The organism is Steroidobacter agaridevorans, assembly GCF_009932555.1.
In the GTDB taxonomy this organism is placed as follows: Bacteria; Pseudomonadota; Gammaproteobacteria; order Steroidobacterales; family Steroidobacteraceae; genus Steroidobacter; species Steroidobacter agaridevorans.
In genome coordinates this window covers 195,627-310,969 of record NZ_BLJO01000007.1, presented here as the reverse complement: position 1 = coordinate 310,969, position 115,343 = coordinate 195,627, and the positions used below count along the sequence as shown (strand labels likewise).

The window sequence follows — 115,343 nt, the reverse complement described above, 5'->3', positions numbered from 1 at the left end:
TCAACCTAGCGCCGCACTTCACAACGAGATCGATTCCAGCGCATGGCCACCCTCATCGGCGGCATTGGTGTTTCGCATACCCCGACCATCGGTTTCGCACGCGACCGGGGATTACGGGAAGAGGCCGCCTGGCGGCCCATCTTTCAGGACTTCGACGTGGTGCGGGACTGGCTGGCCGCGGCCCGGCCGGACGCCATGGTGGTGATCTACAACGATCACGTCACCTCATTCTTCTTCGATCATTACTCGGCGTTCACGCTCGGCGTCGGCGATCGCTATGAAGTCGCAGACGAAGGAGCGGGACCGCGTTCGTTGCCGGCCGTGCCGGGGGATGCGCGGCTAGCTCGTCACATCGCAAGGTCGTTGACCAGCCAGGAGTTCGACCTGGCGATGTTCCAGCACAAGGCGCTCGACCACGGCTGCTTTTCGCCGCTGTCGATGCTGACGCTGGATAAAGGCAAGTGGTCGACGCCCATCGTGCCGCTGCAAGTCGGCGTCCTGCAGTTTCCGCTGCCGTCGGCCGCGCGCTGTTTCAAGCTCGGCCGCGCGCTGCGCACGGCCATCGAGAGCTATCCCGAAAATCTCAGAGTGGCGATCGCTGCGACCGGCGGCTTGTCGCATCAGATCCATGGCGAGCGTACGGGTTTCAACAATACGCAATGGGACAACGAGTTTCTCGATCAGCTGGAGCAGTGTCCCGAAGCATTGACCAAACTGACTCACGCCGAGTTCGCACGCCGCGGCGGATTGGAAAGTGTCGAAGTCATCATGTGGCTGATCATGCGAGGCGCGCTCACGCGAGAAGTAAAGCGCGTCCATCGCGGCTATTACCTGCCGTCGATGACTGCCATCGCCACATTGATCCTGGAGGACGTTCAGCCGGGATTGAGCGAGGCGGAAGTGTCGGCGGCCCGCGCGGCCGCGGTTAAAGAAACAGACGGGCTGGATGCAATCGAGGGGACTTATCCGTTCACGCTCGAGTCCAGCGCCCGCGCCTATCGCTTGAACCAGTTTCTGCACGGCCTGGTGGCTCCCGAAGCGCGCCAGGCATTCGTCGCAGATCCAGAGGCGGCATTTCAAAGCGCGCGGCTGTCCGAGCAGGAACGAGATCTCGTGCGCCGGCGCGGCTGGCTCGAAATGATTCGTTATGGCGTGACGTTCTTCGTGTTGGAGAAGCTGGGCGCGGTCCTCGGCATTTCCAATCCCGAGATCTACGCCGCGATGCGCGGCATGACACTCGAGGAGTTCCTGCGCACCCGGCGCACCAACATTGTTTATTCGGTCGCGCCCACGAGCGAGGGCAGCTGACCGCTGGCAATTCGATTCATACTAAAGTCGATGGGGGGAATGTATGAAAGGTTCGTTTCATGCGAGCGCGGCCGCGCTCGTCGCGGTTTCAACGTTTGCGACCGGAGCTGCGGCACAAGAAACACCGGCGGCCGAATCGCAAGTGCTCGCCGAAATTCTGGTCACCGCGAGCAAGCGCGAGGAAAAGCTGCAAAGCGTTCCGGCCAGCATCGTGGCGGTGACCGCCGACACCATGGCGAAGCAGCAGATCCTGCAGATCAAGGATTTCGAGCAGTTCGCGCCGTCGTTGAACTTCCAGTCGGGCGACGAGGCCCGACTGTTCAACTTTTCCATTCGTGGCGTGGGCTCCGAGTCCTTCTCGGTGGGCGTCGAGCCCAGCGTCTCGACCATCGTCGATGGCGTGGTCTACACGCGCCCCGGCGCGGCGTTCGACGGTCTCGGCGATCTCGAACGCGTCGAAGTGCTGAACGGTCCGCAGGGCACGTTGCAAGGGAAGAATGCGTCCGCCGGTGCGGTCGTCATCATCACCAAGCGGCCGAACCGGGATGAGTTCGAGGCGAAGGTCGATTACACCATCGCCGAGGACAACGATCACAACGCGAGCCTGATGTTGACCGGGCCGGTGAGCGACACGCTCGCGTATCGCATGTACAGCTACTACAAGCGCGCGGACGGCCAGGTCATCAACGTGTCGAATGGCGACACCGTCAACGATGTCGAAGGCTATGGCGCACGCGGCAAGCTCGAGTTCGAGCCCAAAGAGGGCGTCAACCTGCTGCTGTCGGCCGACTACACCTATCGTAAGTCGGGCTGCTGCGGCGAGCCGATTCGCGTGCCCGCGGCGTCGGGCAATGTCACCGCGGGATTCACCGGAGCCGCCATCGGTCCGGACAGCAACGAAGTCAATTTCAACACCTTGCAGGAAGGCCACCAGGAGAACAGCGGTGTGAGTCTCGAAGGCAACTTCGAAGTCGGCGAGCTCACGCTCACCTCGCTCACGGCCTATCGCAGCTACGAGGACTATGCGATCCGCGATCGTGACGGCACCAATGCGCCGTTCACGGGCGTGACCGCTCAGCAATTGTTCGAGGCGACGCATCCCGGCATCGGCCAGGCGGATGCAACCGTGCTGCTCGATGACCTGCTGGTCAATTCGCTGAGCTTCGCCTGCCGCGACGGCGTGTGCGGCGAAAGTAACAACCTGGAGATGAACGACACCTTCAGTCAGGAGTTCCGCCTGACATCGCCGGGCGGCGGCTTCTTCGATTATTTGCTTGGCCTGTATTACTACGACTCTGCGGTGGAGCGCGATGTGACGATCGCGGGCGTGCGCTCGAATATTGCGGGCAACGTGAGCTTCCCGACGCCCACCTCGGTCGTCGTCAATCGCGCGACGGCTTATGTGCTCGCGGACATGCTCACCAAAGTCGATACCGTCAACAAAGCCGTGTTCGGCAATTTCAACATCCGCCCGGCCGATAGGCTGACCTTGACCGCGGGCTTCCGTTATCTGCGCGACGAGCTGAAGTGGAATCACAAGAAGGTGACGGGACCGAACGGCGATCACATCGGCGGCGGCGTCGGCGCCAATCCGGCCGGGCAGGCCATGGCGGGCGCGAATCTCGGCACGCCGCAGTTCAATGCGATCCGGGAATTCAGCGATGACGCGCTGATCGGCAAGCTGTCGGCGAAGTACGAGTTCACGCCGGACTTGCTGGTGTACGGCTCGTGGGCGCGAGGTTACAAAGGGCAGGCGGTCGATGCGGACATCTTCCTGTCGCAGGACGGCTTCAACGCAAGCCCGGTCGCGCCGGAAGAGTCGCGTGCGTGGGAAGGCGGCTTCAGAAGCAGCTTCCTGGAGCGTCGCGTGCAGTTCAATGTGACCTACTACGACACCGTTTTCAGCGGCTATCAAACGGCGTCGACCGGCGTCGACGGCTCCGGTTCGCCGGTGTTGCGCTCGGCGGGCAAGTTGTTCACGAAGGGCGTGGAGACCGATGTGAGCGTGCGGCCGCTGGAGGGACTGACGCTGACGGCGCACGCGGAGTTCAGCGATGCGGAGTTCGGCGATCTGTTCGTCACGGCGACTCAGAATCTGAAGGGCGGTGTGCCGCTCAACGCGCCGGAGACGAAATATGGCTTCACGGGCGCTTATGACTTCGGCGTCGGTGCTTGGGAGGCGACGTTCGCCGCGAACTACAGCCACACGTCGGAAACGCTGTTCACCAACCTGGCCGATGCGACCAATCCGAACTCGCCATGGCTTCGGCCAGCCTATGACATTGCTAACGCGAGCATCAGCCTCACCTCACCGAGCGAGAAATACCGGGCCGTGCTGTTCGTCAAAAATCTGTTCGACGAGCACTACGTGTCCAGCTTGCGACGTATCTCCGGCTCGGTGGGCGGCGGCGGGGCAGTGGCCCAGTCGATTCCGCGGGACTTCGATCGCTACTTCGGCATGACGCTGTCGGTGGGCTTTTGATGGAGCAAAGCAAACGTGAGCTCGCGACGCGGGCCGGCGTGATCGCCGGCCTGGTCGGCGGCATCGTCATCTGGATCTATGAAGCGGCGGTCTGGGTTGGCGCGCAGAACCTGATGCCACTGGCCGGAATTCCACGTAACGCCACCGGCCTGGTGTTCGGCAAGCAGCTACAGGAATCGCTCGGTTGGATCGCCTACCTGGTCGGCACCGGGATCCATTTCCTGTTTTCGATCGCCTGGGGCGTGTTGTTCGCCTGGATCTGGCCGTATTTCCGCGAGCGCGGTTACGAGGCAACATTTCTTGGATTGATCTATGCCGTAATAGCATGGATCGTGATGCACGCCGCGATCATGGTGGCTTCCGACAATCACCCCGACTATTTCGATCCGGTGGTGATCATCGGCGGCTTCATGTCGCACTTCTTTTTCACGATTCCCCTGGCGCTGATCGTGAAGCGTCGCCTGGGCTGAGACGCTTGCGCTCGCGGTACTTGCTGGGCGACTCGTTGCAGATGCGGGTGAAAAAGCGCGTGAAATAGGCCGGATCCTGAAAGCCCAGCCAATAAGCGGCCTGCGCGACGGTCATGTCCGAATACACCAGGATGCGCTGGGCCTCGACCCGGAGCCGATCATGCAACAGATTGCTGGGCGGCTGACCTTCCACCTGCAGGCAGGCGCTGCGCAGCTGCGCCACCGGGACTTTCAGCTCGGCGGCGAACTGCGCGACGGTCCAGCCTTCGCGATAGCGCCGCTCCAGTAATTCCCGGAATTCCCGCACCAGCGCGGCGTTTCCACTGCTGTTCTGGCGGAGCGCGGTGGCGGTTTCGCCGCGACGAAGGATTGCGACCAGGACAGTGAGCAGGCAGGCTTCGGCCGCGATCACGTTGCCGGCCGCTTGTCCGTCGAGCTCGCGGTCCAGCCGCAGCAGGGCGCTGCGAATATCGGATGTTTCTTCGTCGTCGACGGCCAGCGACAGGATGCGAGGCTCGCTCCATACGGCGCGCAGCTCGGGCATGCGGTCGAGCAGGTTGCGCAGGTAAGGTTCGGCGACGGTGAGTACCCAGCCGTCCGAATCCATGCCATAGTCGAACCCGTGCACCGTGTTGACCGGCACGATGAGCACGCTGGGGCTCGCAAACGGCCGGCGATCGGTTTCGACTGTCATGAGTCCAGCGCCGCCCCGCACGAATACGATCTGACCGAAATGCGGATGGCTGTGCGGCTCGATGCGCCAGCCGTTGGCGCGGCAGCGGTCGGCCAGCGGCTCCACGTTGACGAACCAGTCGCCGACGCCGCTCGCCGCTTCTCCGTACAGGTGATAACGGGGAACCGTGGCGCCTTCGGTCCGCCCGACGAATCGAACTCTGGACATGGCAATTCCGGAACGAGTTGGGCAGCATGGTATAGCTTGCATGGTGCAAGAGGAACTTGCAGCGCCGGGGGGCGCGCTTCAGGGTTTGTTCACTGAAGACAATCAGGGGTTTGCATGTCTGAAAGACAATCGGCGTTCGGGCCGGGTCGATATCGTTGGGTAGTCGTCGCGCTGCTGTTCGTGGCCATGATCATCAACTACATCGATCGTCAGATGATCGGTGTGTTGAAGCCCGGCTATCTGCAACCGGAATTCGGCTGGAGCGAGCGCGACTACGCGAACATCGTCACCTGGTTCCAGGCGGCGTATGCGTTGTCGTATCTGTTCTTCGGCAGATTCGTCGATCGCATCGGCGCCAAATGGGGCATGGGAATCGCGTTCACGGTCTGGACCATCGCGCACATTTCACATGCGGCGGCTCGCAACATCACGCACTTCATCATGGTACGTGTGCTGCTCGGCGTGGGTGAGGGCGGCGGCTTCCCGTCCAGCATCAAGGCCGTCACCGAGTGGTTTCCCAAGAAGGAACGTGCGCTCGCGACCGGCATTTTCAACGCCGGCACCAACATCGGCGCGATCCTGACGCCGCTGCTCGTGCCCTTCATCGTCGTCGACCTGGCGATGGGCTGGCGCGCGAGCTTCGTCATCGTCGGTGTAGCAACGCTGCTGTGGCTGCCCGCATGGTGGATGCTGTACACGGCGCCGCGCGAAAACAAACATGTCACGCCGGGCGAGTTGGCGCTGATCGAGAGCGATCCGCCCGACGTGGGCCCGAAGATGCCGTGGACGCAGGTCGTGCGCATGCGCCAGACCTGGGCCTACGCGCTCGGCAAATTCCTGATCGATCCGGTGTGGTGGATGTTTCTGTTCTGGCTGCCGGACTTCCTGTCGCGCACGCGCGGCCTCGATCTGAAGTCGTTCGGCATCCCCATCGTGGCGATCTATCTCGCCTCCGACGTGGGCTCGGTCGCCGGCGGTTGGTTGTCATCGCGTATGCTGGCGCGTGGCAGCACTCTGGCCAGCGCACGCAAGACCGCAATGTTGGTGTGCGCGCTTTGCGCCTTGCCGATTGTCTTCGCTACCAAGGTCGAGAGCTTGTGGGCGGCCGTTGCGCTCATCGGCCTGGCGACCGCTGCACACCAGGGCTTCTCAGCGAACCTTTACACCCTGCCCGGTGACGTCTTCCCGCGCTCTGCAGTGGGCACGGTGATCGGCATCGGCGGCATGCTGGGCGGCGTCGGCGGAATGTTCTTTGCTCAGTTCGTCGGCGAAGTGTTGCAGACCGTCGGTGACTACACGCCGATCTTCATGGTCTGCGGCTCGGTGTACCTGCTCGCGCTGCTGGTCGTGCATTTCCTTGCCCCGGGCTACCGGCCGGTCGAGCAGACGGGCGGGCCGGATTACAAACCGGCCGAACAAGCGCAGTAGCGAGAGGATCAAGTTGTCGCTGCGATCACGCTCGACGGGCAGCGTCGATCGCAGCGGCAAGTTGCCACATGCTGGCCCGAATCGCCGCGGGCTTGCAGGCGCCGAATCCCAAGAGCAATCCGTTCTGACTCGAGCCGCTCCCATAGCGATATGCAGAGAGCGGCACGACCTCGACTTTGCGCGCAGCGGCTTGAGTGCAGACGAGCTCGGCATCCACTCCCTCGAGATCCGCAACGGCGTGCAACCCGGAGTGAACGGGCCGAAGGCGCAGGGCGGCGCCGGTGCGGTCGATGGACGTGCGCAGTGCGTGCAGTCGCTCCGCATACTCCTGCTGCATGCGACGGACATGTCGCTGATAGTGGCCGCGGGTGATGAACTCCGAGAGGATGAGTTGTTCCAGCAGCGGCGGATGAACATCGCTCGCCACTCGCGCCGTTACGAAACCATCCACTACGTCGCTCGGCACGATCAGGAAGCCCAGTCGCAGCGCTGGAAACAAAGTCTTGCTGAACGAGCCGGCGTAGATGACGCGGCCGTCGGGATCGAGCGCGTGCAAGCAGGGCAGAGGGCGAGTGTCGTAATGGAAGATGCAGTCGTAGTCGTCTTCCAGGATCCACGCCAGCGATTCGCTGGCCCACGCCAGGAGCATGTGCCGTCGCGCCAGGCTCATGGGCATGCCGAGCGGAAATTGATGTGAAGGGGTCACATACGCGAGGCGGACGCGGCTGCTGTCAGGCGTCGAGCGATCGATGATCATGCCTTCTGGATCCACCGGCACGCACACGGCTTGGGCGCCGGCCGAGAGCAGGGCGCTATGTGCGCCCGGGTAGCCCGGATCCTCGATCCAGACGGCATCGCCGGCATCGAGCAGCAAATGAAACACGAGGTCGATGCCGCGTTGAGCGCCGGCGACGACCAGCACCTGGTCCGGATCGCAACTGGTCCCTCGCGAGCGCATCTGTTCGGCGATCGCTTCACGCAACCGACGCAGCCCGGCCAGACGCGAATAATCCAAGCGCGCGGGCGACAACGAGCGGACGCACTGGCGTGCGATCTGCGACCAGAGTCGGACTGGAAACAAATCGACTGCGGGTGTGCCGACTCGAAACGGGCGGGGCGGCAAGGGCGAGCGTCGATCGACGGGGCGTGTGCGTGCCAGAGACCGGCCGCGCGCTGACAGCAATGGATGTTTCATTGTCGACGCCGACGCTACGACACGCAGAGCAGGTCGCCGGTCCGGCAGCTCCTTTGCGATATAAATGCCGGAGCCCGGCCTCGGCACCAGGTAGCCTTCGGCCTTGAGTTGCTCGAACGCCAGCAGCACGGTGGTGCGCGAGACACCCAGATCGGCCGCCAGAGTCCGTGTCGAAGGCAAGCGGCTATCGGTCGGCAGCAGTCCTTCCACGATCGAGCGGCGAATACAGAAATAGATCTGTTCCTGCAGCGTCTGGCCGATCGAGGGCTCGATGCGCAGAGGCAGTGTGACCGTCTTGACCATGACGCGCTTCCTTGCGTTCGCTCACACAGAAGCACCGACTCCGTCGCTGCAGCCGGTGCGTATCTCCTATGGGTCCTATGGGTCCATCTTGAGATCAGCGCAAGGAAAGCGCAATCGCGCGGGCCATGGCTTCGTGGCCGGCGTCGTTCGGGTGAATGCCGTCGCCCGAGTCATACGCAGGCAGGAGTTGCAGCGGATTGCCCGGGTCGCGCAGCGTCACGTCGAACTCGACGACGGCGTCGAACTGCCGGCTGGTGCGGATCCACTGATTCACGGTCTGGCGCTTGGCTTCGTTCTCTGGTGTGTGGACGTTGGGGAATGGCGTGCTGGCGTTCGGTGGGATCGTCGCGCCGTAGACACGCAGCCCGCCGAGTCGTGCGCGACGGACCAATTGTTTCAAGCCAGCGATGATCTGCTCCGCGCTGACGATCTCTTCGGGCACGCCGAAGGCAGTCGGGAAGATGATGTCGCCGTAGCCCAGCTCGATCAGCACTTGATCGACGCCGGTGGCATTCAGGACTTCACGATCGAAGCGCGACAACCCTTTCGGGCCACAGGTGTCGAACAGCAATCGCCCGCAGCCGCTCGATTGATTCAGCACTGCCAATCGCCCAGGGCCGATCGGCGGATTGAACCAGCGTGACAACACGTCGCTGACCCGGCGATTTGCATTCAGCGTCGTGGTCGAGCCTTCGCTGATGGAATCGCCGAACAGCGCGAGCCCATCGACACTTCTCGGCGAAAGCACTTCGACGAACGTCAGGACATAGCGCGACACCGACGTGTCGTCCTGAACGGGCAAGTCGACCGCAGCGCTGAAGTTGCCCGGCGCGGAGGTGTACGCAGTTTGATTGGCATTCTCGTGATAGGTCACGAAGCCGGTGTTCTGCGGGAAATACAAGCTGATCGCGAGGCGTGTGTTCGACGGCACAGCGAAGTTGACGGGATCGCTCAATGCCGTCGCGCCTTCCGGAATGACAACTGAGGCCTGTCCACGGAATGTCAGCGCGCGATCCGTGCCCGGCGCGATCGAAGCACCCGCAGATTGAACTGCAACGTGCGCGGCGCCAACGATCAAAGCGCCGACGCCATATTCGTTCGACAGCTTTATCCGAACGCGACTGCCGCCGACGGTGATAGGAATGATCTGCCGCACCGTCTGGTTATCGAACGATCTCGATCCTGCACCAAGCGCCGAGCCATGCGCCATCGGCGGCACGCTCCACGTCGCCACCCACCGCGGCCCGCCGAGATCGGCCGACGCCGGTTCCGTCGTCTGCGCGCTGACTGAAGCGACGCTGGCGATGCCGATGAGCATGCCGGCCGCCGCTCGCATCGCCTGGCGACGCGACCACTCTGCTAATTTCTTCATGAGCAACCTCCTGTTTATCCATTCCCTTCGCCGCGCAAAGTCTGCATACGCACGCCGCTGGCGTGGTAGCTCCACTTCGATGCAGTTGGATAAAGCCAGTTAGGCGCGCTCTGCTCGCGCGCTCGCGATCATTCTTCTTCGTCGCCCGGATAAGTCAGCTTGCCTTTCACGACGCGAGCCGGCGGCGTATGTGTATGCGGTGTGGAGTGTGTGGCGTCGAGAATGTGGATGACCTCGATTCCCCGCAGGATCAGCACGTCGGCAATCAAGCGGCGGTGACAGCGCCACCACACGGCTTCGGCGCACATCAGGGTGGTGCGTTCTTGCCTGGCGAGATCGATCAGCTCCGCCAGTCCCTCCGCGAACTCCTCGGATGAGAGGTGATCGGCGTAGCCTCGGAAAGAAGCATTGCGCCAGCCGGTGTTGGGAGAGTCTTTATGAGTGCGCCGTCGACCGCCGAGTTTCGGAAACCATCGATAGGCGATGCCCAGCCGCTCCAGATCTTGCGCCATGGTGTCCTGATCGAACTGCGGCAGTCGTCGCGAGCCGGGCAGGCGGCGCACGTCCGCGACCGCCTGCAGCTCATAGGCTTGCAGCAGGCTGACGAACTCGTCCCATGAATGGGTGGAATGGCCGAGGGTCCAGACGGTGGTCTTCACTTCTTGTGCCCTACCTCCGGATTCCAAACGGTGCAGAGCCGCTGCAGTTCCAAGCGTCGGCCTTGCGTCGATCCCGGCCGGTAGCGGTATCATCGCTGCCAAAACCAGGAGGGGGCGATCCGATGATGCGTCGTATGTTGCTTGCGTTACCCTTGGCGCTCGGTCTGTCGGTCGTGGCGGGAGAGGCGGTGATGGCGAAAGAGGTTCCGGTGCTCGGCAAGATCGAGCGCCTCGATCCGGTGTTCGACAAGCTGGTGGAGCCGGGCGCGGGCATCGAGCTGCTGGCCGAGAAGAAGTTCGAATGGTCGGAAGGCCCGCTCTGGGATGCTGCCAAGCGCCGCGTGCTGTTCTCCGATATTCCCCGGAACATGATCTGGGAATGGTCCGAGTCCGGCGGCCTGAAAAAATTCCTGCAGCCCTCGGGCTACACCGGCGCCGAGCCGTTCACCGGCCGCGAGCCCGGCTCGAATGGATTGACGTTCGACAAGGCCGGCGAGCTGGTGATGTGCCAGCACGGCGATCGGCGGATTGCCAAGCTGAGCGGCGGCAAGTTCGTCACGCTGGCGGACAAGTACCAGGGCAAGCGCCTCAACAGCCCCAACGATCTGGTGTTCAAGTCGAACGGCGATCTGTATTTCACCGATCCGCCGTATGGCTTGCCGAAACAGGTGGACGATCCAGGCAAGGAGCTGGATTTCCAGGGCGTGTATCGATTGAACGCGCGCGGCGAGCTCACCTTGCTGACTCGCGAGCTGAGCCGGCCCAACGGTCTCGCATTCTCACCGGACGAGCAGACGCTCTACGTCGCCAACTCCGATCCGAACAAGGCGATCGTGATGGCTTATCCGGTCAAGAGCGACGGCACGCTCGGCGTGGGCAAGGTCTTCTTCGACGCGACCAAGGCCGCGCAGGAAAAGAAACCAGGGCTGCCCGACGGCATGAAGGTCAGCCGCGATGGCACGCTGTGGGCCACCGGCCCGGGCGGCGTGCTGGTTTATTCGCCAGCCGGCAAGCACCTGGGTACGCTCGCGACCGGCGTGCCGACGGCCAACCTGGCCTTCGGCGACGACGGCAGCACGCTGTACATCACAGCCGATAAGAACCTGGTTCGCCTGCGGACGAAAGTGAAGGGCTGGTGACGGCGGTCGCCGCGCGCTCGATCACTTTCGCGACCGCCTTTGGATTCGAAGTCATGACTACGTGCGAGCCGCCGTGGACCACTTCCGTATATCTGGATCTGGCGCGTTCAGCCATGAATTGCAGGACTTGCGGGGGAATGTTCTTGTCCCCATCGCCATAAATGAACCATGAAGGAGTCGTTTTCCAGGCAGCGGCGCCGCTCGCTTCATTGAGCGCCGCTTCTGTAATGGGACGCTGGCCCGCCGCCATCGACGCGGCCTGCGCTGGCGATACGTCCGCGGCGAACTGTTCGTGAAAGCGACTTTGTTGAATGTAGAGATCCTTGCCGCCATCGGCGAGCGTGACCGGCGGCGCCAGCGCCGCGCCGAGCGTGCTGCCCGGGAACTTGCCTGACAGCGTGGACGCCGATTCGCCAACGTCGGGCGCGAAGGCGGCGACATAGACCAATGCCTTCACGTTAGACGCCTGGGCTTCGGTGATGACCGAGCCACCATACGAGTGGCCGACCAGCACGATGGGTCGTTTGATGCCGTTGGCGATGTCATCGACGTACTTCGCATCGTTCTTGACTCCGCGCAACGGGTTCGCGACGGCAACGACGTCATAGCCATCCTTTTTCAGAATCGAGATGACGCCGTTCCAGCTCGAGGCGTCCGCGAACGCGCCATGTACCAGAAGGATCGTCGGCTTGGCGGGCTGCGACGCGGCGGTTGAGCCCGTCAGCACGGCGGCGGTGGCGGCGATGGCCGTCAGGATCTTCATGGGAATGTTCCTCGCGGTGTGGGTTATTTCAATCCAGCCTTGTCCAGGCCGTAGAGCGCATCCGCGGAGCCGGGGACGCTTTTGAAGGCGACGCTCAGGCGGTTCCAGCCATTGATCGCCACGATGGCGAAAGTCAGATCGGAGATTTCCTTTTCCGACAGCTGGCCGCGCACGCGCTCGTAGATGTCATCCGGTACGCCTTGCTCCGGCAGCTTGGTGACAATCTCGGTCCACGCCAGGGCGGCACGCTCGCGGGGCGCAAACAAAGTGGATTCCCGCCAGACTGCGACGTGATGCAGGCGCAGTTCCCGCTCGCCGTGAATCTTGGCCTCCTTGACGTGCATGTCCACGCAGAAGCCGCAGCCATTGAGTTGCGAAGCGCGCAGCGTGACCAGATCGCGAATCGATTCCTCGATCGTGCTTTCCTTGAGAGCGAGATTGAACGCGGCGAATTTTTTCAGCAGCTCGGGGGACTGCTGGGCGTAGTTGATACGTTGCATCGTCGATGACTCCGGGGATGGTTGCTTGCGCGACAACCATCCTCGGAGAATCGAGGCGCCGGTTCTTGGAGAAGAGCGGGGCGGTTTGCACGCGCTACGCGCGTGCCCCTTGTACTAAGGCTGGCCGACCACGACTTCGCTGATCTGCACGATCGGCTGCAGGTCTGTGTAGTTGGGAATGTCCGCCATGATTTCCTTGGCATGCGGACCGAAGCCGGCCTGGAACGCTTCGACCGAATCGCAGTAGATGTGACACATGCCTACGTAGGTTGCAGGTTCGCCGGGACTGCCGCCGCCCAGGCCTTTGTCGACGGTATAAAACCGGCATGCGGCGCCCATGCGCGCCTGCACCAGGGGCATGTGCTTGTCCTTGTAATAGGCATGGTCGAAGCGAGCGCCTGGCTGGTTCGGGTACATCACGCTTACTTTGATCATCGTTGTCTCCCGTCACTGCGCTGTGGATGAGCCTATCCTGCGCTCAATCGCATGCCGGATACAGCGGAATCTTAACGGCACGCTCACACCGCGCTGTCTAGCCTTGGAGCCTCGGTGTTCGCCGCTCGAACACCCCGGAGATTCCCATGGACAGAGCCATCGTGCTTTGCGTGTTGTTGCTGGTCGGCCTGACCTGGCTGCTCTACAAGCTGACGATCCTGCTCGAGCCCCGCGCCGAGCCGCCGCCGGCCTCCCAAAACATTCACGGCAACAGCAGCCAGAAACTCATTCATCAGAGGTTGCGCAAGTGAGCGTCATGAACTGGATCGGGCTGATCCTGGCCCTCGGGCTGGGCGTGTATCTGGTCGTGGCGTTGTTGTTTCCGGAGAGATTCGAATGAATATGCTGGGTGTCATGCAGATCGCGCTGTTCGCGATCGTGCTCACGGCGCTGGTCAAACCGCTCGGCGGTTTCATGGCCAAGGTTTTTCAGGGCGAGCGCACCTGGCTGTCGCCCGTGTTCGGTCCGGTCGAGCGCGGCATCTATCGTTTGTGCGGCATCGATGCCAGCTCGGAAACGTCCTGGAAGCGCTACGCCATCGCGGTGCTGCTGTTCAATCTGATCGGATTTCTGGCGGTGTATTCGATCCAGCTGGCGCAGGGTGTGCTACCGCTGAATCCGCAAGCTTTCGCGGGTGTGGAAGCCAAGTCCGCCTTCAACACCGCCGTCAGCTTTGCCAGCAACACCAACTGGCAGGGCTACGGCGGCGAATCGACGATGAGCTATTTCACGCAGATGCTGGCGTTGAACGTGCAGAACTTCCTGTCTGCCGCGTCCGGCATGGCTGTGCTGGTGGCGTTGATTCGTGGCTTCTCACGTCGTCAGGCGAGTCAGATCGGCAACTTCTACGTCGATATGACTCGCGGCACGCTGTACGTGCTGGTCCCGCTAGCTCTCGTGTTGGCGCTGGCGCTCGTGTCGCAAGGCGTCGTGCAGAACTTCTCCGAGTACAAGACGGTGGAGTTGGTCGAGCCGGTCGTCATGCAACCGGAGCAGGTGACGCAGCAAACGATTCCGCTCGGCCCGGCCGCGAGCCAGGTCGCGATCAAACAACTGGGCACCAACGGCGGCGGCTTCTTCAATGTGAACTCCGCGCATCCGTTGGAGAATCCGACGCCGCTATCGAATTTTCTCGAGGTGCTCGCGATCCTGTTGATTCCGGCCGCGCTCTGCTACACGTTCGGTCGCATGGTGAATGACACACGCCAGGGCTGGGCGGTGTACGCGGCGATGATGATCATCTTCCTCCCGCTGACGTTCGGCGTGTTCGGCGCCGAGCAGGCCGGCAACCCGCGCTTCGATACATTGGGCGTGGACCAAGCGAGCTCGGCGACGCACTCCGGCGGCAACATGGAGGGCAAGGAAGTGCGCTTCGGCATCGCGAACTCCGCGTTGTGGGCGGCGGTGACCACGGCAGCATCCAACGGGTCGGTGAACTCGATGCATGACTCGTACACGCCGCTGGGCGGTCTGGTGCCGATGTGGCTCATGCAATTGGGCGAGGTCGTGTTTGGCGGCGCCGGCAGCGGTCTGTACGGCATGTTGATGTTTGCCATCGTCGCCGTGTTCATCGCCGGCTTGATGGTGGGCCGTACGCCGGAGTATTTGGGAAAGAAGATCGAAGCGTACGAAGTGAAGATGGCGTCGCTCGTGCTGTTGCTGCCGTGTGTGGTAGTGCTGATCGGCACCGCGATTGCCAGCGCGATTCCTGCCGGCACCAGCAGCGTTGCAAATCCGGGCGCGCATGGCTTCTCGGAAATTCTGTATGCGTTCTCCTCGGCCGGTAATAACAACGGCAGCGCGTTCGGCGGCCTGTCCGCGAACACGCCGTTCTACAACATCGCGCTCGGCGTGGCGATGTGGATCTCGCGCTTCTGGCTGATGATCCCGGTGCTCGCGATCGCCGGCAGTCTGGCGGCCAAACGAAACGTGGCGATTACTGCCGGCACGTTGCCGACACATACCCCGCTGTTCATCGCGATGCTCATTGGCGTCGTCCTGATGGTCGGCGCCCTGACATTCCTGCCGTCGCTGGCGCTCGGCCCCGTCGTCGAGCACTTGCAGATGATTGGCAAAGGTTGATTCTCATGGTTACCCAAGCAAACGTTGTTGAGAAAAAATCCGATCAGGGCCCCGCTGCGGCCTCGGGCGTCAGCGGCGGCGTGTTGCGGCCGGCGGCCAAGTACGTCAATGGTGCGATCCTGCGTTCGGCCGTCGTCGATTCGTTCCGCAAGCTCGATCCACGGGTGCAGGTGCGAAATCCGGTGATGTTCGTGGTGTTCATCGGCAGCGTGTTCACGACCGTCATTGGCGTGGGTGCGGTCGCGGGCTTGATCGAAGGCGCCGGTCGGCCGGGCTTCATCCTGGCGATCGCGGCCTGGTTGTGGTTGACCGTGGTGTTTGCCAACTTTGCCGAGGCGCTGGCCGAGGGGCGTGGCAAAGCTCAGGCTGCGACCTTGCGTTCGATGCGCAAGAACACCTACGCCAAGAAAATCGCGGCCAGTAATCGCGCCGATTACAAGTCCGTCGAGGCAAGCACGCTGCGTCGTGGCGACCTGGTGCTGGTGGAGGTTGGCGACACCATTCCCGCCGATGGCGAGATCGTCGAAGGTGTCGCCTCCGTGAACGAGAGTGCGGTGACGGGCGAATCCGCGCCGGTGCTGCGTGAAGCGGGCGGCGACTTCTCGTCCGTGACCGGCGGTACACGCGTGCTGTCCGACTGGATCGTCGTGCGCGTCACAGCGAGAGAAGGCGAAGGCTTCCTCGATCGAATGATCGCGATGGTCGAAGGTGCGAAACGCGGCAAGACGCCGAACGAAATCGCGTTGTCGATCCTGCTCGCGATGCTCACGCTGGTATTCCTGCTTGCCACCGGCACGCTCGCGCCGTTTTCGCAGTTCGCGGTGAATGCGGCAGGCCAGGGCTCCGCCGTCACACTCACTGTGCTGGTCGCGTTGCTGGTGTGTCTGATCCCGACGACCATCGGTGCGCTGCTGTCCGCGATTGGCATCGCCGGCATGGATCGCATGGTGCGGGCGAATGTGATTGCCACGTCGGGCCGCGCCGTTGAAGCGGCGGGTGACGTTGACGTGCTGCTGCTGGACAAGACCGGCACGATCACCTTGGGCGATCGTCAGGCCTCGGCCTTCGTGCCGGCGCCGGGTGTCACGGAACAAGAGCTCGCCGATGTTGCGCAGCTGGCTTCGCTTGCGGATGAGACGCCCGAGGGCCGTTCGATCGTGGTGCTGGCCAAGCAGAAGTTTCAGTTGCGTGCGCGCGATCTCGCGACCGTGCCGCACACATTTCACAAGTTCTCTGCCCAATCTCGTATGAGTGGCGTGGATCTGGACGGGCGCAGTCTGCGAAAAGGCGCAGCTGACGCGATTCGCAAGTTCGTCGAAGAGCAGGGTGGCCTGTGGCCTGCTAAGTTGAGCGAGTCGGTGGACACAATCGCACGTCGCGGCGCCACTCCAATTGTTGTCGCCGATGGTCGGCGTGTGCTGGGCGTCATCGAGTTGCGCGACGTGGTGAAGGGCGGCATTCGCGAACGCTTTGCCGAGCTTCGCCAGATGGGCATCAAGACCATCATGGTGACCGGCGACAATCGGCTCACAGCCGCTGCGATCGCGGCGGAAGCGGGCGTCGACGATTTCCTTGCGGAGGCGACGCCGGAGAAAAAGCTCGCGCTGATTCGTAGCAATCAGAGCGAAGGCCGGCTCGTCGCGATGTGCGGCGACGGCACCAACGATGCTCCCGCGCTGGCGCAGGCCGACGTGGCCGTGGCGATGAACACGGGCACGCAGGCGGCAAAAGAGGCGGGCAACATGGTCGACCTCGACTCGAATCCGACCAAGCTCATCGAGATCGTCGATGTCGGCAAGCAAATGCTGGTGACGCGCGGTGCGTTGACGACGTTCTCCATCGCCAATGACGTCGCCAAGTACTTCGCGATCATTCCAGCGGCGTTCGCGGCGACCTATCCGGCGTTGAATGCGCTCAACGTCATGGGCTTGGAGAGTCCGGAAAGCGCGATTCTGTCCGCGGTGATTTTCAACGCCATCGTCATCGTCTTTCTCGTGCCGTTGGCGCTGCGTGGCGTGAAGACTCGGGCAACATCCGCGGCGCTGTTGCTGCGGCGGAATCTGCTGATCTACGGCGTCGGGGGGCTGGTCGTGCCGTTCATCGGCATCAAGATCATCGACCTGTTACTCGTGGCCTTCGGGTTGGTTTGAGGCGTACATCCATGAGCGAACTTCGTCCCGCATTGATTTCGTTTCTGTTGCTGACCGTCATTACCGGCGTGGTGTATCCACTGGCGGTAACCGGCCTGGGCCAGGCCCTGTTCTCCGATAAAGCCAACGGCAGCTTGATTCGCGACGGCGATCGGTTGATCGGGTCGCAACTCATCGGTCAGCCCTTTTTGGATCCAAGATATTTCTTTGGCCGTCCGTCCGCCACCGCGCCGCAGCCGTACAACGGCGCGGCATCCAGCGGCTCCAATCAAGGCCCGACCAATCCGGCGTTGGCGACGGCGATCTCCGCTCGAGTCGCGGCGCTGCGTGCCTTCGATCCGGAAAATAAAACCTCCGTGCCAATCGACCTGGTCACCGCGTCGGGCAGTGGTCTCGATCCGCACATCTCTCCAGCAGCCGCGGAGTACCAAGTGCCGCGCGTGGCTCGGATGCGCAACCGGCCGGAGAGCGAGATACGTACGTTGGTGAAGGAGATGACGGAAGGACGTACGTTCGGAATTCTCGGCGAGCCGCGTGTGAATGTGTTGCTGCTGAATCTCGCGCTCGATGGTAAGCAAGCGGGTTGAATAACAAAAAACACTTGTTGCGACTTGCGCCCGTCTTGGATGGGAGGTGCGACGCTTGGCGCAAGTTCCCCACGCATTGCTGAATCCGAAGCAACACGCTGTGCAGCGTCGAGCCGTTTATCGCGCCGGCTTGCGGGCGCACTCTTGGTCCACGTCGCAGCGATGCGATGGTGAATAAAAGTTTAGGAGATGATGATGTTGACCAAGAAGAGTCTGCTTGGCTTAGCAACCGTGGGTTCACTTGCCTTTGCCGCCGTGCCGGCGATGGCGCAGGTGACTGCGGGCAGCCAGGAAGTTCATGCGTATGTCGGTGAGACGTTCGGCGACGATTTGAGCGATCGGCGCATCAATGGGCGCACGCCCGAGCTCGATGACGATGTGACCTATGGCTTGCGCTATGGCTACAACTTCACCGATGCCTGGGGCCTTGAATTGTCGCTCGGCCAGACCAATAGCTCGGTGACCGGTCTGCCCGGCCGCGATACCGATCTCGATCTGACCACGTTCGATGTCGATGCGGTCTATCACTTCAACCCGGGCAGCCGCTTCGTGCCGTATGTGCTCGCGGGCATCGGCTACGCCAGCGCGGATCTGGACCGACCTCTGATCGGAACGGTCAGCGGTGTCGGCCCGGTGCGCGTCGACGACGACAACGGCTTCACACTGAACGCCGGTGTCGGAGCGAAATATTTCATCACCGACAATGTCTCGCTGCGGCTGGATGCGCGCTATCGCTATCTCGACAAGGTCATCGATCGCTTCGACGATTCGTTGAACACATTCGAGACCACGTTTGGCGTCGGCTTCCACTTCTGAGACTGAGCGGTGTCTGGTGGGACGCGCACGACGACTTTGCCTCGAGCGTGCCATCCCGCCAGATACTCGATCGCCGCCGGCACTTCGCCGAGCGTAAAGTTCCGGTCGATCACTGCTGTCATTTTTCCCTCGCCAGCGAGTCTGGCGAGGAAAGTGAGGTCGTCCTGAGTCAGGCGCGCGACGAAGAACACGAATTTCTCCGGCACGAACCATGACAATACGGTTCCCTTGATGATTCCCATGAACGTGCCGATCCACGGGCCGTCCTTGGGGGCGCCGACAATGACGACGGCGCCATTCGGCGTGAGGGCCTGACGCAGCTTCAGCGGCGAGTGATTGCCGACGTTGTCGATGATGACGTCGTAGCGCTGGTTCGCCGTCGTGAAACCCTCCTTCTTATAGTCGATGACATGGTCCGCGCCGAGTGTGCGCACGAGCTCGACGTTGCGCGTGCTGCAAACACCGGTGACTTCTGCGCCGAACGATTTCGCGATTTGCACCGCGAATGTGCCGACGCCGCCCGAGGCGCCGTTGATCAGGACTCTTTGGCCGGCTTGAACGTGTGCTTGATCGCGCAGTGCCTGCAGAGCGGTGACAGCGGCGATGGGAATTGCGGCGGCCTGCTCGAATGTGACATTGGACGGCTTGGCGGCAATGGCGCGGTCTTCGGGAACGACGACGTACTCGGCGAAAGCGCCGCCGCGTCCACCAAAAACTTCGTCGCCCGGTTTGAACCGCGTCACCTGCTTGCCTACCGATTCGACGGTACCCGCGAAGTCGACGCCGGTGCGCGGGTCTTTGGGCGTTCCCAAGCCGCTGCCGAGACGCATGACGTACGGCACCCCCGCGGCGCCATGCCAGTCGAGCGGGTTCACCGCGGCTGCTTGCACACGAACGAGCACTTCATTATCGGCCGGCGTCGGTTTGGGAATTTCCTCGAGCGTCAGCATTTCGGGCGAGCCATAGCAACGCTGCATGACCGCCTTCATCAGGGGTTGCGGGCCTTGGGTCGAGCTTGCGGGTGTCGGGCACTCGGCGTTGTAGCTCAGCATGATTGCGAGCGACGTGATGGCCAGTGCGAGCACGCCGGCCAGGCTGATGAAGATCCGCTTTTTCATAGTCATGGGGTGTTCTCCCTGTCGGTTTCGGCCCGACTATGAAAGCGCGCTGCCGATAAAACGAGCGCCATGCGACGGGTGACGGCCGGGCGCAGGCGAGTGACGATCGGCAAGGACGAATGGCGGCGGGAGGGGCGCTCCGACAGGGAAAATTGCGGGCGAGCGCATCGGGCAGGATTTATAGTTGCCCCATGTCTTCCGCGTTGGGCCACCCACAAGTCATGCACGATCGGCCGCGAGGCGTGGCGCTCGCGTTCGGCTGGCGGCGGCTGTCGCTGGCGCTGGGCGTGTCGATTCTGTTTGGCGCGGCGAACAGCCTGGCGTCCTCGGCGCCGCCGGTTCAAGTCACGATTGCCCATGCGGTGGCCGTTGGGTTGGCCACCATGCTTGCTTTCGGGCTCTTCGAACAGTGGCCGGCAAAGCCGCGGCTGCCTCGTTGGGTGCTTCAAGTCGTGGGGGTCATGATCGCGGTACCCATCGGCGCGTTGCTGGCGCACTCGGTCTCGATGGCAATCGATATTCATTCGGCGCACGCAGATCCCCAAATGAGGGGGCTCATGGTGCTGATGGTGGAAGGCCTGCTGATAGCGCCGTGGGTCGCGGTCGCGGCCATGCTTCAACAGCGCGACATCTTTGCTCGCGATCAGGCGCTCGCGTTCGAGCTGGAGCGCAGCGAGTTCGAGCGCAAGGCGCTCGACACACGCATGCGCCTGTTGCAGGCACAAGTAAAACCTCACTTTCTGTTCAACACGCTGGCCAATGTGCAGGCGTTGGTAGATGCGGGTTCGCCTCAGGCATCGCAGGTCCTGGCGAATCTCATTACTTACCTTCGCGCCGCTGTGCCGCGTATGCATGCGGCAATGACGATGCTGGCAGAGGAGTTGGAACTGGTGCGCGCGTATCTGGAACTCATGCAGATGCGCATGCCGGATCGACTGCAATTTTCTTTGCGCATCGAACCGGCCGCATCGAAGCTGCAGTGTCCGCCGATGACGCTGCTCACGCTCGTCGAGAATGCCGTACAGCATGGCATCGATCCGAGCGAGGAGGGCGGGCGCATCGACGTCGACGTGTGGCTGCGTGACGATCGCTGCCTTGTGCGGGTCATCGACACGGGGGTAGGGCTGAAAACGCCGGGCACCGGACTCGGCACAGGACTCTCCACGTTGCGTGAACGAATGCAGCTTGCGTTCGGCGGCGATGCGCAATTGAATCTCACGGAGATCCAGCCGCGTGGCGTCAGTGCCGAATTGAACTTTCCGGCCCGACCTGCATGAGCCCTCAACATCCGACCGCACTCATCGCCGATGACGAGCCGCTGCTGCGGGAAGCGCTCGAGCGCATGCTTCTGCAGCTCTGGCCTGAACTGAAGATCGTGGCTCAGGCGCGCAACGGTCGCGAGGCGATCGATCAATTCGAAGCGCATCGACCGGATATTTGTTTCCTGGACGTGCAGATGCCCGGCAAGACCGGTGTGGAAGCGGCACAGCACATTGGCCGGCGCGCGCACCTGGTGTTTGTCACAGCGTTCGATCAATACGCAGTGCAGGCGTTTGCACAAGGCGTGCTCGATTACCTGGTCAAGCCCGTTGAGCCAGCGCGTCTGTCCGGAACCGTCGCGCGCTTGAAGGAGCGGTTGCAGGCCGCGCAACCTGCAATGAACACCGAAGCGTTGCTACAACAGCTCGCCGCCAGCCTCGATCGAACCAAACAACCGGCGACGCTGCGCTGGGTGCGGGCGTCCGTAGGTCAGACCGTTCGATTGATCGCGGTGGACGATATCGACTATCTGCGTTCGGAAGAGAAGTACACGCAAGTCGCGTGGCGCGACGATGCGGGTCAGCCGCGCGAAGCGGTGATCCGCATGCCGCTCAAGGAGCTGATCCCTCAGCTCGATTCAGCACAGTTCGCGCAGGTGCATCGCTCTGTCGTCGTCAACCTGCGCGCCATCAGTCATGTCACCCGCGGTCCGAACGAGACCGCGGATATTCATTTGAAGGGGCGGGATGAGGTGCTGCCCGTCAGCCGCAGCTACCTGCACCTGTTTCGTCAGATGTGATCAGCGCGATCCCGAGGGCACTGGCAGTGCGACTCCAGTAGCCACCGGCTCGCCAAACTGCGGCCAGCCGTCCTTGCTCCAATCGAAGCGCTGGATGCGGGGCGCGCGCTTCGGCGTGCATTTCATGTCCGGGCCCGGATTGGCGTGATAGATGATCCAGTTCTCTTTGCCGTCGGGCGAGACGAAGAAGCCGTTGTGTCCGGTCGCATAGACGCCGTTGGCGGCCTTGAGCGCGGGCTGAGGAGATTTCTTCCACACCGACGCGTCCAGAGGATTGGAGCCCGGCGCCGCGTGCAGCAGGCCGAGCGAATAACCGTCCGACCAGCAGGCGCTCGCCGAATAGGTCAGGAACAAATCGCCTTTGGGGCCGGGCAGAAACTCCGGACCTTCCACGATCTTGCGGCCGCCCTGTTGTTCCCAGGGTTGATCGGGGCGCGCGATGATGGTCTCGCTGCCTGCCAGCGTCCACGGATTTTTCATCTCCGCGATCGCGAGCGACGTATCCGTTTCGGTGTACGGCGAATAGACGAAATAACGCTTGCCGCCGTGACTGAAAACGGTGCCGTCGATTCCGGGACGAGCCGTGTTGATGCGGCCACGATCCGTCCACTCGGTGTTCATCGGATCGGCGCTGTCGTTCTCCAACACGAACACGCCGCGATGGGAGTCATCGGTAAACCCGCTTGCGGTCGCGGAGTAGTAGAGGAACCATTTGCCGTCGATGCGATGAAGCTCCGGCGCCCAGATGGAATGCGCATTCGGGCCCGTCTTCGGCGCGGTCCACACGACGACCTGCTTCGCCTCAGCCAGTCGGGCGATATTGTCCGTGCGCCACAGAGCGATGCGATTGCCCAGCGTGTGCGTGTAGTAGTAGACCCCGTCGACCTGCGTGATCCAGGGATCGGGGCCGGACTGCAACAGCGGATTCGTGTAGGTGGCGGCGCTCGACGGGGCCGCAATAGCGGGAGTTGCGCAACCCGCCAGCACCGCTAACGCGACGACGCCCGCTGCTTTGTACCAACCCAACTCTGGCATCGCCGACCCCTATCGTTGATTAAGACGTATTTATCTTATAATTACGGCCGGAATGTGCAAGGATTGGATTTCCGAAGTTTCGACCGGGGGACGAGATGATGGGACGGAATGCGTCGATTCGCACGCTGCTGGCGTGCTGCTGCCTGGTGCTCGCGAGTTGCGCCGCGCCCCCGGAGCGGCAGGCCGAAGTGAAGCGGCCCAAGAACATCCTGTTCATCCTGGTCGACGACCTGGGCTATGCGGATTTTTCCGTCACCGGCAACCGCAAGGTACAGACCCCGAACATCGACAGCCTCGCGCAGCAAGGGTTGCTCATGAAGCAGTTCACGGTCGCGTCGCCCATCTGTTCGGCGTCGCGCGCCGGCCTGATGACCGGCAGGTTCTCCGCCGAGACGCGCATCGTCAGCTTCATCAGCAACCGCAAGCACAACGAGCAAATGGGGCAGGCGAACTGGCTCGATCCGACGCTGCCCACACTGCCTCGCGCGCTCCACGATGCGGGTTATGCGACAGCCCACATCGGCAAGTGGCATCTGGGCGGCGGACGCGACATCGGCGAAGCGCCGCCGATCACCGAGTACGGCTTCGATGAAAGCTACACTCAGTTCGAGGGCCTCGGCCCGCGCGTGTTGATGAAAGAAGATACCGCCAAGCTCGCGTCGCAGAGCGCCGCGCTCGGACACGGCCCCATCGAATGGGCGCCGAAGTCCACGCTGACCGAGCGCTATGTCTCCAAGACGCTCGATTTCATCGAGCGCAGCGCCGATCGTCCCTGGTTCGTGCAGCTCTGGCTCGATGACGTGCACGACCCGTGGCATCCCGACGACGCGCAGTTGCAATCGGTGCCGGGCAAGGGCGACGACGCGGACGAGGAACGTTTCTTCGCGGTGCTCGTAGCGATGGATGCGCAGATCGGTCGGCTCATCGACAAGCTGCGTGCGAGCGGCAAGCTGGATGACACCCTCATCGTGCTGACGGGCGACAACGGTCCGAGCGGGGCCGGGCAGTACTACAAGAACGGCGCAACGCCGCCGGGCGATGCGATCCATTTCCGCGGCCGCAAAGGCAGTCTGTACGAAGGCGGCGTGCGGGAGCCGTTGATCGTTCATTGGCCGAAGGGCATCGCCCCCGGCAAGCAGGATTCGACGACCATCGCCAACGGCGTCGATCTGTTCCCGACGCTCGCGCAACTCGGCGGCGCGAAACTGCCTGCTGGGCTCGATGGCGCCAGTCTCGTTGCTTCGTGGACCGGCTCGTCGATCGAGTCGCGACCGGATATCTACTACGCCTATGGCGGCTTCGGCGTCCCTGGCAAGTCGCCGCGCCCGCATCTGGATCGCGACGTGAGTCCGCCGTTTGCGATTCGTTCGGGTGACTGGAAGTTGCTGGCGCGCGGCGATGGAACGGATGCCGAGCTGTACAACCTCGCGACCGATCCGTCGGAGTCGAGCAACGTCGCGAAGGATAATCCAGAGATCGCCAAGTCGCTGACCGAGAAGGTCGTGCGCTGGCGCAAGACGTTGCCGCAATGAACGAGCGGCGCGGAGTGGAATTCCACTCCGCGCCGACTTTGATCTATTCCCGATACTTCAACTCACCGTGCCGCGCGTCTTCCGGCATCGGTGCGAAATCCAGACGTTCTCCCTGCTGTACGCGCCACGTATCGAGCTTGCCCCGCAGCTCCATCAACGTCCGGGCATAGTTTGCATCCTGGGCAAGATTGGTGAGTTCGAACGGATCGTGATCGAGGTCGTATAACTCTTCGGGCGGATGCTGGCTGAAGCGCTGAACCATGCGTGCGGCCGCCGGATCGGTCTTCGCGAGCTCGACCCAGCTGTCCCAATACTCACGGCCGTCTCTGCCGTTCGCATTGCTGATGTGACTGGTATAGGGGATATCCGGACGCAGGTTGACGATGTACTTGTAACGATCGGTGCGGATCGCCCGCATCGGCGCACGATTCATCTTGCCATCGCCCGTGTGAGCCGCGAATGCCGCGTCGAGATGACGTGTGGCGCGGCCTTGGAGCACATCCACGAAGCTGCGGCCATCGATGTTGTTCGGCGCTGAGCCGCCGGCCACTTCGATCACCGTTGGCAGCACGTCGACGAGCGACACGATGGCGTCGTTCGTCGCGTTCCGCGCCGTCTTGCCGGGCCACACAGCGATCAGCGGCACGCGCATGCCGGCTTCATACAGCGACCACTTGCCGAACGGGAACTGCGGACCCTGGTCGGAAGTGAACATGAACAGCGTGTCCTTCGCATATCCATAGCGCTCGAGCGCGGCGCGTACCTGACCGACTTCTTTGTCGGCTTGCGAGACATCGGTGTAATAGCGAGCCATCGCCTCACGCGTCTTTGGCGTGTCGACGAGATACGGCGGCAGCGTGAAGCTCGCAGGGTCGTAGCCCTGGTTTTCGAGCCAATACACGTGCGGCGAGTGGGCCGCGACGATCAGCGCGAGTGGCTTCTTCTTATCGTGCGTCTTCAGCAGGTTTTCGATCGCCGGCACGCCGAGATCGGTGTACAGCACTTCCGGCTTGCCCGGCGGGCTGACGTTGGAGTTCGCTAGATACTCGAACGGGTACTGCTCGCGCGGTCCGATGTGAGTTTTGCCGGCGATCACCGTCCGGTAGCCAAGCTCGGACAGATACTGCGGCCAGGTGCGGACGTTCGGCTCGATGATGCTGTGATTGGCATGTGCGCCGTTGCGCATCGGATACAGGCCAGTGAATAGCGCCGAGCGCGAGGGCGCGCAGGTTGGCGACGCTGCGAATGCCCGATTGAACCTGGTGCCCTCGGTGGCGAGCTTGTCGATGTTGGGCGTGCGAACGTCGCGGTTCCCGTACGTGCCCATATCGCTCCAGCCGAGATCGTCCGCGATGAACAGCACCACGTTCGGGCGCTCCGCAGCTCCGGCGAAGCTGCAGACAAAGAGCGCGGCGATGGCGAATGCCCGCCGCGCGAGCGAAGAAACATTTTTAGTCATGGATGTTGTCTCGCGCTTCTGCGTCAGAAGCGCACCCTCATGCCGAGCGTGTAGATCGAATCGTCATAGCGGTAGTCGCGGTTGAAGAACGACTCGCCCATGTAGCTGCGATACTTCGAGCCCAGGATGTTGGTGCCGCCCAGATCGACCCGGACACTCTCGCTGATGTCGTAGCCGATGCTCATATCGAGACGGCCCGCAGCGCGGACATAGCCGAGCCATATCGGGTTATACGAGGGATCGTTGACGCGATCCGCGTCGATGGGACGAAGCCCATTGCCGCCCGTGATGTCCTCGTCGTAGTACTTCGAGCGGTACGTGTACACCATGCGCGCCGACAATCCGGAACGCTCGTACAACAGGCCCGCGTTGAAGTTGTGTTCCGAGACCCCCTGCAGCGGGAAACCCTTGAGCGGATCGTCGCCGGTCACTTCCGTGTCGGCCCACGTGTAATTGCCGAACACGCCGAAGCCAGCCCAGGCGCCCGGCAGGAAGTCGAAGAACATCTGGCCGCTGAGCTCGACACCCTGCAGTTCCGCCGCCGACACGTTGCGCGGGCGGGAGATGTTGTAGGTGATGCCGTCGATCTCTTCCGCAGTTACGGCGTTGATGACGCGGTCCTTGATATCGCGGTAGTACACGCCGCCCGCCACGAAGCCCGACTTGAAGTAGTACTCGAGCGTGGCGTCGAAGCTGTCGGAGATCTGCGGCTTCAGCTCCGGATTGCCCGCGTTGCCCGAATTGATGACGTTCGGGTTGGTCGCGACGATGTAGTCGATGCCGGGATTGAGACTATCGAAGTTCGGACGCCGCATGGTCTTCGCATAGTTGAAGCGGGCCTGCCAGTCCTCGCTGATCACCCAGCGGGCGTTGAAGTTCGGCAACACTTCCGTATCGGTGGTGTCCGCCGACAGCGGCGTTACCCCGGTCGTCGAGGGGCGAGCACCGGCGATCGTGCGTTCGGTGCGCGTCGGACGCACGCCGAACACGCCGTCGATGATCGAGTCGCCGACGTTGAACTCATAGCTCGCCTGCAGATACGCCGCGGAGGTTTTCTCGGTCGCCTCGAAGTGACGCTCGGGCTGGTAGGCCGGGTCGCCAGGGCCGAAGCCGAAGATCTGCCGGAGCCGGTCGCGTCCCGCGTCGCTGCGCAGATAGTCCGGATTCGGCAGCAACATCGATTGGCCGCCGTTGATGCGGGGAATGCCGGGCATGGAGGCATAGAACTCCTCGCCCAGTCCGGTCGAGCTGACCAGCGTGCCCAGATCGCCGCCGGGAGCGCCACGGTTGACCCGAGCTTGATCGTACTCGGCGCCGCGATCCGCGTAGCGCACGCCGGCTTGCAGCTTGGTGATGAAAGAATCGAGACGATAGCCGCCGTCGAGCTGGATCGCGAGCAGGTCGCCGTTGGACTTGTTGAAGTTCTGGTTCAGGCCATTGCGGAAGTACATGCCGTCAGCCGAGCCCAGTGGGTTGCCGGGCGCCTCGTACAGGCCGCCTTCGTTGAAGCTGGAATTCACGTTGGTCACGGGAATTCGTTTGCCGATGTCGACGATGAAGACTTCTTCCTCGAACGTCGCATCCTGGAACGACACCTCGCCTTTCAGGTCGAGGCGGTCGCCTTCCCAACGAGTGCCGAATGCGCCGAGATAGTTGTTGGTCTCCTGATCGCGCGACTGCGCGCTGGAGAACGCGGTGGCGTTGGTGAACGTCGCGTTGTTGACGTTGCACAGGGTCTGCACGGTGAAGTTGCCGGCCCGCAGCTGGACCGCATTGGGGTTGAGGCCGTCCGGCCCGACGCGCGCGAGGAAGCAGTCGCCACTCGGATCGCCCAGGTCCTGCAGGCCCGTCGCGGGGCTGTTGAAGAACTGCGTTTCCACGAAAGCCGACTGATTCTCCGAGCGGTAGCCGGTGAAGACCGCGTCCGCGTAGAACTGCAGCTCATCGGTTGCTTGCAGCTGGAATGCGGCGTTGGCCTGCGGACGCTCGTAGGTGCCGTAATGGTTCACGCCGCCGGCGACGTTCTGAACCATGAAGCCCGGCTGGTTGAAGCGGAAGCCGGTGGAACGGCGAATCGGCGCGTAGGTGACCGGGCGGCTGTAGTCGGTTTCGCTCCACGACACGTTGAGCAACGCGCCGAGCTCGCCGATGCCCGTGTTCCAGCGATCCGTCAGCAGCACGCTGAGCTGCGGATTCACTTCTTCCACGTTGGTCGAGTAGTTCGCGCGGGCGCCGATCACGGCAGTCGGCTCATCGAAATTGAACGGCTTGTGCAGGCGCAGATCGGTGACGCCGGCGATGCCGCCCTCGATCAGGTCCGCCGTGGTGGACTTGATCACGTCGACCCGCGCGAGCGCGTCTGCGGGCAGATCCTGGAACTGGAAGTTGCGGCTGTTCGCCGAGAACAGCTCGCGCCCGTCGAGCGTCGTCTGAATGTCGCTCAGGCCGCGAATCAGCACGCCCACGATTTCGTTGTTGTTGCCGATCGACACTTGTACGCCGGGCACGCGCTGAAGCGCGGCGGCGGTGGTCGGATCGGGAAATTTACCGATGTCCTCGGCCACGATCGAATCGACCACCTGCACGGATTCGCGCTTGATTTCGGCGGCGGCTTCGAGACTGCCGCGGATGCCGGTCACGACGACTTCTTCCAGTTCGCCGCTTTGCGCGGGCTGAGTCGACTGCGCCTGCGCAAAGTGCGCTCCCAGCAAGCCGACGGCCGAAGCCGTGTAAAAAACGATATGCCGCTTCATCGTAACCCCCTGAGATCGGTCTGTTGCAGCGTCGAGGCCGCTGGCTCGAATATACTTATTAGTATGATAAAAGAGAATGCTTTGAGACGATTTATCATATCAATGGCACGCCAAGCAGCGTCGTCGTGCATCGCGTTGATTTTGCTTGGGATTTGCCTGTCCACCCAGGCGCTGGCAGACCGCAATCCGGTGCTGCGCCGGAACTTCCCAGATCCGTTTCTGCTGGAAAGCGGCAGTCGTACCTATGCGTACGCCACGAACTCCGACGGGGTTCGTGTACAGATTTCCTCATCCGACGATCTCGAGCACTGGTCCGTGCCGACAGAAGGGCTCGCGCGCCTGCCTGCGTGGGTGAATGAGAACAAGCCCGACGTGTGGGCGCCCGAAGTCTTGCGCGTGGACTCGCATTACGTTCTGTATTTCAGCGCACGTTCCAAATCGGTCACACGGCCCGACGGGATCGGGCGTCTGTGCATCGGCACAGCTGTCAGCACGCATCCCGATCGGGATTTCGTTCCGCACGATACGCCGTTGATCTGCGATGAATTCGCCGAAGGCGTGATCGATGTGAGTCCGTTTCGCGACGGCGACCGTCTTTATCTCTATTACAAAAACGACGGCAACTGCTGCAAGCGGCCGACCTGGATCTTCGCGCGCGAGCTCGACTCGACGGGCCTCGCCACTGTCGGAACAGCGAAACAACTCGGCGTGAGCAACGATCAGCCTTGGGAAGGCCACGTGATCGAGGCGCCGACCATGTTCAAGCGAGAGGGCGCGTATTACTTGTTTTATTCCGCCAATGCCTACGACAAGCCAGGCTATGCGGTCGGCTACGCACGGTGCGACGGGCCGCTAGGTCCCTGCAAGGATGCAAGCACGCAACCTTTGCTGAAGACACCTGCGCAGCCCGTCGGCTGGTTTGGTCCCGGTCATCAATCGATCCTGCAGATCGACGGGCGCACGGTCATCGCGTATCACGCATGGAACGTGTTGCCGGACGGAAAGCGAGATCGCTGCCGGGCCATGCATATCAGTGAACTTGAGTGGACTGCGGCGGGTGAGCCATTCATCAAGCTGGATAGCGAGCGCGCTGAGGAGTGGCGCTGTCCTACGCGCCGGCCGTAGACACGGAACTTGCCGTGAAGCACGCAGTTGAATACGCATTCAACCGGGAGCAACTGCATGCGTAAGTTCCTTTGCATTTCCGCCGCGTTGCTCGCCCTCGCGGCATGCAGCAAGGGCGGACACCCGGCCGGTGATGATCCGACGAGAAACAACGAACCTCCCGGCGAGGGTCGCCCCATGGACTCGAATCCCTCGGCGCGAGACGCACTGCCTGAAACGACGCCGGATAAGGAACGTCCGTATGCAACGGACAGCGCGACGGAGCAGACGACGACAGCGCCTCCCGATCCCGATCCTAAGTGAGGTTTGCCGAGGCTTAGAAATCGGTCGATCGGCTGACCTGTTCCCAGGTCGCCGCGACGTCCGATCGAATCGCTTCGGCCTGCGCTACGCGCGCTAGTGCATCGCTGCCTAGAATCAGATGTTCCGGGATGTCATCGCGCTGGGTAAGGTCGAAAATGACCCCGGCGACTTTGTCTGGATCGCCGGGCTCGTTGCCCGACAATCCCTCGGTCCGCTGCATGATGGCGCCGACGGTCGCTTCATATTCGGGCAGCAGTTTGGGCATCGCGCTTCTCCCGGTCCGCCGAAGCGGGCAGAGCTCGATGAAATATTGATGATGTATCCCGAGCGCTGCCGACGCATGATCGGCAAGGCGGCGCGCACCAGATTCACGACACCAAAGAAATTTGTTTCGACCTCGGCGCGGAATGCCGCTGGCGATTTTTGCTCGAACGGTCCCAGGTGAGAATAGCCGGCGCTGTTCACCAGCACGTCCAGCCTGCCGAATTTTTCGACCGCAACCTCCACGGCCGCTCGCGCCGCGTGCTCGTTGATCACGTCGAGATCGACCAGAACTATCCGGCCTTCGTAATGTTTCTTCAGGCTGAGGAGGCGTTCCGCGCTCCGTGCAGTGGCAACTACGTTCGCGCCGCGCTCGAGAGCTAGCAGAGCCGTGCTTCGGCCGATGCCGCTGGCACATCCGGTGATTAGCCATGTCGTCGTCATCTGGCTATTTGATGACGGCTTCACCGCGGTTGATTGGAGTATCGGTGCGTGAGTTGTCGCGTTATGGCAAGGCCACGCCGGAGATCCTGCGGCAGTATTCGATCAGCCGATCCTGCAGTGACGGATCCTTCGTCACGGGATTCAAGCGCCCCGGTTGCTTGTGATAGAAGAAGCCGCCGCTGACCCGCGCCTCCTTGTCATCACTGACGGCGAGCCAGGCCTGAGTCAGGTGTGCTTGATCGAGATCGTCGTTGGCGCCGGGCCCGCCCATGCGCGTCTTCACCCATCCTGGCGACACCGCGTTCGCAAGAACATCCGGCCAGTGCCGCGCCACTGCGAAGGCGAGCAGTACATCGTGAAGCTTGGTGTCTGAGTAGGCTTGACTGCCATCCCAGCGACGCTTCGACCACTGTATGTCATCGAGGCTCGCGTTGGAGCCGAGGTGCATGCCGGAGCTGAGATACACGAGGCGCTGCGGCTTCGGCATGAGGGCCGTGAGCACATAAGGGGCAAGCACGTTCACAGCCCATAGCTGTGACAGTCCGTCTGCGGTCTCGACACGGCGTGGTTCGCGATAGCCGATGCCGACGTTGTGTATCGCTGCATCGAACGGCCCGAACTCATTCGCCTGATCGGCAACGTCGCGCATCGCCTGCAGAGTTGAAACATCGCCAAGCACAACGCCGGTTGCGCGAGGCACTTTGGCCTTCAATTCTTTCGCGCGGCTTTGATCGCGAGCGTGCAGTACAACCGAGTGTCCTTGCTCGGCCAGCAGCTGGCCGGTCATCAGGCCGAGGCCTTGAGACGAGCCGGTGATGAACACTTGAGCCATGGGCGACATCGTAGCCGCTGTGCCCCCTCAGCACACCACCAATGAGAAAGAGCGGGGCGATCGGGCAGCGAACGGCTGCGCGTCGGTTCAAAGATACTCACACACGAGTGAGTGAGTATTGACGACAGCCGCGGCCGGGTAGCATGATCCCGGCCACGCGCTGGCACCAAGACCGGCGTTTCTTTGCAGGGGGAACTATGGCGTCTGGTCTGCTGGCGTCCGCCTCGGCGGTCGCGTTGATTGCGATACCGGCACTGGCTGCGGCACAGGCTTCGGGGGAGGGAGCGGCTCAGCTCGAAGAAATCATCGTCACGGCCACACGCCGCAGCGAACGATTGCAGGATGTGCCGCTCAGCATCACTGCATTCTCACAAGACGATCTGACCACCAAAGGCATCGTCGGTTACGAAGGCCTGGCCCGTGAAACGCCGGGCGTCGTGCTCAACAAGCCCACTGCCAATTTCAACAATTTCACGGCGCGCGGCATCGCCACCAACGGCTACGGCGCGAACCTGCAGAACACGGTGGCCATCTATATCGATGAGCTGCCGATCTCGACGATCGGCAACACCACGGTGCTCGACCCGAATCTTTTCGATGTGGAGCGCATCGAGTTCCTGCGCGGCCCGCAGGGCACGTTGTTCGGATCGGGCTCCTTGTCCGGCGCGCTGCGCATTCTCAACAAGAGTCCGGATCTGAACTCGTTCGACGCCGCCGCCATGGTCGATACCGGTGTGACCGACGGCGACTCGCTGCGGCAACGTTACAACGGCATGCTCAACGCGCCGCTGGTCGAGGACAAGCTGGCGCTGCGCGTCGTCGGGTTCTATCGTGACGAAGAGGGTTATCTCGACAACATCGGCACCGGGATCAAGAACTCGAACACGCTGGTCGATTGGGGCGGTCGCGCCATCCTGTTGTGGAAGCCGACGGAGGCACTGTCGGTGCGCCTGCTCGCTTCGTACGAAGACAGCAATCCGAAGGATTCGTCGCTCACCAATCCGGCGCTCGGCGACCGCAAGCGCAACTCGGATCGTCCGGACCTGTTCGTCGGCGAGCTCACCACGTTCAACGCCACGGTCGAATACCAGTTCGATGGCGCGCTGCTGACCAGCTCGTCCACCTACTCGACGTTCGATCAGAAGTTCTGGGTCGATCTGGCCGGCACCTTCAATGGCGCGATTGCATTCGGTCTGGATGCCAATGGCTATCAGGACACCTTCGTCGAAGAGCTGCGGCTCGCCTCCGATCCGGGCGGCAAGTTCGATTGGGTGATCGGCGGCTTCTTCCTCGACCGGCGTCACGACGTCGATTATTTCTACCGCTCGTCGCCCGAGTTCCTGGCGGCGCGGGGCATCACCGGGCTGCCGGATGAGTACTACCAGCGGCAATACAACCATGCGCTTTCGCATGAGATCGCCGGCTTCGGCGAGCTGACTTATCACATCAGCGACCGGGTCTGGCTGACCGGCGGCTTGCGCTACGGTGGCCTGGATTCTCAGGTCTACGTCGAAGGCGGCTACAACAGCAACTATCTCGGCGCCGCGCTGACGCCCGGCTTCTCCGGACCGCTGACAGTCGTGCCCATCGCGGCGACGACGGGCGTGAAGGCGAAGGAACGTCGGCCCTCGTACAAAGTGAGTGCATCGTTCCAACCGGTGCCGGAAGTGACGACCTACGCAACGGTTTCGACCGGCTTTCGCGCGCCCGTCGTCAATGGCTTTGCCGGCCGGCGCAGTGTGGTCGATCCCAATGACCTGGTCATTCCCAATGGCGCTGAGACAGACAAGATTCAGAATTATGAAATCGGCGCGAAGAGCACGTGGTTCAACGGTCGCCTGACTTCCAACCTCGCCGCTTATCTGATCGATTGGAGCGACATCCAGGTACAGGCGAACCGCGTTTCTGACTCGGTACAGTTCGCCACCAATATTGGTGAAGCGCGCAGCAAGGGCTTTGAATTCGAGATCGCCGCGCTGCCGCTGCAAGGTCTGCAACTTGGCTTGAGCGGCTCTTTCAACCAAGCGCACGTGACGAAGCTGACTCCGGAAGAAGCTGCCATCTCCGGCGCGGTGCCCGACGCCAGATTGGCGGCGCCTAAATTCCAGGGCGCGGCGTATCTGAACTACGGCTTCGATGTCACACCCAGCGCGCGTGGCTTCTTCGGGGCGGCCTTCCAGCATGTCGACTCGTTCCCGAGCTCGTTCCCGCGCGTTCCTGGCGCACCGAATCGAGTGCTACCGACCTATGGATACACGGATAGTTACAACAACGTGAACCTCACACTCGGTGCAATCCTGGGGCAACTGACGTTGACGACCTACGTCGAGAATCTATTCAACGACGACTCGGTCACCTACATCCATCCCGAAGCGTTCCTGGCAAGTCGTTTCGGCACCATGCGGCCGCGGACGATCGGCCTGCGCATCAACTACGATCTGTAGGAGATAAGCGTTGTCGACCGCCGCAGCCGCGCGGCCCGACGCACGAGCCTGGTTCGTGCTCGGCATGCTGTGCTTCGTCTATGTCCTGAACTTCCTGGATCGGCAGTTGCTGTCGATCCTGGCCAAGCCGATCCAGGATGATTTGCAGGTGACCGATGGCCAGCTGGGGCGCATCAGCGGGCTGTACTTCGCGCTGTTCTATTGCCTGATCTCGATCCCGGTCGGGTGGCTGGCGGATCGGACCAATCGCGTTCGGGTGCTGTCGTTCGCGTGCGCGCTATGGAGTGCGGCGACCGTTGCTTGCGGATTCTCTTCGACGTATCCGCAGCTCGTCGCCGCTCGCATGGCGGTGGGCGTGGGCGAGGCGGGCGGCGTGCCGCCGTCGTACGCAATCATTTCGGACTACTTCGCTCCGGGCACTCGCGGCACCGCGCTGGGCCTGTTCAATCTCGGCCCGCCGTTGGGACAAGCGCTGGGAGTGGCCTTCGGCGCATCGATCGCTGCCGCCTATAGCTGGCGAAGTGCGTTTGTGGTGCTCGGCGCGGTCGGTGTCGTCACGGCGCTCGCGGTCTATTTGTTTGTTCGAGAGCCGGAACGTGGGCGTCTGGACTTCAAGCCATCCGCCGTGCAATCGCCGCTGGCGATGGAGAAGGCAGGGTTCTACGAGACGGTCGCAATGTTCTTCTCGCGACCGGTGTTGGTGTTCGTGTCGCTTGCTTGTGGCGCCACGCAGTTTGTCACCTATGCCTCGCTGAACTTCACAACGTTGTTCCTGATGCGCGAGAAGGGCATGACGCTCAACGAGGTCGCGGTCTACTACGCACTGCTCATCGGTATCGGCATCAGCGCGGGCATGTATGCGTCCGGCCGTCTCATCGATAAGTTCGCTCCACGCGGCAAGCACGCTTATGCAATGGTGCCGGCGGTGGGGCTGGCGCTCGCGATTCCGTTCTTCATCGGTTTTGTATGGGCGCCGACGTGGCCGCTCGCGCTGCTGTTTCTCGTCGGGCCGACCTTCTTCAACTACTTCTATCTCTCGCCAGCGGTCGCACTGGTGCAGGAGGAAGTGCGGCCGCAGGAACGTGTGCTCGCCGGCGCGCTGCTGTTGCTCGTCATGAATCTCATCGGGCTCGGGCTGGGCCCGACGTATCTCGGAGCCGTCAGCGATCTGCTCCGCGACACTCACCCGAACAACTCGCTGCAGATCGCCTTCTACACGCTCGTGCCTTTCTACGTGCTTGCCGTCGTGATGTTCCTCAGCCTGGCTCGGAAACTGAGGCGCGAAGCGGTCTCGACTGGAGACAACCTTTGATGTCATTTCGTTTGCGTGTCATCGCGTTGAGTGCTGCGGTCTGCTTTGCTTTGCCTGCGGCTGCCGACCAGGATCCCGTCGTCCGTGCGCCGGCCGGTACGATGAGGGGTGTGTCCGAGGGCGCAGTAAATGTGTTCAAGGGACTGCCATACGCGCAGCCGCCTGTTGACGTCGCACGTTGGAAGCCGCCGGTTGAGATGCCGACGTGGAATGGTGTGCGCGACGCGACGAAGTTCGGAGCGGCGTGCATCCAACCCAAGGCGCGCTCCGGGAGCATCTACGCCTGGGATCTGGGCGAGGTCAGTGAAGACTGCCTGTTCCTCAATGTTTGGGCGAAGCAGGGTGTCAGCAACGCGCCAGTGATGGTCTGGATTCACGGTGGTGCGCTGACGACCGGTTCGGGCAGCGAGCCGATGTACGACGGCACGAAGCTCGCGGAGCGCGGCGTCGTGGTTGTATCGATCAACTATCGGCTGGGTGTCTTGGGCTATCTCGCGCATCCTCTGCTGAGCGCCGAGTCGAACGGCAACATTTCGGGCAACTACGGTCTGCTCGATCAGATCGAAGCGCTGCGCTGGGTGAAGCGCAATATCGCCGCGTTCGGTGGCGATCCGTCGAACGTGACGATTGCGGGTGAATCGGCGGGCGGCCTGAGCGTGATGTATTTGATGGCCTCGCCGCCGGCGCGAGGGCTATTTCACAAGGCAATCGCGCAGAGCGCCTACATGATTTCCACGCCCGAGCTGAAGCAATCGCGCTTTGGCGAACAAGCGGCTGAGGCGATCGGCGCACGGGTCGTAACGGCGCTGGGTGCGAAAGACCTGCCGTCGCTGCGATCGATAGAACCGCAAAAGTTGATGGAGGTTGCCGCACGTGTGGGCTACTTCCCGCTCGGGACGATCGATGGCCGCGTATTGCCGCGCCAACTGGTCGACGTATTCGATCGTGGCGAGCAGGCGTCCGTGCCCATTATCGCGGGCTTCAACAGCGGTGAGATCCGCTCGCTGCGTTTCCTTGCGCCACCGGTGCCGAGAAACGGCAAGGCGTATCAATTGCAGATCCGCGATCGATATGCCGATCTCGCCGATGACTTCCTGCGCCTCTATCCGAGCGCCAAACTCGAGGAAAGTATTCTCGCAACGACGCGCGACGCCTTGTATGGGTGGACGGCCGAGCGGCTGGTGAGAAAACAAACGGCGCTGGGGCAGCCCGCATTCCTGTACCTGTTCGATCATGGCTATCCGGCCGCGCAGAAGGCCGGCCTGCATGCATTCCACGCCGCCGAGCTTCCCTATGTGTTTGGTACAGCGGCACGAACACCGCCGCTGTGGCCGAAAGTGCCGTCTACGCCGGTCGAGACAAAACTATCCGACGCGATGCTCGATTACTGGGCCAGCTTCATCCGCACCACGGAGCCGAGGGCCGAAGGTCACACACCCTGGCCGGCTTACGGCTCGACCCGTGCCTACATGACCTTTGGCGGCGAGCCAAAAGCGGCGACGCATCTCATGCCGGGCATGTATGAATTGAACGAACAGGTGGTGTGCCGGCGACGAGCGAGCGGTGCGCAGGCATGGAATTGGAACGTTGGCGTTCTGTCGCCGACATTGCCGCCGGCCGCGGAGTCGTGTCGATGATCGAAGGGTCCATGCAAGAGTTCCCGCTGACTCTGGATAAGTTTCTCGATCACGCGGCGAAGTGGCATCCGCGCGCGCAGGTGGTGACGGGACGCGACGGTGGCGGAGCCGACCGGGTGAGCTACGCAGACTTGCGTTCACGCAGCGTGCGTGTTTCCGCGCTGCTCAGAGATTTCGGCATCGGTTTCGGCGATCGCGTGGCCACGCTCGCCTGGAATACACAGGCGCATGTCGAGGCTTGGTACGCGATCATGGGCATGGGCGCGGTCTGTCACACGCTCAACCCTCGACTCACCGCTGCGCAGCTCGCGTCGATGTTGGCGCAGTCCGCTTGTCGGGTGATGTTCGTGAGCGCGGATCTCGCGCCGCTCGCCCAGCAAATCATCGAGCGTACGTCGACAGTTACAAACATCGTCGTGATCGACGGACCACTGGATGCGTGGCGCGGCGAGCGTTATGGGCCGGCGGCAATCGCACTGGAAGAGGCGATAGCGACGGCTCGCGATCCGATCGCGTGGGGCGGCTTCGACGAACGGGCTGCGTCCGGCCTGTGCTTCACCTCGGGCACGACAGGTGCGCCGAAGGGCGTTACATACACGCATCGCTCCAGCTTCCTGCATACGTTGCGTCTGCTTCAGGCGGATGTGCTGGGCATTACCTCCGCCGACAGCGTGCTCACCGTCGTGCCAATGTTTCATGCCAGTGCCTGGGGATTGCCGTTTGCCGTTCCGGCCGCAGGGGCGAAACTGGTTTTGCCGGGGCGCCATGCGGACGGTGCGAGCCTGGCGCGTTTGATTGCGGCCGAGGGTGTAACGATTGCCGTCGGCGTGCCGACAGTCTGGCTGGGGCTGGTCGAACATCTCGAAGCGACCGGCGGAGAGTTGCCGACGCTGAAGCGCATCCTGGTGGGCGGCGCGCCTTTGCCGCCAGCCTTGATGGAGCGTATCGAGCGACGTCTCGGCGTTTCGCTCCAAACCAGCTGGGGCATGACCGAGCTGTCGCCCTCGGGCACGATGTCGGCGCCGAATGATCCGAAGCGCGCGGCGGCTGTTTCGGGGCGTCCCGCGGTGGGGGTGGATCTGCTGCTGACCGACGCCGATGGGCGAGCGCTGCCGGAGCAACGAGGTGTGGAAGGGCACCTGCGAGTGCGCGGCGCCAGTGTGATCGAGCGCTATTTCGGCGATGAGCGGGCCGCGACCGATGCCGATGGCTGGTTCAACACCGGCGATCTGGCCCGTATCGACGGCGACGGTCAATTGATCATCACCGGTCGGGCCAAGGACCTGATCAAGTCGGGCGGCGAGTGGATCAATCCGGCCGAGATCGAGGCCATTATCGGCCGCCTGCCCGAAGTTGCGCTGGCCGCGGTGATCGGCCGCACCGACCCGAAGTGGGGCGAACGCCCCGTCCTGCTGGTGGAGCTGCGCGACCATCGGGCCATCACCGATGAGGCGCTGCTCACGACGCTGCGGGGGCAGGTGGCGCCCTGGTGGATTCCCGATGCCGTGCTGCGCCTGGCCCGCATGCCGCTGGCCTCGACCGGAAAGATCGACAAGATGCGCCTCAGATTAGAATACGGCGGTGGTTGAGGCGGAGCGTCGAACCGGAGTGCCTTCGGATCGTCCGCGCCTCGAGTGCCGCGAGACGATGGAGGCTTGGAACAGTGGCTGTAGATGTGGCTCCGAAGAAAGTGAAGGCCCGGCGCAAGGCGTCGGGCAAGGCGAAACCGTCCGGCGCGAAGTCCGCCAAGGCGCGCGGCAAGCGCCCGACCAAGGCCGAACAGCGCGCCGAGATGACCGAGCAGATTCTGGACGTGGCCGAGGATCTGTTCTCCAAACATGGCTTGTATGGCGTCACGTTGAAGGACGTGGCCAAGCAGATCGGCGTGCATCACACGCTCATGAACTATTACTTCCGGGACAAGAAGAAGTTGTTCGATGCGGTGTTCGGCCGCCGCGCCGTAGTGACGAGCACGCGGCGAATGGACGCGCTCGACGCCTACGACGCGTCGACCAACGGCAAGCCGACGGTGGAAGGTGCGCTGCACGCGTTCCTCGACACCGACCTGGATCTTTATATCCAGGGCGGCAAGCGCTGGAAGAACTACGGCCGGCTGGGCGCGCAGGTCGCGAACACGCCGGAGTGGGGCGCCGAGCTGATGGACAAGCACTTCGATCCGGTGGTGCTGAAGCTCATCGGTCTGCTGAAGCGGGCGCTGCCGGAGTGTCGCGACGAAGATATCTTTTGGGGATATCACTTCGTGACTGGCGCGTTGTTGCTGACGCTGGCGCGCACCGGGCGTATCGACAAGTTGTCCGGCGGGGTCTGCCAGTCGGAAGATTTCGAGGCCGTGAAGAAACGCATGGCCAGATTCATGGCCGGCGGTTTCCTGGCCGTCTGCGGTAGTCAATGAAGGGGAATGCAATGAGATTGGAGTCGCGCGTCGCAATCGTTACGGGAGCGGGCGGTGGACTGGGCCGGGCGCATGCGCTGCTGTTGGCGCGGTATGGCGCCAAGGTCGTCGTGAACGACATGGATCAGGCGGCCGCAGCTCGTGTCGCTGGCGAAATCGTCGCTGCGGGCGGCGAAGCGATTCCCGTAGCCGCATCGGTTACCGACGAGGCGGCGGTGGCGACCATGATCGGCGGCGTGATGTCGAACTGGGGGCGGGTCGACATTCTCATCAACAACGCCGGCATCCTGCGCGACAAGACCTTCGCCAAGATGAGCCTCGCAGACTTCCGCCTGGTGCTCGATGTTCATTTGATGGGCGCGGTGATTTGCACCAAGGCCGTCTGGGAAATCATGCGCCAGCAGCAGTACGGGCGCGTGGTGATGACCACGTCGTCGTCGGGCCTGTATGGAAATTTCGGCCAGTCCAATTACGGGGCGGCGAAGCTGGCACTGGTGGGGCTGATGCAAACGCTGGGACTGGAAGGCGAGAAGCACAACATCCGCGTCAATTGCCTGGCGCCGACGGCCGCGACGCAGATGACTCACGGTGTGCTGGCAGAGGAAGCCTTGCAGTGTCTCGATCCAAAGCTGGTCAGCCCCGGCCTGCTCGCGCTGGTCGCAGAGCAGGCGCCGAATCGCGCAATCCTATGTGCCGGCGCGGGTCACTTCGCACGCGCGAATATCACGCTTACTAAAGGCGTGCAGGTCGGCGGAGATGCCGATGCGGGCGAGCAGGTGATCGCGCAGTGGGAACAGATCGGCGATCGCACCGACGAGCTCGTCCCGGCTTACGGTTTCAAGCAGGCCGAACGCGAATTGGCCGCCGCCGGCTATGTGGCGCCGACCATGGCCGAGCGTTAATCAGCGTCGAGCACAGTCATGAATATCTCGAAGACATTGCCGCTCGGATCTTTCGAGATGCCGGTCGCGTAATCATCTTTCGTGACATCGATGTCGCGCGTGCGAAACGTCACCAGCGGGAACTGGCTCTTGGGCAAGGGCGCTTCATCTTTCGGCTGAAACAGCGCCAGCATGCCGTCGTTGAACCCGAGCAGCACTTCATCGTAGGTCGGCGTGTTGAAATACTGCAGCGGCTTGGCGTGGAGCAGCGACGTATAGAATTCTTCCGCGTCCTTGCGATCCGCAACGATGAGCTTGGCGGCGCCGATGGCTGGGGGTTGCTGGCGTGCCAGGATCTCGACGGCGTTGCCGCTCGGGTCGCGAGCGATCGCGATGTTATATGGACCTGACTGTGACTTGGGCAGCCGCCGCACCGGCTGCTTCGTGTCTTCGAGTCGTTTCACGATGGTCTCGAAGTCCGGTGTGTAGATGAGCACGACCGGATAGCGGCTCTTTTGCAGCAACTGTTCCTTTGGCGAGGACACCAGCGTCAGACGCACTCCGGAGCCGAAGCCGAGGATGACCTGGTCGTATTGGCCCTCGACGTTCTCGCGAGCCACTTCCTTCAGGCCGAAGTTCTGCTGGTAGAAATCCAGAGCCTGCTTCAAGTCGGCGACGATCACTTTCGCGGCGACGAGAGAGTGGGTCGGCGAACCGGCGGGTTCCGCAGCGTGAACCAGCGGCGCCAGCAGCAGCGAGAAACAAACGATCAGAGAGCGGGCGTTCATGTCGCGTCGGTTCCTTCAAAGCAAAGACCCCGCACGAGCTTAACCCGTGCGGGGCCTCTGTCGATCGAAGCATCGCGATCAAAACGTTTCTTTGCTCAGTCCCACCAGTTCCAGCCCCTGCGATCCCAGGACCAGTTGTGAGGCTTGTGGCCGCGCCGGGCCGGCCGGACTTCGACCTCCATGACGGCGCCGTCCCTGCTCACGTCCTTCACCTGAATCAGAGTTTCGGTGTTGGGATTCTTCACGCCCGCTGCCGGAGTCGCCGCGCGCCAGTGCTGAACGCGATCGTCGAACACCGATACGGCACGCTGCGACGGATACACGTAATCCACGCCCAGACGGCGCAGCTTCAAGGTGTCGGTTCTTTCGAGCCCGAACGTCGAGTCGAAGCTTTGATAACGCGAGCTCCAGGCAGCGCCGTCTTCGCGAGTGAGCGGCGTCGGATGCGCATCGATGGGCAGGATCAAACCGAGGCCCGGATGGGCGCTGGTGTTGTTGTCGCCGAGGCGCGTGTCCCAATAGGAAATGAGCAGGCCGTCCTGATACGGGAAGTGCGTCACCCAGTCCTGCAGTGTGGGCGAATTCAGATCGCCGAAAACATACGGACCGGTGCGCAGACTCTTATCGTAGCCACGGTACTGACGGAACTCGGCCACATAGGCATTGAAGAAGCTGCCCAGGTCGCCCTGCACGGCGCGGAAGCCGCCGGTCGGCGGGTTGTACACCCAAGGGACCGTGACTTCGGCGCCATCGGCCTGCTGCCCGGTGATCTGAATATCGTCGATCATCAGGCCCAGGCCATTGGTGAAGGGATCGGTCCAGTAGCGGAAGCCGACCTGCACCGTCTTACCCGCGAAGTCCGAAAGGTTCGCGGTCAGCGCCACCCATTCGAAACCGGTGCTGCCGGTGATGCCATTGCCTTCGTTCTGGTCGTTGGGATTGGTCGTCGTGGACAGATTGGTGGGCACGAGATGAGTCGTGCCGCCATCGACGACGACCACATAGGCGTAGTCCCAGTCGGCTTCGATGTCGTACTGAACCTGTGCGCTCAGCGAGGCGGCGCCGTCCGGCAAGGTCACGGTGCGTAACATCGTGGTGTCGAGCAAGGCGCCGCTGCCGCTGTAATAAAACGCGTCGCCCGCATAAGGTCCGATGACGTTATCCGGCAGCACCGTGATCAGCGCTTGAGCGTTTCTGGTGTTGTAAGTCGACGGGCCGAGCTTGTGGTGCGACTTCTTGCCGGCGTGCGCCACTTCGTACTTCAGCCAGCCGAGCTGCAGTTTTTCCCAAGCGCCCATGTGCACGGGCTTGGTGCCGATGTCGACCTTGCCGTCGCTGCCATAGGAGCCCGACGCCATCAGCGACCAGAAGCCGGTCGAGTTGTCGCCGCCGTTGGTGTCGTACAGATCGGGCAAGTCGAGGTCGTGCCCGAACTCGTGCGCGAACACGCCGACGCCGCCGTTCTCGGGTTCGACCGTGTAATCGCCGACCCAGTAATTGCTGTTGCCGATGCGGACGCCGCCGGCCTTGTTGTTGTCCGGGCCGAGCAGGCCGGCCATGTTGTAATAAGCGAACCAGCGATGGCTCCAGATCGCCGCGCCGCCTTGCACGCCGCCGCCGACTTCTTCACCCATGCCGGCATGCACCGACTGGAAATGATCGATGTAGCCGTCCGGCTCGTCGAAGTTGCCGTCGCCGTCGTAGTCGTTGCGATCCCAGACGTCGAACTTCGCCAGCTCGGCGTTGATCTGGTCGGCCGTTTTGCCCGCCGCCAGCTGCGCGTTGTACCAGCCGTTCAGCGAGTCACGCAGGAACAGCCACACGCCGGCGCAGGGATACGCTCCTGGCAAGCCGGGGAACGAGCAGTTGTAAGTGACATCGTCGTCGTACCGGTTGGCGTTGTAAGGGACGCCGATCCAGTCGGTGACCTCGCCGTCGACGGTGTATCGGTTCGAGGAAAGCTCGATGTAGAAATTGCGCATCGAGGTCGCGCCCGGCTGTTCCGAAAACAACAGGGCTTCGTAATGGGTGCGCGAGAAATCCGGCGTCCAGATGGTGCTGTTATCCACGGTGCGATCGGGCTGCGGAATCTGGTTGTGCAACGGGCCGGGCAGGCCGCCGAGCGCCGGATGGATCTGCGTGCCGAACTCGCCCAGCACGGTGAAGATCAGGTCCTCGCTCTCGCGCTCCAGCTCGATATACTTTCCTTGGTATTTTCCGCGGCCGATCCGATGCACCCGGCGCGAGCTCTGGCCGAACGTCTGGCCCGAGAGCTGGCTCGAGGATTGAGCTTCGGCCCGAACCTTTTCTTCCAGGCCCAGCTTGCGCATCTCGCGACGTTTTTCGCCGGCCGGATGCGGCACGTCGTCGCTGTTGGCCCGGCCCTTGACCGTAAAGCCGGCCAGCGCCGGCTCGCCGGGCGCGACCAGGACGGACTCCTGCGCCAGTGCCGCCGTCGAGGTGAGACCGAAACAAAGTGAATAGAAAGGGATCAGCCAGCGACGACGCTGGCGCGACGCTTTACACATAGTTTCCCTGCCTCTCTTGTTGTTTGGGCGCTCAGGCCCGTGCGATGCCCAACTGTGATCCGCTTCGCGATTGGAAGTCAACGACAGCCAGGAAACATTTCGGCGGAATTTTCTGTATACAACGATGCCGTTGGCGAGGCTTTGTATATTTACAAAGCCGGCAAGTGTCGATCGAAGCGTGCGCACCTGAACAGTGCGGATGCTACCCCTTGTTATATTTCTGCCGGTGCGCTTACGGGTTCGCGCGAATCGGGCTTGCGAGCCGGGCGTTACAATCGTTGCTTATCGAGACCGGTGGGACCCGGGGACTCGGTAGACTCATCGGCGTCTGGCGACCCACTCGGAGAACAAGACGTGCAGCTCAAGTCGACCCTCGTGTTCACAGTCATGCTCGGTGCGCTGGCAACGGCCGCCGTCCGGGCCGATCAGCCGGCGCCGCCGCCGGATGCGGAGCAGGTCAAGTTCCAATGGGGCGTGAAGATTCCACTGCGCGATGGCGTGAAGTTGAATGCAACCGTGTACACGCCGCGGCAGCAGAAGGAGCCCGCTCCCTGTGTCTTCACACTGACGCCATACATCTCGCAGAGCTATCACGATCGCGGCATGTACTTCGCTGCTCGCGGTTATCCTTTCCTGACCGTCGACGTGCGCGGTCGAGGCAATTCCGAAGGCGAGTTCCGGCCGCTGATCCAGGAGGCGCGCGACGGTCACGACGTGGTCGAATGGCTCGCGCAACAGCCCTATTGCAACGGCAAGGTGACGATGTGGGGTGGCTCGTACGCGGGCTACGACCAGTGGGTGACAGCCAAGGAATTTCCGCCGCATCTCGCGACCATCGTGCCGGTCGCTTCGCCGTACGCAGGGACTGACTTCCCGATGCGCGCGAATATCGCGGCGCCTTATCTAATGCAGTGGCTCACGTTCACCAGCGGCAACAGCTCGCAGGCCAGTATCTTCGGTGACACGGCGTTCTGGGGCGCGGTGAATCGCCAGTGGTTCACCTCGGGCAAGCCGTTCAGGGAACTGGATACGATGCTCGGCAATCCGTCCGCGACGTTCCAGGAATGGGTCGCGCATCCGCAGCTCGACGACTACTGGGATTCATACAACCCGACGGCCGAGCAGTACTCGAAGCTGTCGCTGCCCATCCTGACGATCACCGGCAGCTACGACGGCGATCAACCGGGCGCCATCGAGCACTATCGCCAGCACATGAAGCATGGCAACGCCGACGCCAAGGCGCGGCACTATCTCGTGATCGGTCCTTGGGACCATGCCGGCACTCGCACGCCGCAAGCGCAATTCGGCGGACTCACGTTCGGCAAGGAGAGCCTGGTCGATCTGCCGAAACTGCATCTCGACTGGTATGCCTGGACCATGCAAGGCGGCCAGAAGCCGGAGTTCCTGCAGAAGCGTGTGGCGTACTACGTCATGGATGCGGACAAGTGGCGTTATGCCGATACGCTCGAAGGTGTGACCGCGGAGTCGCGCTCTTATTTCCTGGACTCGAACGGCAATGCCAACGATGTGCTGGCATCGGGCTCTCTCGCCACTGCGCCGGGCAAGGGCAAGCCCGATCAATATGTTTACGATCCACGGGATCTGAGCATTGCGGAGGTCGAGCGCAACGTGGATCCCTCGTCGCTCACGGATCAGCGCCCGATCTACGCGCAGCAGGGCAAGGTGCTCGTTTATCACACGGCGCCGTTCGAGCGTGACACAGAGGTCAGTGGCTTCTTCAAGTTGTCGGCCTGGCTGGCCATCGATCAGCCAGACACCGATTTCGCGGTCTCTGTTTATGAGATTCGCCCGGATGCCAGTTCCGTCCTGCTGACCAACGATCAGCAACGCGCGCGCTATCGCGAGAGCGAGCGACAGGCCAAGCTCGTGACGACGCGTGAGCCGCTCAAGTATGAGTTCGACGGCTTCATGTTCACGTCGCGCATGGTGCGCAAGGGCAGCCGGTTGCGGCTGGTGATCGGGCCGGTCAATTCGACTTTCAGCCAGAAGAATTACAACAGCGGCGGCGATGTGTCGTCCGAGACGATGCGCGACGCTCGCACCGTCACGGTGAAGCTGTACCACGATCGCGCGCACCCGAGCACGCTGTTCGTGCCGATCGGCCAGCCAGGCATGTAGGGCGCATCTCGCACAATGACAGGTTCGAATGATTTTCTTCGCAGCTCAGGCAAGCCACAATCCCGGCTCACGACGGAGACCCCCATGGCAACCCTGACAGCAGCCCGCTCGGGCACGTTTCGTATTGGCGGTGAGCTCGAGGTTCACCGCTTGGGCTACGGCGCGATGCGCATCACTGGCGAAGGCATCTGGGGCCCGCCCGCCGATAAGGCCGAATCGTTGCGTGTGTTGAAGCGGCTGCCCGAGCTCGGCGTGAACTTCATCGATACCGCGGATTCCTACGGTCCCGACGTGTCGGAGCAGCTGCTGCGCGAGGCGTTGCATCCGTATAAGGGGCTGCTCGTTGCGACCAAGGGCGGCTTGACGCGGCCCGGTCCGGACCAGTGGGTGCCGAATGGCCGGCCGGAATATCTGATCAAGCAGGCGCATGGCAGCCTGAAGAAGCTCGGCGTGGAGCGTATCGATCTGTGGCAGCTGCATCGGATCGATCCGAACGTGCCGCGCGAGGAACAGTTCGGCGCGGTCAAACAGCTACTCGACGAAGGCGTGATCCGGTTCGCCGGGCTGAGCGAAGTGACGGTGGAGGAGATCAAGGCGGCCTCGAAAGTGTTCCCGGTCGCGACCGTGCAGAACATGTACAACCTGGCGAACCGCGGCGCCGAATCGGTTCTCGATTACTGCGAGCAGCAGGGCATCGGTTTCATTCCCTGGTATCCGCTCGCGGCCGGCGAGCTGGCGAGATCAGGCTCCGTGCTGGACAAGATCGCGAAGGAACACCGGGTCGGCCCGAGCCAGATCGCCCTGGCCTGGATTCTCAAACGCAGCCCGGTGATGTTGCCCATCCCCGGCACCTCGAAGGTGAAACATCTCGAGGAGAATGTCGCGGCGGTCGAGATACAACTTTCGGAGGCTGAATTCGCGTCGCTGAATAAACTCAGGGCGTAACTTCGCCACGCATCCGGGCGATGGCGACTTCGCCGAGAGGCTCGTTGCTGCGAATCCGGAAGCTGTCGGCCCATTCGCGGGCGAAGTCGCGTTGGTAGGCGATGTTCACGCATGCCGCGATCGTCATGGTGATGAGCGCGCCGAGCGACGCGAGCGCCATGTCCTTCTGCGCATCCCAAACGTCGCCTTGCGAACCCAGGAAGGCTGTGCCGAGGTCGCCGCCGAAGCCGACGGCCGCGCCCCATTCGATCAGTTCGTAGAGCATCGATGTGGACATGGTCAGGTCGAGCGGCAGGAAGTAACCCCAGAACCCGCGCACCGATGCGATGCGGAGGAACACTTCGCGGATCGGGTAGGCGAGCAGCAGCCCGTAGCTGAAGTGAACCACCCGGTCGAAGTTGTTGCGCTCCCAGCCGAACAGCTCGTCGATGGAGAACCCGAATAAGCTTTGCACTGTCCGGTCGTATGGGACTTCGGAGTAGGTGTAGTGCGCACCGATCGTATGCAGGCAGAAGAACACGAACAGCGTCGTGTACGACACGCGAGACAGCGGGAAGACGCGCGACGTGGCCACGAGGCCGGCGACGCCCAGGAGTAGCAGCACGTTTTCGAGCAGCCAATCCGACCGGTGAAGCGGCGCGATGGCGAGCGCAATCCATAGCACGCCAAACAGCACGGCCAGCGTCGATAAATAAGCCTTGCGCGTCACGCGAGTCTCCGGAGCGAATTGCTGCGGAATGTACCCTGGCGCCAGCGGTGCAGCCAGCATGCGCCGCGCGATTCCGGGCTCCGGGCCCTCCGCAGGAGAAAATAAAAAACTCTTGTTCCCCCTCCCGTACACGGGAGGGGGTTAGGGGGTGGGTCTTCCACTCAAAGATTGTGAGCACGATCACTTCCATAAATTCCCCGGGCACATTATGTTTTGCTTCATCCAGCCGATGAACAAACAACGGGGGACAACCCCCGGGCCCGTCGAGTTGGGCTGAGACCTGGATCACTTTTTTTTCGGGAAGCGCGATGACCTTTCGTTTTGCCGCGGCCGCCGTGGTGCTGGCTACTTTTCTGAGCGTCCACTCGGCGAACGCCAGCACCGGATATCTGGCTCGCGCCGAAGTGCGTGAATTCATCGAGGCCATGCAGACCGAGCACGGCCTGGATGCCACCGAGCTCGAGCGCATTCTCGGCGACGCGCGGCATCAGCCCGTCGTGTCCCGCTTGATCGGCCCGGAGCGGCCGAAGTCGGCGACGCCGCCGGTGCGTTCGTATCCCAAGTACCGCGCCAAGTTTCTAACCAAGGCTCGCATCGCCGCCGGCACCCGCTTCTGGGACCTGCACGAAGCGGACTTGCGTCGTGCCCAGGCTGAATATGGCGTTTCACCCGAGGTGATCCTCGGCATCCTCGGCGTCGAGACCGCGTTCGGCCAGAACACCGGCTCGTTCCGAGTCGTCGATTCGCTGACGACGATCGCGTTCGACGGGCCGCGTCGACAGGAATACTTCCGTGACGAGCTCAAGGAGCTGCTGCTGATGGCGCGCGACCTGAGCATCGATCCGCTGAAAATCAAAGGTTCGTACGCGGGCGCCATGGGCCTGCCGCAGTTCATGCCGTCGAGCGTCCGCAAGTACGCCGTGGATTTCGACGGTGACGGCGTCATCGATCTCGCCGGCAGCACGTCCGATGCGATCGGCAGCATCGCCAGCTACCTCAAGTCGTTCGGCTGGGCCGATGGCGAGCCGGCGCTGGTGCCGGTGCAGTTGCCCAAAGGCAGTGCGGCCGACCTGGTGACCGGCCTGGAGCGCAGTCACGAGGTTGAGGCGTTGAAGGAAAAGGGCGTCAGGTTTTCCGTGAAGCGTCTGCCCGAGGGCGCGTGCTCCGTCGTCGAGCTGCCCACGCCGGGCAAGCCGTCGAAATTCGTGGCCGGCTTCGGCAACTTCGAAGCCATCACTCGCTACAACCGGTCGACGTTCTACGCCACGGCCGTGCTGGACCTCGCCAATGCGATTCGCGAGGCCCGCACCCAGATGACCGCGAACAACTGAGCTAGTGCGGGCTGGTCGCCTTGCCGAAGTGCACGCCGCCGTCGTTGACGACGACGTCGGCCTGAGCACGTAACAAGGCGATCATTTCCGCACCCGCCAGGAACACCGGCCCATAGCCGTGCGCCGCCAGCACGTGCACGGGCCGATACATATAAAACATGGGATCCCAGCCCATGCCCGTGCCCACGCAAGTGCCTTCGACCTGGCCCTTCGCGTTCACCTTGGTCGTGACGGCATTCCATCCCAGTGACACGGCCGGCCCGAACGCTCGCGCATCGAGCCAGCCGCGATTGATGCCTCTCGCCAGCGCATAGACGAACATCGCGCTCGCCGAGGTCTCTTCGTACGATTCACGCCGATCCAGCAGTTGATGCCACAGGCCAGCATGACCCTGAGCCGCTGCGAGTGCAGCGGCATGCGTTCGGTAGATCTCCAGAATCCTGGCGCGACCGGGATGAGTCTCGGGCAACACCTCCAGCAGCTCGACCATGGCCATCGTCGCCCAGCCATTGGCGCGCCCCCATGGAAACACCGGATGGGGCTGCATGCCTTGCACCCAGCCGTGCATGAAGAGCCCGCGCTCCTGTACGAACATTCGTTCGGAGAATTGCAGGATCTGTTTGACGGCATCGTCGAAGTAACGATTGTCGCCGGTCAGCTTGCCTGCTTGCGCCAGGCACGGCACGCTCATATAGAGATCGTCCAGCCACAGCGACTCCGGCAACGGACGATTGCGCGCCAGCGTCCCATCCGCGAGCCGGAACTGTGTGCCGGAAACGAACTGCACGTAGTTGTCGATCCACGGTCGCAGGTCGTTACCCAGACCGGCCCGATTCGCTTTGATCATGGCGGCGCACATCGAACCCGCATCATCCAGCGAGCGCGGCTTCACGATCGATCGCATGCTCATGCCATGCGCCACGGCAGGGACCGATCCATCGGCGGCGAGATGTTTCTTCGCGTGCGCGGCGAGCGTCGCGATTCCGGCCAGTCTCTCCTGCGTGTACTTCCGATAGCGCGTATCGCCCGTGACGTCGGCGGCGAGCAGCATGCCCGAGTAAGTCACACCCCATTCATAGGTGAGAATCAGCAGATCCGTCCGGTCCAGTGCCGCGAGGTCCGGCAGTTTCTTCAGGTCGGACACCTCGGCGCCGGTCGCACCATTCACAACACGCAGTGGGGCCGCTTGTTCGAGATAAGCGTGCACTCGCTGCAGAGTCGCCTCGATGCTCTGTGTCGTGGCAGGTTGATACGGCGTGGGGTAGTTCGGCGTCAGTCGCCCTGAGTACACGCCCGGATCGACGCGAGGCGAAGTGTGGATCTGAGTGGGCTGGGACTGAGCGAGCGCCGCGCTCGCCGTCGCAAGCATCGCCAGTGCGCACAATGAGCGAATCGCGTTGGTCTGGAGCAAACGTTCCATGAAGTCCTCATGCATTTCGGACGCTGCCGCCAGCGGTCGCGCGGCGGTGAATTATTGGTTGTCGGAATGAGTTTGCACAGAGGGAGAAGAATGCGTGTTTTGACTTGATCGATTCCGCTATGACATCGATCGGGCGCGCTTCACGTTGCTATCCTGGTCGAAAGGGGAAAGGAACGTGCAACGTATAACAGTCTTTCTTATCTCGCTCTTCTGCAGTGTCTGCGTCGCGCAGGAGCGTGGCGATTCGGAGCTGCTCTGGCAGAGATTTCAGCAGCCGCCCGCGGATGCGCGGCCGATGATGCGTTGGTGGTGGTTCGGCCCGGCGGTTGAGCACCAGGAGCTCGATCGTGAGATTGCCGCCATGAAAGCGGGCGGCTTCGGTGGCTTCGAGGTGCAGCCGGTGTATGCGCTGTCCACCGACGATCCATCGACCGGCATCGTCAATACACCCTATCTGTCGGATCCGTTTCTGACTGCTCTGCGCCACACGAGCGAGACTGCGCGTGCCTCGGGCATGCGCATGGATGTGACATTAGGTAGCGGCTGGCCTTTCGGTGGACCTCACATCCCGATCACCGAGGCTGCGGCCGAGATCAGAAGGGTGGAACTGCCGCTGCCGGCAGGTGCTGCCACGATCGGTCTGCCTTTCATGGAGCCCGGGGAACGTGCTGTGGCTTTGTTTCTGGATGAAGCGAGAGTGCCAGTGCCGAAGGGAGCCACAGCCGATGTGCGCCCGGCGGCGCGGGAGCGCAAGGCTTATTTGTTTGTTGCCGGGCGCACGGGGCAGCAGGTCAAGCGGGCGGCGGTGGGTGCGGAAGGCTTTGTCATCGACCACATCAGTTCCGCCGCGGTCGCGAATCATCTGACGACGGTTGGAGATCGTTTGCTGAGTGCTTTCGATGGCGCCACGAAGCCGTACGCGATGTTCTCCGACAGTCTGGAATCCTACGGCGCGAGCTGGACAGACGATCTTCCGCAGGAGTTCGAGCGCCGGCGTGGTTACGACCTGCTCGATCATCTACCGGCGCTGTTCGCGGAAGGTTCCGAAGGAGCCGCAGTTCGTTTTGACTGGGCGCGCACGTTGTCCGAACTCGTGGATGACAGATACTTGAAGCCGATCAACGCTTGGGCCAATCAGCGCGGCACTCGCTTTCGCGCGCAGGTCTACGGACTTCCGCCGCCGACGCTGTCGAGCAATGCACTGGTCGATTTGCCGGAGGGCGAGGGCGCCGACTGGCGACGCTTCAACTCGACGCGCTGGGCGACTTCGGCGGCTCATATATATGAGAGGGATGTGGTCTCATCCGAGACCTGGACCTGGCTGCACTCGCCGTCGTGGGCCGCGACGCCGCTCGATATGAAGGCCGAAGTCGATCGTCATTTCCTGCAGGGCGTGAATCAGATCATCGGGCACGGCTGGCCCTATTCGCCGCCGCAAGTGGCCGAGCCCGGTTGGGCGTTCTACGCGGCCGCCTCCTTCAACGATCGCAATCCCTGGTATCCCGTGATGCCGACGGTGACGCGCTATGTGCATCGAGTCAGCGCGATGCTGCGCGAGGGCAAGCCTGATTCCGCCGTTGCGATCTATCTGCCGACCGAAGATGCGTTTGCCGACATGCGGCCGGCACGAGCGTCGGTGAATGAAGAGATGCGTCAGCGGTTTCAGCCCAATCTGGTCGGGCAGGTCCTCGATGCCGGACAAACGTTCGACTTCATCGATGCGAGCGCCATCGTGGCTGGCAAGTTGACGCATCGCCTGCTGATTCTCCCGGGCCTCAATCGCATCGACCCAGCCGCGTTCGAGCGCATCGCTGCCTGGGTCGACAACGGCGGACTGGTCATCGTCACCGGCGCGCTCCCCGGCAGCGCTGGAGGATTGATGGACGGCGCGGCGGGCGCGCAGAGAGTTCAGCAGCTTTCACGACAACTGCTCGAATCGAAGCAGCGCGTTCACGTCGTCCCGCCTGAATCGCTCGGCGCGACGCTGCGTTCTGTATTGGAGCCGACGGTGGCGCTGGCTTCTTCAAATTCCGCGTTCGGTTTCATTCGTCGCCGCCTCGACAATGGCTATCTGTATTTCATCGCCAACACCGGCCAGCGGCCCATCACAACTCAAGCTCGCTTCGCGGGCGACAACGGGCGCGGCGAATGGTGGGATGCCGTGACTGGTGAGCGCGAATCGGCAGGCAGTGGAAACATCGCCGTTCACCTGGCGCCGTACGAATCGAAGCTCCTGGTGTTCGTCAGCGGACTCGATCAGCTCGAGCCAGCGACCGAGCATCGACTCAGCCCGATGCTGGATCTGTCCAAAGGATGGCGAGTGCAAGCCAAAGGAATTTCAGCCCCGCCTCCGCAGCCCGGTACGTCGTGGACGGATGATCCGAAGCTGAAGCATTACTCTGGCAGCGTCACTTACCAGCGCAGCTTTGCACTCAAGAAAGCAGACCTTGATAACGACGCTCGACTCCTCTTGGATTTTGGCGCCGACACGCCGCTGCCGGACATTCGGCAAGATCGGCCGCGAGCTTTGCTGGAGGCGCCGGTCCGCGACGCAGCGTTGGTCCGTGTGAATGGCAAGGATGCAGGCGCGGTCTGGATGCCACCGTGGCGCTTGGATGTAACGCCGCTGCTACGTCCCGGTAAGAACGAAGTCGAAGTGCTTGTGATGAACACAGCGATCAACACGCTGTCAGCGCGGCCGGTGAGCAAACGTCTACTGGAGCTGCGTTATGGCGCGCGCTTCAAAGAGGAAGATCAGGACAAGCTCCAGCCGTCACCGTCCGGATTGCTCGGGCCGGTGACGCTGATTCGTGCGGTCAAGTGAGCGGGAATTGCGGCGAGATCGGCGCGACCCGCGCATCACGCCGCAATTCCCAGCCGCGTTCGGCTTAATTGCCGGGCTCGGGCGGTTGCGGCAGCACTCTCGTGCCGACGCATTCGACGTTCGACGCTCTGTGTGGGCCGCCTGTCGATGCCAGGTGCAGAGGCGGATCGTAGGTCGTCTGGACGGGGCCATCGCCGTGAGCAAGGTGGGCAGCAAGTGCGCCTTCGCTCGTCGGTGGAATCAGAATTCCAAGAAAGTTGCCGGGTGCAACGGTAATTGTCGCCCCGGTGTCCAGAGTGTACGTACACGTGCCAGTGCCGTCACAGTTCGCGCCCAGATCCCGCGGGCCGCCGATGTTGTGACATATTCCCTTGTCCGTCGGCGGTGGCGGTTCTTCGCCGGTTGCGGACGCGAGATTGGCAAACGCAACTGTGAGTCCGACCAGTGTGACCAGCTTCGGAAGATCGTTCATAGCTAATAGCTCCCCTTGTTGACAAATCCCCGCTTTGTTGACGGCGACACGGGAACAGTGTCTGCCGAGCTGCGTGACCTTCGCGCTGGTTCGCTCGCACAAACAAGTCAGAACAATCCCTGAGACGATATCTTTGACAGCCGCGGCCGCTTCGTCAGACGCGTACGTTCCATGGACATTACGCGCCCGCAACATGTGAGAGGGTTCGATGCGCAGAGCACCGCCAGTATCGCTCTACAAGCTGAGAGATATTCCCGCGCCGCGCTCGACTGACCAAGCGACTCCGACTGCGGCGATGAGCACGGCGGCAGCAGGCATGAACGTGCGCCGGTAGAACGAATGGCGCTGTGCGTACCTGATCAGCGGCAGTGCGAGCAGGACGATGGCGCACTGGCCCAGCTCGACGCCGACGTTGAATGCGAACAGCGATAGCGCCAGCGAACCGGTTGGCAGCTGCAGATCGGCAAGCACGTTGGCGAAGCCGAAGCCGTGGATGAGGCCGAAGCCGAATGCGATCCAGGCTGCCGGTTGCGAGATCGCATAACGCATGCGTAGTCCCGCCACTACGATGGAAAGCGCGATGGTCGTTTCGATCAAGCGCGGCGGTAAGGACACGATCTTAATCGCCGCCAGCGAAAGCGTAATGCTGTGCGCGACGGTGAACGCAGTCACGAGCGTCAGCACGTCCTTCCACAGCGGCGCCCAGCCGGCCCTTGTGTCAGGCTCACGAGTTGCACGCAGTCCGGCGGGCAGCAGCAGAGCCAGCAGGAATAGGATGTGATCGAAGCCGATCCAGATATGCCACACACCTTCGCGAGCCATCGTGACGAACTGTTGCACCGGACTTGCCGCGTCGGCCGATAGCACCGCGCGATTGTTCTGCGGCGAGAGCGCGAAGGTCTGCTGAGTGTCCGGGCCACGGAAAGACACGAGCCCTCGATGGGTCGCGTCTATATCGAACAATAACGAGTAATCGAGACTCCACGGCGCGACGTTGCGCTCGCAGGTCACGACGAGTGGCAACACCGTGTATGCGCCATCGCTCAGGTCATCGACCAGCTGCGCTCCGGCACGAATGTTACACGGCGATCCACCCGCAGCGATCGCCAGCCGGCCTAGCGCATAGTTGGCGATCTCGTTGTGCCGTGTGCGTACTTCGCCCCAGGTGATCTTTCGATCGCCATCGCGATCCAGCCCGACAGCAGGCTCGAGATCGCGCAGGGCGATGCGCCACTCGCCGGTGAATCCTTCAGCAGTCGGCGTGAGCTGTAGATAACTGTCACTCGGTTTGTGCGCGTAAGTCTGGGAACCGATCAGCATCAGCAGCGCGAGGGCGACGAATTTCATGTGCGGCGCTCCGGTAAGATGTGGGACAGGAGCGGCAGCAGCCGTACATCTTCCAATCCCTGCTCGCGAACGAATGTCACCACCGGCGCCGCAGCCGCTGGCTGCCCGGTTGCAATTGCCGCGCGGACCACAATGAGCGCATCCGCCGGCTCGCGCTGGCTCTTCCAGTTGAAGAGAGCCGCATCCAGCGCTGCCGACGCCTTGCCTTCGATATCAAGCAAGAATCTCGCGTAGTCACGCGACGGAACAAAGTCGCCGCGGCGCTGGTGAGCTGCATATTGCTCGCGAAGCCGTTGTGACAACTGCCCGGCGTTCGCTGCATTTATCGCGCGTGAGGCGAGGGCGGCTCGCAGTAGCAAATCGGCGTAATCGGGGTAGCGTTCGAACAGCTCGACGACCTGGCGATACTCACGCTGCTCCAAAAGAAAATCAGCAAAGGTCAGCAGCGTATAGGCGTCCGCGTCGGTGGCGGTGAGCGCCTGGTCGAAGTGCAGGCGCGCCGTTTCGATCTCCCCGATCCGCATCGAAATATCCGCCAGCGTCAACTCGATCTCTCTGCGCTGCCGGGGCTCCATTCCAGCCGCACGATCGCGCATCGCCAGCAACTTTCGGTAAGCGCCGCGAGCCGCACCACGATGGCTGCTGACGCGACTCATACAATCGGCCGTGACCAATGGTTCAACAAGCAATGCGAGACTGCGACAGTCTGCCGCGGCGGCTGTGTAGTTGCCTTGCACCTGTTGAATTGCCGCTCGGGTCAGCCGTGCCTGCGGGTTGCGTGGATCGAGCACGAGTGCGTGATCGAGATCCGCGAGCGCCGCTTCGAATGAATGATTGTGCTGGTGGATCTGCGCCCGGAGCAGAATCACGGGCAGCGGAGCATCCTTGGCATTCCGCCATGGCGCGAGGGCGGCCTGCGCGTAGCCCAAATACCGGGGGTCGCCGCTGGTACGAGCTGACTCGATATCTGCGGACGCTTGCACCACCGCAGTCTGCAAATCTCGCGGGCCCGTCGTCGATGTGCGCGCTCTGGCCGGCACCGTTGCGAGCACCACCGAATCCGATGCCGGCCGATACGGAGCAGCCTGCCCGCGCATCGGCAAGAGCGCGATGCACAGAAAAGCCAGGGCGGCGGGGAGGAGGTGCCGCCCTGGGGAGACAGTGCTGCTATTGAAGCACGTCATCGAAGGAAGTCTCGCTTTCGTCGAACTGGAACTGCAGATCGTTCACTTCGGTAGGCTCTGCGGTGTCCGAGGTTTGTGCGAGTTGTGCTTTGATGAACGAAACGAACGCGGTGCCGTTCGCTCCGGTCGGCGGCGCCGGCGCCGGATTGTCATTTCCGCCGCCGTATCCGCCCCCACCGCCGCAACCCGCGGCGAGCAGTGCAACCAGCACCAGAGACTTGCGATTGAAGTTCATGGATGTGCTCCTTGCCTGTTTGTTACTTCGCTCCCGGGCTCGGCGAGCGCAGATACGGGAAGCGCTCATCGAAGTCAGCTGCGCTGACGGGCGTGCCATCCGTCAGCGGCGCCTTGTTGTTTGGTGCGACGGTCGCGTCCTGGATCAGCGCGCCCATGGCGACTCGCAGCTCGATGTCGACCACGTCATCGCCGGGCCGACGGCCGTTCGGGAAGCCGGACGTGTCGCCGCCCAGCACACCGAGCGTGTGCTGATTGCCAGCGGGTTTCGCGGCGATGCTGGTGTTCAGTCGCATCATCTCCGCGGGCTGCACGTTCGCCGGCTGATTCAACCCCTGGACGCCGGTGAGGAACGCCGCGACGAGATCCGTGCGAGGAAACAGGTTGGGCGCAACGGCCACACCGTTGAACAGGATCTCGAGCAGCTCCGGCAACGTGGGATTGGTGACGTAGGTTGCAAACTGGGCGTCATCGCGCGGCTGGCTCGCGTTGAACCGATCTTTATCCTTCAAGCCAATAACCACTTCGTTCACCAGCGGGGCACTCAGGCGCGACACCTGCGTCCAGGCACCGCCCGAGACCTGCGGTCTGCGGTTGTTATCGAAGTTGGGCTTCGGATTGAGGATGCGAGCCTGCCGCAAGCTCGCCGTGGTCCAGGCGCCAATGATCGGATCGTTGCTGCGCGTGAGACACGAGATCGGCACTTCGAGCGCGAGCGTCGTGATGTTCTGATTGCCGATCGGATTCGGAATGGCGTTTGGCGGGCCGAGCGGGTTGAGATTCACCAGGTCGAACACCGGGCCGAGATTCACGGCGAAACCTTCCTTGCGCTGACCGACAAAGGCGCGGCCGCTGCCACAGCCCGGAATCACCACGTCGTAGATGTGATCGCGGGCGTACGTTTCGTAGTTGCCGAGGGACTTCGTGCCGACGTAGTCGGCCGGCTTGCGGAACTGGGTTTCACCGGAATTCGATGTGATCGAGCGGGAGTTCCCGCTGCGACGATTGCCCTGGATGAAGTCGATGGTGTATGTCTGGCGCACGTTGAGCGCGTCGGTGTCGTTCTGGCCGGGGCCGATGCCGCCGATGTTCTTGAGCGGCACCGACACCATCTGATCGCCCACCGGCACCTTGAGGTCGGCCACCACGTTGGCGAAGTTGAAGCGGAAGGTCAGGTCTTCGCGCGCGTCGCCGTTGTTGTCGACATGGATTTCGTAGATGGCGTCGGATTCCAGATCGAAGTAGTTCGGACCGCCATACGGATCCTGCAGCGGCAGGTAGTTGGCGATCAGCGTGACGAAGCCGTCCCGGCCGCCCTCGTAGCTGCGGAACATGTAGAAATCGGTGCCGTCCACTCGCGGCATCGTGGTGATGAACGGCGCTTCCCGGTGGCTGGAAGCCTGGGCCGGCAAGCCGGCCGTCAGCGCAGTTCCTGCCGCCGCGGCGGCAAGCACGGCCCGGCGTATTGAGCTGCTCATATGAAGTATCCTCCTGGCGAGCTGAACATAAGTAGGTGAGCTGCGAGGAGGAGTACGGGGCGACCGGCGATCCGGATGCACCCGGCAGATTTTTTTGTCGCGGGGCGCCTCCAATTGGCGCGCTGCCACGTACATTAGTTGCAAGGCTGGAGGGCGGACCGGGCCGCCGGACCAGTGGGACAGGTGGAGTAGATTTGGCGGAGCAAGAAGAACTCGCTCGGCTCTTGCAGGCGACGGCGCGCGGCGATCGCCAGGCGTTCGCTCGTCTATATGAATTGACGGCGCCGAAGCTGTTGGGCGCCGGCGTTTATATGTTGAAGCGGCGTGAATTGGCAGAGGATGTCTTGCAGGACCTGTTCGTGAAGGTTTGGCATCGCGCGTCCGAGTACCAGGCCGAGCGCGGCGGCGTGCTCACCTGGTTGTATTCGGTGCAGCGCTACCTCGCGCTCGATAAATTGCGCGCGCAGCGTCCGACCCAGGAGTTGGACGAGGACATGTCGAACACGCTGGCGTTCGAAGGGCCGGATCCCTCCGCCATGGCGATGAGTAATGACATGGCGGCGCGCGTCCATAAGTGCCTCGACACGTTGACCGACGTGCAGCGGCGCAGTGTGACGCTGGCGTTCTTCGAAGGGCTCACGCATGCGGAGCTGACGCAGAAGCTGCAGACCCCGCTGGGCACTGTGAAAAGCTGGATCCGTCGCGGCCTGGTCAGCCTGCAGAAGTGTCTCGAACAATGAGATACGACAACCCACAACTGGTGCAGCGGCTCGCCTCAGAATACGTGCTCGGCACGTTGACCGGCCGTGCACGGCGTCGTTTCGAGAGCTGGATGCGGGATTCGTATCAGGTTCGTTCTGCCGTGTGGCATTGGGAACGGCAGCTTGGCCCGCTGGCTGAAGCTACGGGTGGGGTGCAGCCGCGTGCGCGTGTTTGGGAACAAGTGCTCGAACGGACGGGCGGCAAGGCTGCGGCTCAGGCGGAGCGTGAACGCGCTCGTGCGCGTTGGTTCGAGCGGCTTGGGTTGTGGCGCGGCTTGAGCTTGGTTGCTACTGCTGCAGCGGTCGTGCTCGCAGTGTTGCTCGCGCGTACGCCAACGGAAGTGACCCCGCAAGCTCAGCAGTACGTGGCCGTTGTGAACGGCCCGGAGTCGCAGCCGCTTTGGCTGGTGCGTGCCGATGTTCAGCAAGGGCGGCTCGCGATCAGGTCGATCAATGCGACGGCGCCCGCGCCGGCCAATTCGTATGAACTATGGATTCTGCCGGCAGGTGGCGCAGCCCCGCGCTCACTGGGCTTGTTGCCGACGGGCACTGCGTCGGTCGATACGGATCTGCCCGTCGAGCTGCGCTCGCTGCTCGCGAGTGCGCAGGGACTGGCAGTCAGTCTGGAGCCAGCCGGCGGGTCGCCGACCGGCGCGCCGACCGGGCCGGTGGTTTATCAGGCGGCGATTCTTTCTATTTGAGTTAGCCGGTCGGAAGACCCACCCCCTGGCCCCCTCCCGTGTACGGCAGGGGGAAATAAAAATTCATATTTTTTTCTCTCAGAGCCCGACACACAAGACTACGCAGGTACGCTGATTTTCTGCTGCATCCAGTAGCGAACGACGGCCGTATAGCCGTCATCGCTCGCGAAGGAGAACAGCGTCATGCGCCGATCGTCGATCGCTGCCGGGCTCGGCCTTGCACTGGCGCCGGCGTTGCTGCAGGCCGGTGGCATTCCCACGACCACGGGTTGGCTCGAAGAAGTCGTTGTCACGGGCAAGCTGGATCGACTCGAAGGCGATCCGATCTCCGCCACCGTCGGCGTCGTGACATCCGAACAGCTCGACCTGCGGCCGGTGTTGCGCGTGGGGGAGTTGCTTGAAGTGGTGCCGGGCCTGATCGTCACTCAGCACAGTGGCGGCGGCAAAGCGAATCAATATTTCCTGCGCGGGTTCAATCTCGATCACGGCACCGATCTCGCGACCAGCGTCGATGGCGTTCCTGTCAACATGCCATCGCACGGCCACGGCCAGGGCTATACGGACATCAACTTCGTCATCCCCGAGCTCGTCAACTCCATCGACTATCGGAAAGGCACGTACTACGCCGACACCGGCAATTTTTCCGCGGCCGGCGCGATCAACATGCGATATCGCAATTCGGTCGATACCCCGATTGCACAGCTCGACGCAGGCGAGGACGGCTATCGGCGTGCGTTGCTCGCCTTGTCGCCGCGCATTGGCAACGGCACGTTGTTATTCGGCGTCGAGCACTCGCAGACCGACGGTCCCTGGCTGCTGGACGAGAATTTTCGTAAAACGAACGCATTGCTCCGCTACTCGCGCGAGACGGATGTCGATTGCCTCGCGATCACGTCGCAGGTCTACGAGGGCGAATGGCGCTCGACGGATCAGATTCCTCTGCGCCTGGTTCGCGATGGCGCTCTTGATCGCTTCGGCTTCATCGATCCCACCGACGGCGGCGAATCGCATCGCTACAGCCTCGGCGCCGACTGGATCTCGCGACGCGGATCGGGCGAACTTCAGGCGCGGGGCTACGCCATCGACTATCGCCTCGATCTGTTCTCCAACTTCACGTACGCGCTCGACCCGATCGATGGCGATCAATTCGAACAGCTCGACGACAGGCGCATCTTTGGCGGGGCCGTGGAATGGCGGCGTCCGCTGCGACTCGGCAAGCTTGCAAGCGAGCTCGAGATCGGCGTCGAATTCCGTCGGGACGATATCGATATCGTCGGTCTGTATCGAACCGTCGCTCGCGAGCGCATCGGCACCGGTCGCGAGGATGCCGTCGTGCAGACCAGCTACTCCGCCTACTCGAGCCTGACAACGACATGGACCGAACAGGTGCGCACGTCGGCGGGCATTCGCGCCGACTATTTCGACTTCGATGTGGGCAGCAATCGGCCGGAGAATTCGGGGACGGCGTCCGATTCGATCGCGAGTCCGAAGTTCTCGTTGATCCTGGGGCCTTGGAAGGAAACCGAGCTCTTCGTCAACGTCGGCAAAGGGTTTCACAGCAACGATGCTCGCGGCACGACCCTCCGGGTCGATCCGACCGATGGCGTCACGCCGGCCGACCGGGTCGATCCGCTGGTCGGTGCGTTGGGCGCCGATGTCGGCGTGCGCACGGCCATCCTGCCGAAGATGCAATTGAGCGTGTCGTTGTGGACGCTCGAGCTCGATTCGGAGCTGTTGTTCGTCGGCGATGCAGGAGTCACGGAACCGAGCCGCGAGAGCAAACGTCGCGGGGTCGAAGTCGGTGCGATCTGGAACCCGCTCTCATGGCTGATCGTCGATGCCGATCTCGCATGGTCACGCGCTTCCGTCGACGATCCTGTCGGCAGTCGCATTCCTGGCGCGGTCGAGAACGTCGCGTCCATCGGCGTCGCGATCGATCATCCGAGCGGCTGGTTCGGCGGTGCGCGCTTCCGGCACTTCGGCAAAGCTCCGCTGATCGAGGACGGCAGCGTCGAATCGGAGCCGACCACCCTGGTCAATCTCGAAGCGGGCTATCGCATCACCGACACGCTAAGCGTGAGCGCCGCCGTCTTCAACATCTTCGACAGCGACGACAACGACATCACCTACTTCTATGAGTCGCAATTGCCGGGCGAGGCGGCGCCGGTCGAAGACATCCACTTCCATCCGGTGGAGCCCCGCACCGTGCGGTTTACAGTGACCGGAACGTTCTGAGCGCTGCGGCTCGCAGTCGACGGCGGCGTCCGTTTCATCTAATGTCCCTGCTGGCAAAGTGCCGTCATAGTCGCCGGACGGCAGGATGCAGGCGTTCGTGAGCAACACGGATGAGCTGAAGCCCTGAACACGGACTACGTTACGAACGTCATATGACCTATCTCGCCCACATCACGATCTATCCTGCCGACGGCGTGCGGTACGTGCGCGCGGTACACTCACCCCGCATTGTCGAGTACGCATACGCGCTTGCCCTGGATGCTTGTCGCATCAGAACGCAAGCGCTCTCCAGACTGAACATCATGCAAGCTGCTCGCTCGCGCTTGAAGCCGCCACATCTGAAGGTCGGAGAGCTCGATCTTGCTTTCGATCTGGAGCGGATCGATCGACTCGGGGATCAGGAGGCCGACAAGTTCTTCGTCAATCTGATCCATCGCGGGATGAAGATACTCGAACGGGCCGCATACATCCCGAAAGGATCCAGCGAACGGGTGAGGAAGGAGGTGCGCCGGCTGGGGTTGCGGATCAGGTCGGACATGACAAAGTGGCGACGCAACGCCCGGACTCGGGATGCCTTTCGACTGATGGCTCGGACGACTCACAAGGGCATCTGCATCGACGCCGAAGTCAAACGCAAAGGCGGCGGCTTGGAGTCCTTTCACCTTCTCGATAGTTGGTACCCACCGCATTTCTTTTGCGAATATGTTCTGGACAGCGTGCGCTGGCTGGCAGCCGACAAGATCGAGGTGGTGCTCAGCCACCGAGGTCGGAATACCCAGCATCAGGGAGTGCGGCGCATCGACACGAGGCGCAGTCAGAACAAGCCATCGATCACGGCGGACGGACGCACGGCAAAGCTGCATTTTTCGTTGAAGAAGCCAATACCGGCGGAGACCCTGGAGGATTGGAAGGACGTACGCTGACCTACTCCTCAAACCGACCCGCGCCCTCACGATCGCGCTCGTAGCGCCGCGCGAGCGGAAACGGCGGTAACCAGGACTCGCGACGGATCGTCCAGAGCTCGTAGGTCGGCTTCAGCTGGTCAGGGGCATCCAGCGAGCCCAGGTTCACGCCGATTTCGTCGGCGCTGCGTGCGAAAACGGGCGAGCCGCAGCGAGGACAGAAAGACCGCCCGGCGTACTCGCGTGTTTCGCCCTCGATGGTCACCGCATCCTGAGGAAATATCGCGGACGCATGAAACAGCGCCCCATGATGTTTGCGGCAGTCGAGACAGTGGCACAGACCGACTCGGTACGGCTGCCCCGACGCCACAATTCGCACGTTGCCGCACAGGCAACCGCCGGTGAATTGCTCCATGGCGTGTCTCCTCTGAAATCACGCGGGCAGAATATTTACAACGAACCGACAGTCACTGCAATTGTCGTTCTGCTTCCGAGGCGTAGTGCAACAGCAGCGTCGCGAGCGCTTGCGGCCGGCTGAGCGCTACGCAATGTCCTGCCGTAATTTCATCGGGCGAGATGCGAAGACGTTGGCGTACGAGACGGCGAAGCCAGTCGCTTGGGAATACGCGATCTTCCGTACACAGCACAAAGTGTGTGCGCACGTTTGGCCAAGCCTCGAGCGGCCATGGCGAAGCGCCCGGAGTCGAGGACTGCGAGCGTTCGTGGCGAAGCGCCTCTTCAGCCAACGTGCGTGGCACATCATGATAAAAAGTCACGAGCGGATCTTCGTTGCCGGTCAGGCCGCCGTCGCGCGCGGCCTGCGCTCGAATGGCTGCGCTACAGCCGGAGGTTTCCCAGTACTCATCGGGTGTTTCGCTGGGCCATGGAATCATCCCAGCCACTAGCACGAGGGCGTCGGTAGGGAGCCGGGCGGCAACCAACGGAGCGGTGAAGCCGCCGTACGAATGACCCACGACGATCAGATTCTTCCGGTGGCCGATCGCCTCGACGACTGAGTCGGCGTATTCCTTCAGGCCAGCAGAGTCGTCATCGCACGGAAGGTCGGGCGCGACTACATCGTGGCCGTGTTCGCGAAGCTGTGCTTCCACACGGTGCCAGGACCAACCTACGTCGCCGCCACCGTGGATCAGAACGAAGGTGCTCACGATCGCTCACCGCCGAGATTGAGGGTAACAGCTTCTGCCGGGCGCGATGCCGCGGCGAGCACAGCGACCACCATGAGCCCCGCCGCGACGAAGGTCGAAACAGCGAATCCAAATTCCGTGTGAAGCGGCCCGAACGCAGCTGTTCCGACAAAGCCAGCGAGATACGTGACGGCGCTGTTCAGCCCCATGATCGTCCCGCGGCGCGCCGGATCGATCGCGCTCAAGCGCATGATCAGAACATTCAGGCCGAAATGATTGGCGAGTCCCCAGAGAAACACAGCGATCAGCAGCATTGTGAAACTCCCGCCGAACAAGGCCATGCTCACATACACGACGCCGGTAGCAAGAAACGCAGCAGGCATTACTCGCTGTGCGCCGAGGCGGTCGACGACATTGTCCAACAATGTCGCTGCGCCGAAGCCCAGGCCGTAAACAAGCGCAGCTAGTCCATTGGCGCTGACAGGCTGGCCGAGGCCATGGTGAAGGTAGTCGCCGAGATAGCCATAAATGCCGTAGAACGCAGCCATAAATGCGCCGCAGGCAATGAGCAGAGGCTTGATGCCTTTGATCTGCAGTGCCTCCAGCGGCAATGGCGCGGACTCGGTTGCCAGAACTTCTCGATATTTACTGACAGAGAGCATCGCGATTGCCGCCACCGCGAGGATGGCGATCGCCGCAAACACAGCACGCCAGTGCACGAAGTCCGCTAACACCGCGGACAATGCAACACCGACCACCATGCTGAGTGTCCAGCCGGTGAGTACGACACCAATCGTTCTGCTCTCTCGTCCCGACGGAGCGATAGCGGCAGCACTCGAATAAATTGCCGGCAACGCAATGCCCGACGCGATGCCTGCAATCAGCTGAGAAACAATGAGAACGGAAACCATCGGTGACAGGGCGCTCAATACGAGTGCCGCGGCCAGGAGCGCCAGCGCAATTTGCAACATGCGCCGCGAGCCGATGCGATCGATATGACGCGCTAGAAACAATGCGCTCGCGGCCGTGCCCAGACCAAACGCGGCGGCCGCCATCATCACGGTCGGCACCGTGGATCCGAGCGAGCGGGCGACTTCCGGTGCAATCGGTCCTAGCCCAAGCGAGTTCGAGCCGATGACCGCCACGCAACCGGTGAGCACATAAGCCATCCGCGGAAGCCCTGTCGGGGTTCCGATGGCGCCAGCGAGGGGTTGATCTGCGTTCGTCATGGTTGCATATTGGCCGAATCCTATTCGGCCACAAGCGGAATCTGCGATATGAACTTAGAAGCAGAGGATGTTCGGCAGAATGAAGGTCGGGCCCGCGAGCTCGACGCCTTCGACCGAAAATTGTTAGGCCTGCTGGTCGAGGACGCGACCCGCAGCTATGCGGAGCTGGGCGAGCAGGTCGGGCTGTCGGCGCCGGCGGTCCATGAACGGGTCAAGCGCTTGAAGCGCTCGGGAGCAATCCATCAGACCGCGGCGCTGATCAATCCCATTGCCGTCCAAAAAACGCTGCTCGCGTTTGTCCATGTCGATACGGCTGGATGGGGCAAGACGCCGGAGCTGCTGGGCATCGCGAAATATCCCGAAGTGGAGGAGATCCACTCGGTCGCTGGCGATACCTGCATGCTGCTCAAAGTGCGCACGAAGGACTCGCGAGCACTCGAGGGATTGCTCGCGCGCATTTATGACGTGCCGGGCGTGATCAGGACACGCAGCTACGTCGTGCTGTCCACTCACCTGGAGCGGCCCGTGCAACCTGCAATTACCAAGGAGTGGCCGGCGCCGCGTCTACCTGCCTCGTCGTCACCGGCTACCGATGCCAAAGGTTGATTGCTCAGTGTGATGGGGCGCTCGATATTCATGTCACGTCCTTGCGCCCGCTGAATGCCGTTCGTTAGTGTGATGATTGCATAGGACTCACTTGGACAATCATGAGCGGCAAACGGACTGCCTCATCGCGGGCCACGGTCACTTCGTCTGAAGCCAAGCCACCTCCGCGTTCGCTGATGCCAAAGCGCTATCTCACGAGCCGAGACGATGAGCCATGTCCTGGATTTTTTTCCATCGGATGGATCCAGGACACCAACAGGGAATGGATTCGCGGCATGAAATACGCCGATGTGGTTGCCGGCATCAGGAAACAGCAGCTGCGATTCGAGATTCTCGTCTCGGGAAAGCGGCCGCCGGTCGATGAGCTTTGGAACAGGTACCTGGTGGCAACCCCGGCGGCTGCCAAGAAGCTCAAGAGGCAGTTCGGCCGCCAGGTCGAGTGTATCGCGACGGAAGCATTCGACGAGGAAACAAACAAGTCCTTCGAGATGGTGTTCTTGAAGCCGAGGCTGGAAGCGAAGTGTTTCGTCAAGACACAGCGAGTCAAATGGACCAAGGACGGTGGGCGGATCGAAGATCACATTACCTACGGCAGAACCGGGTTTCCGCAAACCTACTGCCTCTCCCGAGCGGCGCTCGCCAAGAGCGATATCGCACTGGTGACGAACGCGCCGGAGCCGGTCCTGGTGCTCAGTGAGCGTTTCAAGGATGCAATTCTCGCCACGATCCCGCGCTCGGTGCGGCATTTGAAACACATCGAGTTTCGCAATTATCGGTTGCTGGACGAGCGTCCGGTGCCGGCAAAGCTGACGCGGCGAAGGCGCAATCGAACATGACGAAACTGCGCGACGTAGATTTGCGAGACATCGATGACCAGCGACGCTGGCGGCACTCGCCGGCCGTGGTGGAGTTCATGTGCGTACTTGCCTTGAAAAAGTGCAAGGTCGAGACTGGCGGCTTCTCCAAATTGAATGTCTATCGCAGTGATCGGGAGGCGGTCGAAGAGCCCTGCGATGGCGTGGTCGATGTGCATTTGAAATACGATCTGGACGAGTTCCGCGGCGAGCGCGCGAATTTGTTCGGTCTCGAACAAATCAGTCGGGCGATGCGTGAGTTGGAGCGTTCTGGCTACGTCCGAAAAGGCGAACATCGGCGCGTGCGCGACGAGGTGCTTCGGAGCAAGTTCCAATGGTCGGGCCCGATGACAACGTGGATCCGCCGCGGCAACTCGTCGGATGCGTTCCGTGTGATTGCTCGTATGGCGGGAAACGGCATACGGCTCGACGCGGAGTGCCGATTTCCCGGCGAAGCGCCGGTCACTCGGACGTTTCGTACAAGATTCAACACTACGGCCTGCGATTTCTCGACACTCGCGGAATAAAGGGACTGGAGGCGGAAATCGCGACCGGCAGATCCGTGACTTTCCGCTATTCCCTGGATTCCATTCGGCCCGGAGCCCGCCGCCCAACCGCTTGAGCCGGACGATACGGCCCCGACGTGCATGTCGAATTCATGCACGAAACCCGCTCTGTTTAGCTAAAAATTTAGTGACACACGATTTGTTGCTAGTAAGGAATTTGTGTGTCAAATTCGTTAAGTCACCGCTGCCGGACCGCAGTAAGGCAGTATCCGAGATGGTTTGACACAAGAGAGAATTATGCGACGACTGCGGGGTTCGGTGGGGGTTCTGGCGGGCGCGACTATGTGCGCCTCGCTTGCATTGGCTGCTCAGGAGCAGCCGATAGCGGACTATTGGCAGTCGGCGTCCAGCACGGATAAAGAAAACTATGTGCGCGTGCCGATGCCGCCCGGCATCCAGGTCGTCAATACCGAGCTCGATGGGCCGGTGTTCGCCGATGCGAACGGCAAGACGCTTTATATCTGGCCGCTGACCAAGCTGCGCAACGGCGATATCGGCGATCGCAAAGACAGCGGCATTTCCAGCTGTACCGACGAAGTGCAGAAGGTGACCTCGGGCCTGATGAGTCCGTATCCGGGCGGGCTGGTGCTGCCGAATGTGGAGGCACGCAAGAGCTGCACGCAGGTGTGGCCGCCGTTGATCGCGCCGGCGGACGCCAAGCCTGTCGGCTCGGGGCACAACGAGTGGACCACGATCAAGCGCGCCGACGGCAAGCTGCAGTGGAGCTACGGCGGCTATCCCTTGTACACCTCCGACCTGGATAAGAAGCCGGGCGACGTGCTCGGCGGCACGAAGATCCAGAGATCCGGCGACGGGCCCGCCGTGCGTGTCCCGGTCGGGCCGCCGGCGAATGTTCCGCCCGAGTTCGCTGGCACCGATGCCGATCCGAATCGATACGGTCCGCTGCAAACGGCCACGGGCCGCTTGCTCACGGACCACAAGGGCTTTTCCGTTTACACGTGGGATGGCGACGAGCCGAACAAATCGAAGTGCATGCGCGAGTGCCTGAAAGACTGGGCGCCGGTGTTTGCGGCGGTGACCGCCGTGCCGAATGGCGAGTGGGGCATCATCGAGCGCTCGCCGGGCATCAAGCAATGGACGTTCCGCAAGAAGCCGCTGTACACCTATGTTCTGGATCGAAGCACGCGCAGTCTGGTGGGCAGCGATGTGCCGGGCTGGCACAACGTCTACACCCAGCGCGCGATCGCTCCGCCGAAGGACTTCACCGTGCAGGACTCGATTGCCGGGCAGGTGCTCGCGGATGCGAAGGGCATGACCGTCTACATATATAACTGCGGCGACGATGCGCGCGACCAGCTCGCTTGCGATCATCCCGATACCGAGCAGGCGTATCGCCTGGCGATCTGTGGCAACAGCGATCCCAAGCTATGTCAGGAAAGCTTTCCATACGTGCCGGCGGCCGCCAACGCCAAGAGCGACAGCAGGCTGTGGAGCGTGATGTCGATCGACCCGAACACGGGCCGTCGCGCGACCCAGGGTCAGGCCGGCGCCTCGAGCGTGTGGGCCTATCGCGAGCGGCCGGTGTACACGTGCTCGCTGGATCGTCAGCCGGGCGATGCCAACTGCGATTCCTTCGGTGAATTCAATGGACGCCGCAACGGCTATCGGGCGTTCTGGCTCAGGGACGATTTCGGCAACAGCGCCTACAGTTTCTAGTCGGAGGCTGAACATGAGATCGAAGCGCATTTCGCTGACCCTGGGTGTAGCGATGAGCTTGTGCCTCGCCAACACGGCTGGCGCCGCGCCGAGGGAAGAAAGCCCGGTGCTGGAAAATGGCGTCATCGGCTATGTGATGACCGAGAGAGTCTGGGCCGTGTACGAAACCAAGGACGGCAAGGAAGAGTGTCCGCAGGGCTTCAACGACGGCAATCGCGAAGAGTTCAAGAAAATATTCCCCGAGGACGGCCAGCAGCGCACCGTGGTCGAGACGCAGCTCAAGCGCGAGGGCGAGCAGTGGCATCCCGAAACGGCCACTTACAAAATGCCGTACAAGGAAGTGCAGGGCAAGATCTCCTATGGCCTGAACCTGGACGGCAAGGAGGACGCGAACGATTTCGTGAGCCCCGAAGGCGAGCCGGGCGTCGACAATCAGTTGTATCGCGCCAATGGCTGCATCGCCGGATATCGCGCCGGCGGCTCGTTCGCGCACTTCGAAAATCTGTTCATGAAATCCAGCGAAGACAGCCGCGTGCTGATCGAGATCGCCGGTGTCGACGACCTGAACAACGATGACGATGTGACGATCACGACCTATCGCGGTCTGGACAATCTCCTGACCGACGCCACCGGCGACGCGTTCGTGCCGGGCGGCACGCAGCGGATCGACATGCGCTGGGGCAAGCGCTACATCAGCAAGGCGAAGGGCAAGATCGTCGACGGCACGTTGATCTCCAATCCGATGGACACGCTGCTGATTCCTTGGGGCCGCGGTGTTTCTTATCAGTATCAAGTATTCCGCGGCGCTCGCTTCAAATTGAAGCTGACGCCGCAGACGGCCGAAGGCCTGCTGGCCGGCTACGCCGATGTGGACAGCTACACGCTGCGCAAGAACGAAGGCTGGTCCACTCACCATCAGAGCTACGGACAGTTCTCGTCGATCACGCAGCACCAGGCGATGGACCGTCTCGCCGACGGTTATCCCGATCCGAAGACCGGCTGGAACACCGCGATTTCCTCGGCCATGCGAGTGAAATTCACCCAGGTGTTCATCCAGCGTCCCGACCAGGAGCTGGTGAGCAAGCGTTGAAGCGGCGCTGCGCGGCTCGACGGCCGGCGGCAGCTCCACACACGATAGATCGAGTGGTTGGCTCACGCGCGCTCGCGCGGACAAGCTGACGGTCTGGCGTGCACCATCGATCAGCTTGGATAGAGCAGGGGAGACACAGTTGAGCTCTACACCCGAAACATCTCGATTGTCCGCGTCGAGCAGACGCACCACGCTGCTCGCCAGTCTGGGCGGGGCGCTCGAGTATTACGACTTCATCATCTACGGAATATTCGCGGCGGAGATCGCGCGCGCCATCTTCCCTGCGTCGTCCTCATTGGTTTCGTTGATGGCGTCGTTCGGCGCCTTCGCGGTCGGCTATGTCGCGCGGCCGGTCGGCGGGATCGTGCTGAGCCACTTCGGCGATCGCTTCGGTCGCCGGCGAGTGTTCGTCATCTCGCTGCTCGGCATGTCGGGTGCGACGCTGGGCATGGGCCTGGTGCCTTCCTTCGAGCAGTGGGGTCTCGCTGCGCCGATGTTGATGGTGTTCCTGCGACTGTTGCAGGGATTCTGTCTGGGCGGCGAGCTGCCTGGCGCCATGACGTATGTGGTGGAAGTCGCGCCGAAGCGCGCCGCGTTCGCCAGCGGCTTCGTGTTCTTCTGTGTCATGGGCGGCGTCGTGATCGCGACCGTGCTCAGCCTGGTGATCCAGAGCTTCATGACGCCGGAACAAGTGAGCTCGTACGGCTGGCGGATTCCGTTCTGGATCGGCGGCGCATTGGGTCTGCTGGGCTTCTGGGTGCGCCGCTCGCTGGAGGAATCGCCCGAGTTCGAGCGCGTGAAGAAACAAGCGTCGTCGAGTCCGTTCGCGGAACTGCTGCGGAATCATCCGCGCCGGGTGCTGATCGGCATCGGGCTGGTGGCGAGCACAGGAGCGTTCAACGGCTTGCTGTTCGCGTACATGCCGGCCTATCTCAAAACCGTCCTGAGCGTCGACCCGAACAAGGCCATCGTGGCTCAGAACATGGCATTGATCGTCCACAGCTTCGCTTTGTTGGCGACGGCGTGGCTCGGCAGCCGCATCGCGCCCCGCCATCTCATGTTGTTGGGCACGTCGATGTTCGTGCTGTTCTCGTTCGCGTGGTACGACGCCATCGTCGGCAGCACCGCGAATCCGTGGCTGCCGCTCGTGTTGGGCGGAATCGTGGCCGGGCTGTTCAATGGAACGTTTGCTTTCCTGATCGCCGATCTGTTTCCCACGCGCATCCGTTTCACGGGCATTGCATTGGTGTTCAACATCGGCATGACCTTCTTCAGTGGCGCCGCGCCGCTGGCTGCCACCGCTTTGATTCGCGAGACGGGATCGTTGTCCGCGCCGGCCTACTTCCTGACGGCGGCGGCAGTGCTCGGCGTCCTGGCGAGCTTGTTCGTGAAGCGCTACGAGGGCGAGATCGATCGTGACGCGGAGCGCGATGATGAGGTTTCACCGCAAACGGTTTCGGCTCCGGCCGGCGCCGGCTGATAGTAGAGAGTAAAAGGCAAGACATGCGCAAAGTTCTCAAAGCAAGCCTGACGGCAGCATTCCTCGCAACGGCAGCGCTGAGCGCGACGATGCCGGGCATGGCGAACGCGGCGTCCTCTTCACAGCGGGTCGAGTTCGAGCTGATGACCTGGCCCGAAGTGCGGGATGCCTTGGCTGCCGGCAAGACGACTGCACTTATCTACACCGGCGGCGTCGAGCAGCGCGGTCCGCAGAATGCCAACGGCGGCCACAATCTGATGGCGCGCGGCATCGTCAAAGCAATCGCGCAGAAGCTCGGCAATGCCATCGCAATGCCGGTGCTGCCGATCACGCCGAACAATGCCAGCGCCGAATTGCCTGGCACGATCGGCCTGACGCCCGATCTGTTGGAGGCCGTGCTGGAGCGCATGACGGAGCAGTCGATCGCGACCGGCTTCAAGAATGTGGTCCTGATGGGCGACCACGGCGGCGGGCAGGGCGAAGGCGATAAGAATGTTTATCGTCGCGTGGCCACGAAGCTGAACGACAAGTACAGCGCGCAGGGCATTCACGTGTTCTATTGCGATCAGGTGTACATGCCGGCGAACACGGCCTTCGACAAGGAGGTTGCCGCCATGGGGTATCCGCAGAGCCTGCACGGCGGCCTGACGGATACATCCATCATGATGTACCTCGACAAGGACGGCACGTACGTGCGCAAGAACAAGCTGAAGGACGCCGTCGGCATTCCGGTCGGTCCGGATGGCAAGCCGCAGGCCGTGACCGATCCGGCGCTGAAGAACGGCATCGTCGGCGACGGTCGCAAGTCGAGCGCCAAGCTCGGCAAGCGCGCCTTCGATCTCAAGGTGGAGTACGCGGTGAAGCAGATTCAAGGCTTCATTCCGCCGGCGAACTAACCCAACGCACGGAGCACGCCATGGAGAACGAGACGCCAGTCATCGACGATATCGATCGCAGGATTCTCGTTCTCTTGCAGAGCGACGCATCGCTCCCGTGCAGCAAGATCGCTTCCGAAGTCGGCTTGTCCCAGCCGCAGTGCTGGCGACGCATTCAACAATTCAGAAGAGACGGCTGGATCTCGGGCGTGGTCGCGTTGCTCGATCGCACCAAGCTCGGCGTCGGCACGCAGCTGTTCGTGCACGTCAGGGTCAACAAGAAGGATCCCACCAGCATCGCCGAGTTCTCGCGGGCCATCCGTGAGTTGCCGGAGGTGCTGGAGTGTCACGCGATCCTGGGGGCATTCGATTTCATGTTGAGAGTGGTCGTGCCCGATATAGATGCCTACCACCGCTTTCATTTCGACAAGCTCGATCACGTCCCGCACATCCGCGAGGTCCGTTGCATGACGTCGGTGGCGCAGGTCAAGTACACGACCTCGCTGCCGCTCATGTGACGGCTTGTAGGCCCGCGGAGCGCTCGCACCCCCAAGTAGTAATTATCAACGACCCGCTCCGCAGCGGGCGCCGACGACGAAATATCGTCGTCAAAACACCCGTCCGCGCATCGATTTTCCGATGACCTGACAGCGGACAGTTGTATGTGTCACCTTCCGAGTGCGTATTTGCAGCGTGCGGGGACCTCCCCGTAAAAGTAATGCACGAAACCGGCGCGCTTCGAAAGATTGTCGTCGCCGGTTTATCCGCGCTACAACGCTGCAACAAATGACACACAAAGTATTGAGTTGATAATTTTTGTGTGTCACATTCGATCCGAAGTCATACGCTGGGCGGGGATGCTCCGCCCGGACGAAACCGGAGAAACGGATACGTGCGTGACTTGATGAAGGGGGATGAGGCCGGACGTCGGCGCTGGATCGTCGGTGGTGTAGCCGCGGTCGCGGCGATCGCTGCCGTGGTCTTGCTGACGAGAGAGCCGTCGTTGCCGACGAATGCCGGCAGCCCCGCGCGCGTCAGGTTGATGACGGGCGCGCAGTTCGCGAATTCCATCGAGTATATGTTCGGGCCGAGCATCGACGTCGGCTCGGCTTTCGCCCCGTTGCAGCGAGTCGACGGCCTGCTGGCGCTGAACGCGTCGCAGGTGAGCGTCACGATGGGGCAGATGCAGGACTTCCAGCGCGCGGCGGTGTCGATCGCTTCGCAGGTGATGAGCGAAGGCAATCTGGATCGCGGCGTTCCTTCGCATCGAGATGCGCTCGTGCCGTGCAAGCCCGCGGTCGCGACCGAGCCGGACGATGAGTGCGCGGCGACTTTCGTTCGCAACGCCGGGCGGTTGTTGTTCCGTCGTCCGCTCAGCGAACAGAAAGTGGCCGAGCTGGTCGGCAACGCCCATCGAGCCGCGGATTCCCTCGACGACTTCTATGGCGGTTTGCAGGTCGTGCTGGAAAGCATGCTGATCAATCCGCAGTTCCTGTTGATCGAGGATACGACCGAGCCCGATCCGGATCGGTCCGGCCATCGTCGGCTGGACAATTATGGACTCGCTTCGCGGCTCAGTTTCCTGTTGTGGAATTCCATTCCCGACGAAGAGCTGCTCGATGCCGCCGAGAAGGGCGAGCTGTACACGCAGCGAGGCCGTAAGCGCGAAGTGGAACGTATGCTCGCAAGTCCGCGTCTCGAGAACGGTGTGCGCGCGTTCTTCGACGACATGTTCGGCTTCGATCACTTCGATTCGCTCAGCAAGGATCCACAGAAGTATCCGTCGATCACCGGCGCGACGCTGCAGGATGCGCGTGAGCAGACCTTGCGCACCGTCGTCGATCATCTGCTGCACAAGAATGCGGACTACCGCGACCTGTTCACGACTCGCTCGACCTTCATTTCGCGCGCACTCGGCCCTGTGTATCAGGTCGGCGCAGCGCCGGGCTGGAGCTCTTATGAGCTACCCGCCAACAGCGGTCGTGCTGGCATCCTGACCCACGTCAGCTTCCTCACGTTGCACGCACATCCTGCGCGCAGCTCGGCGACGTTGCGTGGCAAGGCGCTGCGTGAAGTGTTCCTCTGCCAGAGAGTGCCGCCCCCGCCGCCGAACGTCGACTTCTCGGCCGTCGAAGATCCCGATTCGAGCTTGAAGACGGCTCGCGAGAAGCTGGAAGTCCATCGCACCAATCCGTCGTGCGCCGGTTGTCACAAGATCACGGATCCGATCGGGCTGACGCTGGAGAACTTCGATGGCGCGGGTCAGTTCCGCACGACCGAGAATGGCGCGCAGATCGACACCAGCGGCGAGTTGGATGGCAAGCCGTTCAAGGACGCGGTGGGGCTGGGCGAGGCGCTGAGAAACAGCCCGGCGCTGCCGACCTGTCTGGTGAAGCAGGTGTACAGCTACGCGACCGGCGGATCGATCGACACCCGCGATCCCATGCTCGAGATCTTCGAGCAGGACTTCGCCGACTCCGGCTATCGCGTCGTCGATCTGCTGCGTGACATTGCGATGAGCGAAGCGTTCTCGAGGATCGTTCCGGCGCCGCCGTCGAAGCAGGAACTCGCCGCGCCGACCGAGGAAATCGAAATCCTCACTGTCATGAACTGAACGAGTTCGGGGGAATGATGATGAAACGGCCCATCACAAGACGACGTGTCCTGCGCGGCATGCTCGGCGGCGCCGCCGTGAGCGTGGCGCTGCCGCTGCTCGATTGTTTCCTCAATACCAACGGCACCGCCTATGCGGACGGCGCACCGTTGCCGGTGCGCTTCGGCACGTGGTCGTGGGGCTGCGGGATGAGCAAGTCCATTTTCGTGCCGAAGAAGATCGGTGCGGACTACGACCTGCCTGAGGAGATCGTTTCTTTCAAGCCGGTGCGTCAGCACATCAATCTGCTCACGAACTTCAACGGCTTCCGGGACGCGGCGCCCAACCTGTGCCATTACACGGGCTGGGTCATTCAGCGCGCCGGCTCGCCGCCGATGAGCACGTTCGATCGGCCGGGACAGACCATCGACGTGACGGTGGCGCGCAGGATTTCCGCCGGCACGCGCTATCAGTCTTTGAGCGTGACGGCCACGAGCGATGAGCGCGATACGCTCAGCTATGAGAATGCCACCACGGTGAACACGGCGATCGCTTCGCCCCTGGCGCTCTACGAGAAGCTGTTCGGCGCCGGCTTCCAGGATCCCAATGCACCCGAGTTCAAGCCGGACCCGATGACCATGGTGCGCAAGAGCGCGCTGTCGGGCGTGCTGGAAGACGCCAAGAAGATGCAGGCGAGTGTGGGCGCGGCCGACAGGCAGCGCCTCGATCAATATTTCAGCTCGCTGCGCGATCTGGAGCGTCAGTTCGAGTTGCAGGTCACGCGACCCGAACCGCGTGAGGCGTGTGTCGTTCCTTCGAAGAAGTCGGTCGAGCAGGCGATCTCCGGCATCGACGCGGAACATGTCGCGGCTCGTCACAAGATCATGACCGACCTGATGGTCATGGCGGTGGCGTGCGATCAAACGCGCGTGTTCAACATGCTTTACTCGAAGCCGTTCTCGGGCACGACCAAGAACGGCTACGACAAGCCGCATCACACTGCCACTCACGAGGAGCCCATCGACGAAAGCCTGGGCTATCAACCGAATGCTTCGTGGTTCACGCGCCGCGCGATGGAGAACTGGGCTTATTTCGTGGAAGCCTTCTCCAAGGTGAAGGAAGGCGACGGCACGTTGTTGGACAACATGCTGATCTACGCGACGACCGACCAGTCGTTCGCGAAGATTCATTCCATCGACGGGCTGCCCATGCTCACGGCGGGGCGTGCGGGCGGCAAGATGAAGACCGGCTTGCATATCGACGGCAAGGGTTCGGCGAGCACGCGCATGGGCTATACCGCGCTGAAGCTGATGGGTGTGGATGTGCCGTCGTGGGGAACGCAGTCGAATACCACGTCTCAGGAGATCGGCGAGATCCTCGCCTGATTGCGACGATGAGACACTACATCTATAGCGCGCTCCTCGGTGTCGTGGCGGCGGGGCACGCGTTCGCTGCCTCGACGCCGGCTGTCGTCAAAGAGCAATACGTTCGTGCACCGATGCCACCTGGCATTCAAGTCATCGTCACCGAGCTGGAAGGGCCGGTGTTCGCCGACGCCAAGGGCAAGACGATCTATAAATGGCCGTACCAATCGTTGCGCGGCGGTTATGTCGGCGATGAGAAGGGCCGATCCACTTGCACGAACAAGGTGACGACGACCAGCGAGGGGCTATTCAGTCCTTATCCGCCGGGGCTCGTGTTGCCGCATCTCGATACGCGCCCGACTTGTGCCGCGATGTGGCCGCCCGTGATTGCGCCGGCGGACGCGAAGCCGGTCGATAAGTGGACTGTGATTACGCGGCCGGACGGTGCGAAGCAGTGGGCCTATGATGGCCAGGCGCTGTACACCTCCGTGCTCGATCGCCAGCCCGGCGACGTGCTCGGTGGCACGAACCGCGAGCAGTTGAAACAAATGGCCGGCCGCTATCCGGTCGGACCGTCGCCAAAGATTCCGCCGGGATTCAGCGTCGTGACGACCTTCAATGGCCGTTTGCTCGTGAACGCCGACGGCTATTCCGTTTACGCGTCCGACCAGGACGGCCCGGACAAATCGAATTGCCGGGGCGCTTGTGAAGACACATGGAAGCCTGTGCTCGCACCGGCGCTGGCCAGAGCCGATGGCGAATGGTCCATTGTCGAGCGCGCCGCCGGCGTGCGTCAGTGGGCTTTCCGCAAGCAGCCGCTGTACACGTACAACCGCGACATCAATCTCTACAGCCAGCAAGGCTCCGACGTGCCGGGCTGGAGCAACGTTTATACGCAGCGGGTCGCGGCCCTGCCGAAACCGTTCCAGTTGATCGACACGCAAAAGGGTGTCGCGGTCGCGGATGCCAAGGGCAAAGCCGTGTACGCATATTTGTGCTCGGACGATTCCTTGGATCAGCTGTCGTGCGATTACCCAGGTTCGCCGTCCGAATATCGCATCGCCATTTGCGGCGGCGGCAATGTCGACCGTTGTTTGAAGAAGTGGCCGTACGTGCTGGCCGATGCCAACGCCAGGAGCGACAACAAGTTGTGGTCGGTGATCGAGATCGAGCCGCGCTCGGGCCGGCTCGCGACCGCCGGCGAAGCTGGCGCCATTCGCGTGTGGGCCTATCGAGGCAGCCCGCTCTACACCTATGCGGACGATGTCGAGCCTGGCGATGTGAGAGGCGATCAGACGGGCGAAATGTACGGCCAGCGCAATGGTTTCACGGTTCTGTGGGTGCGAGACGATTTCGCCCATAGCGAGACTTGAGCGGTCGACTGCGGGGGGAACGATGAAACATTCATTCGCTAAGCAACTGGGATGGCGTGCGTTCACCGCGGTGGCAACGCTCGCGGTAGCGCCTGCGATTGCTTCCGCCGCCGACGGCACCGCACCTCCCGATGGCCGCATCGCATACGTCACCACCGACATGTACTGGGGCGTCTATCAAACGCCCGACGGCAAGGCGGAGTGTCCCGACGGTCTCAACAAGTACGGGCCGCGTGAAGTGTTCGCCAAGCTGTATCCGAAAGGCGGCACCGAGATCGATACGCACCTGGCGCGCGAAGCGTTGAAGTACTACCCGGAAGATTCCAAAGATAACTTTCCGATGCCGGAAGCGCGGGGACCGATCGCGATCGGCCTGAATCTGGACGGCAAGGTCGGGCCAAAAGATTTCACCAGTCCCACCGGTGAGAAGGGCATCGACAACGCGTTGTATCGCGTGATCGGCTGCAGCCCGCAATTTCGCGGGCCCGAAGGGCAGTTCCGCCTGTTCGGCAATCGCCTGGTTCGTCAGCTGACTTACAACCGTTCGATCATCGAGCTCACGGGCGTCGACAGTCTGCGGAACGACGACTCGGTGCAGGTGACGATTCTGCGGGGCCTGGATCCGCTGCTCACCGATGCCGGCGGCGACAAGATCATGCCGGGCGGCACCCAGCGCGTCGACAACCGTTTCAGCAAACGTTTCTACAACCAGTTGCAGGGGAAGATCGTCAACGGCGTGCTGCAGACGGAAGCCAAGGATGTGACCTGGCCCTGGGCGGTGTTCTTCGGGAACACCAACGAGTATCGGTTCCGCGGCATGCAGTTCCGCTTGCAGCTGACCGAAGGCAGAGCGGAAGGGTTGATGGCCGGCTACGCGGATGTCGACACCTACTATCGCACCGTGATGGGCTGGTCGACGCATCACCTGTCGTACGGTCAGCTCGACCCATCGGGCTTCTGGCGCAAGCTGTGGCAACACGCCGATGGCTATCCGGATCAGAACGGCAAGATGACGGCGATTTCGTCGTCAGTGAACATTTATATGGCTCAGGTTTATCTGGATCGCGGCGAGCCCAGCATCACCGTCTCCCAGTCCCGCTAGCCGACGCATCGGCTCACTCGAATTTGAATTGTTGCGCCGGCCGCAGCGCCGGTGCGCACCCTCGGCTTGTCGCAAATAGGCGAGCTCATTGATTTCTCGACATAAGGGGAGATGTTTGATGATGAAGGAAACGAACTCGGTGACTGCGGCCGTGCGCCGTACGCTGGGGATTGCCGGCAGCACGCTGCTGGCGTTGACGACGCTGGCCGCCGGCACAGCGTCCGCGCAAGAGGCGCAGAGTCAGGAGAGCAGCGGCGCAGTGCTCGACGTAGTCACCGTGACGGGCACGCGCATCGTGCGCGATGGCTATGAAGCGCCGACGCCGATCTCCGTGCTCGGTACCGAGCAGCTCGCACAGATGGCGACGACCAACCTTGCCGACTCGGTGAACCGCCTGCCGGCGCTCTCGGGTGGCCGCAGCTCGCACAACTATTCCGGTAACATCAGCTCCGGCACGGCTGGCATCAACACATTGAACCTGCGCGGCCTGGGCGCCAATCGCACCCTGGTTCTGTTGGATGGCAAGCGCATGGTCCCGGCCACGCTGGGCACGGGCGATACCGCCACCGGCGCGCCCGACGTCAACTCCATTCCGACCGCGCTGATCCAGCGTGTGGAAATCGTGACCGGCGGCGCGTCCGCCGTGTACGGCTCCGATGCGTTGGCCGGTGTGGTGAACTTCATCCTCGACAAAGAATTCACCGGCATCAAGGGCACGGCCCAAGTCGGCGAGACCACGTATCACGACAACGAAAGCCAGCTGTACTCGCTGGCGTTGGGCGCGCCGTTCGCCGATTCTCGCGGCCACGTGTTGTTCAGCGCCGAATGGGCCGGCTCCGATGAGATCCGCGGCAACAACCGTCCGTGGAACGATGCTGGATATCAGCTGATGAACAATCCGGCTTACACCCCGACCAACGGCCAGCCGCAGCTGATCAAACGATTCAACACCGGCATGTCGCAAGCCACTGCGGGCGGCTTGATCACGGGCTGTTACTACGGCACGGCCCCGAACACTGCCGTGCAAGCGGGTTGTCCGCTGCGCGGCACGGACTTCGTCGAGGGCGGCGCCTATCTGCCGTTCAACTTCGGCAGTGTCATCAGCAACCCCTATATGTCGGGCGGCGATTGGGAACGTTCGCGCAACGACAACCTGCAGTCGCTGACCATGCAGATGGATCGCAGCACCGCGTTCGGTCGCGCCAGCTTCGATGTGACGGACAACACTTCGGTGTTCGCCGAGCTGGGCTGGTCCAAGACGCGCGCGATCAATCACCACGCGCTGCGCACGTTCGATTTCAATCTGAAGATTCCGGTCACCAACCCGTTCATTCCGGATGAAATCCGCAACGGCATGATCGCCAACAACGTCACCTCGTTGGCCATGGGCACGACCAACGCCGACCTGCCGCCGCTGGCAGGCGATAACACGCGCACCTTCAAGCGCTATGCGCTCGGCGTCGAGGGCAGCTTCACCATGGCCGGCGACGATTGGTCATGGGACGCCTACGCTCAACGCAGCACCACGGAGGCGTTGCAAACGGCGCCGGGCAATCGCATCAACCCGAATTACACCAAGGCGATCAATTCCGTTCGCGATCCTTCGGGCCGCATCGTGTGCTCGGTCAACGCAGACGCGAACCCCGCGAACGACGATCCCGCCTGCGTGCCGTACAACCCCTTCGGCATCGGCGTGAACTCGCAGGCGGTGATCGACTACATCACCGAAACGGGTTGGGCCGATCAGGAGCTGACGCAGGACGTGGTCGCGATCAGCGCCAGCGGCCAGCCGTTCTCTTCCTGGGCCGGGCCGATCTCCCTGGCATTCGGCGCCGAGCATCGTCGTGAGGAAGTCGACGGTGTGGCCAGCGTGCTCGACGAGGCCAGCCCGAGTGTGTTCTTCGCCGGCAACTATCACGCCTCGAAGGGTGACTACAACGTGACGGAAGGCTTCGTCGAAACCGTTGTGCCGCTGGCGGCAAACGTACCCGCTGCGCAGTCGCTGGACTTCAACGGCGCCGTGCGTTGGACGGACTACAGCACCTCGGGCGATGTGGTCACCTGGAAGGCCGGTACGACCTGGCAACCGATCGACGACATTCGTGTGCGCTTGACGCGTTCGCGCGATATCCGTGCACCCAGCCTCGGCGATCTGTTCAATGCCGGACAAAGCGGCGGCAGCAACTTCACCGATCCGAGAGATCAATCGCAATACCTGGTCACGAGCGTCACCATCGGCAATCCGGAGCTGAAGCCGGAAGAGGCCGACACGACCGGTATCGGCATCGTGTTCTCGCCGCGCTTCATCCCGGGCTTCACGATGTCGATCGACTACTACAACATCGAGATCGACGGCGCGATTGCTTCGCTCGGCGCGCAGGAAAACGCCAACCGCTGCGAGCGTGGCATCACCGACCTGTGCCGTTACGTCATTCGCGGTGCGGACGGCAAGATCGTCACCGTGTACAACCAGCCGCAGAACATCCTGGGACAGGAAGCGTCCGGCTATGACGTCGAGATGAGCTACAACCTGCCGATCGGGCCGGGCGATCTGCAGTTGCGTGCTCTGGGCACGTACTTCGACAAGCTGCAGACCAAGGACTCGGGCGCGACCGTGGAAGGATCGGGCCTGAACGCCGGCGGCGCCGGGATCGGACTGGGCAATGCGTTGCAGTCGCCGAAGTATCGCTATCTCGTTTCTGCCGGCTACAACTGGGAGCCGGTCACGGCGACGCTGACGATGCGCGGCATCAGCTCGGGCAAGTACAACAACTCCTTTATTGTTTGTACCGAGGGCTGCCCCACGTCGACGCTGGCGAATCCGACGATCGACGGCAATCACATCGATGGCGTGAAGTACTTCGATCTGTCGCTCAACGGCAAGCTGCTCGACTCGGGCGCTGAGCTGTTCATGGTGGTCGAGAACCTGTTGAACGAAGAACCTGCGCTGGTCGCCGGTACCCGCGGCGGCGGTTACTACAACGGCCAGGACAACGCCGATTATTACGACCGCCTCGGTCGTTACTATCGCGTCGGCGTGCGCTTCCAGTTCTAAACGCAACGGCACGGGGCGGACGGCAACGTCCGCCCCAACTGCAACGAGGTCGAATCGCATGAGCTCCAGTCGTCTTCTCGCCGGCCTGCTGGCCGGTCTCCTGAGTGTTGGCGCAGTGGCGTCCGGCCCGGACTCGGTCCGCTCTTCGGCGCTGGCCGACAATGGCCTGAAAAAGGAAGATTTCCCGCGGTGGCAGAAGGTCGCGTCCGACGCTTATATATTTGAAGGAGTGCACTCGCCGGATCCGAGCGGCGCTCTCTTCACCACCGTCTCTCTCGTGGTGATCACCCAGGAGGGCGTGCTGGTGGTCGACGGGCAGGGCAACGTGGCCGAAAGCCAGCAGCTGATCGATCGGATCAAGAAGGTGACGTCGCAGCCCGTCAAGTATGTGGTGGTGGGCTCGGATCACGGCGATCACACCGGCGGCAACGCCGCCTTCACTTCTGCGTATCCCGACGCGGTGTTTGTTTCCACCGCCTTCTCGAAGGACGCGCTCGCCAGGTCCAAGAACGCGGCGGTGCCGAGCAAATTGGTGAAGGATCGCGAGACGATCAAGCTCGGCGGTACCGAGATTCAAGTGCTGAACCTGGGACGCGCGCATACAGGTGGCGACCTGGTCGTCTATCTGCCGGCCAGCAAGGTGTTATTCATGAGCGAGGTGTATCTGCGCGGCTTGTTCCCTGCGATGCGCAGTGCGTATCCCAGCGAATGGCTGGCCACCATCGACAAGGCATTGGCGATGGATGTTTCCTTGTACATCCCGGGGCATGGATTCACGGATGAGGGGCCTGCAATGAAGCGCGACCTGGTCGAGTTCAAGAAGGCCACCCAGTCTGTGATCGCCGAGTCGAAGCGGCTGCACGCCGCCGGATTGAAGTGCGAGTCGGCAAAGAATTGTCCGGCGATCGAGCAGGCGAATTGGGGGCCGTACAAGAAGTGGCCCGCCAGCGGCAGTCAGGGGCCGGTGGCAGTGGCGAAGGTTTATCAGGAGCTGGAAGGAAAGTTGCCGTGAACGAAACATTGCCACCCACGACGCCGGCAGATATCAGTGTCTTTGAGGACCGGGGCGCCTATGTCCTGCGCAACCAGGAGGGCTTGGCCCTCTATACCTACGACCTGGACGTCGACGGCCGGTCCCACTGTACAAATAAATGTGCCGAGACCTGGCCGCCGGTGCTCGCATCCGAAGGCGCATCGACCGTCGTGGGCGATTGGAAATCCATCCAGCGAGGCGCCGCTCGCCAGTGGAGTTATCGCGGCAAGCCCGTGTACACCTACTCGAAAGATGCGCCCGGAGAAACCAAAGGGGATGGCCTCGACGGCAAGTGGCGCCTGGTGTCTATTTAACGGCACACCTGCAACTTATACATGCACGTCGCCGTGAGGCCGTGCGATTGTTAAATCAGGTGCTGCAGGATGGGTCGGTCCTGTAGCACCTCGCGGGATTTTCAGGCCTTGTTCCTGAATGGCGACGGCGTGTGGGCCATTCTGAACGACGCCTTCAAATCTGGTTCAGGCTCGGCGTCGAATACTGAGCCGATGATCGAGCACATTCGGCACAAACTCCGGCAGCTCTACCTGTTCCTGAAGGAAGCCAACCAGCTGCGGTTTCCTCCAGTTCGACATGTGAGTCAGCATCCGCGGGCGATACGGTTGGCCGATGCGCCGGATCACCCCTGCGTGCAGATCAATCGTCCCGGCCTCGACACTGGCGTGCAGGTGGAGGACGACTGTCTGCTGCGAATCGCACGGCCGGTGTCGACGCCGTGTCCCACGCCGCCATTCAACGTCGCCAACTGGCTGCAGCCCGACTGGGACGATCCCACCAAGGCGGCGTATTTCTCTGCGACTCGCAACGTCGCCGCGGCCGACAGCGCTCCGCTCAATATTCGTTTCGACGATGACGAACAGCGCCTGGCCGACTTCGAAGCCTGGGTTGCGCAGCGCGAGGAGTGGGCTGTTACGGAGCTCGCCGCGCGCAAGGCGTTGGGCTTTTTCGAGCTGTTCTATGAAATTCATTCGGCCATCGAGCGCGACGGCGAGCTGCTCGAGCTGGTCGCCGCCGACGGGCGGCTCAACTGGCGCGCGGTCTCGTCGATCGAGGGCAGTGTGCCTATCGATCATCCGGTGATGCTCAAGCGCGTCGAGCTGCGCTTCGACGCCAGCGCCGCGGAATTCAGCATTCACGAGACGGACCGGCCGACCGAACTGTACAGCGCGCTGTTCGTGGATTTGCAAAACACGGCGGCGGCGTCGCTGCGCAATCGGACCGCCGAGCTGGAAAACTCCGGTTTGCATCCGTGGGGCGCCGACGACACCGAGATCTATCTGAAGACGCTGGTGCAGACGCTGTCGCCCACCAGCGGTCGTTTGTTCAAAGAGCACGTCGCCGACGAGCCTTCCGACGCGCCGCGCATGTGGCGCGATCCGATGCTGATCCTGCGCAAGCGTGTCGGCGGCATCGCGAATGCGGTCGACGCCATCATCGACGATATCGATCAGCGCAAAGCCTTCGCGCCGGCGATGGTGCAGATTTCGGGCACGTCGGTCGAGGAAACGCCGGCGCCGAAGCCGTTGCCGGAGGACACTGCCACTCAAGCGGTGCTCGCCACGCCGCTCGATGACGATGACGTGCTGCTCGGCAAGGAAGCGAATCAGGAACAGATCCAGATCATCAAGCGCCTGAGCCATAGCGGCTCGGTGCTGGTGCAAGGCCCGCCCGGCACCGGCAAGACGCATACGATCGCGAACTTGATCGGCCACCAGCTCGCGCAGGGCAAGTCGATCCTGGTCACGGCGCAGACTGCGAAAGCTTTGCGTGTACTGCGCGACAAAGTGCCGGAAGTGCTGCGTCCGTTATGTGTCGCCGTGTTGGGCAGCGATCAGGATGCGCGGCGGCAATTGGAAACATCCATCGGATCCATCACCGAACGACTGACGACCGAGACCAGCGCGTCGTTGGTGTCGCGGGCGACGCGGCTCGGACAACGGCGCAAAGAGTTGCTCGCCGACTTGAAGGCGCTGCAGGGTGATTTGCGCGCGGCGCTGGAAAACGAGTATCGCGAGATCACGGTCGATGAGCGGCGTTTCTCGCCGGCCGACGCGGCGAAGTACGTCAAGGCGCACGGCGCACAGCACGCGTGGATTCCAGGGCCGGTCAAGCTGGCGGCGCCGCTGCCCCTCAATTCCAACGAGCTGGGTCGTTTATATGCTTTGGGCGCGGCCTTTACCGCGGATGAAGAGGAGGATGCGCGTCGGCCGCTACCCAATCTCGATGAGCTGCCCTCCGAGCGCGAGTTCGAATCGCTGGCGTCGGAACATCAACGGCTCGCAGCGGCGGACTTGTCCGCTGGCGTGCATCGATGGACACAAACCGGCAGCAGCGCTGCGATCCAGGAGTTGGTCGCCACGCTGGCGGAGGAATTCTCGGAGCTGCGGCGGCGGCAGGCGTGGCGACCGTACGCCATTGTCGCCGGCATTAACGGCGGCACGCAGCGTGAAGTTTGGGAACAATTGATTCACGGCATCGAAGAAGCGGCCGAGGCGAATGCCCAATGCGCGCTGTTGCGCCACCATCGGCCGCAATTGGCCAAGTCCATGTCGCCGGAAACGCAGCGACGCATCGCCCAGGAGATCGTGCAACACCTGGAAGCGGGGCGGGGCTTGGGCTTCGTAACGATGGCGACGCGCTCGGAGTGGCGCCAGTTCGTGAAGGCGGCATCGGTCGCGGCGGGGGAGCCGTCGCGCATCGATCACTTCCATGTGTTGGCGATGGTGGCCGACCTGGAAGTGCGCCGGCTCGAAATCGAAGACTCCTGGAACGCGCTCATCGGTGGGCACATCAATTCGCTGTTTCGGTCGATGGGGCCGGAGCCGGAGCTGGCCTGCCGTGCGCTCACCGACGAGATCCGCCACTGCCTGGATTGGCATGCCCACACGTGGGGCTCGCTGGCCGAGCACCTGCGCAGCGAAGGTCTGCGATTGGACGAGTTGGTTGCGCAGATTCCGCGCGAGCCGAGCCCGCTCGCGGAGTATCAGACGGTCGAGCGCCTATCGTCGGAGGTGCTGCCGCCGCTGCTTGCGATCGAATCGGATCGCCGTAAGCAGCGCGAGATCAACGAGTGGTTCGAGCAGCTTGCCGCTCGCATCGGCGAGATCGATCCGAACTCCGTTGGCGCTGGCTGCATCTCGAGGCTGCTCGCAGCCGTTGAAGCTCGCGATGCGAGTGCCTTTCGAGCGGCTCGTGAGTACGCGCAACGCCTGCTGGCCGTGAAGCCACTGACCGCTGAGCGTGATGAGTTGTTGACGCGGCTCCGTGACGTTGCGCCTCGATGGGCGGATCGCTTGCAAGATCGCAAGGCGCCGCATGACAAGGGGCATCCGCCGGGCGATCTGGAGCTGGCCTGGATCTATCGTCAGCTGCATGACGCACTGGTGCAGCTGGACCGGCTCGATGCCCAGACTCTGCAGTACGAAGCCGACCGCACTCGCGATCGCTTGCGGCCGGTGACCCAAGAGCTGATCGATGCGACCGCGTGGGGCCAGCAGCTGGCGCGCCTGCAAGGAAACAATGCGATCCGGCAAGCGCTGGTCGGCTGGCTGGACACGGCGAAGCGCTTGATGTCGACGCGTCATCCCGAGCGCCGGCAGACGCTGCTCACCGAAGCGCGCAAGCTCATGAAACATTCCGTCGAAGCGGTGCCGGTGTGGATCATGCCGATCTCCATGGTCGCCGAAACGTTCGATCCCCGGGCGACGCGCTTCGACCTGGTGATCGTCGACGAGGCGAGCCAGGCCGATCTCAATGCGCTCATTCCGCTGTACATGGCGCGGCAAGTCGTCATCGTGGGCGACCATGAGCAAGTGACGCCATTGGGCGTGGGCAAGGAGCAAACGGCACTCGAGAACCTGCGCAAGTCGATGCTGCATGACTTCCCGAACGCGCATCTGTTCGACGCGATGTCTTCCATCTATGACATCGGACGGCAGGCGTTCGGCGACGCGGTGCGCCTGATCGAACATTTCCGCTCGGTGCCGGAGATCATCGCGTTCAGCAACCGGCTGTCCTATGACGGCAAGATCCTGCCGCTGCGTGCGGCGAACTCGACGCACATCAAGCCCGCGTGCGTTCCGTATCCCGTGGCCGGCGTGCGGCAAGGCGATGTGAACCAGCGAGAGGCCGAGGCGATCGTGTCGCTGATCAAGGCGATGACGCGCCATCCTGCCTACGAGGGCAAGACGATCGGTGTGATCTCGATGCTCAAGGAGGAGCAGGCGTTGCTGATCCAGTCGCTGCTTCACAAGCGGATCGATAGCGTCGAGCTGGAGAAGCGACGCATCCTCGCCGGCATCTCGGCAGAGTTCCAAGGCGACGAGCGCGACATCATCTTGTTGTCGCTCGTAGATAGCGCGCCGGAGGAGTCGGCTCTGCGTACGGTGCGAGAAGGCGCGTACGAGCTGGTCAAGAAACGTTACAACGTCGCCGCGAGCCGCGCGCGAGACCAGTTGTGGGTCGTGTATTCGTTCGATGCCGAGCATGACTTGAAGATCGACGACCTGCGTTTTCAGCTGCTCCAGCACGTGCAACAGCCGAATCTGGCTCCGCCGGGCGCCGAGCGCGAGCGCCTGGAGCCGGAGTCGCCGCTCGAGCGCGAAGTGGCGAAGCGTCTGACTGCCGCCGGCTATCGCGTCAAGCAGCAGATGAGCATCGGTCACTTCCGCATCGACATGGTGGTCGAGAGCGACGACAAGCGACTGGCAGTGGAGTGCGACGGCGACCGTTATCGCACGCCCGAGAGCCTCGGTGAGGACATCGCGCGCCAAGCCGTTCTCGAGCGCTTGGGCTGGGAGTTCGTGCGCATCCGTGCCAGCGCGTTCTATCGAGATCCGGACGCAGCGTTACGTCGCGTGTTCGATCGTCTGACGGAGCTCGGCATCAAGCCGATCGGTCCGGAAGAAATAACGATCGCCCCGGTCGAAGAGGCGCCGGCGAAGTCGCTGGTTGAAGAGCTCCAGGAAATGATGGGCCGGCCGGTCCTGGCTGCACCTCCATCGGCGCCAGCCGCGGCGGAGGATGAGCCCGCGGAATCGGCGCCCAAGAAGACGGCCAAACCTCGCCGGAAGTTCGGGCGGCAGCCATAGGCATAACGGCTGCCGTCCCGTCTGCTTTATTTTCCGGCAGGCTGCACACGAGCCTGTGCCAAGACCGGCGCATCGATGGAACCGAGGGCGCGCGCGATCGCATCCTGGCGGCAGTCCTTGAACGCCATTTCAGTACGGCGAGGCATCAAGGTATGGGCGGGATGCCGTCGCGGATCGCCGCCGCATGCGCGGTAAGCGGCCTTCTTTATCCGGCCGAGCAGAATCTGGGCATCCGCCTGCCGGGAAAGATCGAGGTCCGCGTACGTGACGCGCTCCGTTCTTACCAACTGCCTCTCTGGCGACGATTGCCAGGCCTGCGCGGGATTGACGGCAAGAAACAATAACGCGGCCGAAGCCGGGCCCAGTAGGCGCGTCATGATGAGATCTCCTGAAGTTGGGATGGCCCGCGTAATGTCGGATCTGCCCGTTCGAAAGGCGTGATTCCGGCCGTGATAACTGCGTGAATCCCGCAACGGCCGCTCTTTCACGGGCGCTCGCACCTGCCTGACCGCGCTCGTACACGGATCGCCCGCGCTGGATCGAAAGCAATCGTCTACGAGCGGGACCGCGCTCAAAGTTACGACCTGCATCGAAAACTCACCCAGAGGGACCCTTCATGCGCAGGTCGATCGGAACTCTTACGCTCGTTTGTCTCGCTGTCGGCGCGCTCGCGTCACCGGATCGAGAGGCCGAAGTGCTGGCCCGGGCCCGGCAGTTGCAATTGCAGTTCCGACAGGGGAATCTGCAGTCGGTCGATCCGCTGGTGAAGGATCTCGAAACTGCGGTCGCGCAAGCGCCCAACAATGCGGATCTGTGGGAAGCGCTCGGCAACGCCTATATGTCACAGCAGGGCTTGTTGTATCAGTCGCAGTCGGAGCCTGATCTGCTCATCGGAGTGGGGGAACGCGCACGCGACGCCTACGCACGCGCGCTCGCACTGGATAAGAAGAATGCGCTGCTATTGGCCAGTCATGGCATGGCGAGAATGTCGATTGCCTCGCTAAAGCAGGATCCGTCGGCGCTCAAGTCCGCGATCGAGGAGATGAACTCCGCGGTTCGTGAGGCGCCCAAGTCGACCCCCGTTCGGTTGACGCGCGGGTTTACCATCATTCATTTGCCGATCGGCTTGCGTGATACCGCAGCCGTCACGGCGGATTTAAAGTTTGTGATGGACGCTACGACGCGCCGGCGACCCGAGGATGTTCTGCATGTACTGCTTGGAGACGTCTATGCGGAAACAGGCCAGCTCGAAAACGCGAGACGGGAGTACAAACAAGTGACAGGCGCCTCGAGCTTCGCGGCGGAACAGTCACGAGCACGGCTGGAAGATCTGAAGAAAGGCGCGGCAGTATCGCCTGCTGCAATTGCCCAGGTACGCGCGGGCACCGGTTCCAGATGCGTGATGTGTCACGCGCCCGGCGTCGATAACTGATATGGAGAATGAGCTCACTTATTCCGCGCTTCAGGCCATCGGAATGGCAACGGGCGCGGCGCTCTGCGCATCGTTGGGGCTCATGCAATTCCGAGTCGATCGCGCCACCGGCGGCCCCAGCGGCTATCAGCTGCTGTGGGTCGTCGGATTCATCTGGACGCTCGGTAGATTCTTGCGATACACGCTGCAGCTCGCGGGGCTGGATGAGGAGGCGAGCAGCGTCCGCCTGGCCGAGACGTTGGCATGGAGTTGCACGATACTCGGTCCGATCGCGATCGGCCGTCTCCTGCAGGCACGGCTTGGAATGACGAGCCGCCTGGCTCGCGCGTTTTTAGGGTTCACCGGCGTCGCATCGATCCTGAACCTGAGCCTGTTCGCATGGGTCGGAGCGACTCAGGCGCTCGAGCTCGACGCCAGCTGGTATCCGGAGGCATCGCTCTATGTCGCCCTGATCGTGACCGCCATCGCGCTGATGCTCTATCGCGTCGGCCGACATGAGATCGCGCCGGCAGGATCGACGTCGCGGTGGTTTGGACGCGGCGCGTTCCTGCTCGCTGTCTTGCAAGTAGGCGCGGCGTTGCTGACCCTGCGGAGCTCGTGGCTGCCCACCGGCCTGCATGCCGCGCTGAGTTTGATCGGCGAGCACTGGGCCATTCCCTGGTCGATACTCATTGCAGTCTCACTGGCCCAGACTCATTACGCCGATGTCGTCCTCAAGCGCAGCCTCTGGCTGCTCACGAGCGTGTCGATCGCGACGTTGGCCAGTGCGTTCGTGTTCAATGTGCCGCCAGGATTCGCGGTCGTCGTGACGACGCTGGGCTGTGCCGCTTTTATGCTGAGTGCACCGTTCCTGATTCGCGCACTGAACTTTCTGGTCGATCGCGTTTACCTGAATCGCGCCGATTACCTCGCCGCTGCGAATCTTTTCGAAGAGTCAGTTCGGCGCGTCTACGACCAGGAACAGCTGTTCGACGCCGCGTTGCTCGCTGTGCGATCCACGCTGCGGGTCGGTGCGCGATGGATTCCGGCCGGCGATGTGGCCACAACCTCGACGACCGCTCTCGCATCGATCTCGGTTGAAACAGACAATCGTCCGGGTTATCGCCTCGAAGTCTCGGCCAGCCATCAGGCGCGGACCTTGATGGCGGAGGAGCTCGGGTTCCTGAATGCTATAGGCGCGCACGTGAGTCGCCGCTTGGATGCGATCTACTTCGAGCAGGAGCAGCGCGCCCTGCACGTACGAGAGGAGCGGCTCAAGCGGCTGTTGACGGAGGCTGAGCTGAAGGCGCTGCGGACGCAGGTGGATCCACACTTTCTGTTCAATACACTCAACACCATCGCCGATCTCATCGGTTCCCGGCCACAGCAAGCCGAACGCATGACGGAACGTCTCGCCGAATGTTTCCGGTACGCGCTATCGCGGCATGCGCGGGAGCTGTCGACATTGGATGACGAGCTCGAGTTTGCCCGCCACTATTTGGACATCGAGCAGGAACGGTTTGGCGACCGCCTGCGAGTTCAACTCTCACGCGGCGATGCTTGCGGCAATGAATCGGTGCCTTCGTTGCTGCTCCAGCCGTTACTCGAGAATGCGATCAGGCACGGGCTCGCGCCGCTGCGCGAAGGCGGCTGCATCAGCGTTGCCGCGAAACGTGAGGGCGACTACTTGCGACTGCAAGTGGATGACGATGGCGTGGGATTGCGGCCGGGCTTCCAGGATAAGCCGGGTGTCGGCCTGCGGAATGTGACAGAGCGCCTGCATGCGCTGTATGCGCAGGCCGCGAGATTCGCGATTGGCAGCCGACCCGACGGACGCGGAACGTCAGTGACTGTTTTGGTGCCACTGCATGGAAATTAGAGCGCTCATCGCCGACGACGAAGCGGCTGCGCGGTCGCGTTTGCGCAAGCTGCTGGCTACGTATCCCAGCATCGTGATCGAAGCGGAGGCCCATGATGGTCTCGCCGCTCTGGAGACCATCCAGCGTTCCCGGCCGCAGGTGGTGTTCCTCGACGTGCAGATGCCGGGCCTGAATGGGTTCGAAGTAGTTCAGGCGTTGCCGCCGGAAGAATTGCCGCTGATCGTGTTCGTGACTGCGTATGACGAGTATGCTTTGGCTGCGTTCGAAGCCAACGCGGTGGCGTATCTGCTCAAGCCGGTCACACTATCGCGCCTGCAGGCTGTCGTAGCGCGGCTCGAACAACTCGTTCCGAAGCCGGCCGAAGTCGCGCAAGAGGTCATTCGAGCCAGCACCGTCGCGCGCTCACGATCTCAGCCGTTGCAGCACGTGCTGGCCATTCAGCGCGATCGCTACCTGCTGATCCCACTGGCTGAGGTCTGCTTCTTCCGTGTCGAAGACGGCGTCACGAAGGTGAAGACCTGCGACGCCTGGTATCGCACCCACTATGCCATCGGCGACCTCGAAGCGAGGTTGTCGAGCCCGCCGTTCTTTCGCGCGCACCGCTCGATCATCGCCAATCTCGACCGGGTTGCAACCATCAGCCCGATGTTCAAAGGATCGTTGCTGCTCACGATGAAGGATGCTCAGCACAGCGAGATTCAAGTCAGCGAGCGCCAGTCGAAGCGGGTTCGTGAGCTGATTCAGCTGTGAAGGCTTCGCGGGAACGGGGCGCCGACTCGTGACATCGAATGTCATGTACGGCCCCTCAACTCAGGAGCGATGAAATGAACAAGTGGCTTACCGCGTTCGGTGCGGCGCTTGCGCTGGCTGCAGTCGACGCTGGAGCGGCGAATGCCGGCCCCACGGATGCGCAGATTGCCGACATCGTGGTTACGGCGAACCAGGTCGATATCGACGCTGGCAAGCTGGCGGAATCGCGCACGCAATCCAAGGACGTCAAAGCCTTTGCGCAACGCATGGTCATGGACCATAGCGGCGTCAACCAATCCGCCGTGGACCTGGTCGAGAAACTGCACGTCACGCCGGAGTCGAACGACACCAGCAAGAGCTTGCAGAAGGGCGGCGATGCCAACCTGGCGGCGCTGAAAAAGCTGAGTGGCGCGGCGTTCGATAAAGCCTACATCGATCATGAAGTCACTTATCATCAGGCCGTGCTGGACGCGCTCGACCAGACGCTGATTCCCAGCGCGCAGAATGCCGAGTTGAAAGCGCTGCTGGTCAAGGTGCGTCCGGCGTTCGTCGCGCATCGGGAACATGCCAGGCACTTGCAGGCTTCATTGGGTAAGACCGGTAGCTGATCCCATGACGACCGATATCGCACCCTTGCTGCCGACGGAAGAGGATGACCTGTCGATGGCGCGCCGGATCGCTGGAGGCGACCATGTCGCCTTCGAGCGGTTGATGCGTCGCTACAACCGTCGTCTCTATCGTCTCGCGAGGGCCGTGCTCAAGGATCCCGCCGAAGCTGACGATGTGCTGCAGGATGCGTATTTATCTGCCTATCAGTCGTTGCGGCAATTCCGCGGTGACGCGGCGCTGTCCACCTGGCTGTCGCGTCTGGTTCTGAATGAATGCTCGGGCCGCTTGCGTCGTCAACACCGCCGCCAGAACGTGATTCCCATGGTCAGCTCAACCAACCGTCCCGACGTCGATACCGTGGCCGCACAGGATTCGGAGCGGCCCGACCAGGCTACCGGTCGTGCGCAGATTCGGGATCTGCTCGAACACAAACTCGACGAGCTGCCGGAGCCGTTCCGGTTGGTCTTCGTGATGCGCTCCGTCGAAGAGCTCAGTGTTCAGGACACGGCACAGATTCTCGGCATTCCCGAAGACACCGTGCGCAGCCGCCACTTCCGTGCACGGAGCCTGCTGCGCGAATCGTTGGCGCAGGAAATCGATCTGGCCGAGCGCGATCTGTTCGAGTTCGGCGGCGAGCATTGCGACGGTGTGATCGCCCGAGTCTTCGCTCGTTTGTAGGCTTATTACGGGATCGGTCCTTGACCTATCCCCGGCCGATCAAGTTTCCTGGCGCGATGCCGTAAAGGTCACGGTAGACCTTTGTCGACGGCTGGAGAGCGGGACTAGAGAATCCGGCCGAAAGCGCATCGCGAGCAACAGCACTGCGATGGCCGCAGGCAGCCAGAATAGATCGGTCGGCGTTGGCCGTCGCCGTGCGTAGCGCTGATCGCGCAAGATCTCACTCAGCGATTCGGGGCCCGTCAAGCGCGCGTAGTTGAATCCGACCTGATCCGCGAGGGCTCTTAGATGCGGCTCGCGAAGTCCGGACAGATGTTCGATGGCAGGTGCGTTGTCATCGCCAAAGGCGGTCGGCTGAATGACCTCGTCGGCGCGCCAGAAACCCTGTCGATGTCCTTCCTCATCGATTCTCGGGATCGGGCTGGGGACGTCGCTGCCCGCGCCAATGAGCCAGCCGCGGATCGAATGTTTCTGCAGATCGTCGAGGACGCGGGGCGGATAAGCCGGATCGAGCAGCGGCGCCTCCTGGCCGTCGCTGATGAAGACGATGTCGGGGTGAGCCCCGGCAGGCAGTGTTGTTTCCTGCGCCGCCAGCACCGACCAATAAACGCCCTTGGTGATCTCGCTTGCATTGGACCAGCGCATGCGGGCATCGATCTGATCGAGCGAAGCGAGCAAGTCGTTGTAGTAGGCGCAGACTTCGACGGGCGCCAGCAGCGGGATGGTTCGGTATCCGGTGAATGCAGCCCAACCGACACGCGAGCCGCACGGCATTTCTCGCAACATGCGGCGAGCGGACTCGTGTGCAAAGGCCAAGCGGCTGACCGGCGGTCCATCAAGTTCGTAATCCTCGACGTTCATGCTCTGGCTGATGTCGAAGACCAGCAGGTAATCGTAGGTGTCGTGCGGCAGGTCGACGGGTGGGATGACGATCGCAGCCAACAGCAGCACCAGCGCGAGCGCGATGGCGCGCGAATCTTTGTCCACTGACAGGCGCAGCGAGCTCATGGCAGATCGATCCTCACGCCTTGCAGGGTGCTCGGACTCTGCTCTCTCTCCGGCGGCTCTTCCTTTTCCTCGATCTCCTGCTCGAGCTCCGGCGCCAGCTGTAGCGCGCGCGACAGATTGTATCGGGCATCCCAGTGCGCCGGCTCATTGCGTAAGACGTCCCGATAACGCTGTTTCGCCAGCTCGATGAGCGGGAGCGATCTGAAGGCTTCGCTCGCACCATCGGCGAGCGCATCGCGCATATAAAGGTTGCCGAGGTTGTAGGCCGCGGCCTGACTCAGATCGCGGCGATTGCCGTCGATCAGCGATTTGTATCCTTTCACCGCAGCATCGGACTCACCGGCGCGAGCTAGCGCCAGCGCGCGGGCAAAGCGGGCTTCCGGCACGGACGCTTCGAAGTTCGATATGCGCGCGCTCGCAATCGCCGAGTTGGTGCGCTTGATCTGGTCGAGGCGAGCTGCGTGATATGCGACCAGACTTCCACACGCGAGCGCGACTGCGGCGAACGTGCCATGAACGATCGATCGTTTCATGACAAGCCCCGCAGCAACATGGACCGATACAACAGCAGCATTGCGCACGAAAACGCGGCGACGGCGAGAAACACACGGCTGTAGTCCTGACGCGGAATCTGCTCGAGGAAGTCGAGCGGCAGGTTCTGTTGTCGCTCGACGTCGGCGACTGCCCTGGAGAGCTCCCCCGGATCTTCGGCCTGATATACGCGATACGGCGTTTGTAACGTCTGGAAGAAGCGGTGCAGGGCCATCTCGGGTGCGTTCTCCCAACGCGGCTCGGTCGAATCGAGTTTGGCGCTGTTGTAGGAACGCAGATAGATCCAATAGAGCGCGATGCGATTGCGCGCGAGCCCGAAGCGGATCCGCTGCATCGTCTCAGCGTCCAGATGCGCGCCGCCGTCCGATACCAACAACATGATTCGGCTGCCCGAGTAAGCGCGCTGGTCGAATTGAGCGATTGCCGCGATCAGTCCGCGGCCAACTTCCGTGTCGGCCAATCCACGGCCGATGGCGCCGGCCGCGATGCCTGCTTGCATGACTGCATCGTGTTGAGTGAACGGCACGACGCCCAGCGGTCGATTGCTGAAATACATCAGCGAGAAGCGATCGTCCGGACGCCGCGCGACGAACTGCGACAACAGCTCGCGCGCCACCTGAGCTTTTTGCGGGCCCTTTGCGAGGTGATACAGCAAGCTGGCCGGATCGATCTCTCGCCAGTTGGCCGGCAGCATCAGATCGTCCATGCTGCGACTCCGATCCAGGAGCACGAGGATCTCCGCGCCTTTTCCAGTGCGCAGTACCTGTGTCTGCGGGCGTCCCGGCTGAGCCAGCGCGACGATGCTGCTCGCCAGAGCAAGGACTGCAAACACCGGCCAGAGCCAGCCGATGATGCGGCCGATACGATCCGGCGGCAGCCAGGCGACAGACGGAAAGGCGAGCGTGTCACGTCGTCTGCGTAACAACGGCAGCAGTGCAATCGGCAGGAGTGCCAGCACCCAGGGATGCTCGAAGGCGATTGCGCTGGTCATCGCTCGTGCCGCCGTTCGATTCGGCGCAGCTCGTGGCAAAGCGCACGCACGGACACTGGCTCGCCGGATGGCCCGGCGCCGAAGAATCGCTCGTTCGACTGAGCGAAGAAACGTTCGATCTCCGCGCGCCGCGGCTGCAGATACGGGGCCCGTTCGAACAGCGCGGGCAATGTTTCTATTTGCAGAACACGCCCGGCGGTCTGATCGAACGCGCGATGCACGGCTTGCCATGCCTCGGGCGCCGTCTCATCGACATGGCTCAATTGTTGGAGGGCGCGGGCGAACGGCCGGTTGTGACTGTCCAGCCAATTGCGCCATTGTAGCCAGGCGAGCCACGCTGCCAGCGTCACAGCCAATGCGATCGACCAGAGCAATACGTTTGCGCGCGCAGGGGCAGTGTCGATGATCGATGGTTCCCGATCTGGCCGGAGCGGGTCGGCGCCGGACGAAGTCGAGATCAGCGGCGCGACGCTGATGGGTGCGGACGGAATCTGCAAGCGCTCGCCGCCGGATTTATCCTCTATCGCCCAGGCGGGCAGTTGGACCGTGGTGAGGGCCTGCGGCGCGTTGATCAACTGATAATCGACGACCAGCCAGCGACGCCCGTCCGAGGTCTTTTCGATTCTGGGGGCGCGGCGCTCCAGCCAGATGTTCACGCGTTGTACCGGCGGCAGCGCCGTAGGTTCGAAATCCCGGCGCGACGTCGTCAGCAACACGCGTTGTGTGACCAGATCTCCAATCACATAGCCGAACGGCCGCGGCTGCTCGACGATAGCAGGCGTTGACTGCTGAGCAGCGACCGCATGGGTCATGCCCAGGAGTATCGGCAGCGCGAGCGCATTTCTGACACTCATGCCGTGGCCTCGAAGAAGTAGTGCGACAGCGCCTCGCTGTCGAACTCGCCGCTGATATAGAACGGGCGAATGCCACGAGCACTGAATATCGCATTCAAGTCGGCGCGCCGACGTTGCACGGCTTCCTGCCAACGCGCACGCATGCTTGGCCGTAACCAGACTGTGCTCGGGCGACCGGACTCCAGGTCGCGCAGGGGCATCAGCCCATCACGTGTCGGCGGCTGAATCTCGGCCGGGTCCCAGATGACCAGCGGCACGATGTAGGCATGGGCGAGCAGATCGAGCACTTCGTCGAGTCGATCCAGCGGCCAATGAAAGTCGGACGCGAGAAAGATCAAGCCAGGCCGTCCGGCCAGATGCAACGCGGCTTCTTCCAATCCCTCGCTGCTTCCCGCAGTCCCTGCGCAGCTGGCCAGCATCGACGCCATCACGTCGCCGACGCCACGGCTCAACAGCGCTGGCACGAACAGGTCGGGGCGCTCATGCGCATCGAACGCAAACATGCCGAGCGCATCGCCGACACGGAAGGCGCTGTGTCCGAGGGCTGTCACGAAGTCCGCGACGACGTGCAGCTTCGACTTGGGAAAGCCGAAGCTCATCGATGTCGAAACATCGGCGATGACATGGACCGGCACACTGACCCGCTGCCGATTGACGCGAACCAGCCAATCTCCTCGCACTTCGCGCAGGCTGGCGCGAAGGTCCAAGCGGCGCGGGTCCGGTCGGTCGTAAAGGCTCACGTGCGAAACGAACTCCTGGCCGGCGCCGAGGCTCGAGCCGGGATGCGAGCCAGGTCGCCAGCCGCCGGATCGGCGCGGCAATCTGTAGTGAAACTCGCGTGAGGTGCTCATCGTCAGCGCGGCGTCGGGACGTGTTCCAGAATTTGTTCGATGAGCGCCGTGGCGAGCTGCGCACGACGCAGTTCGTAGACCGGCGTAAAGAACACTCGATGGCCGAGCGTCCAGGGAGCCACTGCATGGATGTCGGCGGGAGTGATGTGAGTCCGGCCGGCGAGCCAGGCTACGACACGCGCGGCACGCGTCAGAGACATCATGCCTCGCGGGCTCACGCCGGCGAGAATGAGCTTGCTCATGTCGACGCCGTCCAGGCGCACGCCAAAGCGCACCGGGTCCTGGCTCGCATCCCATAAATCCAGAACGTAACGCTCCAGCACCTCACTCGCATGGATGCTGCGCTGGATTGCCGCGCCGATTTCATTGAGCTGCTGCCACGGCAGAATGGCGGGCGTCACGCGTTCGATCAATTGATCGACATCGTGAAAAGCCGGGTCGAACACCAGTGCGCGGCGTATCTCCGGCGCGACGGGCGTGGGCATGCGCAGCTCGAACATGAAACGGTCGCGAGCCGCGGACGCGAGCTCGAAGGTTTCCTCCTTCTCGACCCGGTTGCGGTCCGCGAACACGATCATGTGCGGAAACCGATACTCTCGATTGAAGGCCGAGACGGTGCGCTCCGCCATCGCCCGCAGCAGCAACGATTGAACCTGCGGGCGGGCGCGGTTGATCTCGTTGAAGAAGAATGTCGCGAGCCGCTCGCCATGCCGGAGCAGCGGACCGGCCTCGATCCTCGGCTTGCCTTCGGCGTCGACGTAAGTGTGATAGATGAGGTCGCCGGGCATCAGGTCGACGGTGCCCTCGACGCGCTCGAAATCTCCGCCGATGGCGCGAGAGAACGCACGCAGGATGGTCGTCTTGCCGACGCCGACATCGCCTTCGAGCAGCACGTGCCCGCGAGCGAACAGCGCCACGTTGATCAGCCGGATGGTGTCGCGCTGGCCGACGATGGCCTTGGCGACTTCCTCCTCGACCCGCAACGCCCGAGCCCGCCAATCCTGCAGCTGTTCGTCGGAAGCCATCGGACCGGCCCTCGCTCTACCGACCTGCTACACGTGCCACCCCAGGTACAGGGATGTGCCCGCCGCCACAGGCGGCGAGCGCAGGGGGAAAAGTCGCGCCTTTTCCCCTCTGCGCCACAGCGCGAGGGCAGGATGCCCGAGTCGCTGTTTTACTAGTCTGGTGACTTTCGCGGCGATTTGCCACCTGTGGTAAAAAACGGCAGTGGCGTCTGGACGCCGAAGCTTTTTTCGCCGGAGGGCCGATGTTTCGACCGGAATTCTTGCTAGTGCTCGGGAGCTTGTTGGCAGTGGGCGCGTCCGCGGCGAATGCGCCCGCCGGGGACCCGAAACCCACCGAAGTGTGGTCGCCGGTGCCGGTGAAGGTGACGCCGGGGCCGACCGCCGGCGCGCCGCCCTCGGACGCCATCGTGCTTTTCGACGGCAAGAATCTGAACGCCTGGAAAAGCGAGAAGGATGGCGGGCCGGCGAAGTGGCGCGTGGAGCGGGGCGAGCTCGTGGTCGCGCCGGGCACGGGCGACATTCAAACTCGCGCCAGCTTCGGCGACGTGCAACTGCATGTCGAATGGTACGCGCCGCAATTGCCGGCGGACAAAGTCGATCAGGATCGCGCCAACAGCGGCGTGTTCCTGCAGGACGTGTACGAAGTTCAGGTGCTCGATTCGTTCGAGAACAAAACGTATGTCAACGGCCAGGCGGGCGCCATCTACAAACAACATCCGCCGCTCGTGAACGCCAGCCTGCCGGCCGGCAAGTGGCAGACCTATGACATTATTTTCACGGCGCCACGCTTTGCGCCGGACGGTGCGGTGAAGTCGCCGGGGCGGATGACGGTGCTCCACAACGGCGTGCTGATACAGAACAATGCCGAACTGAAAGGCGCCACGGCTTACATTGGGGCGCCAATATATAAAGCTCACGGCAACATGCCGATCCGTCTGCAGGATCACTCGCACGAGGTCCGTTTTCGGAATATCTGGCTGCGGAAGCTCTGAAGACCCTGCGAAATGTGACGATGCTCACAAGCCGTGCCGTGGGGCGGTGGTTGAATGCCGTCCGAATTCCGACCTGGCCACGGTGGAGCACCCGCACGGGTGCATAACAAGGAGCACGGACATGACACGAGGATTTGCCGCCGCGATCTCAGCGGTGTGGCTCGCGTTTTCGTTTTCCACGATTCAGGCCGAGGAGGCGGCGGCGGATGCGCAGCCTTCACCGGGGGAGGCCGCCTGGGCCGCCGCGGATGCGGCCAAACAGACGGGTCCTGCGAAGATCGAGTTGCGTGACCAGGCCAGCCTGCAGCTGCCGGCCGGTTACATCTATATTCCGGCCCGGGAAGGCAAGGCCGTCATGGACGCGATGGGCAACCAGACCGACGATCGCTTCCTGGGGTTGATCCTGCCCGAATCGCAAGCGGGTTGGTTCGTGACGCTCGACTACGAGCCCGCCGGCTATATCAAGGACGACGACGCCAAGGATTGGGATGCCGACGAGCTGCTGCAGAGTCTGAAAGACGGCACCGAAGCGGCCAACGAGCACCGCGAGCAAATGGGCATTGCGCCGATCGAAGTCACCCGCTGGGTCGAAACGCCGAGCTACGACGCGTCGACTCATCGCTTGATCTGGGCGGCGGAAGCTCGCGACAAAGGCGGCGCAGACCAGGATCCCTCGATCAACTACAACACCTATGTGCTCGGTCGCGAGGGCTACATCTCGTTGAACCTGATCACCGCGGCGTCGGCGATCGAGACCGACAAGTCGGCGGCACGTGAGCTGCTCAGCGTCACCGACTTCAACTCGGGCAAGCGCTACGCCGACTTCGATCCCTCGACGGACAAGGTGGCCGCGTACGGGCTCGCTGCACTGGTCGGCGGGTTGGCGGCCAAGAAGCTGGGCTTGCTCGCCATGGTCGGCGCATTCCTGCTCAAGTTCGCCAAGATCATCTTTATCGCGGTGGTCGCCGCCGGCGGCGCCATCATGAAGTTCATCAAGGGTAAGAAGGAAGCGGCCGAGGGCGCTTCCTGATCTAGCTACTGCTCGACGCCGGCAAGCTGTGCGAATTCGCGCCGACCGCGGGAACCTCTCGCGGTCGGCGGGAACTATGCGCAACCCGCTCTGTTTCTTCTCCAGTTGCGCAATGGGCTGGATCAGGCGGCGTCCGTTTGTCAGCCATCTCACGTCCGGTCGCGCGAGTACCGACGACGCGGGAGGGTGTCATGAAAGCAGTTCGATTCATCGAAACTGGCAAGCCAGCGCAGCTGGTCGATGTGCCGGCGCCCCGGCCCGGGCCCGGACAAGTATCGATCAAGATCGCCGGCGCCGGTGTTTGTCACTCCGACCTGCACGTCCTCGACGAAGAGCTCGGTCTCAAAGGTCCCTTCGTGCTGGGCCACGAGAACGCCGGTCATATCGCAGCGCTGGGCGAAGGGGTGCGCGAATGGCGGGAGGGCGATGCCGTCGCGGTGTATGGGCCTTGGGGCTGCGGCCGATGCCGCACCTGCCAGACGTCGGCGGAAAACTACTGTGAGAATCACGCCAGCCTCGCAACCATGGGGGGCGGTTTGGGCTCCGACGGCGGCATGGCCGAATATATGCTCGTGCCATCCGCCCGGTTGCTCGTTGCTCTCGGCAAGCTGGACCCCGTCGCAGCGGCGCCATTGTCCGATGCGGCCCTGACGCCTTACCACGCCATCAAGGCGGCCCTGCCACTGTTGACGCCGGATGCGACCGTCGTCGTCATCGGCATTGGCGGTCTCGGTCATATGGCCGTCCAGATCCTTCAGGCGCTGACTCCCGCACAGCTGATCGCCGCGGACATCGATGACAGCAAGCTCGAACATGCCCGCAAGTTAGGAGTGCGGCATGCCATCAATACGCGCGACGCCGATGCTGCCGCTGCCGCCATCGCGGATCTCGCCGGCCCGCGTGGGGCGACGGCTGTATTCGACTTCGTTGGCGCGCAGGCGACTGTGGATCTCGGCGCGCGCATCGTCGGCCGTAATAGTCGTTTGACGGTGGTCGGATTGGCGGGTGGCGTCGTCCACTATGCGGCCAACAATCCGCAGTACGGTTGCCAAGTCACCATTCCCTACTGGGGATCGCGCACCGAGCTGATGGAAGTGATCGCGCTCGCCGCCGCAGGTCGTATTCGTGCGGAGGTCGAGGTTTTCCCGCTCGAGCAGGCATTGGACGTGTATCAGCGCCTGCGCGATGGGAAAATTCGCGGCCGAGCCGTGTTGCGGCCATGATCGGCTGCGATCCGGCCTCCGCACGTGCGATCATGGCGGCATGACCTCCGATACACAGTCGACCTTTATCTCGCTCGCGCTGTCTCCGCAAATCGTTCGCGCCGTCGAAGAGAGGAATTACACCGCGCCGACGCCCATTCAGAGTGCGGTGATTCCCGGCGTGCTGAGCGGGCGGGATGTTTGGGCGTGCGCTCATACGGGCTCGGGCAAAACGGCTGCGTTCGTTCTGCCATTGTTGCAGCGGTATTCGCAAGCCAGGCGCGAAACGCCGCGGCCCGTTCGTTCGCTGATTCTGGTGCCCACGCGCGAGCTTGCCGCGCAGGTCGGCGCATCGGTCGAAAGCTACGCCCGCTATCTGCCGGATCCGATCAAAGTGGCCACGGTGTTCGGTGGCGTATCCATCAATCCTCAGATGATGGCGTTGCGAGGCGGCGCGGACATCGTCGTTGCGACACCCGGTCGACTGCTGGATCTGGTGGAGCACAATGCCTTGAGTCTGCGATCCGTTGCCACCTTGGTGTTGGACGAGGCCGATCGCTTGCTGGACCTCGGTTTTACGGACGAGCTTGCGCAGGTCTTGAGCTTGTTGCCCGAGCGCCGTCAGAACCTGCTGTTCTCCGCAACGTTTCCGCCCGAGGTTGACGCGCTTGCTGAGACTCTGCTGCGAGACCCGCTGCGAGTCGATGTTCCCTCCACACCGGCGACTGTGCCGGATATCGCTCAGCGCGCCATCCACGTGGATGCGCCTCGCCGCACTCAGTTGTTACTTCGCTTGATTCGGGAACAGGGCTGGGCCCGCGTGCTGGTTTTCGTCGCCACCAAATACTCGACCGAGCATGTGGCGGAGAAGTTGCGAAGGGCAGGAATCAACGCCGCGGCGATCCACGGCGAGCTGAGCCAGGGTGCACGAACTCAAGCGCTGGCGGATTTCAAAGCACAGCAGTTGCAGGTCCTGGTTGCAACGGACATCGCTGCACGCGGTATCGACATCGTGCACTTGCCCGCTGTCGTGAACTACGATCTGCCGCGCTCCACGGACGATTACATTCACCGGATCGGCCGCACCGGGCGCGCTGGCCAATCGGGTGTGGCAGTGAGCTTCGTGAGCGCCAGCACGGAGGCGCATTTCAGGTTGATCGAAAAGCGGCACCGAATGATTCTGCCGCGCGAGATCGTGCCGGGATTCGAGCCGGTGGAGACAGCGGCGCCGGTCGCAGCTGGCGCCTCGAACGGTGGCATCAAGGGAAAGCGCAAGAGCAAGAAAGATAAACTGCGAGAGCGCGGCGGTTTGAACTAGGGCCGCTCGACACTCAGCACCTTGCCTTCACGCGTGCGCACGCGTTGCATGTCGATGCCGAGTTCTTCCTGATAACGGCGAACCAGCCTCGCTTCGATTTCAGTCATCAGTGTAACCGCGAGCCCGCTGACGCCTGCGCGACCGGTGCGGCCCACGCGATGCAGATACGCCTGGCTCAACGTGGGCACGTCGAAGTTGAAAACGTGCGTAACGCCTTTGATATCCAGGCCGCGTGCGGCGATGTCCGAGGTAATTAGCACTCGAATCTTGCCGCTGCGAAATCCATCCATCGCGCGCTTTCGATCCTCCTTGTGAAGCGCCGCGTTCAGATCGGCGGCAGGGATTTTATGGTGCGCCAGCTTGAGCGCGATCCGCTCCGCTACATCGTTGCGGTGGACGAAAACGATGGCGCGTTCCGGCGCGAGTGCGTGCAAAAGCTTACGCAGCTGGTCCGGCTTGTCGCGCTCGTCCTCGCAGATCAAATAGAGATGCTCGATGTTTTCGTTGACCGCCGCGGCGCCTGCCTGAAGCATGAGCAGCTCCGGCGCCCACTCTTTGGCGATCGCCATGCTCTCGCGCTCCAGCGTTGCTGACGCAAATATCAGCTGCCGGGTGCGCGGCGCGGCCTGGATGATGGCGCGAACGGCGACCGTGCTCTCGTCGCTCAGCAGTCGGTCCGCCTCATCGATGACGACGCTGCGAACGAACTGCGCCTTGAGCTTGCCCTTGGCGATCAGCTCCGCGATCCGGCCCGGTGAACCGACCACGACGTGCGGCTTCTTTTTCAACTTGTCGATCTGCCGCTCGGTGGAGGTGCCGCCGATCAGCAGCAGCGAACGCACTGGCCAGCCGGCATTTTGCGCCAGGTCGCAGCACTGACGATGGATCTGCAGCGCCAGCTCGTGCGTCGGCGCGACGATCACTGTTTGCGTGGCCGCTTGCGCGGTGTCGAGACGGCCGAAGATGGGCAGCAAATAGGCGAGCGTCTTGCCGGTGCCGGTTTCGGCGTGCAGATACGCATCGCGGCCGGCCAACAAGGCCGGCAGCGCCGCGCTCTGGATGGGAGTAGGGTGGCTGATCTGCTGCTTTTCCAGCGCGGCGATCAGCTCGGGCGCCAGCTGCAGCTCGGAGAATGTCATGATCGAAAGAGAATCCCGTCGTCGAATCGGGAGAATCTTATATCACTCGGCAATACTCCGGGGTGGTCAGCCATCCGCAGGCTTGCTGGAGCTCCTCAGGAAATCGACGATCTGCTTGCGCACGGCGGCATCGCCGATGCCCTTGTAGGGTTTCATGTTGTTGTTCGGGATGACCTGGTCCGGATTCTCGATGAACTTGTCGAGCGTCGCGTCGTCCCAGACCACGCCGGAGCTTTTCATGCCTTGCGAATAGGCGGCGAAGCCGGCGGACGATCCGGCCTTGGCGCCATGGATGTTGTGCAGCGACGGCCCGAGTCGATTGTCGCCTTCCTTCACGGAATGGCACGTTCTGCAGTGGTTGTTGAACGCGGCCGGTGCAACTTCGGCGGCAAGGGTCGGCATCGCGAACCCGGTCGCCAATGCAACTGCGAGCCCGCGAACAAGTGCGCCACGCGTAAAGGAGGTCATGACAACTCCACGGATGAGTCCGCCGCCGGTATCGGAGCAACGTGGCGGTCACTGTAGTAGTTCCAACTGCCCCCATCCCGCGCTGGTCGTCCACGCTTGCCGGGGATACGATCGAGTTCGCCTATCCGCACAACCGAACTTGCCGAGCCATGGCCCAGTTCAGGATTTTGCTTCGCGATTTCCTACTCATCACGGTGCTGGCCTGCGCCGCGTTTGCGCCGACGAGGTCGAGCGAGCGCGCCACGCCCGGCGAGCTGATGGACTATGTCGCGCGTCCCGATGAGAGTTTCTCGCGTCGGGAAGTCAAATCGGGTCGGATCGGCAGCGCGGAATACGTCGAGTATTTGCTGACCTCGCAAACCTGGCGGGGTATTCCCTGGAAACATCAGCTCTTCGTGTTGCGTCCAGCGAACATGAACGGCGACGCCAGGCACGCGCTGCTGTTCATTCATGGCGGGCGTTGGAAACCGGAGTACGAAGGCGAACGCAAGGAAACACAGTTGCCGCGCGAAGCGGCGTTGTTCGCCCGCCTTGCCGAATCGATCCAGGCGCCGGTGGCGGTGTTGCGGCAGGTGCCGTTTCAGCCGCTCTTCGATCGCAAAGAAGATGCATTGATCGCCTACACGTTCGATCAGTATCTACGCACCGGCGAAAGCGATTGGCCCTTGCTGCTGCCGATGGTGAAGAGCGCCACTCGTGCGATGGACGCGGTGCAATCGATCGCGCAAGAGCGGTGGGGCGCGACGCTCGACTCGTTCACCGTGGCGGGCGCCTCCAAACGCGGCTGGACAGCGTGGCTGACGGCGGCTGTCGATGGGCGCGTGATGGCTGTCGCACCGATGGTGATCGACGTGCTGAACATGCGTGCGCAGATGGAATATCAGCGCGCAACCTGGGGCGACCTTTCCGAACAGATCAGCGACTATTCGTCGCTCGATTTGCCGCGGCGGCTCGAGACGGAACGCGGCAGCCTGCTGCTGTCGATCGTCGATCCCTTCAGCTATCGCGAGCAGCTGACCTTGCCCAAGTTGATCCTGCTCAGCACGAACGATCGCTATTGGCCGCTCGACGCGCTGAAGTTCTACTGGCCGGAGCTGCAGGACCCCAAGAATGTGCTGTATGTGCCCAATCAAGGCCACGGCTTGCGGGACGTCGATCGCGTCATCGGCGGCCTGAGCGCGGTCCATCGCTACGCCGCGGCGGGCAAGCCATTGCCTCGTACCGCCTGGTCGATCGCAGTAAGAGATCGAAACCTGATCGTCACCGTGAGACCGGAGCGGCCGCCACGACGCGTTATCGTGTGGAGTGCACGCAGCTCCACGCGAGATTTCCGCGACGCCCATTGGTCATCGCACCCGTGCGAAAAGACTCGTGACGGCTATGTTTGTTCGACACAGCGCGGAGAAAAGGGCTACCGCGCAGTGTTCGCCGAAACGGCTTTCCGTGACCCAGGCAGCCCTGTCTTCTCCACGACGACGACCGTGTGCCTTGTGGGAAGCGACGAGAATGAAACGCCGGCGTGCTGAACTTCGTGCCACAGGCGGCATCGATCGATGAAGATCGACGCCGCCTGTGGGAGTCGATTCAGTCGTTCGTCACTGCCGAACCTTCGCGGTCTCCTTCACTAACGTCGCGTTGGCATCGTCGCCATCCAGCGACCACGAGAACAAACCGCCCAGTCCCAGATTATTGACGTACGCGGCTTTGGTCGCGATCACCGTTGCATCGTCGAAGCTCCAGAACTCGGTGCCGTTGTAGGTCCACAGCTGCTTGGTCACCGGGTGATAGAACTTCGGCGCATTGCGCGGCGCGAGCACTTTGTAATCTTCGATGCCTTGTTCATACGTGCCAAACGCGGGCCCGCTGGCGGGTTGATACAGGCCGTTCGTGCCGCCATTGGCGACGCCGGTCCAGCCGCGGCCATAAAATGGAATGCCGATCACCAGCTTGCTCGCCGGCACGCCAGCACCCAGCAACTTGTTCACGGCGGTCTCCGTGGCATAGGTCTTCGCCACGCCCGTGGCGGGATTGTTGGGATCCATGTGCAGATTCGACTGGAAATTCGTCGGACCCTGCGGCTCGAACCCGCCGTGATAGTCGTAGCTCATCACATTGATCCAATCCAGATGCTGCGAGTACGCCGCGGGCTCCGTGTTGTCGATCTTGTCCGCGCCGGCGCCGATCGCCACCGTCAGGTAGTACTGACGGCCGGTCTGCGCGGTCAGCTGAGTGAGCTGACGACGGAATTCGCCGAGCAGCAGCGTGAAGTTGGTTTTGTCCGCCGGGCTCACGGTGTTGTACGGCATGCCGCCACCGCCCGGGAATTCCCAGTCGATATCGATGCCGTCGAATACGCCCACGCCCGCGGCCGGGCCGCCCGCGCCGTCCGCGACCGGCAGATTGCCTTTGAGATAGATATCGATGCAGGAGGCGACCAGGGTCTGGCGTGCCGCGTCTGTTTGTGAGAAGCGGCTGAAGTTCTTCGACCACGTCCAGCCGCCGAGCGAGATGAACGTCTTGATCTGCGGGTGACGCGCCTTGAGTTTCTTCAACTGATTGAAGTTGCCTTTCAGCGGCTGACTCCAGATATCGCCGACACCGTCCACCGAACCCGCTGCGTCGTAAGACTTCTGATAATCGGCATAACCATCGCCGCCATCGCCGGTGCCGGTTTCTGCCCGGGTGACGATGCCGCAGCGTCCGTCGTTATAGACGTTGCCGAACGCGTAGTTGATGAACGTGAGCCGCGATGCCGCGCCGGAAGTATCGATGTTCTTCACATGATAGTTGCGCTGATAGATGCCCCACTGGGTGAAGTAGGCGCCGACCTGCTTGCCGCCACCCCCGGGGTTCTGCGTGACGGTGATCGTGACGTCATCGGTCGCGGTCGCGCCTTGGTTGTCCGTGACCCTGAGGCGGAACGTCAAGGTCGTGTTCGAGGACGGCGCGGTGAAACTTGCCGTTGCGGTGCTTGCGCCATTCAGGGTGACGCCGGGTCCCGCTGTTTGTGTCCAGAGATAACTGGCGATGGAGCCGTCGACATCCGTTCCGGAGCCCGCCAGTGTCGTGGCCGAGCCGGGAGTGACATTGCGATCCGCTCCGGCATTGGCGGTCGGCGGCTGATTCGCGCCGGTGCTGCAATCATGCAGCTTGCGCCACACTCCCCATTCGCCGGACTGCGTGGGAATTTCGTTCTGTGTCCACCATTTCGCTTCGTACGCCGCGCTTTGATACGTGACGCGGTTGCCGTTTGTATATATGGAGCTGCTGCTCCACGCGGGATAGGGACACGGCTGTGCTTGCGCCATCGCGAGCGATGTAGACAACAGCCATAGAAACATCGCGACGAGGGCCAATGGGACGCGTGCAATTGATGCGGTCACTGCGAATTCCTCCGTGATGGTTGGGAGAGCTGAGCTCCTTCCTGATCGATTCCTTTCGCGCGTGGCATGGCCGATGAGACACGGTGGTACCACGTAAGTCCAATATAGTACCAATGAAAAACGAAAGGCAAGTGCCGGCGTGCGCCTCTCGTGGTAGACGAGAAACCGTAATAAAAACGGATAATTAGATGAGGATCCGAACCTCTGGCGGCGGAATTATTGGTATTGTAAAGGTATTATCGTGAGTACCAATTACATGCTCAGTAGCGTCTGCTCGCAACCACGGCCGCCGCTTGAAGGCGGCGGCCGGCTATTCACATCGACGGCGTCATGATGATCGTGGAGGACGAACTGCGTGACCGTCGTCTGATCAAGCTCATCCCCGAGTGGACATCGAAGCCCGGCATCGTGCACGCAGTGTTTCCATCGCGCCGGGGGCTGCTCCCCTCGGTTCGCGCGCTCATCGAATTTCTCGCGCGGAGTTTCGATCAGTTGCAGGAGACATGAGCTGGCTCAGCTAATGTTTCAGCTCGCAATGAAAGTCGCTGACGCTCGATCCGCTGCCGAATTCACGCCGCCAAGACGCAACGCGCCGTTGTTGTTCCGTAAGTAGCTCGCTGGCGAAGCAGAGGAGGCGAAGCTAACGCCTTTCGCATCGGCGAGCCCTCGCTGCTTGATGAAGCTGCTGCGCTGGGCGAACGCGGTGCTGCCATCGTCGCGCGCCACAGTCACGGTTGAATCGCTGCCGACGACGAGTTTGCTCGTAGGTGACTCGATGGGCACGAGCGATATTTGTTTGGGATCCAAGCGGCTGGGGACCTGCCGGAACTGAGTGGTGGCGACCGGGCCGGCGCCGACGGTGACGCGTTTGCCGCTGACGCGGACGAACTGGTTGGGGCTGTCGCGGGGCGACCAGCGATTAGGCAACGCTCCATTGCCGACCGGAATGCCGAAGTCCGGCGTGCCGTCCGCGCGGAAATAGAGCCGCTGAATCCGGGTGTGACGATTCGGATCGAACAGCGGATCGCCGACGATCTTTTGGTAATCGCGCCCGTGATAGACGAGCAGGTCATGACCTTGCTCATCGACGGTGAAACTGTTGTGCCCGGGGCCATATACGCTGGTGGCCGGGGAGCTGACGAACACGGGCTGCGGCGCTTTGGTCCACGCGGCGGGATTCATGATGTCTGCGTCGTCGGCCGCAGTGAGCAGGCCCAGGCAGTAACGATCGTCGGTCGCGCTCGCGGAGTAGGTCATGAACAGTCGTCCATGGCGCGCTAGAAACGCTGGGCCTTCATTGACCTTGAAGCCTTGAATCTCCCATTCGAGCGTCGGCGCGGTCAGCCGCGCTGGCGCCTTTGCGAGCGTAGTGGGTGTGGCGAGCGGCGCGAGATAAACGTTCGTGTTGTTCTCGAATCCTGGCTCGTGTTGCGCCCAGCTGATGTAGCGCACGCCGCGGTGCTCGAATATCGTCGAGTCCAGCGTGAACGTGTCCCACGGCGTTTCGAGCTTTCCCAGCAACTCCCACTTCGACGTAACAGGATCGGAGCCGGCAGCACGCAACACGTAAGTTCGAATGCGAAACTTGTCGTCACCATCGCCGGCCGCGAAATAGATGTGCCAGCGACCGTCGAGGAGGTGCAGCTCGGGCGCCCAGATATAACCTGCCATGCGGCCGCTCGCCGGCCGTCGCCACACGACTGTTTCCTCCGCGGTACCCAGGCCCGCCAGGGTCGGTGAGCGCCGAATGATCACGCGGTCATACTCAGGGACCGATGCCGCCATGTAGTAGCTGCCGTCATGACGGAAGATCTGAGCATCGGCCCGTTGCCGCACGAGCGGATTTTCGGCGGCGGCAGAAGACGCAGAAGCTGCTGATTGCGTAAGCATGGGGTATGCGGCCAAAGCCGTGGCTCCGCCCAGGAACAGGCGGCGCGAGAGGTAAGTCATCGGGCTATGAGGGCTCAGTGAACAACTCAGACAATTGTGCCGCACCGGGAGCCCCGAGTCACCAGGGCTATTTAGCCTCCGCTAACGCGGCGCAAAGCGCCTGCCGCAAGCGCTCGCTGGTATAGGGTTTGCTCACGCAAAGCGCGCTGTCGATGTTAGGGAGGGCGCGGTCCTTGAGTTCGTAGCCGGTTGCGAATACGACGGCCGTGCCACGGGCGCGCAGTGATTCCGCCAAGTCAAAGCTCATCTGGCCGTTGATGTTCACATCGAGCACGGCGACGTCGAAGTGTCCTGCGCGCGCGCGTGCTTCGGCTTCGCTCAAGGTGGCGGCGGTCTCGACTCGCACCACTCCAAGCTCTTGCAGCATCTGCTCGGCGTCGAGCGCGACCACGAATTCATCTTCAAGCAGCAGCACGCTGGCGCCATCGAGGCTTGGCACGTTTTCACCCCTAGAATCGCATCGAGAATGTGCAGTTCAACCCGCCTGGCGCGAGCCGGTAGTCGCACGTCCCCTGCAGGTCGTGCGAAACGGCGTTCCGGATGAGCTTGGTACCGAAGCTCTCTTTGACTTTCTCGGGCGAGAGGCCCGGAACGCCGGTCTCCACCCAGCGCAGCGTGAGGCAGCGGCCGGCAGCGTCGACGCTGACGATCCAATCGATCGCGAGCTTGCCGCCCTCGTGAGCCAACGCGCCGTACTTCGCGGCGTTCGTCGTCAGCTCATGCAGCGTCAATGTCAGGCTGAGCGCGTGCTTGGGCGGCAGCCGCACTCCGGGCCCGTCCAGACTGATGCGGCCCTTGTGGTCATAAGGGGTGAGCTCGGCATCGAGGATGTCTCGCAGCGAAGCGTCGCGCCAATCCTGCAGCGTGAGCAGGTTATGCGTGGCGGCGAGGGCGCCGATGCGCCGTTTGAGCGTGTCCACGAGCTCGGTGCGTTCGGTCTTCGAACCCACCGTCTGGTTCACGATGGAAGCGACGGTGGCCAGCGTGTTCTTCACCCGGTGCTGCAGCTCATCCATCAAGCGGCGCAGTTCTTTTTCCAGCCGCCTGAGCTCCGTGACATCTTTGAGGATGACGCCCACCGCGGCCACGCGGCCATCTTCCTCGTACGGATAGAAATCGATCAGAAAATCGCGCGCGGCGTCGCCATTGATGCGCACGGTCGCATCGATATTGACCGCCGCCTTGGCCTGTTCGAACACTTCGACGACCGGCGCCGCCATTCGCTCGGCCAGCGCAGGGATCATATCTTCCAAAGTGCGCCCGATGAGAACGTCCATGCTGTGCTCGGCAAGAACGGCGAAGTGCTGATTGACGCGCAGGAAGCGACGGTTGCGATCTACCATCGCCATGCCCACCGGTGCGGTCTTGTACAGCGTCTCGATTTCCCGGCTGCGCTGGCGCGCGAGCCCTTCGTTGCGCGCCACATCGGCCTGCGCCTGCCGCACCTTGGTGACATCGGCAAAGACCAGGATCACGCCGTCGATGGCATCGTTGAGATCCCGGTACGGCAGAACTCGCAGCACGTAGCTTTCGTCGCCGTCCTCGATCGCCAGTTCCTGCTCGACCGGCTCGCCGGTTTCGAGCACCTTACGGCCGAGTGCTTCCAATTGCCGTTGATCCGCACGCGACACCACGTCCGAAAACAGGCGGCCGCGATCCTGCTCCTGGAAGCGGAACAGGCCCCGCGTGGCCGGCGTGAAGCTCCGGATGCGCATCTTGCGATCCAGGAAGATCGTCGGCACCTGCGTGCTCTCGATGAAGTTCTGCAGGTCGCTGTTGGCCCGGGCGAGCTGATCGACCTTGTTCTTCAGCTCTTCGTTGACGGTCGCGAGCTCCTCGTTGGCCGATTGCAACTCCTCGTTCATCGACATCATTTCTTCGTTGGAGCTCTTCAGCTCCTCGTTCGAGGTCTCGAGCTCCTCGATCGTCGTGCGCAGGCGCGAGCGAGTCTCGTCGAGCTCGTCTTCGAGCTGCTTGATGCGCTCCTCCTGGGAATAGCTTTCCTCCTGCACGTCCGTATCGGCGTCGGTTTCGCGGCCCGCGCCGGCGTCCTGGAAGACGAGCAGCACGTCTTCTTCGTTGAGCGGATCGGCGATCACATCGACGTGCAGCACGCTCTCATCGTCGCCTTCGACGGCGACGTCGCGTTTGATGGTGCGCTTCCTGGTGGAGCGCGCGCCTTCGAGCACGGACCGTACCGCGGACCTCAGGCCCCGCTTGGCCAGATCGGTCACTTTGTTGGAAGGCGTTCCTTCCGCCAGTTCCAGGTACTTTCCAGTGCGGCCCGAAGCGCGAACGATGTCGCTGTCGGAATTGACCACGACGTGCGGCGGGGCATAGCGCTCCAGGATGCGTCGTCCCGCTGTGTCAGACCGATCGAGCGGCCGCCGCGCGTCCTGCGCTGGCAACGGATCGGCGGCAGCGAGCGCCAACGGCTGGACGAACAGCGGCATTGCGACGGATTGACGGTGCGACCCGCGGCGGCGGTATACCTTCGCCGGGGCATCGACGGTGTCGAAGATATCGTTGCGGGCGGCGATGTTTTCCGCGGAGCCGAGAAACAGCCAGCCCTGCGGCTTCAGTGCATAGTGAAACACTGGAATGAGGCGCTGCTGCAGATTGGAATTCAGATAGATGAGCAGGTTGCGGCAAACGATCATGTCCACGCGCGAGAACGGCGGGTCCTTGATCAGGTTGTGATTGGAGACGCGCACCATGTCGCGCACCGATTGCGTCAGCGCGTAATCGTCGTCCTGGGCGTAGAAATAACGGTCGAGCAGTTCGAGCGGAACGTCCTTGACCGCGGATTGCGGGTAGCTCGCGGCGCGCGCCTTCTGCAGCATGGCTTCGTCGATGTCGGTGGCGAAGATCTGTATGGTCGGTCGCGCCTGCATCCGGCTGAGCGCCTCCGCGATCAGGATGGCGATGCTATACGCCTCCTCGCCGCTGGAGCAGCCCGGCGTCCAGATTCGTACCGTGTCGCCGGCGCCTTTGTCGCGCAGTAATGCCGGAATGACTTCGCGGCGCAGGAAGTCGAATGCCTCCGCGTCGCGAAAGAAACACGTGACGTTGATGAGAAGATCGCGAAACAGGAGCCGCGCTTCGTCCGCCTTGCTTTCCAGACGTTCGAGGTATTCCTCGGCGGTGGAGGCGCCGACCACCTGCATGCGGCGCTGGACGCGCCGAAGCATCGTGCTGCGCTTGTATTGACTGAAGTCGTGCCCGAGCCGATGCCGCAGATGTTCGCAGACACCGAGCAGAAAATCGGTGACATCCGGCAGATTGACGACGCTGGCCTGGCCGCGCTCGAAGTAATCGCGAATCGCATCGGGCATATCTGCGACCGCGAGGACCTTGTCGACCAGGCCGGTGGCCACGGCGCTCTTGGGCATGCCGTCGTATTTCGCCGTGTTCGGGTCCTGCACCAACGTGAGACCCCCCGCCTCTTTGATGGCGCGCAGCCCTTCGCTGCCGTCGGCGCCCGTGCCCGACAACACGATACAGGCGGCGTTTTGACCTTGGTCGGCGGCAAGGCTGCGGAAGAACACGTCGATGGGCCGGCGAAAACCGCGCGGTTCGGCGAAACCGCACAACCGCAAGCGCGCTTGTTCGATCGTCAGGCTGGCGTTCGGCGGAATGAGATAAACGCAATTGGGTTCGATCGCCATGTTGTCGACGATCTGGCGCACGGGCATCGAAGTGCGGCGAGCCAACAGCTCGCCCAACATGCTTTCGTGATTGGGATCGAGGTGCTGGACCAGCACATAGGCGAAGCCGGCATCGGCGGGCGCCGCCCCGAGAAACATTTGGAAGGCTTCGAGACCGCCGGCCGAAGCGCCGAGGCCGACGACCGGGCAAAGCGCCGGAAAGGCGCCGAGGTCCGGCCGGTCGGGCGAGAGCAGCCCTTCACGGCTCGCAATTTCTTCAACCTTGTCCGTCATTTATTCGATTCATACAAGGAAGCAGAGCACCGCTGACGCAGCCGAAGCTGCGCGGATTCAACGCGGTGGAGCGTTATCCTGTTCCCTGTGCGACGGCCCGGTTGTCACAAAACGTTCACGGTCGCGCTTGCATAATCGTGAATCCCCCACGAAGTTCCGTGCTCCATGAGCGTTGCCGAATCGGTTCGATGAAGGACCAGAGCAAGTCCATTGCCGCTCGAGTAGCGAACGAGATTCTTCCGCATGAGGCACTGGTGCGTAATTGGCTCAAGCGGCGCTGGGGCAACACGCTGGATATCGACGACCTGATCCAGGAGTCCTACAGCCGCATCGCCAGCCTCGACAGCATCGATCACATCGACAACCTGCGCTCCTATTTCTTCCGGACCGCGCATGCCGTAGCGACCGATCTCATGCGTCGCGCCAAGGTGGAAAATTTCAGCCGGGTGACGGAAATCGAGTGGTCGAACGTCTTGGATGAAAGTCCGTCGCCCGACCGGGTCGTCGACGCCAGCCAAAGACTCGAGCGAGTGAACGACTTGCTGTCGAAACTGACCTGGACCTGCCGGCGGGTGATCGAGCTGCGCCGTATCGAAGGCTTGTCGCAGAGGGATACGGCCTTGCGGCTGGGGGTCAGCGAAAGCGTCGTCGAGAATCACATCGCGCGCGGCTTGAAGAGTGTGCTGGACGCCGCGGCAGATCGGGACGAGAGCACAGAACGAAAGGTAGACGCTGTTGGCAAGAGCCAATTCCGCAAGCGCAACTTCCGTCGATGAAGCGGCGGCCCACTGGGCAGCCCGCTCCGCTTACGGCGAGATGACCAGCGAGAGTCGGGCTGAGCTGGAGGCCTGGCTCGCAGCCGATCGACGGCATCGCGGTGCTTACCTGCGCGCCCAGGCTGGGCTGCATGCCATGGAGCATGCGGTTGTGTCTGGGCCGCCGCTGCCTGTTGCCGATGCCGAGATCGCACCTCGCACGTCGAGGGTCCGGTGGGCCATGCGCATCGCTTCCGGGTGTGTGGCCATCGCTGCCAGCATCCTCGTGATGATCGCACTCGATGTAAACGTGCTACGTCCGCAGCCGACAATGAACCAGGTCATGAATCTTCGCGACGGCTCGGTGGTGACGCTGCTCGCGGACGCACGGATCGACGTTGCCTTGTCCGATCACGATCGGCGCATCACGTTGCACGGAGGAGAAGCGACATTCAAGGTCGCGAAGGACACCTCCAGACCGTTCGTCGTTAGATCCGGTGAGGTGTACGCGCAGGCCACGGGCACAGAATATTCCGTCCGCAGGCACGGCGTCGCCGGCGCGGCGGTCCATGTTTCGGAAGGCAGCGTGCTGGTGTGGGCGCGTGACGACCGCGAGCAGGCCGTGCTGCTTCATGCAGGCGGTGAGTTGACGCTCGATCCGGGACCGGAAGCGAACGAACAAACTCACGCACTGCCGGCACCCGCGGTCGCTCAGATTTCGCTGGACGATGTATCGATCGCATCGGCCGTCGCCCGTTTCAACAGCCTCAACGAAACTAAGATCGTGATCGACGATGCCGAGGTTGGCGAGGTCAGGATCGTCGGCTTGTTCATCGCTCACGATCCCGAGCGGTTCGCTCAGGCGGCCGCCGTCGTCGCGAATGCGCGCGTGGTCCGGCGTGGGCGCGACATCGTCCTGCAGCGGCAGGAGTAGTGTGAATCTTTGGTGACAGACGAAGGATCCGCCGCAACCGTGCGTCTTGAACTCCGATTCACTTACTCATCGGAGCTTCGACAGCGATGCGTTCCTTCACTCGGCGGACAGGCAACTTCGTTGCCGCCGCCATTGTTTCCGCCCTGGGATTTGCGGCCACTGCGCACGCGCAAGGGGCTGACCAGCCTGAATATCGATCGCACCTACGGCAACTTT

General features: G+C 62.5%; 98 protein-coding genes and 1 pseudogene (1 of these 99 only partly in view). 60 read left to right on the top strand and 39 right to left on the bottom strand.

Annotated features, from left to right (window positions below; translation table 11 throughout):
- The first annotated feature begins 42 nt into the window (after positions 1-42).
- The 3 genes from GYH35_RS24970 to GYH35_RS24960 are packed head-to-tail and all read left to right on the top strand — an operon-like array spanning position 43 to position 4,260.
- A complete protein-coding gene (locus GYH35_RS24970; RefSeq protein ID WP_161829792.1) occupies positions 43-1,308 on the top strand; it encodes a gallate dioxygenase in 1,266 nt (421 codons plus the stop codon).
- A 43-nt stretch (positions 1,309-1,351) separates the two neighbouring features.
- A complete protein-coding gene (locus GYH35_RS24965) occupies positions 1,352-3,790 on the top strand; it encodes a TonB-dependent receptor (protein ID WP_161829791.1) in 2,439 nt (812 codons plus the stop codon).
- Positions 3,790-4,260: a DUF1440 domain-containing protein gene (locus GYH35_RS24960; RefSeq protein ID WP_161829790.1), complete on the top strand. Its 471-nt coding sequence runs from the start codon at positions 3,790-3,792 to the stop codon at positions 4,258-4,260. Before GYH35_RS24965 ends, GYH35_RS24960 begins: the two co-directional genes overlap by 1 nt.
- On the opposite strand, the gene GYH35_RS24955 is transcribed toward GYH35_RS24960, so the two are convergent.
- A complete protein-coding gene (locus GYH35_RS24955; protein WP_161829789.1) occupies positions 4,217-5,161 on the bottom strand; it encodes a helix-turn-helix domain-containing protein in 945 nt (314 codons plus the stop codon). The two genes, GYH35_RS24960 and GYH35_RS24955, sit on opposite strands and share 44 nt — an antisense overlap.
- A 114-nt stretch (positions 5,162-5,275) precedes the next feature.
- Between GYH35_RS24955 and GYH35_RS24950 the strand changes: the two genes are divergently transcribed.
- On the top strand, positions 5,276-6,589 hold the full coding sequence (locus GYH35_RS24950) for an MFS transporter (protein WP_161811735.1): 1,314 nt from the start codon (positions 5,276-5,278) through the stop codon (positions 6,587-6,589).
- Positions 6,590-6,614: 25 nt separating this feature from the next.
- Here GYH35_RS24950 and pdxR read toward each other — a convergent pair whose 3' ends face one another.
- From pdxR to GYH35_RS24935, 3 genes are all read right to left on the bottom strand, one after another.
- Positions 6,615-8,087, bottom strand: coding sequence for a MocR-like pyridoxine biosynthesis transcription factor PdxR (pdxR, locus tag GYH35_RS24945; RefSeq protein ID WP_161829788.1), 1,473 nt, complete (start codon positions 8,085-8,087; stop codon positions 6,615-6,617).
- Between the two features lie 94 nt (positions 8,088-8,181).
- Positions 8,182-9,459 (bottom strand): GDSL-type esterase/lipase family protein, encoded by a 1,278-nt coding sequence (locus GYH35_RS24940; protein ID WP_161829787.1) that lies wholly within the window; start codon positions 9,457-9,459, stop codon positions 8,182-8,184.
- 128 nt (positions 9,460-9,587) lie between these two features.
- Positions 9,588-10,118, bottom strand: coding sequence for a DUF488 domain-containing protein (locus GYH35_RS24935; RefSeq protein ID WP_202624656.1), 531 nt, complete (start codon positions 10,116-10,118; stop codon positions 9,588-9,590).
- Between the two features lie 125 nt (positions 10,119-10,243).
- On the opposite strand from GYH35_RS24935, the gene GYH35_RS24930 reads away from it, so the two are divergent.
- On the top strand, positions 10,244-11,257 hold the full coding sequence (locus GYH35_RS24930; protein ID WP_161829902.1) for an SMP-30/gluconolactonase/LRE family protein: 1,014 nt from the start codon (positions 10,244-10,246) through the stop codon (positions 11,255-11,257).
- On the opposite strand, the gene GYH35_RS24925 is transcribed toward GYH35_RS24930, so the two are convergent.
- From GYH35_RS24925 to GYH35_RS24915, 3 genes are all read right to left on the bottom strand, one after another.
- Positions 11,205-12,020 carry an alpha/beta fold hydrolase gene (locus GYH35_RS24925; protein WP_161829785.1) on the bottom strand — a complete coding sequence of 272 codons (816 nt, stop codon included), beginning with the start codon at positions 12,018-12,020 and terminating at the stop codon, positions 11,205-11,207. The two genes, GYH35_RS24930 and GYH35_RS24925, sit on opposite strands and share 53 nt — an antisense overlap.
- Positions 12,021-12,043: 23 nt before the next feature.
- Positions 12,044-12,520: a carboxymuconolactone decarboxylase family protein gene (locus GYH35_RS24920; RefSeq protein ID WP_161829784.1), complete on the bottom strand. Its 477-nt coding sequence runs from the start codon at positions 12,518-12,520 to the stop codon at positions 12,044-12,046.
- Between the two features lie 114 nt (positions 12,521-12,634).
- Positions 12,635-12,955, bottom strand: coding sequence for an EthD family reductase (locus tag GYH35_RS24915; protein WP_161829783.1), 321 nt, complete (start codon positions 12,953-12,955; stop codon positions 12,635-12,637).
- Positions 12,956-13,101: 146 nt separating this feature from the next.
- Here GYH35_RS24915 and GYH35_RS24910 point away from each other — a divergent pair, with 146 nt between their 5' ends.
- From GYH35_RS24910 to GYH35_RS24885, 6 genes are all read left to right on the top strand, one after another.
- Positions 13,102-13,266, top strand: coding sequence for a hypothetical protein (locus tag GYH35_RS24910; RefSeq protein WP_161811742.1), 165 nt, complete (start codon positions 13,102-13,104; stop codon positions 13,264-13,266).
- Positions 13,267-13,271: 5 nt separating this feature from the next.
- Entirely contained in the window at positions 13,272-13,355 is an 84-nt protein-coding gene (gene kdpF / locus GYH35_RS24905) for a K(+)-transporting ATPase subunit F (RefSeq protein WP_235936859.1), read from the top strand.
- Positions 13,352-15,097, top strand: coding sequence for a potassium-transporting ATPase subunit KdpA (gene kdpA / locus GYH35_RS24900; protein WP_161829781.1), 1,746 nt, complete (start codon positions 13,352-13,354; stop codon positions 15,095-15,097). Before kdpF ends, kdpA begins: the two co-directional genes overlap by 4 nt.
- 5 nt (positions 15,098-15,102) lie before the next feature.
- Positions 15,103-17,247, top strand: coding sequence for a potassium-transporting ATPase subunit KdpB (gene kdpB / locus GYH35_RS24895; protein WP_161829780.1), 2,145 nt, complete (start codon positions 15,103-15,105; stop codon positions 17,245-17,247).
- Positions 17,248-17,258: 11 nt separating this feature from the next.
- Positions 17,259-17,834 (top strand): potassium-transporting ATPase subunit KdpC, encoded by a 576-nt coding sequence (kdpC, locus tag GYH35_RS24890; protein WP_161811746.1) that lies wholly within the window; start codon positions 17,259-17,261, stop codon positions 17,832-17,834.
- Between the two features lie 189 nt (positions 17,835-18,023).
- Positions 18,024-18,650 carry an OmpW/AlkL family protein gene (locus GYH35_RS24885; RefSeq protein ID WP_161829779.1) on the top strand — a complete coding sequence of 209 codons (627 nt, stop codon included), beginning with the start codon at positions 18,024-18,026 and terminating at the stop codon, positions 18,648-18,650.
- On the opposite strand, the gene GYH35_RS24880 is transcribed toward GYH35_RS24885, so the two are convergent.
- On the bottom strand, positions 18,569-19,639 hold the full coding sequence (locus GYH35_RS24880; protein ID WP_161812511.1) for an NAD(P)-dependent alcohol dehydrogenase: 1,071 nt from the start codon (positions 19,637-19,639) through the stop codon (positions 18,569-18,571). The genes GYH35_RS24885 and GYH35_RS24880 overlap by 82 nt on opposite strands.
- A gap of 320 nt (positions 19,640-19,959) precedes the next feature.
- On the opposite strand from GYH35_RS24880, the gene GYH35_RS24875 reads away from it, so the two are divergent.
- Entirely contained in the window at positions 19,960-21,045 is a 1,086-nt protein-coding gene (locus GYH35_RS24875) for a sensor histidine kinase (RefSeq protein ID WP_235936855.1), read from the top strand.
- Entirely contained in the window at positions 21,042-21,827 is a 786-nt protein-coding gene (locus GYH35_RS24870) for a LytR/AlgR family response regulator transcription factor (RefSeq protein WP_161829778.1), read from the top strand. The genes GYH35_RS24875 and GYH35_RS24870 overlap by 4 nt, the downstream gene beginning before the upstream one ends.
- On the opposite strand, the gene GYH35_RS24865 is transcribed toward GYH35_RS24870, so the two are convergent.
- Positions 21,828-22,862, bottom strand: a complete 1,035-nt coding sequence (locus GYH35_RS24865; RefSeq protein WP_161829777.1) for a glycoside hydrolase family 43 protein — start codon at positions 22,860-22,862, stop codon at positions 21,828-21,830.
- Between the two features lie 95 nt (positions 22,863-22,957).
- Here GYH35_RS24865 and GYH35_RS24860 point away from each other — a divergent pair, with 95 nt between their 5' ends.
- Positions 22,958-24,394, top strand: a complete 1,437-nt coding sequence (locus GYH35_RS24860; protein WP_161829776.1) for a sulfatase family protein — start codon at positions 22,958-22,960, stop codon at positions 24,392-24,394.
- Between the two features lie 43 nt (positions 24,395-24,437).
- On the opposite strand, the gene GYH35_RS24855 is transcribed toward GYH35_RS24860, so the two are convergent.
- Together GYH35_RS24855 and GYH35_RS24850 are read right to left on the bottom strand one after the other, a co-directional pair.
- Positions 24,438-25,853, bottom strand: a complete 1,416-nt coding sequence (locus tag GYH35_RS24855) for a sulfatase family protein (RefSeq protein ID WP_161829775.1) — start codon at positions 25,851-25,853, stop codon at positions 24,438-24,440.
- Positions 25,854-25,876: 23 nt separating this feature from the next.
- Positions 25,877-28,606, bottom strand: a complete 2,730-nt coding sequence (locus GYH35_RS24850; RefSeq protein WP_161829774.1) for a TonB-dependent receptor — start codon at positions 28,604-28,606, stop codon at positions 25,877-25,879.
- 102 nt (positions 28,607-28,708) lie between these two features.
- On the opposite strand from GYH35_RS24850, the gene GYH35_RS24845 reads away from it, so the two are divergent.
- Together GYH35_RS24845 and GYH35_RS24840 are read left to right on the top strand one after the other, a co-directional pair.
- Positions 28,709-29,731 carry a glycoside hydrolase family 43 protein gene (locus GYH35_RS24845; protein WP_161829773.1) on the top strand — a complete coding sequence of 341 codons (1,023 nt, stop codon included), beginning with the start codon at positions 28,709-28,711 and terminating at the stop codon, positions 29,729-29,731.
- A gap of 57 nt (positions 29,732-29,788) precedes the next feature.
- On the top strand, positions 29,789-30,034 hold the full coding sequence (locus GYH35_RS24840; protein ID WP_161829772.1) for a hypothetical protein: 246 nt from the start codon (positions 29,789-29,791) through the stop codon (positions 30,032-30,034).
- Between the two features lie 13 nt (positions 30,035-30,047).
- On the opposite strand, the gene GYH35_RS35000 is transcribed toward GYH35_RS24840, so the two are convergent.
- The 3 genes and pseudogenes from GYH35_RS35000 to GYH35_RS24830 all read right to left on the bottom strand — a co-directional run bounded on the left by GYH35_RS35000 (position 30,048) and on the right by GYH35_RS24830 (position 31,571).
- A complete protein-coding gene (locus GYH35_RS35000) occupies positions 30,048-30,299 on the bottom strand; it encodes a Rossmann-fold NAD(P)-binding domain-containing protein (RefSeq protein WP_235936854.1) in 252 nt (83 codons plus the stop codon).
- 62 nt (positions 30,300-30,361) lie between these two features.
- Positions 30,362-30,739: pseudogene (locus GYH35_RS35510) on the bottom strand (SDR family NAD(P)-dependent oxidoreductase); the annotation flags it as partial.
- Between the two features lie 61 nt (positions 30,740-30,800).
- On the bottom strand, positions 30,801-31,571 hold the full coding sequence (locus tag GYH35_RS24830) for an SDR family NAD(P)-dependent oxidoreductase (protein WP_161829771.1): 771 nt from the start codon (positions 31,569-31,571) through the stop codon (positions 30,801-30,803).
- Positions 31,572-31,768: 197 nt separating this feature from the next.
- Here GYH35_RS24830 and GYH35_RS24825 point away from each other — a divergent pair, with 197 nt between their 5' ends.
- The 6 genes from GYH35_RS24825 (at position 31,769) to GYH35_RS24800 (ending at position 40,279) form a co-directional block, all read left to right on the top strand.
- Positions 31,769-34,015: a TonB-dependent receptor gene (locus tag GYH35_RS24825; protein ID WP_161811755.1), complete on the top strand. Its 2,247-nt coding sequence runs from the start codon at positions 31,769-31,771 to the stop codon at positions 34,013-34,015.
- A 64-nt stretch (positions 34,016-34,079) separates the two neighbouring features.
- The gene (locus GYH35_RS24820; protein WP_161812513.1) at positions 34,080-35,327 is read left to right on the top strand and encodes a spinster family MFS transporter; all 1,248 of its coding nucleotides are present in this window, start codon (positions 34,080-34,082) and stop codon (positions 35,325-35,327) included.
- A complete protein-coding gene (locus GYH35_RS24815) occupies positions 35,327-36,964 on the top strand; it encodes a carboxylesterase/lipase family protein (protein WP_161829770.1) in 1,638 nt (545 codons plus the stop codon). Before GYH35_RS24820 ends, GYH35_RS24815 begins: the two co-directional genes overlap by 1 nt.
- A complete protein-coding gene (locus tag GYH35_RS24810; protein WP_161829901.1) occupies positions 36,961-38,553 on the top strand; it encodes an AMP-binding protein in 1,593 nt (530 codons plus the stop codon). Before GYH35_RS24815 ends, GYH35_RS24810 begins: the two co-directional genes overlap by 4 nt.
- A gap of 203 nt (positions 38,554-38,756) precedes the next feature.
- Positions 38,757-39,377 (top strand): TetR/AcrR family transcriptional regulator, encoded by a 621-nt coding sequence (locus GYH35_RS24805; RefSeq protein ID WP_161812515.1) that lies wholly within the window; start codon positions 38,757-38,759, stop codon positions 39,375-39,377.
- A gap of 11 nt (positions 39,378-39,388) precedes the next feature.
- Positions 39,389-40,279 carry an SDR family NAD(P)-dependent oxidoreductase gene (locus tag GYH35_RS24800; protein WP_161829769.1) on the top strand — a complete coding sequence of 297 codons (891 nt, stop codon included), beginning with the start codon at positions 39,389-39,391 and terminating at the stop codon, positions 40,277-40,279.
- Here the strand turns inward: GYH35_RS24800 and GYH35_RS24795 are convergent.
- Both GYH35_RS24795 and GYH35_RS24790 read right to left on the bottom strand, forming a co-directional pair.
- On the bottom strand, positions 40,276-41,046 hold the full coding sequence (locus GYH35_RS24795) for a VOC family protein (RefSeq protein WP_161829768.1): 771 nt from the start codon (positions 41,044-41,046) through the stop codon (positions 40,276-40,278). The genes GYH35_RS24800 and GYH35_RS24795 overlap by 4 nt on opposite strands.
- 95 nt (positions 41,047-41,141) lie before the next feature.
- Entirely contained in the window at positions 41,142-43,574 is a 2,433-nt protein-coding gene (locus GYH35_RS24790) for an immune inhibitor A domain-containing protein (protein ID WP_202624640.1), read from the bottom strand.
- 354 nt (positions 43,575-43,928) lie between these two features.
- Here GYH35_RS24790 and GYH35_RS24785 point away from each other — a divergent pair, with 354 nt between their 5' ends.
- Both GYH35_RS24785 and GYH35_RS24780 read left to right on the top strand, forming a co-directional pair.
- Complete coding sequence (locus GYH35_RS24785) at positions 43,929-45,713, top strand: CocE/NonD family hydrolase (protein ID WP_161829767.1); 1,785 nt, start codon at positions 43,929-43,931, stop codon at positions 45,711-45,713.
- Between the two features lie 84 nt (positions 45,714-45,797).
- A complete protein-coding gene (locus tag GYH35_RS24780) occupies positions 45,798-46,658 on the top strand; it encodes an aldo/keto reductase (protein WP_161829766.1) in 861 nt (286 codons plus the stop codon).
- On the opposite strand, the gene GYH35_RS24775 is transcribed toward GYH35_RS24780, so the two are convergent.
- Positions 46,648-47,427, bottom strand: coding sequence for a DUF2238 domain-containing protein (locus tag GYH35_RS24775; RefSeq protein WP_161829765.1), 780 nt, complete (start codon positions 47,425-47,427; stop codon positions 46,648-46,650). The genes GYH35_RS24780 and GYH35_RS24775 overlap by 11 nt on opposite strands.
- Positions 47,428-47,675: 248 nt before the next feature.
- Between GYH35_RS24775 and mltB the strand changes: the two genes are divergently transcribed.
- On the top strand, positions 47,676-48,698 hold the full coding sequence (gene mltB / locus GYH35_RS24770; RefSeq protein WP_161829764.1) for a lytic murein transglycosylase B: 1,023 nt from the start codon (positions 47,676-47,678) through the stop codon (positions 48,696-48,698).
- A gap of 1 nt (position 48,699) precedes the next feature.
- Here mltB and GYH35_RS24765 read toward each other — a convergent pair whose 3' ends face one another.
- Positions 48,700-50,118, bottom strand: a complete 1,419-nt coding sequence (locus tag GYH35_RS24765; protein WP_202624638.1) for a glycoside hydrolase family 88/105 protein — start codon at positions 50,116-50,118, stop codon at positions 48,700-48,702.
- Between the two features lie 145 nt (positions 50,119-50,263).
- Here GYH35_RS24765 and GYH35_RS24760 point away from each other — a divergent pair, with 145 nt between their 5' ends.
- Positions 50,264-52,942 carry a glycosyl hydrolase gene (locus tag GYH35_RS24760; protein WP_161829763.1) on the top strand — a complete coding sequence of 893 codons (2,679 nt, stop codon included), beginning with the start codon at positions 50,264-50,266 and terminating at the stop codon, positions 52,940-52,942.
- 64 nt (positions 52,943-53,006) lie between these two features.
- On the opposite strand, the gene GYH35_RS24755 is transcribed toward GYH35_RS24760, so the two are convergent.
- The 5 genes from GYH35_RS24755 to GYH35_RS24735 all read right to left on the bottom strand — a co-directional run bounded on the left by GYH35_RS24755 (position 53,007) and on the right by GYH35_RS24735 (position 57,657).
- Positions 53,007-53,414: a hypothetical protein gene (locus GYH35_RS24755; RefSeq protein ID WP_161811764.1), complete on the bottom strand. Its 408-nt coding sequence runs from the start codon at positions 53,412-53,414 to the stop codon at positions 53,007-53,009.
- 234 nt (positions 53,415-53,648) lie between these two features.
- Entirely contained in the window at positions 53,649-54,761 is a 1,113-nt protein-coding gene (locus GYH35_RS24750; protein ID WP_161829762.1) for a HupE/UreJ family protein, read from the bottom strand.
- Entirely contained in the window at positions 54,758-55,858 is a 1,101-nt protein-coding gene (locus GYH35_RS24745; RefSeq protein WP_161829761.1) for a tetratricopeptide repeat protein, read from the bottom strand. Before GYH35_RS24745 ends, GYH35_RS24750 begins: the two co-directional genes overlap by 4 nt.
- A 70-nt stretch (positions 55,859-55,928) precedes the next feature.
- Complete coding sequence (locus tag GYH35_RS24740) at positions 55,929-56,180, bottom strand: hypothetical protein (RefSeq protein ID WP_161829760.1); 252 nt, start codon at positions 56,178-56,180, stop codon at positions 55,929-55,931.
- 22 nt (positions 56,181-56,202) lie between these two features.
- Positions 56,203-57,657 (bottom strand): DUF4331 domain-containing protein, encoded by a 1,455-nt coding sequence (locus tag GYH35_RS24735; RefSeq protein ID WP_161829759.1) that lies wholly within the window; start codon positions 57,655-57,657, stop codon positions 56,203-56,205.
- A 194-nt stretch (positions 57,658-57,851) separates the two neighbouring features.
- On the opposite strand from GYH35_RS24735, the gene GYH35_RS24730 reads away from it, so the two are divergent.
- The 4 genes from GYH35_RS24730 to GYH35_RS24715 all read left to right on the top strand — a co-directional run bounded on the left by GYH35_RS24730 (position 57,852) and on the right by GYH35_RS24715 (position 62,277).
- Complete coding sequence (locus GYH35_RS24730) at positions 57,852-58,397, top strand: sigma-70 family RNA polymerase sigma factor (protein ID WP_161811769.1); 546 nt, start codon at positions 57,852-57,854, stop codon at positions 58,395-58,397.
- Positions 58,394-59,119: an anti-sigma factor gene (locus GYH35_RS24725; protein WP_161829758.1), complete on the top strand. Its 726-nt coding sequence runs from the start codon at positions 58,394-58,396 to the stop codon at positions 59,117-59,119. The genes GYH35_RS24730 and GYH35_RS24725 overlap by 4 nt, the downstream gene beginning before the upstream one ends.
- Positions 59,120-59,302: 183 nt before the next feature.
- Entirely contained in the window at positions 59,303-61,354 is a 2,052-nt protein-coding gene (locus GYH35_RS24720) for a TonB-dependent receptor (RefSeq protein WP_161829757.1), read from the top strand.
- Positions 61,355-61,506: 152 nt separating this feature from the next.
- Complete coding sequence (locus GYH35_RS24715) at positions 61,507-62,277, top strand: hypothetical protein (RefSeq protein WP_161811772.1); 771 nt, start codon at positions 61,507-61,509, stop codon at positions 62,275-62,277.
- A 1-nt stretch (position 62,278) separates the two neighbouring features.
- On the opposite strand, the gene GYH35_RS24710 is transcribed toward GYH35_RS24715, so the two are convergent.
- Genes GYH35_RS24710 through GYH35_RS24700 form a run of 3 tightly spaced genes read right to left on the bottom strand, consistent with a single transcriptional unit; the run spans position 62,279 to position 64,630 of the window.
- Positions 62,279-62,671, bottom strand: a complete 393-nt coding sequence (locus GYH35_RS24710; RefSeq protein ID WP_161829756.1) for a GFA family protein — start codon at positions 62,669-62,671, stop codon at positions 62,279-62,281.
- Positions 62,672-62,723: 52 nt separating this feature from the next.
- A complete protein-coding gene (locus GYH35_RS24705; RefSeq protein WP_161829755.1) occupies positions 62,724-63,422 on the bottom strand; it encodes an alpha/beta hydrolase in 699 nt (232 codons plus the stop codon).
- Positions 63,419-64,630, bottom strand: coding sequence for an MFS transporter (locus GYH35_RS24700; protein WP_161829754.1), 1,212 nt, complete (start codon positions 64,628-64,630; stop codon positions 63,419-63,421). Before GYH35_RS24700 ends, GYH35_RS24705 begins: the two co-directional genes overlap by 4 nt.
- 48 nt (positions 64,631-64,678) lie before the next feature.
- Here GYH35_RS24700 and GYH35_RS24695 point away from each other — a divergent pair, with 48 nt between their 5' ends.
- The 16 genes from GYH35_RS24695 to GYH35_RS24620 all read left to right on the top strand — a co-directional run bounded on the left by GYH35_RS24695 (position 64,679) and on the right by GYH35_RS24620 (position 87,406).
- Positions 64,679-65,236: an Lrp/AsnC family transcriptional regulator gene (locus GYH35_RS24695; protein WP_161829753.1), complete on the top strand. Its 558-nt coding sequence runs from the start codon at positions 64,679-64,681 to the stop codon at positions 65,234-65,236.
- Positions 65,237-65,511: 275 nt separating this feature from the next.
- A complete protein-coding gene (locus tag GYH35_RS24690) occupies positions 65,512-66,072 on the top strand; it encodes a hypothetical protein (protein ID WP_161829752.1) in 561 nt (186 codons plus the stop codon).
- Positions 66,069-66,617, top strand: a complete 549-nt coding sequence (locus GYH35_RS24685; RefSeq protein ID WP_161829751.1) for a hypothetical protein — start codon at positions 66,069-66,071, stop codon at positions 66,615-66,617. Before GYH35_RS24690 ends, GYH35_RS24685 begins: the two co-directional genes overlap by 4 nt.
- A gap of 276 nt (positions 66,618-66,893) precedes the next feature.
- Entirely contained in the window at positions 66,894-68,333 is a 1,440-nt protein-coding gene (locus GYH35_RS24680) for a COG4315 family predicted lipoprotein (RefSeq protein ID WP_161811778.1), read from the top strand.
- 13 nt (positions 68,334-68,346) lie between these two features.
- Positions 68,347-69,423, top strand: a complete 1,077-nt coding sequence (locus tag GYH35_RS24675) for a hypothetical protein (protein WP_202624634.1) — start codon at positions 68,347-68,349, stop codon at positions 69,421-69,423.
- A 139-nt stretch (positions 69,424-69,562) separates the two neighbouring features.
- Complete coding sequence (locus GYH35_RS24670; RefSeq protein ID WP_161811779.1) at positions 69,563-70,903, top strand: MFS transporter; 1,341 nt, start codon at positions 69,563-69,565, stop codon at positions 70,901-70,903.
- Positions 70,904-70,926: 23 nt separating this feature from the next.
- Positions 70,927-71,799: a creatininase family protein gene (locus GYH35_RS24665; protein ID WP_161829750.1), complete on the top strand. Its 873-nt coding sequence runs from the start codon at positions 70,927-70,929 to the stop codon at positions 71,797-71,799.
- Positions 71,800-71,819: 20 nt separating this feature from the next.
- Positions 71,820-72,296 carry an Lrp/AsnC family transcriptional regulator gene (locus GYH35_RS24660; protein WP_161811781.1) on the top strand — a complete coding sequence of 159 codons (477 nt, stop codon included), beginning with the start codon at positions 71,820-71,822 and terminating at the stop codon, positions 72,294-72,296.
- Between the two features lie 374 nt (positions 72,297-72,670).
- Positions 72,671-74,392: a DUF1592 domain-containing protein gene (locus tag GYH35_RS24655; protein WP_161829749.1), complete on the top strand. Its 1,722-nt coding sequence runs from the start codon at positions 72,671-72,673 to the stop codon at positions 74,390-74,392.
- 14 nt (positions 74,393-74,406) lie between these two features.
- Positions 74,407-75,756 (top strand): DUF1552 domain-containing protein, encoded by a 1,350-nt coding sequence (locus tag GYH35_RS24650; RefSeq protein WP_202624632.1) that lies wholly within the window; start codon positions 74,407-74,409, stop codon positions 75,754-75,756.
- A gap of 8 nt (positions 75,757-75,764) precedes the next feature.
- On the top strand, positions 75,765-77,108 hold the full coding sequence (locus tag GYH35_RS24645; protein ID WP_161811784.1) for a COG4315 family predicted lipoprotein: 1,344 nt from the start codon (positions 75,765-75,767) through the stop codon (positions 77,106-77,108).
- Between the two features lie 22 nt (positions 77,109-77,130).
- The gene (locus GYH35_RS24640; RefSeq protein ID WP_161811785.1) at positions 77,131-78,210 is read left to right on the top strand and encodes a hypothetical protein; all 1,080 of its coding nucleotides are present in this window, start codon (positions 77,131-77,133) and stop codon (positions 78,208-78,210) included.
- A 118-nt stretch (positions 78,211-78,328) separates the two neighbouring features.
- Positions 78,329-81,265 carry a TonB-dependent receptor plug domain-containing protein gene (locus GYH35_RS24635; RefSeq protein WP_161829748.1) on the top strand — a complete coding sequence of 979 codons (2,937 nt, stop codon included), beginning with the start codon at positions 78,329-78,331 and terminating at the stop codon, positions 81,263-81,265.
- A 58-nt stretch (positions 81,266-81,323) separates the two neighbouring features.
- Positions 81,324-82,277, top strand: coding sequence for an MBL fold metallo-hydrolase (locus GYH35_RS24630; RefSeq protein WP_161811787.1), 954 nt, complete (start codon positions 81,324-81,326; stop codon positions 82,275-82,277).
- The gene (locus GYH35_RS24625; protein ID WP_161829747.1) at positions 82,274-82,612 is read left to right on the top strand and encodes a COG4315 family predicted lipoprotein; all 339 of its coding nucleotides are present in this window, start codon (positions 82,274-82,276) and stop codon (positions 82,610-82,612) included. Before GYH35_RS24630 ends, GYH35_RS24625 begins: the two co-directional genes overlap by 4 nt.
- A 69-nt stretch (positions 82,613-82,681) precedes the next feature.
- A complete protein-coding gene (locus tag GYH35_RS24620) occupies positions 82,682-87,406 on the top strand; it encodes an AAA domain-containing protein (protein WP_161829746.1) in 4,725 nt (1,574 codons plus the stop codon).
- 26 nt (positions 87,407-87,432) lie between these two features.
- Here GYH35_RS24620 and GYH35_RS24615 read toward each other — a convergent pair whose 3' ends face one another.
- Positions 87,433-87,783 carry a UrcA family protein gene (locus GYH35_RS24615; RefSeq protein WP_161829745.1) on the bottom strand — a complete coding sequence of 117 codons (351 nt, stop codon included), beginning with the start codon at positions 87,781-87,783 and terminating at the stop codon, positions 87,433-87,435.
- A 239-nt stretch (positions 87,784-88,022) separates the two neighbouring features.
- Here GYH35_RS24615 and GYH35_RS24610 point away from each other — a divergent pair, with 239 nt between their 5' ends.
- The 5 genes from GYH35_RS24610 (at position 88,023) to GYH35_RS24590 (ending at position 92,734) form a co-directional block, all read left to right on the top strand.
- Complete coding sequence (locus GYH35_RS24610; RefSeq protein ID WP_161829744.1) at positions 88,023-88,838, top strand: tetratricopeptide repeat protein; 816 nt, start codon at positions 88,023-88,025, stop codon at positions 88,836-88,838.
- A 1-nt stretch (position 88,839) separates the two neighbouring features.
- Complete coding sequence (locus tag GYH35_RS24605) at positions 88,840-90,696, top strand: histidine kinase (RefSeq protein WP_161829743.1); 1,857 nt, start codon at positions 88,840-88,842, stop codon at positions 90,694-90,696.
- The gene (locus GYH35_RS24600) at positions 90,686-91,447 is read left to right on the top strand and encodes a LytR/AlgR family response regulator transcription factor (protein ID WP_161811793.1); all 762 of its coding nucleotides are present in this window, start codon (positions 90,686-90,688) and stop codon (positions 91,445-91,447) included. Before GYH35_RS24605 ends, GYH35_RS24600 begins: the two co-directional genes overlap by 11 nt.
- 74 nt (positions 91,448-91,521) lie before the next feature.
- Entirely contained in the window at positions 91,522-92,055 is a 534-nt protein-coding gene (locus tag GYH35_RS24595; protein ID WP_161829742.1) for a DUF4142 domain-containing protein, read from the top strand.
- A gap of 4 nt (positions 92,056-92,059) precedes the next feature.
- The gene (locus GYH35_RS24590) at positions 92,060-92,734 is read left to right on the top strand and encodes an RNA polymerase sigma factor (RefSeq protein WP_161811795.1); all 675 of its coding nucleotides are present in this window, start codon (positions 92,060-92,062) and stop codon (positions 92,732-92,734) included.
- A gap of 39 nt (positions 92,735-92,773) precedes the next feature.
- On the opposite strand, the gene GYH35_RS24585 is transcribed toward GYH35_RS24590, so the two are convergent.
- Genes GYH35_RS24585 through GYH35_RS24560 form a run of 6 tightly spaced genes read right to left on the bottom strand, consistent with a single transcriptional unit; the run spans position 92,774 to position 98,015 of the window.
- On the bottom strand, positions 92,774-93,742 hold the full coding sequence (locus GYH35_RS24585; protein ID WP_161829741.1) for a vWA domain-containing protein: 969 nt from the start codon (positions 93,740-93,742) through the stop codon (positions 92,774-92,776).
- The gene (locus tag GYH35_RS24580; RefSeq protein WP_161811797.1) at positions 93,739-94,275 is read right to left on the bottom strand and encodes an MxaK protein; all 537 of its coding nucleotides are present in this window, start codon (positions 94,273-94,275) and stop codon (positions 93,739-93,741) included. Before GYH35_RS24580 ends, GYH35_RS24585 begins: the two co-directional genes overlap by 4 nt.
- Positions 94,272-95,285, bottom strand: coding sequence for a vWA domain-containing protein (locus GYH35_RS24575; RefSeq protein WP_161829740.1), 1,014 nt, complete (start codon positions 95,283-95,285; stop codon positions 94,272-94,274). Before GYH35_RS24575 ends, GYH35_RS24580 begins: the two co-directional genes overlap by 4 nt.
- Positions 95,282-96,139 (bottom strand): calcium incorporation protein MxaA, encoded by an 858-nt coding sequence (locus GYH35_RS24570; RefSeq protein ID WP_161829739.1) that lies wholly within the window; start codon positions 96,137-96,139, stop codon positions 95,282-95,284. The genes GYH35_RS24575 and GYH35_RS24570 overlap by 4 nt, the downstream gene beginning before the upstream one ends.
- Positions 96,136-96,990 carry a DUF58 domain-containing protein gene (locus tag GYH35_RS24565; protein ID WP_161811800.1) on the bottom strand — a complete coding sequence of 285 codons (855 nt, stop codon included), beginning with the start codon at positions 96,988-96,990 and terminating at the stop codon, positions 96,136-96,138. The genes GYH35_RS24570 and GYH35_RS24565 overlap by 4 nt, the downstream gene beginning before the upstream one ends.
- Positions 96,991-96,992: 2 nt before the next feature.
- Positions 96,993-98,015 carry an AAA family ATPase gene (locus tag GYH35_RS24560; RefSeq protein WP_161811801.1) on the bottom strand — a complete coding sequence of 341 codons (1,023 nt, stop codon included), beginning with the start codon at positions 98,013-98,015 and terminating at the stop codon, positions 96,993-96,995.
- 242 nt (positions 98,016-98,257) lie between these two features.
- Between GYH35_RS24560 and GYH35_RS24555 the strand changes: the two genes are divergently transcribed.
- The 4 genes from GYH35_RS24555 to GYH35_RS24540 all read left to right on the top strand — a co-directional run bounded on the left by GYH35_RS24555 (position 98,258) and on the right by GYH35_RS24540 (position 102,557).
- Positions 98,258-99,007, top strand: coding sequence for a 3-keto-disaccharide hydrolase (locus GYH35_RS24555; RefSeq protein ID WP_202624630.1), 750 nt, complete (start codon positions 98,258-98,260; stop codon positions 99,005-99,007).
- A 121-nt stretch (positions 99,008-99,128) separates the two neighbouring features.
- Positions 99,129-100,037 (top strand): DUF2167 domain-containing protein, encoded by a 909-nt coding sequence (locus GYH35_RS24550; RefSeq protein WP_161829738.1) that lies wholly within the window; start codon positions 99,129-99,131, stop codon positions 100,035-100,037.
- Between the two features lie 191 nt (positions 100,038-100,228).
- Positions 100,229-101,260 carry an NAD(P)-dependent alcohol dehydrogenase gene (locus GYH35_RS24545; protein ID WP_161829737.1) on the top strand — a complete coding sequence of 344 codons (1,032 nt, stop codon included), beginning with the start codon at positions 100,229-100,231 and terminating at the stop codon, positions 101,258-101,260.
- Positions 101,261-101,300: 40 nt separating this feature from the next.
- Positions 101,301-102,557 (top strand): DEAD/DEAH box helicase, encoded by a 1,257-nt coding sequence (locus GYH35_RS24540; RefSeq protein WP_161811804.1) that lies wholly within the window; start codon positions 101,301-101,303, stop codon positions 102,555-102,557.
- Here the strand turns inward: GYH35_RS24540 and GYH35_RS24535 are convergent.
- Positions 102,554-103,696: a DEAD/DEAH box helicase gene (locus GYH35_RS24535; RefSeq protein ID WP_161811805.1), complete on the bottom strand. Its 1,143-nt coding sequence runs from the start codon at positions 103,694-103,696 to the stop codon at positions 102,554-102,556. The genes GYH35_RS24540 and GYH35_RS24535 overlap by 4 nt on opposite strands.
- A 66-nt stretch (positions 103,697-103,762) precedes the next feature.
- Positions 103,763-104,164 (bottom strand): c-type cytochrome, encoded by a 402-nt coding sequence (locus tag GYH35_RS24530; protein WP_202624626.1) that lies wholly within the window; start codon positions 104,162-104,164, stop codon positions 103,763-103,765.
- A 149-nt stretch (positions 104,165-104,313) separates the two neighbouring features.
- Here GYH35_RS24530 and GYH35_RS24525 point away from each other — a divergent pair, with 149 nt between their 5' ends.
- Positions 104,314-105,690, top strand: coding sequence for a PhoPQ-activated pathogenicity-related family protein (locus GYH35_RS24525; protein WP_161829736.1), 1,377 nt, complete (start codon positions 104,314-104,316; stop codon positions 105,688-105,690).
- A 69-nt stretch (positions 105,691-105,759) separates the two neighbouring features.
- On the opposite strand, the gene GYH35_RS24520 is transcribed toward GYH35_RS24525, so the two are convergent.
- Positions 105,760-107,547, bottom strand: a complete 1,788-nt coding sequence (locus GYH35_RS24520) for a glycosyl hydrolase family 18 protein (RefSeq protein WP_202624624.1) — start codon at positions 107,545-107,547, stop codon at positions 105,760-105,762.
- A gap of 330 nt (positions 107,548-107,877) precedes the next feature.
- Here GYH35_RS24520 and GYH35_RS24515 point away from each other — a divergent pair, with 330 nt between their 5' ends.
- Positions 107,878-108,054, top strand: coding sequence for a type 2 periplasmic-binding domain-containing protein (locus GYH35_RS24515; RefSeq protein ID WP_161829735.1), 177 nt, complete (start codon positions 107,878-107,880; stop codon positions 108,052-108,054).
- Positions 108,055-108,072: 18 nt separating this feature from the next.
- Here the strand turns inward: GYH35_RS24515 and GYH35_RS24510 are convergent, their stop codons facing one another.
- The 3 genes from GYH35_RS24510 to GYH35_RS24500 all read right to left on the bottom strand — a co-directional run bounded on the left by GYH35_RS24510 (position 108,073) and on the right by GYH35_RS24500 (position 113,438).
- A complete protein-coding gene (locus GYH35_RS24510; protein ID WP_202624622.1) occupies positions 108,073-109,437 on the bottom strand; it encodes a family 43 glycosylhydrolase in 1,365 nt (454 codons plus the stop codon).
- Between the two features lie 127 nt (positions 109,438-109,564).
- On the bottom strand, positions 109,565-109,936 hold the full coding sequence (locus GYH35_RS24505; RefSeq protein WP_161811808.1) for a response regulator: 372 nt from the start codon (positions 109,934-109,936) through the stop codon (positions 109,565-109,567).
- 10 nt (positions 109,937-109,946) lie between these two features.
- A complete protein-coding gene (locus GYH35_RS24500; protein ID WP_161829733.1) occupies positions 109,947-113,438 on the bottom strand; it encodes a chemotaxis protein CheB in 3,492 nt (1,163 codons plus the stop codon).
- Positions 113,439-113,626: 188 nt separating this feature from the next.
- Here GYH35_RS24500 and GYH35_RS24495 point away from each other — a divergent pair, with 188 nt between their 5' ends.
- The 3 genes in view from GYH35_RS24495 to GYH35_RS24485 are tightly spaced (at most 39 nt apart) and all read left to right on the top strand, a layout consistent with a single transcriptional unit that may run on beyond the window.
- Positions 113,627-114,214, top strand: a complete 588-nt coding sequence (locus GYH35_RS24495; RefSeq protein WP_161829732.1) for an RNA polymerase sigma factor — start codon at positions 113,627-113,629, stop codon at positions 114,212-114,214.
- Entirely contained in the window at positions 114,174-115,127 is a 954-nt protein-coding gene (locus GYH35_RS24490) for a FecR family protein (protein WP_161811811.1), read from the top strand. Before GYH35_RS24495 ends, GYH35_RS24490 begins: the two co-directional genes overlap by 41 nt.
- A 39-nt stretch (positions 115,128-115,166) precedes the next feature.
- On the top strand, positions 115,167-115,343 hold the beginning of the coding sequence (locus GYH35_RS24485; RefSeq protein WP_161829731.1) for a TonB-dependent receptor. The gene runs 1,686 nt beyond the window's last position; the window shows 177 of its 1,863 coding nt (coding positions 1-177); it begins with the start codon at positions 115,167-115,169; its stop codon lies off the right edge, out of view.

Excerpts from the sequence above, each read along its gene's own strand:
- GYH35_RS24735 (WP_161829759.1), bottom strand. The coding sequence starts at position 57,657 with ATGAGCAGCTCAATACGCCGGGCCGTGCTTGCCGCCGCGGCGGCAGGA.
- GYH35_RS24695 (WP_161829753.1), top strand. The coding sequence starts at position 64,679 with ATGAACTTAGAAGCAGAGGATGTTCGGCAGAATGAAGGTCGGGCCCGC.
- GYH35_RS24645 (WP_161811784.1), top strand. The coding sequence starts at position 75,765 with ATGAGACACTACATCTATAGCGCGCTCCTCGGTGTCGTGGCGGCGGGG.
- GYH35_RS24750 (WP_161829762.1), bottom strand. The coding sequence starts at position 54,761 with ATGAAATTCGTCGCCCTCGCGCTGCTGATGCTGATCGGTTCCCAGACT.
- GYH35_RS24605 (WP_161829743.1), top strand. The coding sequence starts at position 88,840 with ATGGAGAATGAGCTCACTTATTCCGCGCTTCAGGCCATCGGAATGGCA.
- pdxR (WP_161829788.1), bottom strand. The coding sequence starts at position 8,087 with ATGGTCAAGACGGTCACACTGCCTCTGCGCATCGAGCCCTCGATCGGC.
- GYH35_RS24720 (WP_161829757.1), top strand. The coding sequence starts at position 59,303 with ATGCGCCGATCGTCGATCGCTGCCGGGCTCGGCCTTGCACTGGCGCCG.
- kdpA (WP_161829781.1), top strand. The coding sequence starts at position 13,352 with ATGAATATGCTGGGTGTCATGCAGATCGCGCTGTTCGCGATCGTGCTC.
- GYH35_RS24590 (WP_161811795.1), top strand. The coding sequence starts at position 92,060 with ATGACGACCGATATCGCACCCTTGCTGCCGACGGAAGAGGATGACCTG.
- GYH35_RS24815 (WP_161829770.1), top strand. The coding sequence starts at position 35,327 with ATGTCATTTCGTTTGCGTGTCATCGCGTTGAGTGCTGCGGTCTGCTTT.
- GYH35_RS24665 (WP_161829750.1), top strand. The coding sequence starts at position 70,927 with ATGCGCAAAGTTCTCAAAGCAAGCCTGACGGCAGCATTCCTCGCAACG.
- GYH35_RS24970 (WP_161829792.1), top strand. The coding sequence starts at position 43 with ATGGCCACCCTCATCGGCGGCATTGGTGTTTCGCATACCCCGACCATC.
- GYH35_RS24710 (WP_161829756.1), bottom strand. The coding sequence starts at position 62,671 with ATGGAGCAATTCACCGGCGGTTGCCTGTGCGGCAACGTGCGAATTGTG.
- GYH35_RS24800 (WP_161829769.1), top strand. The coding sequence starts at position 39,389 with ATGAGATTGGAGTCGCGCGTCGCAATCGTTACGGGAGCGGGCGGTGGA.
- GYH35_RS24565 (WP_161811800.1), bottom strand. The coding sequence starts at position 96,990 with ATGAGCACCTCACGCGAGTTTCACTACAGATTGCCGCGCCGATCCGGC.
- GYH35_RS24880 (WP_161812511.1), bottom strand. The coding sequence starts at position 19,639 with ATGAAGGCGGTCATGCAGCGTTGCTATGGCTCGCCCGAAATGCTGACG.
- GYH35_RS24545 (WP_161829737.1), top strand. The coding sequence starts at position 100,229 with ATGAAAGCAGTTCGATTCATCGAAACTGGCAAGCCAGCGCAGCTGGTC.
- GYH35_RS24675 (WP_202624634.1), top strand. The coding sequence starts at position 68,347 with ATGAGATCGAAGCGCATTTCGCTGACCCTGGGTGTAGCGATGAGCTTG.
- GYH35_RS24830 (WP_161829771.1), bottom strand. The coding sequence starts at position 31,571 with ATGGCTCAAGTGTTCATCACCGGCTCGTCTCAAGGCCTCGGCCTGATG.
- GYH35_RS24810 (WP_161829901.1), top strand. The coding sequence starts at position 36,961 with ATGATCGAAGGGTCCATGCAAGAGTTCCCGCTGACTCTGGATAAGTTT.
- GYH35_RS24515 (WP_161829735.1), top strand. The coding sequence starts at position 107,878 with ATGATGATCGTGGAGGACGAACTGCGTGACCGTCGTCTGATCAAGCTC.
- GYH35_RS24560 (WP_161811801.1), bottom strand. The coding sequence starts at position 98,015 with ATGGCTTCCGACGAACAGCTGCAGGATTGGCGGGCTCGGGCGTTGCGG.
- GYH35_RS24825 (WP_161811755.1), top strand. The coding sequence starts at position 31,769 with ATGGCGTCTGGTCTGCTGGCGTCCGCCTCGGCGGTCGCGTTGATTGCG.
- GYH35_RS24805 (WP_161812515.1), top strand. The coding sequence starts at position 38,757 with ATGACCGAGCAGATTCTGGACGTGGCCGAGGATCTGTTCTCCAAACAT.
- GYH35_RS24535 (WP_161811805.1), bottom strand. The coding sequence starts at position 103,696 with ATGACATTCTCCGAGCTGCAGCTGGCGCCCGAGCTGATCGCCGCGCTG.
- GYH35_RS24960 (WP_161829790.1), top strand. The coding sequence starts at position 3,790 with ATGGAGCAAAGCAAACGTGAGCTCGCGACGCGGGCCGGCGTGATCGCC.
- GYH35_RS24840 (WP_161829772.1), top strand. The coding sequence starts at position 29,789 with ATGCGTAAGTTCCTTTGCATTTCCGCCGCGTTGCTCGCCCTCGCGGCA.
- GYH35_RS24820 (WP_161812513.1), top strand. The coding sequence starts at position 34,080 with ATGCTGTGCTTCGTCTATGTCCTGAACTTCCTGGATCGGCAGTTGCTG.
- GYH35_RS24555 (WP_202624630.1), top strand. The coding sequence starts at position 98,258 with ATGTTTCGACCGGAATTCTTGCTAGTGCTCGGGAGCTTGTTGGCAGTG.
- kdpC (WP_161811746.1), top strand. The coding sequence starts at position 17,259 with ATGAGCGAACTTCGTCCCGCATTGATTTCGTTTCTGTTGCTGACCGTC.
- GYH35_RS24765 (WP_202624638.1), bottom strand. The coding sequence starts at position 50,118 with ATGGAACGTTTGCTCCAGACCAACGCGATTCGCTCATTGTGCGCACTG.
- GYH35_RS24755 (WP_161811764.1), bottom strand. The coding sequence starts at position 53,414 with ATGAACGATCTTCCGAAGCTGGTCACACTGGTCGGACTCACAGTTGCG.
- GYH35_RS24870 (WP_161829778.1), top strand. The coding sequence starts at position 21,042 with ATGAGCCCTCAACATCCGACCGCACTCATCGCCGATGACGAGCCGCTG.
- GYH35_RS24940 (WP_161829787.1), bottom strand. The coding sequence starts at position 9,459 with ATGAAGAAATTAGCAGAGTGGTCGCGTCGCCAGGCGATGCGAGCGGCG.
- GYH35_RS24585 (WP_161829741.1), bottom strand. The coding sequence starts at position 93,742 with ATGAGCTCGCTGCGCCTGTCAGTGGACAAAGATTCGCGCGCCATCGCG.
- GYH35_RS24630 (WP_161811787.1), top strand. The coding sequence starts at position 81,324 with ATGAGCTCCAGTCGTCTTCTCGCCGGCCTGCTGGCCGGTCTCCTGAGT.
- GYH35_RS24885 (WP_161829779.1), top strand. The coding sequence starts at position 18,024 with ATGATGATGTTGACCAAGAAGAGTCTGCTTGGCTTAGCAACCGTGGGT.
- GYH35_RS24875 (WP_235936855.1), top strand. The coding sequence starts at position 19,960 with ATGTCTTCCGCGTTGGGCCACCCACAAGTCATGCACGATCGGCCGCGA.
- GYH35_RS24910 (WP_161811742.1), top strand. The coding sequence starts at position 13,102 with ATGGACAGAGCCATCGTGCTTTGCGTGTTGTTGCTGGTCGGCCTGACC.
- GYH35_RS24495 (WP_161829732.1), top strand. The coding sequence starts at position 113,627 with ATGAAGGACCAGAGCAAGTCCATTGCCGCTCGAGTAGCGAACGAGATT.
- GYH35_RS35000 (WP_235936854.1), bottom strand. The coding sequence starts at position 30,299 with ATGCCCAAACTGCTGCCCGAATATGAAGCGACCGTCGGCGCCATCATG.
- GYH35_RS24930 (WP_161829902.1), top strand. The coding sequence starts at position 10,244 with ATGCGTCGTATGTTGCTTGCGTTACCCTTGGCGCTCGGTCTGTCGGTC.
- GYH35_RS24615 (WP_161829745.1), bottom strand. The coding sequence starts at position 87,783 with ATGACGCGCCTACTGGGCCCGGCTTCGGCCGCGTTATTGTTTCTTGCC.
- GYH35_RS24915 (WP_161829783.1), bottom strand. The coding sequence starts at position 12,955 with ATGATCAAAGTAAGCGTGATGTACCCGAACCAGCCAGGCGCTCGCTTC.
- GYH35_RS24795 (WP_161829768.1), bottom strand. The coding sequence starts at position 41,046 with ATGAACGCCCGCTCTCTGATCGTTTGTTTCTCGCTGCTGCTGGCGCCG.
- GYH35_RS24685 (WP_161829751.1), top strand. The coding sequence starts at position 66,069 with ATGACGAAACTGCGCGACGTAGATTTGCGAGACATCGATGACCAGCGA.
- GYH35_RS24660 (WP_161811781.1), top strand. The coding sequence starts at position 71,820 with ATGGAGAACGAGACGCCAGTCATCGACGATATCGATCGCAGGATTCTC.
- GYH35_RS24855 (WP_161829775.1), bottom strand. The coding sequence starts at position 25,853 with ATGACTAAAAATGTTTCTTCGCTCGCGCGGCGGGCATTCGCCATCGCC.
- GYH35_RS24640 (WP_161811785.1), top strand. The coding sequence starts at position 77,131 with ATGAAACATTCATTCGCTAAGCAACTGGGATGGCGTGCGTTCACCGCG.
- GYH35_RS24635 (WP_161829748.1), top strand. The coding sequence starts at position 78,329 with ATGATGAAGGAAACGAACTCGGTGACTGCGGCCGTGCGCCGTACGCTG.
- GYH35_RS24690 (WP_161829752.1), top strand. The coding sequence starts at position 65,512 with ATGAAATACGCCGATGTGGTTGCCGGCATCAGGAAACAGCAGCTGCGA.
- GYH35_RS24745 (WP_161829761.1), bottom strand. The coding sequence starts at position 55,858 with ATGCGCGGGCAGGCTGCTCCGTATCGGCCGGCATCGGATTCGGTGGTG.
- GYH35_RS24540 (WP_161811804.1), top strand. The coding sequence starts at position 101,301 with ATGACCTCCGATACACAGTCGACCTTTATCTCGCTCGCGCTGTCTCCG.
- GYH35_RS24525 (WP_161829736.1), top strand. The coding sequence starts at position 104,314 with ATGGCCCAGTTCAGGATTTTGCTTCGCGATTTCCTACTCATCACGGTG.
- GYH35_RS24920 (WP_161829784.1), bottom strand. The coding sequence starts at position 12,520 with ATGCAACGTATCAACTACGCCCAGCAGTCCCCCGAGCTGCTGAAAAAA.
- GYH35_RS24790 (WP_202624640.1), bottom strand. The coding sequence starts at position 43,574 with ATGTGTAAAGCGTCGCGCCAGCGTCGTCGCTGGCTGATCCCTTTCTAT.
- GYH35_RS24725 (WP_161829758.1), top strand. The coding sequence starts at position 58,394 with ATGAGATACGACAACCCACAACTGGTGCAGCGGCTCGCCTCAGAATAC.
- GYH35_RS24860 (WP_161829776.1), top strand. The coding sequence starts at position 22,958 with ATGATGGGACGGAATGCGTCGATTCGCACGCTGCTGGCGTGCTGCTGC.
- GYH35_RS24700 (WP_161829754.1), bottom strand. The coding sequence starts at position 64,630 with ATGACGAACGCAGATCAACCCCTCGCTGGCGCCATCGGAACCCCGACA.
- GYH35_RS24955 (WP_161829789.1), bottom strand. The coding sequence starts at position 5,161 with ATGTCCAGAGTTCGATTCGTCGGGCGGACCGAAGGCGCCACGGTTCCC.
- kdpB (WP_161829780.1), top strand. The coding sequence starts at position 15,103 with ATGGTTACCCAAGCAAACGTTGTTGAGAAAAAATCCGATCAGGGCCCC.
- GYH35_RS24530 (WP_202624626.1), bottom strand. The coding sequence starts at position 104,164 with ATGACCTCCTTTACGCGTGGCGCACTTGTTCGCGGGCTCGCAGTTGCA.
- GYH35_RS24780 (WP_161829766.1), top strand. The coding sequence starts at position 45,798 with ATGGCAACCCTGACAGCAGCCCGCTCGGGCACGTTTCGTATTGGCGGT.
- GYH35_RS24680 (WP_161811778.1), top strand. The coding sequence starts at position 66,894 with ATGCGACGACTGCGGGGTTCGGTGGGGGTTCTGGCGGGCGCGACTATG.
- GYH35_RS24600 (WP_161811793.1), top strand. The coding sequence starts at position 90,686 with ATGGAAATTAGAGCGCTCATCGCCGACGACGAAGCGGCTGCGCGGTCG.
- GYH35_RS24950 (WP_161811735.1), top strand. The coding sequence starts at position 5,276 with ATGTCTGAAAGACAATCGGCGTTCGGGCCGGGTCGATATCGTTGGGTA.
- GYH35_RS24570 (WP_161829739.1), bottom strand. The coding sequence starts at position 96,139 with ATGAGTGTCAGAAATGCGCTCGCGCTGCCGATACTCCTGGGCATGACC.
- GYH35_RS24550 (WP_161829738.1), top strand. The coding sequence starts at position 99,129 with ATGACACGAGGATTTGCCGCCGCGATCTCAGCGGTGTGGCTCGCGTTT.
- GYH35_RS24865 (WP_161829777.1), bottom strand. The coding sequence starts at position 22,862 with ATGCCAGAGTTGGGTTGGTACAAAGCAGCGGGCGTCGTCGCGTTAGCG.
- GYH35_RS24850 (WP_161829774.1), bottom strand. The coding sequence starts at position 28,606 with ATGAAGCGGCATATCGTTTTTTACACGGCTTCGGCCGTCGGCTTGCTG.
- GYH35_RS24775 (WP_161829765.1), bottom strand. The coding sequence starts at position 47,427 with ATGCTGGCTGCACCGCTGGCGCCAGGGTACATTCCGCAGCAATTCGCT.
- GYH35_RS24620 (WP_161829746.1), top strand. The coding sequence starts at position 82,682 with ATGGGTCGGTCCTGTAGCACCTCGCGGGATTTTCAGGCCTTGTTCCTG.
- GYH35_RS24580 (WP_161811797.1), bottom strand. The coding sequence starts at position 94,275 with ATGAAACGATCGATCGTTCATGGCACGTTCGCCGCAGTCGCGCTCGCG.
- GYH35_RS24925 (WP_161829785.1), bottom strand. The coding sequence starts at position 12,020 with ATGAAGATCCTGACGGCCATCGCCGCCACCGCCGCCGTGCTGACGGGC.
- GYH35_RS24510 (WP_202624622.1), bottom strand. The coding sequence starts at position 109,437 with ATGCTTACGCAATCAGCAGCTTCTGCGTCTTCTGCCGCCGCCGAAAAT.
- GYH35_RS24575 (WP_161829740.1), bottom strand. The coding sequence starts at position 95,285 with ATGACCAGCGCAATCGCCTTCGAGCATCCCTGGGTGCTGGCACTCCTG.
- kdpF (WP_235936859.1), top strand. The coding sequence starts at position 13,272 with ATGAACTGGATCGGGCTGATCCTGGCCCTCGGGCTGGGCGTGTATCTG.
- GYH35_RS24845 (WP_161829773.1), top strand. The coding sequence starts at position 28,709 with ATGGCACGCCAAGCAGCGTCGTCGTGCATCGCGTTGATTTTGCTTGGG.
- GYH35_RS24740 (WP_161829760.1), bottom strand. The coding sequence starts at position 56,180 with ATGAACTTCAATCGCAAGTCTCTGGTGCTGGTTGCACTGCTCGCCGCG.
- GYH35_RS24610 (WP_161829744.1), top strand. The coding sequence starts at position 88,023 with ATGCGCAGGTCGATCGGAACTCTTACGCTCGTTTGTCTCGCTGTCGGC.
- GYH35_RS24650 (WP_202624632.1), top strand. The coding sequence starts at position 74,407 with ATGATGATGAAACGGCCCATCACAAGACGACGTGTCCTGCGCGGCATG.
- GYH35_RS24715 (WP_161811772.1), top strand. The coding sequence starts at position 61,507 with ATGACCTATCTCGCCCACATCACGATCTATCCTGCCGACGGCGTGCGG.
- mltB (WP_161829764.1), top strand. The coding sequence starts at position 47,676 with ATGACCTTTCGTTTTGCCGCGGCCGCCGTGGTGCTGGCTACTTTTCTG.
- GYH35_RS24500 (WP_161829733.1), bottom strand. The coding sequence starts at position 113,438 with ATGACGGACAAGGTTGAAGAAATTGCGAGCCGTGAAGGGCTGCTCTCG.
- GYH35_RS24595 (WP_161829742.1), top strand. The coding sequence starts at position 91,522 with ATGAACAAGTGGCTTACCGCGTTCGGTGCGGCGCTTGCGCTGGCTGCA.
- GYH35_RS24965 (WP_161829791.1), top strand. The coding sequence starts at position 1,352 with ATGAAAGGTTCGTTTCATGCGAGCGCGGCCGCGCTCGTCGCGGTTTCA.